Source organism: Amycolatopsis dongchuanensis, from assembly GCF_039542405.1.
Lineage (GTDB): Bacteria > Actinomycetota > Actinomycetes > Mycobacteriales > Pseudonocardiaceae > Amycolatopsis_E > Amycolatopsis_E sacchari.
The window spans coordinates 1-111938 of sequence record NZ_BAABIB010000005.1 but is presented as its reverse complement, the minus strand read 5'-3'; the positions used below and the strand labels follow the sequence as shown (position 1 = coordinate 111938).

The 111938-nt window shown below is 71.3% G+C and carries 112 protein-coding genes and 1 riboswitch (1 of these 113 running past the window's edge); of the genes, 45 read left to right on the top strand and 67 right to left on the bottom strand.

What is annotated here, in order from left to right:
* The 4 genes from ABFX51_RS00875 to ABFX51_RS00860 all read right to left on the bottom strand — a co-directional run.
* Positions 1–1056 carry the 5' portion of an MFS transporter gene (locus ABFX51_RS00875; RefSeq protein WP_346051423.1) on the bottom strand. 342 nt of this gene lie to the left of the window's left edge, so only the first 1056 of its 1398 coding nucleotides appear in the window; the start codon lies at positions 1054–1056; its stop codon lies off the left edge, out of view.
* A 309-nt stretch (positions 1057–1365) separates the two neighbouring features.
* Positions 1366–1728, bottom strand: coding sequence for a barstar family protein (locus ABFX51_RS00870; protein ID WP_091512635.1), 363 nt, complete (start codon positions 1726–1728; stop codon positions 1366–1368).
* Between the two features lie 6 nt (positions 1729–1734).
* Complete coding sequence (locus tag ABFX51_RS00865; protein ID WP_091512710.1) at positions 1735–2121, bottom strand: guanyl-specific ribonuclease; 387 nt, start codon at positions 2119–2121, stop codon at positions 1735–1737.
* 52 nt (positions 2122–2173) lie between these two features.
* Positions 2174–2374 (bottom strand): hypothetical protein, encoded by a 201-nt coding sequence (locus ABFX51_RS00860; RefSeq protein WP_091512707.1) that lies wholly within the window; start codon positions 2372–2374, stop codon positions 2174–2176.
* Between the two features lie 42 nt (positions 2375–2416).
* On the opposite strand from ABFX51_RS00860, the gene ABFX51_RS00855 reads away from it, so the two are divergent.
* Together ABFX51_RS00855 and ABFX51_RS00850 are read left to right on the top strand one after the other, a co-directional pair.
* Complete coding sequence (locus tag ABFX51_RS00855) at positions 2417–3382, top strand: zinc-binding dehydrogenase (protein ID WP_091512634.1); 966 nt, start codon at positions 2417–2419, stop codon at positions 3380–3382.
* A 113-nt stretch (positions 3383–3495) separates the two neighbouring features.
* Complete coding sequence (locus ABFX51_RS00850; protein ID WP_346051420.1) at positions 3496–4470, top strand: alpha/beta fold hydrolase; 975 nt, start codon at positions 3496–3498, stop codon at positions 4468–4470.
* Positions 4471–4474: 4 nt separating this feature from the next.
* Here the strand turns inward: ABFX51_RS00850 and ABFX51_RS00845 are convergent, their stop codons facing one another.
* Positions 4475–5521 carry an NAD(P)H-dependent flavin oxidoreductase gene (locus ABFX51_RS00845; RefSeq protein ID WP_346051418.1) on the bottom strand — a complete coding sequence of 349 codons (1047 nt, stop codon included), beginning with the start codon at positions 5519–5521 and terminating at the stop codon, positions 4475–4477.
* Positions 5522–5554: 33 nt separating this feature from the next.
* Here ABFX51_RS00845 and ABFX51_RS00840 point away from each other — a divergent pair, with 33 nt between their 5' ends.
* Entirely contained in the window at positions 5555–5998 is a 444-nt protein-coding gene (locus ABFX51_RS00840) for a pyridoxamine 5'-phosphate oxidase family protein (protein ID WP_091512627.1), read from the top strand.
* A 6-nt stretch (positions 5999–6004) separates the two neighbouring features.
* Here ABFX51_RS00840 and lepA read toward each other — a convergent pair whose 3' ends face one another.
* A complete protein-coding gene (lepA, locus tag ABFX51_RS00835; RefSeq protein WP_091512624.1) occupies positions 6005–7912 on the bottom strand; it encodes a translation elongation factor 4 in 1908 nt (635 codons plus the stop codon).
* Positions 7913–7963: 51 nt separating this feature from the next.
* Between lepA and ABFX51_RS00830 the strand changes: the two genes are divergently transcribed.
* On the top strand, positions 7964–8563 hold the full coding sequence (locus ABFX51_RS00830) for a class I SAM-dependent methyltransferase (protein ID WP_346051416.1): 600 nt from the start codon (positions 7964–7966) through the stop codon (positions 8561–8563).
* Positions 8564–8573: 10 nt separating this feature from the next.
* On the opposite strand, the gene ABFX51_RS00825 is transcribed toward ABFX51_RS00830, so the two are convergent.
* Together ABFX51_RS00825 and ABFX51_RS00820 are read right to left on the bottom strand one after the other, a co-directional pair.
* Positions 8574–8954 carry a VOC family protein gene (locus ABFX51_RS00825; RefSeq protein WP_346051414.1) on the bottom strand — a complete coding sequence of 127 codons (381 nt, stop codon included), beginning with the start codon at positions 8952–8954 and terminating at the stop codon, positions 8574–8576.
* 13 nt (positions 8955–8967) lie between these two features.
* On the bottom strand, positions 8968–9831 hold the full coding sequence (locus tag ABFX51_RS00820) for an EamA family transporter (RefSeq protein WP_346051413.1): 864 nt from the start codon (positions 9829–9831) through the stop codon (positions 8968–8970).
* A gap of 226 nt (positions 9832–10057) precedes the next feature.
* On the opposite strand from ABFX51_RS00820, the gene rpsT reads away from it, so the two are divergent.
* Positions 10058–10318 carry a 30S ribosomal protein S20 gene (rpsT, locus tag ABFX51_RS00815; RefSeq protein ID WP_091512615.1) on the top strand — a complete coding sequence of 87 codons (261 nt, stop codon included), beginning with the start codon at positions 10058–10060 and terminating at the stop codon, positions 10316–10318.
* Positions 10319–10771: 453 nt separating this feature from the next.
* Here the strand turns inward: rpsT and holA are convergent, their stop codons facing one another.
* Positions 10772–11752 (bottom strand): DNA polymerase III subunit delta, encoded by a 981-nt coding sequence (gene holA, locus ABFX51_RS00810; RefSeq protein ID WP_091512606.1) that lies wholly within the window; start codon positions 11750–11752, stop codon positions 10772–10774.
* 113 nt (positions 11753–11865) lie between these two features.
* A riboswitch (SAM riboswitch) is annotated at positions 11866–11998 on the top strand.
* A gap of 13 nt (positions 11999–12011) precedes the next feature.
* Here holA and thrC point away from each other — a divergent pair.
* Positions 12012–13277: a threonine synthase gene (gene thrC / locus ABFX51_RS00805; RefSeq protein ID WP_091512605.1), complete on the top strand. Its 1266-nt coding sequence runs from the start codon at positions 12012–12014 to the stop codon at positions 13275–13277.
* Between the two features lie 2 nt (positions 13278–13279).
* Here the strand turns inward: thrC and ABFX51_RS00800 are convergent, their stop codons facing one another.
* From ABFX51_RS00800 to nadD, 7 genes are all read right to left on the bottom strand, one after another.
* On the bottom strand, positions 13280–15646 hold the full coding sequence (locus tag ABFX51_RS00800) for a ComEC/Rec2 family competence protein (RefSeq protein WP_346051464.1): 2367 nt from the start codon (positions 15644–15646) through the stop codon (positions 13280–13282).
* Positions 15646–16386: a ComEA family DNA-binding protein gene (locus tag ABFX51_RS00795; RefSeq protein ID WP_091512600.1), complete on the bottom strand. Its 741-nt coding sequence runs from the start codon at positions 16384–16386 to the stop codon at positions 15646–15648. The genes ABFX51_RS00800 and ABFX51_RS00795 overlap by 1 nt, the downstream gene beginning before the upstream one ends.
* Positions 16387–16590: 204 nt before the next feature.
* Positions 16591–17448: a DegV family protein gene (locus ABFX51_RS00790; RefSeq protein WP_091512598.1), complete on the bottom strand. Its 858-nt coding sequence runs from the start codon at positions 17446–17448 to the stop codon at positions 16591–16593.
* A gap of 9 nt (positions 17449–17457) precedes the next feature.
* Positions 17458–18180, bottom strand: coding sequence for a diglucosylglycerate octanoyltransferase (gene octT, locus ABFX51_RS00785; RefSeq protein ID WP_091512595.1), 723 nt, complete (start codon positions 18178–18180; stop codon positions 17458–17460).
* Between the two features lies 1 nt (position 18181).
* Positions 18182–18793 carry a histidine phosphatase family protein gene (locus tag ABFX51_RS00780; protein ID WP_091512593.1) on the bottom strand — a complete coding sequence of 204 codons (612 nt, stop codon included), beginning with the start codon at positions 18791–18793 and terminating at the stop codon, positions 18182–18184.
* Positions 18790–19170 (bottom strand): ribosome silencing factor, encoded by a 381-nt coding sequence (rsfS, locus tag ABFX51_RS00775; protein ID WP_091512591.1) that lies wholly within the window; start codon positions 19168–19170, stop codon positions 18790–18792. The genes ABFX51_RS00780 and rsfS overlap by 4 nt, the downstream gene beginning before the upstream one ends.
* 59 nt (positions 19171–19229) lie before the next feature.
* Positions 19230–19823 (bottom strand): nicotinate-nucleotide adenylyltransferase, encoded by a 594-nt coding sequence (gene nadD / locus ABFX51_RS00770; RefSeq protein WP_346051409.1) that lies wholly within the window; start codon positions 19821–19823, stop codon positions 19230–19232.
* Positions 19824–20079: 256 nt separating this feature from the next.
* Between nadD and ABFX51_RS00765 the strand changes: the two genes are divergently transcribed.
* Entirely contained in the window at positions 20080–22185 is a 2106-nt protein-coding gene (locus ABFX51_RS00765; protein ID WP_245783253.1) for a RecQ family ATP-dependent DNA helicase, read from the top strand.
* A 69-nt stretch (positions 22186–22254) separates the two neighbouring features.
* Positions 22255–23544, top strand: coding sequence for an MFS transporter (locus ABFX51_RS00760; RefSeq protein ID WP_091512585.1), 1290 nt, complete (start codon positions 22255–22257; stop codon positions 23542–23544).
* A gap of 251 nt (positions 23545–23795) precedes the next feature.
* On the opposite strand, the gene proB is transcribed toward ABFX51_RS00760, so the two are convergent.
* The 5 genes from proB to ABFX51_RS00735 all read right to left on the bottom strand — a co-directional run bounded on the left by proB (position 23796) and on the right by ABFX51_RS00735 (position 30623).
* A complete protein-coding gene (gene proB / locus ABFX51_RS00755) occupies positions 23796–24905 on the bottom strand; it encodes a glutamate 5-kinase (protein ID WP_346051407.1) in 1110 nt (369 codons plus the stop codon).
* On the bottom strand, positions 24902–26356 hold the full coding sequence (gene obgE / locus ABFX51_RS00750) for a GTPase ObgE (protein ID WP_346051405.1): 1455 nt from the start codon (positions 26354–26356) through the stop codon (positions 24902–24904). The genes proB and obgE overlap by 4 nt, the downstream gene beginning before the upstream one ends.
* A 111-nt stretch (positions 26357–26467) precedes the next feature.
* Complete coding sequence (rpmA, locus tag ABFX51_RS00745) at positions 26468–26725, bottom strand: 50S ribosomal protein L27 (RefSeq protein ID WP_091512577.1); 258 nt, start codon at positions 26723–26725, stop codon at positions 26468–26470.
* A 15-nt stretch (positions 26726–26740) separates the two neighbouring features.
* Positions 26741–27055 carry a 50S ribosomal protein L21 gene (gene rplU / locus ABFX51_RS00740; RefSeq protein ID WP_346051403.1) on the bottom strand — a complete coding sequence of 105 codons (315 nt, stop codon included), beginning with the start codon at positions 27053–27055 and terminating at the stop codon, positions 26741–26743.
* A gap of 154 nt (positions 27056–27209) precedes the next feature.
* Entirely contained in the window at positions 27210–30623 is a 3414-nt protein-coding gene (locus ABFX51_RS00735; RefSeq protein ID WP_346051402.1) for a translation initiation factor IF-2 N-terminal domain-containing protein, read from the bottom strand.
* A 482-nt stretch (positions 30624–31105) separates the two neighbouring features.
* On the opposite strand from ABFX51_RS00735, the gene ABFX51_RS00730 reads away from it, so the two are divergent.
* Complete coding sequence (locus ABFX51_RS00730; RefSeq protein WP_428832425.1) at positions 31106–32473, top strand: S8 family peptidase; 1368 nt, start codon at positions 31106–31108, stop codon at positions 32471–32473.
* Here ABFX51_RS00730 and ABFX51_RS00725 read toward each other — a convergent pair.
* The 6 genes from ABFX51_RS00725 to ABFX51_RS00700 form a co-directional block, all read right to left on the bottom strand.
* Positions 32451–33272 (bottom strand): ABC transporter permease, encoded by an 822-nt coding sequence (locus ABFX51_RS00725; RefSeq protein ID WP_346051400.1) that lies wholly within the window; start codon positions 33270–33272, stop codon positions 32451–32453. The two genes, ABFX51_RS00730 and ABFX51_RS00725, sit on opposite strands and share 23 nt — an antisense overlap.
* 1 nt (position 33273) lies before the next feature.
* Entirely contained in the window at positions 33274–34074 is an 801-nt protein-coding gene (locus ABFX51_RS00720) for an ABC transporter permease (protein WP_177228870.1), read from the bottom strand.
* On the bottom strand, positions 34074–34985 hold the full coding sequence (locus ABFX51_RS00715) for an ABC transporter ATP-binding protein (RefSeq protein ID WP_091512701.1): 912 nt from the start codon (positions 34983–34985) through the stop codon (positions 34074–34076). The genes ABFX51_RS00720 and ABFX51_RS00715 overlap by 1 nt, the downstream gene beginning before the upstream one ends.
* Positions 34986–35100: 115 nt before the next feature.
* Positions 35101–35853 (bottom strand): IclR family transcriptional regulator, encoded by a 753-nt coding sequence (locus ABFX51_RS00710; protein ID WP_346051398.1) that lies wholly within the window; start codon positions 35851–35853, stop codon positions 35101–35103.
* Between the two features lie 60 nt (positions 35854–35913).
* Complete coding sequence (gene ndk, locus ABFX51_RS00705; RefSeq protein WP_091512562.1) at positions 35914–36324, bottom strand: nucleoside-diphosphate kinase; 411 nt, start codon at positions 36322–36324, stop codon at positions 35914–35916.
* A gap of 41 nt (positions 36325–36365) precedes the next feature.
* A complete protein-coding gene (locus ABFX51_RS00700; protein ID WP_346051396.1) occupies positions 36366–37913 on the bottom strand; it encodes an alkaline phosphatase D family protein in 1548 nt (515 codons plus the stop codon).
* Positions 37914–38034: 121 nt separating this feature from the next.
* Here ABFX51_RS00700 and ABFX51_RS00695 point away from each other — a divergent pair, with 121 nt between their 5' ends.
* Complete coding sequence (locus tag ABFX51_RS00695; RefSeq protein WP_346051394.1) at positions 38035–38628, top strand: TetR/AcrR family transcriptional regulator; 594 nt, start codon at positions 38035–38037, stop codon at positions 38626–38628.
* Positions 38625–40127 (top strand): FAD-dependent monooxygenase, encoded by a 1503-nt coding sequence (locus tag ABFX51_RS00690; protein WP_346051392.1) that lies wholly within the window; start codon positions 38625–38627, stop codon positions 40125–40127. The genes ABFX51_RS00695 and ABFX51_RS00690 overlap by 4 nt, the downstream gene beginning before the upstream one ends.
* On the opposite strand, the gene ABFX51_RS00685 is transcribed toward ABFX51_RS00690, so the two are convergent.
* Both ABFX51_RS00685 and folC read right to left on the bottom strand, forming a co-directional pair.
* On the bottom strand, positions 40108–40461 hold the full coding sequence (locus ABFX51_RS00685; protein WP_346051461.1) for a DUF4233 domain-containing protein: 354 nt from the start codon (positions 40459–40461) through the stop codon (positions 40108–40110). The two genes, ABFX51_RS00690 and ABFX51_RS00685, sit on opposite strands and share 20 nt — an antisense overlap.
* Before the next feature lie 47 nt (positions 40462–40508).
* Positions 40509–41963, bottom strand: a complete 1455-nt coding sequence (gene folC, locus ABFX51_RS00680; protein ID WP_425425858.1) for a bifunctional tetrahydrofolate synthase/dihydrofolate synthase — start codon at positions 41961–41963, stop codon at positions 40509–40511.
* 43 nt (positions 41964–42006) lie between these two features.
* Between folC and ABFX51_RS00675 the strand changes: the two genes are divergently transcribed.
* The 7 genes from ABFX51_RS00675 (at position 42007) to ABFX51_RS00645 (ending at position 50160) form a co-directional block, all read left to right on the top strand.
* The gene (locus ABFX51_RS00675) at positions 42007–42612 is read left to right on the top strand and encodes a class I SAM-dependent methyltransferase (RefSeq protein WP_091512550.1); all 606 of its coding nucleotides are present in this window, start codon (positions 42007–42009) and stop codon (positions 42610–42612) included.
* Entirely contained in the window at positions 42609–43775 is a 1167-nt protein-coding gene (locus tag ABFX51_RS00670) for an acyl-CoA dehydrogenase family protein (protein WP_346051390.1), read from the top strand. The genes ABFX51_RS00675 and ABFX51_RS00670 overlap by 4 nt, the downstream gene beginning before the upstream one ends.
* A gap of 71 nt (positions 43776–43846) precedes the next feature.
* Complete coding sequence (locus ABFX51_RS00665; RefSeq protein ID WP_091512548.1) at positions 43847–44713, top strand: SGNH/GDSL hydrolase family protein; 867 nt, start codon at positions 43847–43849, stop codon at positions 44711–44713.
* Positions 44714–44784: 71 nt separating this feature from the next.
* Positions 44785–45753, top strand: coding sequence for a hypothetical protein (locus tag ABFX51_RS00660; RefSeq protein WP_346051388.1), 969 nt, complete (start codon positions 44785–44787; stop codon positions 45751–45753).
* 224 nt (positions 45754–45977) lie between these two features.
* On the top strand, positions 45978–46424 hold the full coding sequence (locus ABFX51_RS00655; RefSeq protein WP_346051386.1) for a MarR family winged helix-turn-helix transcriptional regulator: 447 nt from the start codon (positions 45978–45980) through the stop codon (positions 46422–46424).
* 87 nt (positions 46425–46511) lie between these two features.
* Positions 46512–47843: an MFS transporter gene (locus ABFX51_RS00650; protein ID WP_346051459.1), complete on the top strand. Its 1332-nt coding sequence runs from the start codon at positions 46512–46514 to the stop codon at positions 47841–47843.
* A 4-nt stretch (positions 47844–47847) separates the two neighbouring features.
* Positions 47848–50160, top strand: coding sequence for an FdhF/YdeP family oxidoreductase (locus ABFX51_RS00645; protein ID WP_346051384.1), 2313 nt, complete (start codon positions 47848–47850; stop codon positions 50158–50160).
* A gap of 149 nt (positions 50161–50309) precedes the next feature.
* Here the strand turns inward: ABFX51_RS00645 and ABFX51_RS00640 are convergent, their stop codons facing one another.
* Positions 50310–51068, bottom strand: coding sequence for an SDR family NAD(P)-dependent oxidoreductase (locus ABFX51_RS00640; RefSeq protein WP_346051382.1), 759 nt, complete (start codon positions 51066–51068; stop codon positions 50310–50312).
* Complete coding sequence (locus ABFX51_RS00635; RefSeq protein WP_091512536.1) at positions 51065–51484, bottom strand: VOC family protein; 420 nt, start codon at positions 51482–51484, stop codon at positions 51065–51067. Before ABFX51_RS00635 ends, ABFX51_RS00640 begins: the two co-directional genes overlap by 4 nt.
* 69 nt (positions 51485–51553) lie before the next feature.
* On the opposite strand from ABFX51_RS00635, the gene ABFX51_RS00630 reads away from it, so the two are divergent.
* Positions 51554–52234, top strand: a complete 681-nt coding sequence (locus ABFX51_RS00630) for a GntR family transcriptional regulator (protein WP_091512534.1) — start codon at positions 51554–51556, stop codon at positions 52232–52234.
* Between the two features lie 231 nt (positions 52235–52465).
* Here ABFX51_RS00630 and ABFX51_RS39550 read toward each other — a convergent pair whose 3' ends face one another.
* Together ABFX51_RS39550 and ABFX51_RS00625 are read right to left on the bottom strand one after the other, a co-directional pair.
* Positions 52466–52582, bottom strand: a complete 117-nt coding sequence (locus ABFX51_RS39550; RefSeq protein ID WP_425425857.1) for an MFS transporter small subunit — start codon at positions 52580–52582, stop codon at positions 52466–52468.
* Positions 52579–53946, bottom strand: a complete 1368-nt coding sequence (locus ABFX51_RS00625) for an L-lactate MFS transporter (protein WP_346051379.1) — start codon at positions 53944–53946, stop codon at positions 52579–52581. The genes ABFX51_RS39550 and ABFX51_RS00625 overlap by 4 nt, the downstream gene beginning before the upstream one ends.
* 107 nt (positions 53947–54053) lie before the next feature.
* Here ABFX51_RS00625 and fdhD point away from each other — a divergent pair, with 107 nt between their 5' ends.
* Together fdhD and ABFX51_RS00615 are read left to right on the top strand one after the other, a co-directional pair.
* Positions 54054–54896, top strand: a complete 843-nt coding sequence (gene fdhD, locus ABFX51_RS00620; protein WP_091512529.1) for a formate dehydrogenase accessory sulfurtransferase FdhD — start codon at positions 54054–54056, stop codon at positions 54894–54896.
* 38 nt (positions 54897–54934) lie between these two features.
* Positions 54935–55828 (top strand): alpha/beta hydrolase, encoded by an 894-nt coding sequence (locus ABFX51_RS00615; protein ID WP_425425856.1) that lies wholly within the window; start codon positions 54935–54937, stop codon positions 55826–55828.
* Here ABFX51_RS00615 and ABFX51_RS00610 read toward each other — a convergent pair.
* From ABFX51_RS00610 to tig, 7 genes are all read right to left on the bottom strand, one after another.
* Positions 55825–56757, bottom strand: a complete 933-nt coding sequence (locus ABFX51_RS00610; RefSeq protein ID WP_346051377.1) for an alpha/beta hydrolase — start codon at positions 56755–56757, stop codon at positions 55825–55827. The two genes, ABFX51_RS00615 and ABFX51_RS00610, sit on opposite strands and share 4 nt — an antisense overlap.
* The gene (locus tag ABFX51_RS00605) at positions 56754–57062 is read right to left on the bottom strand and encodes a hypothetical protein (protein ID WP_346051375.1); all 309 of its coding nucleotides are present in this window, start codon (positions 57060–57062) and stop codon (positions 56754–56756) included. The genes ABFX51_RS00610 and ABFX51_RS00605 overlap by 4 nt, the downstream gene beginning before the upstream one ends.
* Positions 57063–57462: 400 nt before the next feature.
* A complete protein-coding gene (locus tag ABFX51_RS00600) occupies positions 57463–57864 on the bottom strand; it encodes a hypothetical protein (RefSeq protein WP_091512519.1) in 402 nt (133 codons plus the stop codon).
* A 114-nt stretch (positions 57865–57978) separates the two neighbouring features.
* Positions 57979–59274 carry an ATP-dependent Clp protease ATP-binding subunit ClpX gene (clpX, locus tag ABFX51_RS00595; RefSeq protein ID WP_091512518.1) on the bottom strand — a complete coding sequence of 432 codons (1296 nt, stop codon included), beginning with the start codon at positions 59272–59274 and terminating at the stop codon, positions 57979–57981.
* A gap of 247 nt (positions 59275–59521) precedes the next feature.
* Entirely contained in the window at positions 59522–60145 is a 624-nt protein-coding gene (locus ABFX51_RS00590; protein ID WP_091512515.1) for an ATP-dependent Clp protease proteolytic subunit, read from the bottom strand.
* A gap of 26 nt (positions 60146–60171) precedes the next feature.
* Positions 60172–60786 (bottom strand): ClpP family protease, encoded by a 615-nt coding sequence (locus tag ABFX51_RS00585; protein ID WP_091512514.1) that lies wholly within the window; start codon positions 60784–60786, stop codon positions 60172–60174.
* Positions 60787–60925: 139 nt separating this feature from the next.
* Positions 60926–62323: a trigger factor gene (gene tig / locus ABFX51_RS00580; protein ID WP_091512511.1), complete on the bottom strand. Its 1398-nt coding sequence runs from the start codon at positions 62321–62323 to the stop codon at positions 60926–60928.
* Between the two features lie 191 nt (positions 62324–62514).
* Between tig and ABFX51_RS00575 the strand changes: the two genes are divergently transcribed.
* Entirely contained in the window at positions 62515–64101 is a 1587-nt protein-coding gene (locus ABFX51_RS00575) for an FAD-binding oxidoreductase (protein WP_346051371.1), read from the top strand.
* 13 nt (positions 64102–64114) lie between these two features.
* Here ABFX51_RS00575 and ABFX51_RS00570 read toward each other — a convergent pair whose 3' ends face one another.
* From ABFX51_RS00570 to ABFX51_RS00545, 6 genes are read right to left on the bottom strand one after another with little or no spacing between them, the layout of a single operon-like run.
* Positions 64115–64915 carry an acyl-CoA thioesterase gene (locus ABFX51_RS00570; RefSeq protein WP_346051369.1) on the bottom strand — a complete coding sequence of 267 codons (801 nt, stop codon included), beginning with the start codon at positions 64913–64915 and terminating at the stop codon, positions 64115–64117.
* A 10-nt stretch (positions 64916–64925) separates the two neighbouring features.
* Complete coding sequence (locus ABFX51_RS00565; RefSeq protein WP_346051367.1) at positions 64926–65213, bottom strand: ferredoxin; 288 nt, start codon at positions 65211–65213, stop codon at positions 64926–64928.
* Positions 65210–66358, bottom strand: a complete 1149-nt coding sequence (locus ABFX51_RS00560) for an NADH-ubiquinone oxidoreductase-F iron-sulfur binding region domain-containing protein (RefSeq protein WP_346051365.1) — start codon at positions 66356–66358, stop codon at positions 65210–65212. Before ABFX51_RS00560 ends, ABFX51_RS00565 begins: the two co-directional genes overlap by 4 nt.
* Positions 66355–66879: a ferric reductase-like transmembrane domain-containing protein gene (locus ABFX51_RS00555; protein ID WP_346051363.1), complete on the bottom strand. Its 525-nt coding sequence runs from the start codon at positions 66877–66879 to the stop codon at positions 66355–66357. Before ABFX51_RS00555 ends, ABFX51_RS00560 begins: the two co-directional genes overlap by 4 nt.
* Complete coding sequence (locus tag ABFX51_RS00550; protein ID WP_346051361.1) at positions 66876–67790, bottom strand: FAD:protein FMN transferase; 915 nt, start codon at positions 67788–67790, stop codon at positions 66876–66878. Before ABFX51_RS00550 ends, ABFX51_RS00555 begins: the two co-directional genes overlap by 4 nt.
* Positions 67790–67996 (bottom strand): hypothetical protein, encoded by a 207-nt coding sequence (locus tag ABFX51_RS00545; RefSeq protein ID WP_346051359.1) that lies wholly within the window; start codon positions 67994–67996, stop codon positions 67790–67792. Before ABFX51_RS00545 ends, ABFX51_RS00550 begins: the two co-directional genes overlap by 1 nt.
* 134 nt (positions 67997–68130) lie before the next feature.
* Between ABFX51_RS00545 and ABFX51_RS00540 the strand changes: the two genes are divergently transcribed.
* From ABFX51_RS00540 to ABFX51_RS00530, 3 genes are all read left to right on the top strand, one after another.
* Positions 68131–69627: a sensor histidine kinase gene (locus ABFX51_RS00540; protein ID WP_346051357.1), complete on the top strand. Its 1497-nt coding sequence runs from the start codon at positions 68131–68133 to the stop codon at positions 69625–69627.
* Complete coding sequence (locus tag ABFX51_RS00535) at positions 69624–71474, top strand: glycosyltransferase family 39 protein (RefSeq protein ID WP_346051355.1); 1851 nt, start codon at positions 69624–69626, stop codon at positions 71472–71474. Before ABFX51_RS00540 ends, ABFX51_RS00535 begins: the two co-directional genes overlap by 4 nt.
* A gap of 64 nt (positions 71475–71538) precedes the next feature.
* Positions 71539–72258 (top strand): PP2C family protein-serine/threonine phosphatase, encoded by a 720-nt coding sequence (locus ABFX51_RS00530; RefSeq protein WP_346051353.1) that lies wholly within the window; start codon positions 71539–71541, stop codon positions 72256–72258.
* Positions 72259–72260: 2 nt separating this feature from the next.
* Here ABFX51_RS00530 and ABFX51_RS00525 read toward each other — a convergent pair whose 3' ends face one another.
* The 4 genes from ABFX51_RS00525 to ABFX51_RS00510 are packed head-to-tail and all read right to left on the bottom strand — an operon-like array spanning position 72261 to position 76706.
* A complete protein-coding gene (locus ABFX51_RS00525; protein WP_346051351.1) occupies positions 72261–73634 on the bottom strand; it encodes a GH1 family beta-glucosidase in 1374 nt (457 codons plus the stop codon).
* 2 nt (positions 73635–73636) lie between these two features.
* On the bottom strand, positions 73637–74464 hold the full coding sequence (locus ABFX51_RS00520) for a carbohydrate ABC transporter permease (protein WP_346051349.1): 828 nt from the start codon (positions 74462–74464) through the stop codon (positions 73637–73639).
* A complete protein-coding gene (locus ABFX51_RS00515; RefSeq protein WP_245783249.1) occupies positions 74461–75378 on the bottom strand; it encodes a carbohydrate ABC transporter permease in 918 nt (305 codons plus the stop codon). Before ABFX51_RS00515 ends, ABFX51_RS00520 begins: the two co-directional genes overlap by 4 nt.
* A gap of 56 nt (positions 75379–75434) precedes the next feature.
* Positions 75435–76706, bottom strand: a complete 1272-nt coding sequence (locus ABFX51_RS00510; RefSeq protein WP_425425860.1) for an ABC transporter substrate-binding protein — start codon at positions 76704–76706, stop codon at positions 75435–75437.
* Positions 76707–76856: 150 nt separating this feature from the next.
* Between ABFX51_RS00510 and ABFX51_RS00505 the strand changes: the two genes are divergently transcribed.
* On the top strand, positions 76857–77882 hold the full coding sequence (locus tag ABFX51_RS00505; protein ID WP_091512480.1) for a LacI family DNA-binding transcriptional regulator: 1026 nt from the start codon (positions 76857–76859) through the stop codon (positions 77880–77882).
* A gap of 116 nt (positions 77883–77998) precedes the next feature.
* On the opposite strand, the gene ABFX51_RS00500 is transcribed toward ABFX51_RS00505, so the two are convergent.
* From ABFX51_RS00500 to ABFX51_RS00490, 3 genes are all read right to left on the bottom strand, one after another.
* Positions 77999–78556, bottom strand: coding sequence for a pyridoxamine 5'-phosphate oxidase family protein (locus tag ABFX51_RS00500; protein ID WP_346051346.1), 558 nt, complete (start codon positions 78554–78556; stop codon positions 77999–78001).
* Entirely contained in the window at positions 78556–79788 is a 1233-nt protein-coding gene (locus tag ABFX51_RS00495) for a cytochrome P450 (RefSeq protein WP_346051344.1), read from the bottom strand. The genes ABFX51_RS00500 and ABFX51_RS00495 overlap by 1 nt, the downstream gene beginning before the upstream one ends.
* A gap of 231 nt (positions 79789–80019) precedes the next feature.
* Positions 80020–80793 carry an IclR family transcriptional regulator gene (locus tag ABFX51_RS00490; RefSeq protein WP_346051342.1) on the bottom strand — a complete coding sequence of 258 codons (774 nt, stop codon included), beginning with the start codon at positions 80791–80793 and terminating at the stop codon, positions 80020–80022.
* Between the two features lie 152 nt (positions 80794–80945).
* Between ABFX51_RS00490 and ABFX51_RS00485 the strand changes: the two genes are divergently transcribed.
* From ABFX51_RS00485 to ABFX51_RS00475, 3 genes are read left to right on the top strand one after another with little or no spacing between them, the layout of a single operon-like run.
* A complete protein-coding gene (locus ABFX51_RS00485) occupies positions 80946–81848 on the top strand; it encodes a DNA polymerase III subunit beta family protein (protein WP_346051340.1) in 903 nt (300 codons plus the stop codon).
* On the top strand, positions 81848–82315 hold the full coding sequence (locus ABFX51_RS00480; RefSeq protein ID WP_346051338.1) for a hypothetical protein: 468 nt from the start codon (positions 81848–81850) through the stop codon (positions 82313–82315). The genes ABFX51_RS00485 and ABFX51_RS00480 overlap by 1 nt, the downstream gene beginning before the upstream one ends.
* The gene (locus tag ABFX51_RS00475; protein WP_346051336.1) at positions 82278–83432 is read left to right on the top strand and encodes an amidohydrolase family protein; all 1155 of its coding nucleotides are present in this window, start codon (positions 82278–82280) and stop codon (positions 83430–83432) included. Before ABFX51_RS00480 ends, ABFX51_RS00475 begins: the two co-directional genes overlap by 38 nt.
* Before the next feature lie 135 nt (positions 83433–83567).
* On the opposite strand, the gene ABFX51_RS00470 is transcribed toward ABFX51_RS00475, so the two are convergent.
* Positions 83568–84347 carry a glucose 1-dehydrogenase gene (locus ABFX51_RS00470; protein WP_346051334.1) on the bottom strand — a complete coding sequence of 260 codons (780 nt, stop codon included), beginning with the start codon at positions 84345–84347 and terminating at the stop codon, positions 83568–83570.
* A 102-nt stretch (positions 84348–84449) separates the two neighbouring features.
* Here ABFX51_RS00470 and ABFX51_RS00465 point away from each other — a divergent pair, with 102 nt between their 5' ends.
* Positions 84450–85094, top strand: coding sequence for a TetR/AcrR family transcriptional regulator (locus tag ABFX51_RS00465; RefSeq protein WP_346051332.1), 645 nt, complete (start codon positions 84450–84452; stop codon positions 85092–85094).
* 316 nt (positions 85095–85410) lie between these two features.
* Here ABFX51_RS00465 and ABFX51_RS00460 read toward each other — a convergent pair whose 3' ends face one another.
* Positions 85411–86736 carry an aldehyde dehydrogenase family protein gene (locus tag ABFX51_RS00460; RefSeq protein WP_346051330.1) on the bottom strand — a complete coding sequence of 442 codons (1326 nt, stop codon included), beginning with the start codon at positions 86734–86736 and terminating at the stop codon, positions 85411–85413.
* 6 nt (positions 86737–86742) lie between these two features.
* Positions 86743–87258 carry a DUF1360 domain-containing protein gene (locus ABFX51_RS00455; protein ID WP_346051328.1) on the bottom strand — a complete coding sequence of 172 codons (516 nt, stop codon included), beginning with the start codon at positions 87256–87258 and terminating at the stop codon, positions 86743–86745.
* A gap of 74 nt (positions 87259–87332) precedes the next feature.
* On the opposite strand from ABFX51_RS00455, the gene ABFX51_RS00450 reads away from it, so the two are divergent.
* Positions 87333–87575 (top strand): DUF2630 family protein, encoded by a 243-nt coding sequence (locus ABFX51_RS00450; RefSeq protein ID WP_346051326.1) that lies wholly within the window; start codon positions 87333–87335, stop codon positions 87573–87575.
* Between the two features lie 190 nt (positions 87576–87765).
* Here ABFX51_RS00450 and ABFX51_RS00445 read toward each other — a convergent pair whose 3' ends face one another.
* The gene (locus tag ABFX51_RS00445; RefSeq protein WP_346051324.1) at positions 87766–88818 is read right to left on the bottom strand and encodes an endo-1,4-beta-xylanase; all 1053 of its coding nucleotides are present in this window, start codon (positions 88816–88818) and stop codon (positions 87766–87768) included.
* A gap of 285 nt (positions 88819–89103) precedes the next feature.
* Between ABFX51_RS00445 and ABFX51_RS00440 the strand changes: the two genes are divergently transcribed.
* Positions 89104–89661 carry a permease-like cell division protein FtsX gene (locus ABFX51_RS00440; RefSeq protein ID WP_346051322.1) on the top strand — a complete coding sequence of 186 codons (558 nt, stop codon included), beginning with the start codon at positions 89104–89106 and terminating at the stop codon, positions 89659–89661.
* 287 nt (positions 89662–89948) lie between these two features.
* On the top strand, positions 89949–90917 hold the full coding sequence (locus ABFX51_RS00435; RefSeq protein ID WP_346051320.1) for a YdcF family protein: 969 nt from the start codon (positions 89949–89951) through the stop codon (positions 90915–90917).
* Between the two features lie 20 nt (positions 90918–90937).
* Here the strand turns inward: ABFX51_RS00435 and ABFX51_RS00430 are convergent, their stop codons facing one another.
* The 4 genes from ABFX51_RS00430 to ABFX51_RS00415 all read right to left on the bottom strand — a co-directional run bounded on the left by ABFX51_RS00430 (position 90938) and on the right by ABFX51_RS00415 (position 94521).
* The gene (locus ABFX51_RS00430) at positions 90938–91957 is read right to left on the bottom strand and encodes a FecCD family ABC transporter permease (RefSeq protein ID WP_346051319.1); all 1020 of its coding nucleotides are present in this window, start codon (positions 91955–91957) and stop codon (positions 90938–90940) included.
* Positions 91954–92943, bottom strand: a complete 990-nt coding sequence (locus ABFX51_RS00425) for a FecCD family ABC transporter permease (protein ID WP_346051317.1) — start codon at positions 92941–92943, stop codon at positions 91954–91956. Before ABFX51_RS00425 ends, ABFX51_RS00430 begins: the two co-directional genes overlap by 4 nt.
* Positions 92944–92947: 4 nt before the next feature.
* Complete coding sequence (locus ABFX51_RS00420) at positions 92948–93967, bottom strand: iron-siderophore ABC transporter substrate-binding protein (RefSeq protein ID WP_346051315.1); 1020 nt, start codon at positions 93965–93967, stop codon at positions 92948–92950.
* A 74-nt stretch (positions 93968–94041) separates the two neighbouring features.
* A complete protein-coding gene (locus ABFX51_RS00415; RefSeq protein ID WP_346051313.1) occupies positions 94042–94521 on the bottom strand; it encodes a GNAT family N-acetyltransferase in 480 nt (159 codons plus the stop codon).
* 78 nt (positions 94522–94599) lie between these two features.
* On the opposite strand from ABFX51_RS00415, the gene ABFX51_RS00410 reads away from it, so the two are divergent.
* The 11 genes from ABFX51_RS00410 to ABFX51_RS00360 all read left to right on the top strand — a co-directional run bounded on the left by ABFX51_RS00410 (position 94600) and on the right by ABFX51_RS00360 (position 103131).
* On the top strand, positions 94600–95556 hold the full coding sequence (locus ABFX51_RS00410) for an SLAC1 family transporter (RefSeq protein WP_091512445.1): 957 nt from the start codon (positions 94600–94602) through the stop codon (positions 95554–95556).
* On the top strand, positions 95553–96422 hold the full coding sequence (locus ABFX51_RS00405; RefSeq protein WP_346051311.1) for an aldo/keto reductase: 870 nt from the start codon (positions 95553–95555) through the stop codon (positions 96420–96422). The genes ABFX51_RS00410 and ABFX51_RS00405 overlap by 4 nt, the downstream gene beginning before the upstream one ends.
* Positions 96423–96426: 4 nt before the next feature.
* Positions 96427–96996 (top strand): TetR/AcrR family transcriptional regulator, encoded by a 570-nt coding sequence (locus ABFX51_RS00400; protein ID WP_346051309.1) that lies wholly within the window; start codon positions 96427–96429, stop codon positions 96994–96996.
* 71 nt (positions 96997–97067) lie between these two features.
* Positions 97068–97904, top strand: coding sequence for an alpha/beta fold hydrolase (locus ABFX51_RS00395; protein WP_346051307.1), 837 nt, complete (start codon positions 97068–97070; stop codon positions 97902–97904).
* Between the two features lie 18 nt (positions 97905–97922).
* Positions 97923–98642, top strand: a complete 720-nt coding sequence (locus ABFX51_RS00390; RefSeq protein WP_346051305.1) for a hypothetical protein — start codon at positions 97923–97925, stop codon at positions 98640–98642.
* A 1-nt stretch (position 98643) separates the two neighbouring features.
* Positions 98644–99243, top strand: coding sequence for a flavodoxin family protein (locus tag ABFX51_RS00385; RefSeq protein ID WP_346051303.1), 600 nt, complete (start codon positions 98644–98646; stop codon positions 99241–99243).
* 484 nt (positions 99244–99727) lie between these two features.
* Positions 99728–101197: a sensor histidine kinase gene (locus tag ABFX51_RS00380; RefSeq protein WP_346051301.1), complete on the top strand. Its 1470-nt coding sequence runs from the start codon at positions 99728–99730 to the stop codon at positions 101195–101197.
* Complete coding sequence (locus ABFX51_RS00375) at positions 101182–101589, top strand: roadblock/LC7 domain-containing protein (RefSeq protein WP_091512425.1); 408 nt, start codon at positions 101182–101184, stop codon at positions 101587–101589. Before ABFX51_RS00380 ends, ABFX51_RS00375 begins: the two co-directional genes overlap by 16 nt.
* Positions 101590–101592: 3 nt before the next feature.
* Entirely contained in the window at positions 101593–101955 is a 363-nt protein-coding gene (locus tag ABFX51_RS00370; protein WP_245783247.1) for a DUF742 domain-containing protein, read from the top strand.
* Positions 101936–102562 carry a GTP-binding protein gene (locus tag ABFX51_RS00365; RefSeq protein ID WP_091512422.1) on the top strand — a complete coding sequence of 209 codons (627 nt, stop codon included), beginning with the start codon at positions 101936–101938 and terminating at the stop codon, positions 102560–102562. Before ABFX51_RS00370 ends, ABFX51_RS00365 begins: the two co-directional genes overlap by 20 nt.
* On the top strand, positions 102559–103131 hold the full coding sequence (locus ABFX51_RS00360; RefSeq protein WP_091512420.1) for a GAF domain-containing protein: 573 nt from the start codon (positions 102559–102561) through the stop codon (positions 103129–103131). Before ABFX51_RS00365 ends, ABFX51_RS00360 begins: the two co-directional genes overlap by 4 nt.
* On the opposite strand, the gene ABFX51_RS00355 is transcribed toward ABFX51_RS00360, so the two are convergent.
* Together ABFX51_RS00355 and ABFX51_RS00350 are read right to left on the bottom strand one after the other, a co-directional pair.
* A complete protein-coding gene (locus tag ABFX51_RS00355) occupies positions 103076–104359 on the bottom strand; it encodes an acyl-CoA dehydrogenase family protein (protein ID WP_346051298.1) in 1284 nt (427 codons plus the stop codon). The two genes, ABFX51_RS00360 and ABFX51_RS00355, sit on opposite strands and share 56 nt — an antisense overlap.
* Before the next feature lie 277 nt (positions 104360–104636).
* On the bottom strand, positions 104637–105218 hold the full coding sequence (locus ABFX51_RS00350; RefSeq protein WP_091512415.1) for a TetR/AcrR family transcriptional regulator: 582 nt from the start codon (positions 105216–105218) through the stop codon (positions 104637–104639).
* Between the two features lie 80 nt (positions 105219–105298).
* Here ABFX51_RS00350 and ABFX51_RS00345 point away from each other — a divergent pair, with 80 nt between their 5' ends.
* Positions 105299–106498, top strand: coding sequence for an FAD-dependent oxidoreductase (locus tag ABFX51_RS00345; protein WP_091512412.1), 1200 nt, complete (start codon positions 105299–105301; stop codon positions 106496–106498).
* 23 nt (positions 106499–106521) lie between these two features.
* Here the strand turns inward: ABFX51_RS00345 and ABFX51_RS00340 are convergent, their stop codons facing one another.
* From ABFX51_RS00340 to ABFX51_RS00325, 4 genes are all read right to left on the bottom strand, one after another.
* The gene (locus tag ABFX51_RS00340) at positions 106522–108546 is read right to left on the bottom strand and encodes an AbfB domain-containing protein (protein ID WP_245783246.1); all 2025 of its coding nucleotides are present in this window, start codon (positions 108544–108546) and stop codon (positions 106522–106524) included.
* A gap of 33 nt (positions 108547–108579) precedes the next feature.
* Positions 108580–109383 (bottom strand): DUF7878 domain-containing protein, encoded by an 804-nt coding sequence (locus ABFX51_RS00335; RefSeq protein ID WP_091512410.1) that lies wholly within the window; start codon positions 109381–109383, stop codon positions 108580–108582.
* A gap of 121 nt (positions 109384–109504) precedes the next feature.
* Entirely contained in the window at positions 109505–109753 is a 249-nt protein-coding gene (locus ABFX51_RS00330; protein ID WP_091512408.1) for a hypothetical protein, read from the bottom strand.
* A gap of 13 nt (positions 109754–109766) precedes the next feature.
* Positions 109767–111938: polymorphic toxin-type HINT domain-containing protein (locus ABFX51_RS00325; protein WP_346051295.1), on the bottom strand; the 2172-nt coding region annotated here is incomplete at its 5' end.

The window sequence follows — 111938 nt, the reverse complement described above, 5'->3', positions numbered from 1 at the left end:
GATGTCGCTGGGGTAGCTCCCGTGCACCGGCAGGAGGGACAGCCACCACACACCGCCCGCGGCGACCACCAAACCACCCACGATCACGGGAAGGGTTCCGGCCCGCGGGATCAGGAATTTGGTCGCGACCCCGGCTCCGAGTACGACGCCCGACGTGGCGGGCAAATATGCGAGCCCCGTTTGCAGCGCCGAGTATCCCAGCACGTTCTGCATGTACAAAGTGACGAAGAAGAACATGCCGTACAGGCCCCCGATCGCCACGGCCTGGGTCGCGTTGGCGGCGACGAGCCCCCGGACCCGGACGATGGACAACGGGACCAGCGGCTTCCCGCCGCGCCGTTCGCAACGGCGTTCGTTCCACACGAACACGACCAGGAGAACCGCCGCACCCGCCAGGCGGACAACCGTGCTCAGCGCCCCCCAGCCCGCGTGGGGCGCCTCGACCACGGCCCAGATCAGCAGCCCCAGTCCCCCCGTGCTGGAGACGGCACCGGCGACGTCGACGGTCCGCCACGTCGCGCGGCGCCGATCGTCGGGCAGCAACCGGAAGACGCCGGCGAGGATCACCACGCAGACGATCGGGTTGATCAGCAGCACCGAGCGCCACCCGAACACCTCGGTCAGGACACCACCGAGCAGGACCCCGGCCGTCGTGGCCAGGCCGAGGGTGCCGCTCCAGATCCCGACCGCCCGCACCCGGTCGGTCCCGAAACTGGTCATGACCAGCGACAACGCCGCAGGCATCATCGCCGCCGCCCCGGCCCCCTGCACGACCCGGGCACCGATGAGCACCTCCGGGGTGGGGGCGAGCCCGCCGATCAGGGACGCGGCGGCGAACACGGTCACGCCGACCACCAGGACCGGCCATCGCCCCACCAGGTCTGCCGCGCGCCCGCCCAGGAGCATCCCGCCGCCGTAGGTCAGCAGGTAGCCGGACACCACCCACTGCAGGCTCTGCTGCGGGAGGCCGAACCGGTGCTGGATCGCCGGCATCGCCACGTTGACGATGACGGCGTCGATCATGTCCATGAAGCCGATGGCGCAGAGCAGCGTCACCGCCCCGATGCCCGTCCACTCCGAAAGGGAGAATGAATTACCCGCTCCGCGAGTCCCCACGAGATTCCTCCACCTCAGAAGTGCCGTGCTTGCGCTTCTTCTTCCACCGAAGGCCGGCTGCGTCGAAGTCCGGTGCCCGAGCAGGACAAAACGGATCCGAACTCCGTCAGGACGAATCCCGCTCAGGGCACACCGGTGTTCTGGGGTGAATTTGAGAGCCGACTCTAAGTCAATCGGCCAAGCAAATCAACTACAGTGAATTTTGAGGGTGAGTTCTGTTCTCGCAACGCCATCCCGCGGTCCTGCGCTTCAGTCGTCGGCGAGGGCGAGGGTGAGGCGGCGGCTGTCGGGCCGTCCGCCGGCCGGGGCCAGGGCCCGCTCGGCGTCCGACAGCACGCTGCGGATCGCCAGGTACCCGCGCGGGTCGGCCTGCTTGAGGGCGTCCGAACCGCTCCACACGAGCACGTGCTCTCCGCTGGGCAGCCAGGACAGGTCGGTGAGGCAGTCGTACAGGGCGTCGAGGTTGCGGCCGAACCAGTCCGGGAACGACAGCGCCTCGGCGATCGCGTCCAGTGTGGACAGCTTGTCCGCCGGGTGGCCCGCCATCGCGTGCAGGTAGGCGCCCCGCGCCCGCGCGCGGTCGGTGATGGTCTTGATGCTGAGGTGCTCCATGGCCTTCTATTTCGAGGGATCGACGACGACGAAGGACGCGTAATGATCACCGGTGTAGTACAGCTCGTGCGACCCGCCGGTGATCAGGCGTCTTGGGCCCCGGTCCGCGCTGCCCGGCGTCGGCACCGTGTACTCATGGTAGTAACCGCTCTGGTGCTGCGGCAGGCGTTTCTCCCGGTTCTCGAACACCACGCCGTCGTTACGGGGGTACGGGAAGGGCCCGCCGCGCTGGATGAGCCGCCACGTCTGCGCGGCCTCGGGCGGCAGTGCGGACAACGCCGTCGTGGACGTTCCCGGCCCGGTATCGCTGCCGAGATCCCTGATCAGCCAGCCACCCAGGACGAGCACGAGCAGCCCGACCAGCGCGACCGTGATCCGCCTTCTGCTAGACACCCGCGCCACTCTAATGACGGCTTGACCCGAGTCGCGGAGTGGTGCCGCAACCTCAGGCGCGGGGTTCGCAGTCCTCGTCCCTGGACGGCCGCAGCCACGCCGCCACGCGGTCCACGATCCGGTCGATCAGCCAGGCCGCGCCGAGGCACAGCGGCCCGAGCACGGCGATGACCAGCAGGAACTGCAAGGGGAACCACAACTGCGCGAGCCACAGCTCGGCGTTGTCCCACCAGCCTGCCAGTCCTGCGAACACGGTCACAGCCTACGCGGGGTGCCGGCGCGGTAGTTTGCACCCATGTTCGCCGTGTATGCCAACGAAGCCAACTACGACAACCCGCTGGACGCACTCGTCGTGGGCGAGCGGCCCGAGCCCGAGGTGCCCGAGGGCTGGGTCAGGGTCGCGGTGCGGGCCGCGAGCCTGAACATGCACGACATCTGGACGTTGCGCGGCGTGGGCATCAAGGCCGAGCAGTTCCCGATGATCGTCGGCTGCGACGGCGCCGGCGTGCTGGACGACGGCACCGAGGTGGTGCTGCACTCGGTCGTCAACGCGCCCGGCTGGCAGGGCGACGACACTCTCGACCCGAAGCGCACCCTCCTCACGGAGAAGTACCAGGGCACCTTCGCCGACTACGTGGTCGTGCCCGCCCGCAACGCCGTGCCGAAGCCGAAGAACATGTCGTTCTCCGAGGCCGCGATCATGGGCACCGCGTGGCTGACGGCGTACCGGATGCTGTTCGTCAAGTCGGGCCTGCGCCCCGGGCAGACCATGCTCGTGCAGGGCGCGTCGGGCGGCGTGTCCACCGCGCTGGTGCAGCTGGGCCGCGCCGCCGGGATGCGCGTCTGGGTGACCGGGCGGACCGAGGAGAAGCGGGCGCTGGCCGAGCGGCTGGGTGCGCACGCGACCTTCGAGAGCGGTGCGCGGCTGCCCGAGCGCGTGGACGCGGTGTTCGAGACCGTCGGCAAGGCGACCTGGGGCCACTCGCTGAAGTCGCTGAAGCCGGGTGGCGTCGTCGTGGTGTCCGGCTCGACCAGCGGCCCCGACCCCAGCGCCGACCTGCAGCGGGTGTTCTTCCTGCAGCTGCGCGTCGTCGGGTCCACCATGGGCACCCGCGACGAGCTGCAGAACCTGCTGGAGTACGTCGACCTGGCCGGGATCAAGCCGCAGATCGGCACCGAGCTCCCCCTGACCGACGCGGAGCAGGGCTTCCGCGCGATGCTCGAAGGGGACACCGCCGGCAAAATCGTTTTCACTCGTTAACACGCCCGATTCGGCCGCTGAGCTGCGCAGACACACTCCGACACCACCCCGACACCGCTTCGTGACCGATCACTGACCCGGAGAAAGCGAGTCTTTCTCGCTAATCTGGGTATATGACCGCAATGGAGCGGGGAAAGCGGGAGACGCCGCCGTCACTACGCACCGGCCCGGAGCCGATCCGGGTCGGGGAACGCACCTACGCCGGCGTCCGTACGCGCGTGCTCGAAGTCGGTCCCAAGCGGTTGCTCCGGGGTGCGCCCCGGCTCGTCCTGTTGCACGGGTACTGCGACAGCGCCGACACCTGGCGCCCGGTGCTCGAACAGCTGGCCAACGCGGGCATCTGCGCCGTCGCGGTCGATCTGCCCGGGTTCGGCAGCGCCGAGGCGCTGCGCTCCGGCGCGATGCTGCCGCAGCTCGACCGGTTCGTCGACGCCGTGCTCAAGGAACAGACCAGGCACGGCAGGGTCGTGCTCGCCGGGAACTCGCTGGGCGGCACGATGAGCCTGCGGGCCGCCGCCACCGGAAGGCACCCCATCGCGGGCGTGATCTCCATCGCCGCACCGGGTTTCGTGGACTCGTGGCTGGTGCGCGCGATCGGCACCACCCCGCTGCGGCTGTGGGCGGCGCTGCCGTTGCCGGTGCCCGGTTTCCTGGTCCGGACCATCGCCGAGTACGTCGTGCCGCGCCTGCTCTACGCCGACCACGGCGTAGCGGCGAAGGAGCACGTGCGGCGCTTCACCGACCTGTTCCCGGACTACCGCTCCACGAAGACACGCCTGGAGCAGGCCCGTCAGCTGGTGGAGGAACTCGCGGAGGCGTACGAGGGGCTCGACGCCATCGGGGTGCCGCTGCTCGTCGTCGCGTGCGGCAAGGACAGGCTGGTGGACGCGGCGTCGGGCAGGCGGCTGCACTCGCTCGTACCGCACAGCCGCCTGCTCATCCGCGAGGACTGGGGGCACTGCCCGCAGCTCGACGACCCGTCGGCCGTCGCGGAGCTGATGAGCTACTTCACCGCGGGCGCCACCCGCAAGCGCAAGGGCCGCAGGCAGAAGGTCGTCCAGACCACGGAGGTCGCCGCGGCGGGCTGAGGCGTCAGTCCAGCCACACCCGCCGCACCGCGGCCCGTGCCTCGTCCTCGATGCGCGCGAAGATCGCCGCCGCCGGGCCCTCGGACGCGACGGGGTATGTCTGCCCTGCCCACAGGTGCAGCCCCTCCGCGTCCCCCGACTTGCCCGCGGCGGCCCGGACCGGCCGGGTCAGGTGGTGCACCTCGGGGTACGCCGCGGGCGCGTCCGCCGAGTGCTCGGCGAAGAAGCGGTTGACGATGCCGCGCGCGGTCCGTCCGCTGAACGCTCGCGTGAACCCTGTCTCGCGGTCGTCCTCGGCCAGCGCACGCCGGTGGGTCGGCTGTGTGCCCGCCTCGTCGGCCCGCAGGAACGCGGTGCCCAGCTGCGCGGCGACGGCACCGGCGGTCAGCACCGCGGCGACGTCCGCGCCGTGGACCAGGCCACCCGCCGCGACCAGCGGCAGCCCGGTGCGGGCGGACGCCAGGCGCAGCAACGCGAGGAGGCCGTACGCGGGGCCGCCGTCCGGGCGCGCCGGGTCGTCGGTGAGCAGGCCCCGGTGCGCGCCGGCCTCGAAACCCTGGACGCACAAGGCATCGGCACCCACCTCGGCTGCCCGCGCCGCCTCGTCCGGGTTCGTGACGGTGGCGATCACGCGGCTGCCGACGTCGTGCAGCCGGTCCACCGCCTCCCGCGACGGCAGCCCGAAGGTGAACGAAACGAACGGGATCCGTTCGCGCACCACGAGATCCAGCTTCGCCGGGTAGTCGTCGTCATCCCAGCGCGGCTCGCCGGGCTCGGTGCCGTACCGCCGCGCCTCGGCTTCCATCCGCCGCGCGTAGCCGTCCAGCTCCACAGTGGACGGCGCGCCGGGCACGAACAGGTTCACGCCGAAGGTGCCCCGCGTCAGCTCCCGGGTCTTCGCGATGCGCTCCGCCAGCGCGTCCGCCTTGAGGTACCCCGCGGCGAGGAAGCCGGAGCCGCCCGCCTCGACCACCGCCGCCACCAGTTCCGGAGTGGTGGGCCCGCCCGCCATCGGCGCGACGATCACCGGAAAGCGCAAGTCTTCGAACATGTACTCAGCCTAGAATCGGGATACCGTGCCGTCATGATCGACTTGGATCGTGTGCGCAAACTCGCGTTCGCCGAGCACGGCCTCGCCACCATCGCGGTCGCGCGGGCCGACGGCAGCGTGCACGCCTCCGTGGTCAACGCCGGCATCCTCCCCGATCCGGTGACGGGCCGGATCAGCGCCGGGTTCGTGGCCCGCGGCGGCACCCGCAAGCTCACCCTGCTGCGGGAGCGGGGCCAGGGCACGGTGGTGTTCCGCCGCGGCTGGGAGTGGGCGTCCGTGCAGGGCCCGGCCCGCCTGATCGGCCCCGACGACCCCGACCCCGGCTTCGACCTCGCCGGCCTGCCGCGCCTGCTCCGTGACGTGTTCCTCGCGGCGACCGGCACCCACGACGACTGGGAGGAGTACGACCGGGTCATGGCCGCCGAACGCCGCTGCGCGGTGTTCATCGAGGCCGAGCGCCTCTACGGCAACTCGTGAACCCCGCTACTTCTTGCCCTTGCCCTTCTCGGCGGGCTCGGTGGTCGACAACGCCGCGACGAAGGCCTCCTGCGGGACCTCGACCCGCCCGATGCTCTTCATCCGCTTCTTGCCTTCCTTCTGCTTCTCCAGCAGCTTCCGCTTCCGCGAGATGTCACCGCCGTAGCACTTCGCCAGCACGTCCTTGCGGATCGCCCTGATCGTTTCGCGCGCGATGATCCGCGAGCCGACCGCCGCCTGGATCGGCACCTCGAACTGCTGCCGCGGGATCAGCTCACGCAGCCGCGTCGCCATCCGGTTGCCGTAGCTGAACGCCGCGTCCTTGTGGACGATCGCGGAGAACGCGTCCACCGGCTCGCCCTGCAGCAGGATGTCCACCTTGACCAGGTCGGCGGCCTGCTCGCCCGCCTCCTCGTAGTCCAGCGAGGCGTACCCGCGGGTGCGGGACTTCAGCGAGTCGAAGAAGTCGAAGATGATCTCCGCGAGCGGCAGGTTGTACCGCAGCTCTACGCGGTCCTCGGACAGGTAGTCCATGCCCAGCAGCTGACCGCGCTTGCTCTGGCACAGCTCCATGATCGCGCCGATGAACTCGGCGGGCGCGATGACCGTGACCTTCGACAGCGGCTCGTGCACCTCGGCGATCTTGTACCCGGTCGGCCAGTCCGACGGGTTCGTGACCGTGTGCTCGCTGCCGTCCTCCAGCACGACGCGGTACACCACGTTCGGTGCGGTGGAGATCAGGTCGAGGCCGAACTCGCGCTCCAGCCGGTCCCGCGTGATCTCCAGGTGCAGCAGGCCGAGGAAGCCGCAGCGGAACCCGAAGCCCAGCGCCACGGACGTCTCCGGCTCGAACGTCAGCGCGGCGTCGTTGAGCTGCAGCTTCTCCAGCGCCTCACGCAGCTCCGGGTAGTCCGAACCGTCCACCGGGTACAGCCCGGAGTACACCATCGGCTTCGGCTCGCGGTACCCCGTCAGCGGCTGCGTCGCGCCCTTGCGCTCGCTGGTCACGGTGTCACCGACCCGCGACTGGCGCACGTCCTTCACACCGGTGATCAAGTAGCCCACCTCGCCGACCCCGAGACCCGCGCTGGGCTTCGGCTCCGGCGAGATGATCCCGACCTCCAGCAGCTCGTGCGTGGCGCCGGTGGACATCATCCGGATCCGCTCGCGCGGCGTGATCTTGCCGTCCACGACGCGGATGTAGGTGACGACGCCGCGGTAGGTGTCGTACACCGAGTCGAAGATCATCGCACGGGCCGGCGCGTCGGCGTCGCCCTGCGGCGGCGGCACCTGGCGCACCACCTCGTCGAGCAGTTCCCGCACGCCCTGCCCGGTCTTGGCGGACACGCGCAGCACGTCGCCAGGGTCGCAGCCGATGATGTGCGCGAGCTCGGCGGCGTACTTGTCCGGGTCGGCCGCGGGCAGGTCGATCTTGTTGAGGACCGGGATGATGTGCAGGTCCTTGTCCAGCGCGAGGTAGAGGTTCGCCAGCGTCTGCGCCTCGATCCCCTGCGCGGCGTCGACCAGCAGGATCGCGCCCTCGCAGGCCTCCAGCGCGCGGGAGACCTCGTAGGTGAAGTCGACGTGCCCGGGCGTGTCGATCAGGTGCAGGACGTGGTCCTGCCCCGCCACCTGCCACGGCAGGCGGACGTTCTGGGCCTTGATCGTGATGCCGCGCTCGCGCTCGATGTCCATCCGGTCGAGGTACTGGGCCCGCATGGCCCGTTCCTCGACGACGCCCGTGAGCTGCAGCATGCGGTCGGCCAGGGTCGACTTCCCGTGGTCGATGTGCGCGATGATGCAGAAGTTCCGGATCAGCTCCGGTGGCGTGAACGTGGTGTCGGCGAAGGTCACTGAAATCCTCGGCTCGGTCGTGGGTGCTCCTCCAGTCTCCCATGCCCGGTGCGGGGGCATTTCCGGGTCATCCCCGATGCCACCCGGCGCCGCGCGTGCTGACCTGGAGGTATGAGTACTGCGATCGCTCCCCGCACCGGTTTCCTCGGCAAACTGCTGGACAGGGCCTTCGGCCACCCCCGTGGCGCGCTGGGCAGAGTGGGTGGCGCCGTGATGGCCTGGGGCAACGCGGCGACGGAACGCCACGTCGTCGAAGTGGCGGGCGTCACGAAGTCCGAAACCGTCCTCGTCGTCGGGCCCGGTCCCGGCGTGGGCCTGGCCGCGGCCGCCGAGCGGGCCGCGAAGGTGATCGGCGTGGACCCGTCGGAGGAGATGCTCGCGTCGTGCCGCGCCCGGTGTCCCGACGCGGAGCTCCGGAACGGGACCGCGGCGGGCACGGGTCAGCCGGACGCGTCGGTGGACGTCGTCGTGAGCGTCAACAACGTGCAGCTGTGGGAAAACCGCGCCACCGCGCTCGCGGAGCTGCACCGCGTCCTGCGCCCCGGCGGCCGCCTCGTGCTGTCCGTGCACGAGCAGGTCCTGCCCGTGCCGCGGCACCAGCTGGCCGCGGAGGTCGCCGCCGCCGGGTTCACGGACCTGCAGACCTGGACGTGGGACGCGCCCGGTTTCGGTGGCCCCGCGGCGGAACTGCGTGCCGCGGCTGCTTCTTAGCGCAGGAAGCTCACTGCGCCCGCACGTCGGTCCGGATGGGGTGGTCGGCGGGGACCTCGACGAGCACGATGCGGATGCCGTCCGGGTCGGAGAGCCACGCCTCGCGCAGGCCCCACGGCTCCAGCCGGGGCTCCCGGTCAGGGGTCACGCCACGCGCGGCGAGTTCCGCGAGGGTGGCGTCGAGGTCGCGGACCTGCAGCCACAGCCCGGCCGGCCCGGCGGGGCCACCGTCGCCGTGCCCGGACACTTCGAGCAGCCCCTGGCCGAGGAAGAACACCGTGCCGCCGGGGAAGGTCCGGTAGATCGCCAAGCCCAGTGCGTCGCGGTAGAACGCGGTGGACTTCTCCGGGTCCGCGGGCCGCAGCAGGACGCGGCTGCTCAGCACCTCCATGCGTAGCACTCCATCAGGAAGCGGCAATCGCCGCAATCCCGGCCAGTACGACGACCGAGCCCACGAGGCGGCGCCCGGGGTTGGCCTCGCCCAGCACGAGCCACCCGGCGAGCCCGCCCAGCACGATGCTGACCTCCCGGGCGGGCGCGACGAGGCTGACCGGCGCGAGCCGCATCGCGTAGAGGACGAGCAGGTACGCGACGGGTGACAGCACGCCGACGAGCAGGACTTCCCGGCGGTGTGCGCGCCACAGCCCACGCACGTCCCCGCGGGCGGCGAGCGGGGCGAGCAGTGCGCTCTGGAGGAGGGCGCCGGTGCTGAAGTAGACCAGTGGCGGGACGCCGAGCGCGTTGACGGAGTGGTCGTCCCAGAGCGTGTACGCGGCGATCGTGGCGCCGGTGAGCAGGCCGTAGAAGATCCCGGCACGCCGAGCCCGTGGGTCGAGATGGGTCTCCCCTCGTCCGCTGCCGATGAGCAGCACCCCGGCGACGACGAGCAGTGCGCCGATCAGGCCCAGCACGCCGGGCCGTTCGCCGAGCAGGACGACGGCCGCGAACACGGACAGCAGCGGGCCGCTGCCGCGGGCGAGGGGGTAGACGACGGACAGGTCGCCGACGGCGTAGCCGCGTTGCAGGACGGTGCCGTAGGCGACGTGGAAGACCGCGGTGAGCACGGCGGCGAGCAGCCAGGTCCACTGGGGCCGCCCGGCCTCGACGACGAGCGCGACGACGGCGACCGGCACGCACACGACAGCGCTCACGGTGTAGTAGAGGAAGACGAAGGCGGCACCCCCGCCCGCGACGCGCTTGGCCGCGAGGTTCCACCCGGCGTGCACCACGGCGGCGACCAGGACGAGCGCGAGGGCAGTACCGTTCACCGAGCCTTCCCCCTTTCACAGGCCTCCCGAGTAGATCAGGCGGCCGGGCCGACCGCGGTGCGGGATCGGGCGCTGAGTGGCCCGGGGCACCACGTGGGTGTTCGCAGGTCGGCTGGTAACCTTGACGACCGTTGCCGTGTGGCATTCCGCCAGGGAGGAAACCCGGTCCGCCGGGGCCACTGAGACGCGGCAACGAGATCCGCCGAAAAGATCAAGGAGCGCCAGCGTGGCCAACATCAAGTCCCAGATCAAGCGTATCCAGACCAACGAGAAGGCGCGCCAGCGCAACCAGTCGATCAAGTCCTCGGTGAAGACCGCGATCCGCAAGTTCCGCGAGGCCGCCGAGGCCGGCGACAAGGAAAAGGCGATCGAGCTGCAGAAGGCCGCCGCGAAGAAGCTGGACAAGGCTGCCAGCAAGGGTGTCATCCACCCGAACCAGGCCGCGAACAAGAAGTCCGCGATCGCGAAGCGCGCCAACCAGCTCTGAGCTGCCTGCCGCTTTCTTTCCCGGAAGCCCGCCATGCGTCATGCGTGGCGGGCTTCCGCGTTTTCGGTGCAGTGGCGACCGGGAGCGTGAACAGGGGCTGCCGTTTCGCGCGGGTCGCGGCCGTTCGCAGCGGCGTCCCGGCTCAGCGCGCTTGGGGAGCATCAGCCAGGTCATGGCGTCGCCGCATGCCGCCGTCCCCACCGACCGCAGCCTTCCCCGCTCGGGCGCCGTCGCTCCCGCAGGGCCACCGCCGTCCGGGCCAAGCCACCGTCGCTCCGGCAGACCGCGGCCGTCCCCACAGGCCCCACTCGCGTAAGCCGCCGCTCCAGGCCCGCCAGCCACCGTCATCTCCGCAAGGTGCCCACCGTTCCCACGGCCCACGGCCTCAGCTCACGCCCCCGCGGGGTCTCGCAACCATCTCCGTCTTGCGGGTCGCCCCGTCTCCATGCCGCGTCAGCGCAGGTCGCGGGCCTCGACGAGGTCCAGGACCGCTCGTTCGAGCGCGTAGGACGGGTCGGCGGCGGCGCCCTTCACCTCGGCGTTGACGCGCGCGACGATCGCCATCGCCTTGTTCAGGCCCTCCGCGCCCCAGCCGCGCGCCTGACCTTGGGCTTTGCGGATCTTCCACGGCGGCATGCCCAGCGCACCGGCCATCTGGTTCGGGTTGCCGCGACCGGCAGCCGACACGCGCGCGATCGTGCGCACGGCGTCGGCGAGAGCGTCGGCCACCAGCACGTGCGGGACACCGATCTGCATCGCCCAGCGCATGGACTCCAGCGCCGCCGCCCGATCCCCCGCAACGGCCTTCTCCGCGACCGCGAAGCCCGTGACGTCGGCGCGGCCCCGGTGGTAGCGGCGCACCGCGTCCTCGTCGACCTTGCCGCCCGAGTCCGCGACCAGCTGGGCCGCCGCGGAGGCGAGCTCCCGCAGGTCCGAACCCACCGCGTCGATCAGCGCCGCGACGGCGGTCGCGTCGATCCGGCCGCCCGCCTGCCGGATCTCGTTGCGGACGAACGCCTCCCGCTCGGCGGGCTTGGTGATCTTGGGGCACTCCGTGACCTGCGCCCCCGCCTTCCGGAGCGCCGCGGGCAGCGCCTTGGCGGCCTTGCTGCGGCCGCCACCGGTGTGCACGACGACGAGGACCACCCCGTCGGCAGGGGATTTCACGTACGACAGCACCGCGTCCGCCAGCTCCTGCGAGATGTCCTGCGCGGCGTCGAGCACGATCACCCTGCCCTCGCTGAACAGCGAGGGGCTGACCAGCTCGGCCAGCGCGGGCGCGGTGAGGTCCGACACCTTGGTCCGCGTCATGTCGGTGGTCGGGTCGACCAGGCGGGCCGAGTCGAGCGCGGCCCTGATCGCGCGCTCGACGAGCAGTTCCTCTTCGCCGAGGACGAGGTGCAGCGGCGACGTGGTGGTGGCTGGCGAGGTCACCTCACGATCCTGCCACGGTGACGAAGCCCGCAGGGGCATGGCGTCGGCAGCCGACGGTGTCGTATGTTTGTAACGGCCGCGTTGCACGCGCCGCGGCCCTGACAACCGAATACCGCTCATCCAGAGGGGCAGAGGGAACGGCCCGATGAAGCCCCGGCAACCGGCGTCAGCCTGTCATCTCGATTCCGCGAGGTAGCTGACGACCACGGTGCCAATTCCGGCCCGCGTCAGCGGGACAGATGAGGAAAGGAACCTCGCGATGACCGCAGCCCTCAGCTCGACCTCCACCCAGCGCACCGTCGACCTCGGCCCCGCCGTGGAGCTGGTGTCGAAGGAGGAGGGCCACCGCCAGCCGCTCGCGCCCGAGTTCGTCTCCGCGGAGGACTTCTCGCCCCTCGAGGTCGCCTACGACTTCGGCCGGGTCCGCCGCGAGGACATCGAGTCCGGCCCCCGCAACATCTGGCGCTACAAGAAGCTGCTGCCGGTGCCCTCGAACGTCGAGGAGATCCCCAACACCGAGCCGGGCTGTACGCGGCTGGTGCGCGCCGACCGGCTCGCGAAGGCCTTGGGCCTCAAGCGAGTCTGGGTCAAGGACGACACCGGCAACCCCACCCACTCGTTCAAGGACCGCGTCGTCGCCGTCGCGCTGGCCGCGGCCCGCGAGTTCGGGTTCGACACCCTCGCCTGCCCGTCGACCGGCAACCTGGCCAACGCCGTCGCTGCGGCCGCAGCCCGCGCGGGCTGGCAGTCCGTCGTGCTGATCCCCTCCTCCCTCGAACGCGCCAAGATCCTCACCACCGCCGTCTACGACGGCAACCTCATCGCGGTCGACGGCAACTACGACGACGTCAACCGGCTCGCGACGCAGCTCGCAGCCGAAAACGAGACGTGGGCGTTCGTCAACGTCAACGTCCGGCCGTACTACTCGGAGGGTTCGAAGACGCTGGCCTTCGAGGTCGCCGAGCAGCTGGGCTGGCGGCTGCCGGAGCAGATCGTCGTGCCGATCGCCTCGGGTTCCCAGCTCACCAAGGTGGACAAGGGCTTCCGCGAGCTGGGGTCGCTCGGCCTGGTCGAGGAGACCCCGTACAAGGTCTTCGGCGCCCAGGCCACCGGCTGCTCCCCCGTTTCGACGGCGTTCCGCAACGGCCACGACGTGGTCCAGCCGGTGAAGCCGAACACCATCGCCCGCTCCCTCGCGATCGGCAACCCGGCCGACGGCCCCTACGTGCTCGACACCGTCAACCGCACCGGCGGCGCGATCGAGGACGTCTCGGACGAGGAGGTCGTCGAGGGCATCCGGCTGCTGGCCCGTACCGAAGGCATCTTCACCGAGACCGCGGGCGGGGTCACCGTCGCGACGACGAAGAAGCTCATCGAGACCGGCAAGCTCGACCCCGAGGCGGAAACCGTCCTGCTCATCACCGGTGACGGCCTGAAGACGCTCGACGCCGTCGAAGGCCGGATCGGTCCTAAGGCGACGGTCCCGCCGTCGGCCGACGCGGTCCGCGCCGCTCTGCAGAGCTGAGTTCACTTTCCCCTGCGCACCACCGCCAATCCTCCGTTGTCCGTCACCACGGCAGCGTCGCCGTCGGTGTCGGTGCGGGCGACCAGCGCACCACCCGCGACGAGTGAGTCCACTGTGGACCTGCTCGGGTGGCCATAGCTGTTCCCCGCGCCGACACTGATGAGCGCAAGCCGCGGCGAGACGGCCGAGAGGAATGCCGGCAACGAGAACCTGCTGCCGTGGTGGGGCACCTTGAGCACTTCCGCGTGCAGGTCGGTGCCCGCGGCGAGCAGATCCCCCTGAGCCAGCAGCTCCACGTCACCGGTCAGCAGGACGCGCCCGGCGGGCGTGACAGCCCGCAGCACGACCGAGGCGTTGTTGATGTTCGTGCCGTCCGCGTCATCTCGTTCCTGTTGCGGACCGGGGTAACGCGGTCCGATCACCTCCAAGGACAGCCCGGGCCAGTCGAGCCGCCGGCCGAGTTCCAGTTCGAGCAGGGGCACCCCGTGGCGCCCGGCGATCTGCGCCACCTGGCGCCACGCCCACGCCGGCATCCGGCCCGGCCCCACCGCGACCGCCCCGACGGACCTGCCGTCGAAGACGGACTCCAGGCCGCTGATGTGGTCGGCGTGCAGGTGGCTGAGCACGACCAGCGGAACCCTGTCGACACCGAGCCTCGCCAGGCATTCGTCCACCGGCCCCGGTTCGGGCCCGGTGTCCACGACCACGGCACGCCCGGGTTCGGCCGTCGACAGCACCTCGGCGTCCCCCTGCCCCACATCGCAGGCCACCATCGACCAGTTCCGTGGCGGCCACCCCGGCGCGATCACGCGGACCGGCACGACCACCAGCAGCACGCACACCAGGACGAGCGCGAGCCCCACTCGCAGCCGCGGCCGGCGCAGCAGCACCACCAGCACACCCACGGCGAGCAGCGCGAGCACGCCACCCCACCAGCCGCCGGGCCACGGCAGCACCGCTCCCGGTACCCGCGAGGCGTGCCGTGCGACCGCCAGGAGCCAGTGGGCCTCCGGCCCCGCCGCGAGCGCCGGTAGCCGCGCCGCCGCCGGCCAGAACGTCGCCAGCACCGCCGTCACCACCCCCAGCACCGTCGCCGGAGCGACCACCGGTGCGGCGAGCACGTTCGCGGCGATCGAGACGACGCTCACCTGCCCCGCCATGCCCGCGAGCACAGGCGCGGTGACCAGGAACGCGGCGAGCGGAACGGCCAGGCCCTCCGCGATGCCCGGCGGCACCCCGCGCGTGCTCATGGCCTCGACCCAGCGCGGGGCAAGCAGCACCAGCCCAGCCGTGGCGAGCACCGACAGCGCGAAACCGAAGTTCACGGCCATCGCTGGGTCGTAGACCACCAGGACGCACACCGCGATGGCCAACGCGGGCAGCACCGACCTACGCCGCCCCAGTGCCAGCGCGAGCAGCGCGACCGCGCCCATGACACCGGCCCGCAGAACGCTCGGCTCGCCGCCGGTGAGGACCACGAAACCGACGAGCGCGGAACCCGCCACCACCGCCGACAGCCGTGGACCGACCCGCAGTGCTCGCAGGAGCAGCAACACGGCCCCGGCCACCACCGCCAGGTTGCTCCCGCTGACCGCCGTCAAGTGGGACAGCCCGGCGTCGGTGAACTCCCGCTGCACCTGGGGTGAGATCCCGCTGGTGTCTCCGACCACGAGGCCCGGCAGAAGACCCGCGGCGTCCTCGGAGAGGACCGAGCAGGCTCCCCGCAGGGCTGCCCGCGTGGCTTCGGCGGCCCGCTGCCACCACGAAACCGGCCCCAGATCGGTCGGCGGACCGCGAACGTAGACGGCGGCAACCGTGAGATCGGCGTCCCGGGGCGGTGCGAGCCTGCCACCCGCCGTGACTTCCTGGCCCGGCAACAGCGCGGCCCAGCCCTGGACGGGCGCCAGCAGCACCACCCGCGCGGTCGTCTCGACGGCAGCACCGGACACTTTCGCCCAACGAACGGTGGCCGGGATGACGACGAGCCGGGCCCCTGCCTGCTGCCCCGCGTAGCCCGCCGACTGAACGGGCTTCGGCCGCTCCTCAGCGACCACGTGCAGCACTGCCGGCGCCGCCCGGTCGGCCAGAGCACGCAGCGGGTCGTGCTGGGCGTCGTGCAGCCGCACGGCCAGCGGACCGGCCAGGAGGACCGCTGCCAACAGCAGTGCGGCGATGCCGGAGAACCACCGTGGCCGGCTGCGCCGCCAACGCCACAGCAGAGCGCCGGCGACTCCAGCGGCCGCCAGACCTCCGACCAGCGCGGCCCACCAGGTCCAGAGCAGCCCGGCAAGCACACCGAGCCAGAGGACCACCGCGGGAGGCACGAGGCGGTAGTCATGCCTTTCGGACGTGGTGACCTCGGTGAGCATCACACCGTCACCTGGTCCCGGAGCTTGGCGAACTTCGCCGTGCCGATCCCGTCGACTTCCTGCAGCTGGTTGATGGACCCGAAGGCGCCGTGCTGGGTCCGCCACTCGATGATCCGTTTGGCGGTCACCGCACCGACTCCCGGCAGGGAGTCGAGCTGCTCCGCCGACGCCGTATTCAGGTTGATCTTGGCTGGCGCGGACGCGGGATCGGCCGGCACGGCCGCGGGCGGCGCGGCGATGCCCACGTACAGCTGCTCGCCGTCGGCGAGCTTGCGGGCGAGGTTCAGCGCCGTGATGTCCGTGCCGTCGAGAGCACCACCCGCAGCGCTCAGCGCGTCGGCGACCCTGGCACCGCTCGGCACGGTCACGAGCCCGGGCGAGCGCACCTTGCCGACCACGCTGATCACGAGCGCGGCGTCCGCGGCCTTCGACGGCGACCCAGCGGGCACGGGCGGGCTGTCGTGCGCGGCCGGCAGCAGCGGTGGCCGTTCCGGCGACGGACCGCCTCCGAGCACCATGATGGATCCGCCCACGAGGAGCAGCACTCCGGTGAGCACGGCGAGGATCGCGGTGAGTCGGCGGCGAGCCGGACTTCGCGTGAGCCCGGGAGGCACCCACCGTTCGACGAGCCTGCCCACCAGGGGCGGTTCACGCTCCGCTCTCAGCGCCTGGTCGGCGAGCTGGCGGAGCCGGTTGCGGGCGGCGGAGGCCGGTTGCCGGGGTAGAGGTTGTTCGAACACGCTTTCGACGCTAGGAGGAATGGTGCGGGGTGGGAAAGTGGGAAATGAGGTGGCTGTGGACAAGTGGGGGTATGTGGACAACTGCCGATCATGGACGCAGGGGAATTGCGCCGAACCCCCGATGAGGGGAAACCGGGCAGGAAAAGGACCGGATTGTGGCGCGGAAACAGCCTCGGATCCGCCCGTGGAGTGAAAGCGGGAAGGTCAGCGGTACCCGATCGGATTCCGCTGCACCACGACGCCGATCACGCCGGGCCCGGTGTGGGCACCGATCACCGCGCCCAGTTCGGACACCAGACAGCCCTCCGGCACCGTCAGCCGCTCCTCCAGGAGGTTCGCCAGCTCGGCTGCCCGTTCCGCCGACGCGAGGTGGTGCACCGCCACCTCGACCGGCTCGCCCGCCGCCGTCTCGGCCGCCAGATCCACCAACCGTCCCACGGCGCGGTGCATCGTCCGCACCTTTTCGAGCGGCTTGATGCGCCCGTCGTCGATGTGCAGCACCGGTTTCACGGCCAGCGCCGTCCCCAGTAGCGCGGCCGCGGCCCCGATCCGGCCACCCCGGCGCAGGTACTCCAGGGTCTCCACGGCGAACAACGTCTTCGACGCCCGCACAGCCGCTACGGCCGCTTTTTCGACTTCCTCCGGAGACGCCCCCTTCGCCGCCGCCTGCGCCGCGTGCAGAGCGGCGAACCCCAGCCCCATCGCCGTCCCCCGCGAATCGACCACCCGCACCACGTCAGGGCCGACCTCCTGAGCGGCCAGCACCGCCGACTCCCAGGTGCCGGAGATCTCGCTCGACAGGTGCAGCGAGACGACCGCGTCCGCGCCCTCGTCCAGCGCCGCGCGGAACGCCGCCGCGAACTCCCCCGGGGTGGGCCGCGACGTGGTCACGATCCGCCGCTGCCCCAGCGCCTCCGCGAGTGCCGCGGGCCCGACGTCGACGCCGTCCAGCGCCGACTCGCCGTCGACGAGGACGTGCAGCGGCACCACCCGGATGGCGAACCGCTCGGCGAACCCTTCGGGCAGGTGGGCGGTGGAGTCGGTGATGACGGCGACCGGCACGCCGCCAGCCTACGGGGCTTCCGGGGCCAGCAACGGTCCGATGAGCGCGGCCATGGCCTTGCCGACCGAGGCGTGGCCCTCCCAGCCCCAGTGCATGCCGTCCGGGTTGCCCCGCCCGCTGAGCACGTGCTCACCGACCACGGCGGGCAGGTCGAGCAGCGGAACCCCCACCCGCTGCCCCCACTCGCGCATCGCCGCCTCAGCGGGCCCGCGCGCCGTGTGCACCCCGCCGTAGGAATCCGCCCTGTGCACGCTGGGCAGTACGCCGACGATGGGCAGTGTCGGCCGGAGGATGCGCAGGGCTCCGACGGCCGTGTCGAGGTAGTGGATGGTGAGCCGCGTGGGCAGCACCGTCGGCCGCCCTCGCAGCGCCACCGCGAGCCGCGGCTGAGCAGCGAGGTAGGCCTTACGGGCGACGCGGCGCAACCCGTCCGGACGGAGGTAGCGCAGCCCCGTGCGCAGGTAGGTGGGCAACGGCGAGGGCAGCGTGTCCATGCTGCCGACGGCGAGCACCACGACGTCGACCTTGTGCAGGTCGGCCCACACGCGGGGGTCGCCGATGAGGGACCACCAGAGGTCGCGCGCGTTCCAGCCGGCGCCGGCCACCAGGTCCGCGCTCCCGCCCAGTGCCGCGGCGGTCACGTTCGGCCACAGCCGCGGTTCGTCCGCGGCGCAGGGCCCTTCGGGGCCGTGGAAGCTCAGCGAGTCGCCGAAGACCAGGAGGCGGGGCACGTCAGCCGTACATGCCGGCGTTGTAGGCGTTGAGCCGCCAGACGCCGTCCCGGCGGCTCAGCTCCACCCAGTGGCAGTTGTGGATGCCCCCGAGCTGCGGCCACGCCTCCACGGGCAGCGCCAGCAACCCGGCGGTCAGCGCCGTGATGAGGCCGCCGTGCGCGGCGAGCAGCACGGTCTCCAGCGGTTCGTCACCGGACAGCAGGTCGTTCACGACCTCCGCAGCGCGGGCCGCCACCTCGACACGCGACTCGCCACCCGGAGGCGCCCAGGTCGCGTCCACCCGCCAGCGCGCCCGGTCACCCGGGTAGTCGACGTCGACCTCGGCCCCGGTCCTGCCCTGCCACTCGCCGAGGTGGGTCTCCCGCAGCCGCTTGTCGATCCGCAGCGGCACCCCGATCGCCTCCGTCAGCACGGTGGCGGTGTCGGTGGCGCGGCGCAGGTCGGAGGCGATCACCAGGTCCGGTTCGAAGCGGGCCAGCGCCGGCACGGCGAACCGCGCCTGGTTCCAGCCCACCTCGGTCAGGGCCGAGTCGAGGTGGCCCTGCATGCGGCCGGCCGCGTTGTAATCGGTCTCCCCGTGCCGCCAGAGCACGAGGCGCCGCAAGCTCACTCGGCGCCCTCGCCGCCGGTCAACCCGGCGACCTCGATCCGCGGGCAGTCCTTCCACAGCCGTTCCAGGCCGTAGAAGGCGCGCTCCTCGTCGTGCTGGACGTGCACCACGAGGTCCACGTAGTCGAGCAGCACCCACCGGCCCTCACGGGCGCCTTCGCGGCGCACCGGCTTGTGACCGGCCAGCCGCAGCTTCTCCTCGACGCTGTCGACGATCGCGCCGACCTGGCGCTCGTTCGGCGCGGACGCGATCACGAACACGTCGGTGATCACGAGCTGGTCGGAGACGTCCAGCACCACGACGTCGGTGGCCTTCTTGTCGGCCGCCGCGTGCGCGGCCACGGTCGCCATCTCCCGTGCTTGGGACGTCGCTGCCACTCCTGCTCCCTCTTGACTGGGCATCTGTCGGCTCATCGAGGGTACCTGGGAGGCCCGGCTCACTCCTGCTTGCGGTACAGCCGTCTCTTGTCGATGTAGCGCACCACACCGTCCGGCACGAGGTACCAGATCGGCTCACCCCGCTCCACGCGTTCCCGGCACCCCGTGGACGAAATCGCCATCGCGGTGACCTCGACAAGCGTGACCTTGCCGCTGGGCAGGTGGTGGTCGTTGAGCCGGTAGCCGGGCCTGGTGACACCGATGAAGTGCGCGTAGTCGAACAGCTCGTCCGCGTTGTGCCAGGTCAGGATCTGTTCGAGGGCGTCGGCGCCGGTGATGAAGAACAGCTCGTCGTCGGGGTACTCGCTGTGCAGGTCGCGCAGCGTGTCCACGGTGTAGGTCTCACCGCCGCGGTCGATGTCCACGCGGCTGACGGAGAACTTCGGGTTCGACGCCGTGGCGATGACCGTCATCAGGTACCGGTCCTCGGCCTTCGTGACGGTGCGGCCGGTCTTCTGCCACGGCTGCCCCGTCGGTACGAAGATCACTTCGTCGAGATCGAACCGGGACTGGACCTCGCTGGCCGCGACGAGGTGACCGTGGTGGATGGGATCGAAGGTGCCGCCCATGACCCCGAGACGCCGTGCTGACATAACCGCAGCGTATAGATCTTCGGTCCGCGCGTGGGCCGGAGCCGGAGCGCGGCCCACGCGCGGTGCCGCCGCCGGCGGTCCGAGGGGAACCTCCGGAGGCGCCCGGCCCCTCCCCTGAGCCGGAACAGCGGTGGAACGGCCGGGGAACCCGCTCATGACACCTTCCGGGTGGTGTTCCTGCTCACAAACGCATGAGTGGTCCACTCGCACGGTTTGGATTCGGTCTTCGTCGTCCGCATCCGGTAGAGGTGGACCCGTGCAGATCCAGGAATTGCGAGAACGAGCCGACACACTGCTGCGGGCGCTGGCCGGTGACGGTGCCACGCTGCGCGACGACCAGTGGACGGCGATCAGAGCACTGGTCGCCGAGCACCGGCGCGCGCTCGTCGTGCAGCGCACCGGCTGGGGCAAGTCGGCCGTGTACTTCCTGGCCACGGCGCTGCTGCGACAACAGGGAGCAGGGCCGACGGTCATCATCTCGCCGCTGCTCGCCCTGATGCGCAACCAGATCGCGGCGGCCTCCCGCGCGGGTATCGCGGCGGCCACGGTGAACTCGGCGAACCCCCACGAGTGGGACGAGGTGCAGGCCAGGATCGCGGCCGGGGAGGTCGACGTCCTGCTCGTCAGCCCGGAACGGCTCAACAACCCCGATTTCCGGGACGCGGTCCTGCCGAAGCTGACGTCCTCGGCCGGGCTGCTCGTGGTCGACGAGGCGCACTGCATCTCCGACTGGGGGCACGACTTCCGGCCGGACTACCGGCGGCTGCGGACGTTGCTGGCGGAGCTGCCCGCCGGAGTGCCCGTGCTCGCGACCACGGCGACGGCCAACGACAGGGTGGTCACCGACGTGACGGAGCAGCTGGGGCTGGGCACCAGTTCGGACACGCTGGTGCTGCGTGGTCCGCTCGACAGGGAGAGCCTGCACCTGTCTGTCGTGGAACTGCCGACGGCGGAGGCACGGATCGCGTGGCTCGCCGAACAGCTGGCGGAGCTGCCGGGGTCGGGGATCATCTACACCCTGACGGTCGCCGCGGCGGACGACGTGGCGAGGCTGCTGCGTGAGCACGGGTACGAGGTGGCGTCGTACACCGGCAAGACGGATCCCGCGGAGCGGGAGGCAGCGGAGGACGACCTGCTGGGCAACCGGGTCAAGGCACTGGTGGCGACCTCGGCGCTCGGCATGGGGTTCGACAAACCGGACCTCGGGTTCGTCGTGCACCTGGGCGCTCCCTCGTCCCCGATCGCCTACTACCAGCAGGTCGGCCGCGCGGGCCGTGGCGTGCGCAAGGCGGAGGCGATCCTGCTGCCCGGCGCGGAGGACCGGGAGATCTGGAACTACTTCAGCTCACTGGCGTTTCCCGATGAGCGGCGGGTCACGCAGGTGCTCGACGCGCTGGCGGAAGCCGACCGTCCACTGTCGACAGCGGCACTGGAGCCGAAGGTGGAGCTGTCCCGGTCGCGGCTGGAGATGGTGCTCAAGGTGCTCGATGTCGACGGCGCCGTGCGGCGGGTGCGCGGTGGCTGGGAGTCGACCGGGCAGCGCTGGGAGTACGAAGCCGAACGCTACCGCCGCGTGAGCGAGGCACGCGGCGCGGAGCAGCGAGCCATGCTGGAGTACCAGGCGACCGACGGGTGCCGGATGGAGTTCCTGTTACGCCAGTTGGACGATCCGTACGCCCAACCCTGCGGGCGCTGTGACAACTGCACGGGAAACCGGCGGGAAGCAAGGGTTTCCGCCAACGTCGTCGAAACAACGGGGAGCCTGCTGCGGCAGCCGGGTGTCGAGCTGAGCCCGCGGCGGCAGTGGCCCACCGGGATGCGCACTCTCGACGTGCCCTTGTCCGGCCGGATCCCGGAGGAGGAGCAGGCCAAGCCGGGCCGGACGCTCGGACGGCTCACCGATGTGGGCTGGGGCAACCGGTTGCGGGAACTGGTCGGACCTACGGCCCCGGACACCGAGGTACCGGCAGCGGTGTTCCAGGCCTGTGTGTCGGTACTCGCCGCATGGGACTGGGCACAGCGGCCCGTTGCGGTGGTAGCCATGGCCTCCGCCACCAGGCCAACCCTCACGCAGAGCCTCGCGGCGCGGTTCGCCGAGGTGGGCAGGTTACGGCTCCTCGGCACGCTCGAGGCGCACGGGCCGGCACCCCGGCGGGCGAACAGTGCGCAACGGGTGGCGGACCTGTGGCAACGCCTTGTCCTGCCGGAGGACCTGGCCGCAGAACTGTCCACTGTAGAGGGGCCTGTCCTGCTCGTGGACGATCTGGTGGACACGGGGTGGACGATGACGATGGCAGCGCGCCTGCTGCGGAAGGGAGGTGCGCCCGCGGTCCTGCCGTTCGCGCTCGCAGCGGTGAACTAGGACGGAGTCTTCCGAAACAGCCGACGGTGTGGCAATCTCCATCAATCGGGCGATGCGGTGGAGGCACTGATGGCCGAGTCGAAGATCGAGTCCGAGGTCCGGCACCGGTTGCCGCTCCGCAAGCTGTTCGCGGCCAGCGTCGGCAACGCCCTCGAGTGGTTCGACTGGACCATCTACGCGACCTTCAGCATCTACTTCGCCACGGCGTTTTTCCCATCCGGCAACGAGACACTGGCACAGATCAACACCTTCGCCACCTACGCGCTGGCGTTCTTCTTCCGGCCGCTGGGCGGGTTCCTGCTCGGCAGGTTCGCCGACGTGCGGGGGCGGAAGCCGGCCATGATCCTGACCATCAGCCTGATGGCGGGCGGCTCGGTGGTCATCGGCATCCTGCCGACGTTCTCCCTCGTCGGCTGGCTGGCCCCGGTCCTGCTCCTGCTGGCCCGGATCGCGCAGGGGCTGTCGCTGGGCGGTGAGGTGTCGAACGCGTCGGCGTACCTGGGCGAAATCGCGCCCACGCGGTGGCGTGGCCGCTACTCGTCGTTCTTCTACATCTCGACGGGATCGGCTGTGTTGCTCGCTTCGGTGCTCGGTTTCGTGCTGGCGCGGACGATGGACAAAGCCGACCTGTACTCGTTCGGCTGGCGCATCCCGTTCCTGCTGGGCGGGGTACTGGGCGCCATCGGCCTGTGGCTGCGCCGCAGTCTGGTGGAGACCACGCAGTTCGAGGAGAACAAGGCGACCGCGCGTCGCGTGGAACGGCCGCTGCTGGCGACGTTGCGGCAGCACCCGAAGGCCGTCGGGCAACTCATCGGGATCACGATGCTGTCGACGCTGTGCTACTACACGTTCTTCAGCGCCTTGACACCGTTCGCCGTGAAGACCCGGCACGCGAGCGACGTCGACGTGTTCCTGGCGTTGTCGGTGGGCACCGCGTTGTTCGTCATGCTGCAGTACCCCTACGGGATGCTCTCCGACCGGATCGGGCGCAAGCCGCAACTCTACGTCTGGTCCGGCCTGACCGCCGTCCTGATCGTGCCACTGTCCGCTTTGGTGCGGCCAGGGCTCGGAGGGCTGCTCGTGGTGTTCTGCGTGGGGCTCGGGCTGTACGCGGCGTTGTCCTCGCTCGCACCGGCGATCATGAGCGAGCTGTTCCCGACGGCGCTGCGGGGTCTGGGGATCGGTGCCTGGTACAACCTCACGGTCGCGGTGTTCGGCGGCACCGCGCCGCTGGTGATCAGCGCCCTTTCCGCGGCGAACCTGTCGACGGTGTTCTTCTGGTACGTGGCCGTGGCCGCCGTGATCACGTTCCTCGTGCTCCTGACGCTGCCGGAGACGCGGGGTAGCGAGCTGCGCTAACGGCTTGGCGGCCCCCACGCCGGGCTCGGCCTCAGCAGCGCAGCCGCGGGCGGTGCCCCCGTGCCGCCCCACAGCGAGCGTCTGCCCCACAGCGAGCGTCTGCCCCACTGCCCGCACCCCCGCCAGCTCGCGGCGGGAGGCGGCCTCAGCAACGCAGCGACGGCGGCGCCCGCAGCAGCACCACCGCCGCGGGCAACGTCAGCACGCCACGGCCCCACGGTCAGCCCGAGCGGCCCACCGACGACGCGGCCTCAGGGGCGCAGCGGCACGAGATCGTCCGCGTGGACGACCTCTCGGCGTTGTTCCGCGGGCAGTTCGTGGCTGGAGCGGCCGATGAGCTCGGGCAGTTCGGTGGCGTCGAACGCCACCACGCCTCGGGCGACCACGCGCTGCGCCGGATCGACCAGCTCAACGACGTCGCCAGCCTGGAAATCCCCGCTGACGCCTGTGATGCCCGCTGCCAACAACGATCGGCGACGGCGGACGACCGCGGCGACCGCGCCGTCGTCGAGCTGGAGCCGTCCCGTTGGGCCTGCCGCGTAACCGAGCCAGAACCGGCGCGCGGACAGGCGCGAATCGGCCGCCGCGAAGGCTGTGCCGACCTCTGCCGTGCTCAGCGCCCGTGACGCCTCGCTCGCCGCGGCGAGCAATACCGGGATCCCCGCCGCCGCGGCTGTCCTCGCCGCGGCCAGTTTGGAGACCATGCCACCCGTGCCCAGCCCTGAGCTGGACATGCCCACCGTGATGCCCTCGACGTCCGAGTCATCCGCGACCTCGGCGATCTTGCGCGTCGCACCGTCGCGCGGGTCGCCGTCGTACAGTCCGTCCACATCGGACAGCAGGACCAGCGCGTCGGCACCGATGAGGTGTGCCACCAGCGCGGCGAGCCGGTCGTTGTCGCCGAAGCGGATCTCCTCCGTGGCGACCGTGTCGTTCTCGTTCACCACCGGCACCGCGCCCAGCGCGAGCAACCGCGAAAACGTGCGCTGCGCGTTGCGGTAATGCGACCGCCGCACCACGTCATCGGACGTGAGCAGCACCTGGCCGACCGTGAGCGCATACCGGCCGAACGACTCCGCGTACGCGTGCGCCAGCTGCAACTGCCCCACGCTCGCCGCGGCCTGCTGCGTCGCCAGGTCCTTCGGGCGCTTGCCCAGCGCCAGCGGCGCGAGACCGGCACCGATGGCGCCCGACGACACCAGCACGAGCTGGCTGCCCTGCGCGATCCGGGCCGCCAGAGCGTCCACCAGCGCGTTCAGCCTCTCGACGTCCAGACCGCTCCCGGCCGTGGTCAGCGCCGAAGAACCGACCTTCACGACCAGCCGTTCCGCGCCCGCCACAGCCTTCCGGGTGACGCTCACTCTTCGTCCAGCTCGTCGTCGTCCTCGGGCACGCCCTCACGCCGGATACGACGCGCTTCCTTGCGCTGCGCCGCCGTGACCCGGCTGCGGTCCTCGAGCCGCACGTCCGTGCCGCGCCCGGCCAGGTGCGTGACCACACCCGGCGTCGACGGCTGCCAGTCGAACGTGACGCCACCGATGGTGACCGGGCACCCCGGCCGCGCACCCTGGCGCGCCAGCTCGTCCTCGACACCGAGGCGGTTGAGCCGGTCGGCAAGGTAGCCGACGGCCTCGTCGTTGCTGAAGTTGGTCTGCCGGATCCACCGCTCGGGACGCGCACCCCGCACGATGAAGCCGCCCGGCTCCTCCGGGTCCGGCTCCACGGTGAAACCGGCGTCGTCGATCGCCTGCGGGCGCAGCACGATCCGCTCCGCCTCCGGGCTCGGCTGCTCCGCCCGGTACTGCTCGACGATGCCGCCGAGCGCGTACGTCAGCTCACGCAGGCCCTGCCGCGTCGCGGTGGACACCTCGAACACCGGCATCCCGCGCGCCTCCAGCTCCGGGCGCACCATCTCCGCCAGCTCCGCCGCCTCGGGCACGTCGATCTTGTTCAGCACCACCACGCGCGGCCGGTCGGCCAGCTCGCCGCCCAGCCCCGGGGTGTACCGGGCGAGCTCCTCCTCCAGGGCGTCCACATCGGACAGCGGGTCGCGGCCCGGGTCGTACGTCGCGCAGTCGACGACGTGCACCAGCACCGCACACCGCTCGATGTGCCGCAGGAAGTCCAGGCCGAGGCCCTTGCCCTCGCTGGCGCCCGGGATCAGCCCCGGCACGTCGGCCATCGTGAACACCGTCTCGCCCGCCGTCACGACGCCGAGGTTCGGCACCAGCGTGGTGAACGGGTAGTCCGCGATCTTCGGCTTGGCGGCCGACAGCACCGAGATCAGCGACGACTTGCCCGCCGACGGAAACCCGACCAGCCCGACGTCCGCGACCGAGCGCAGCTCCAGGACGAGCGTGCGCGCCTCCCCCGGCTCGCCGAGCAACGCGAAACCGGGCGCCTTGCGGGCCTTCGACGCGAGCGCGGCGTTACCGAGGCCACCGCGACCGCCCTGAGCGGCGACGAAGGTGGTGCCGGGCGTGGTGAGGTCCGCGAGCACCTCGCCGTCCTCGGTCAGCACGACCGTGCCCGCCGGGACCTTCAGCTCCAGCGTCTCCCCGGCCGCACCGGCGCGGTGGCTGCCCTGCCCCTGCCTGCCGTTGCCGGCGGTGGCGTGCGGGCGGAAGTGGAAGTCGAGCAGCGTGTGCACGTTCTGGTCGACGACCAGCAGCACGTCGCCACCGTGACCGCCGTTGCCCCCGTCGGGGCCGCCGAGCGGCTTGAACTTCTCGCGGTGCACCGAGGCGCAGCCGTTCCCGCCGTCGCCGGCGGCCACCTGGATCACCGCACGGTCAACGAACCGGGACGCCATGTCTTGCCTTTCCGTCTATTCAGGACCACTTCAGACAAAAACGAGGGGCGGACCCGAATTTGTTCCGGGCCCGCCCCTCGTCAGAAGAGCTACAGCGTGTCTCGGCGGGCCTCAGGCCTCGACCGGGACGATGTTGACCGTCTTGCGGCCACGCTTCGCACCGAACTCGACCGCACCGGCGGCCAGCGCGAACAGCGTGTCGTCACCGCCGCGGCCGACGTTCACGCCGGGGTGGAACTTGGTGCCCCGCTGCCGGACGAGGATCTCGCCCGCCTTGACGACCTGGCCGCCGTAGCGCTTGACGCCGAGGTACTGCGGGTTGGAGTCACGCCCGTTGCGGGAGCTGGAAGCACCCTTCTTGTGTGCCATGCTTACTCAGCTCCTTTACTTGCTGATTCCGGTGACCTCGACGCGGGTCAGCTTCTGCCGGTGACCCTGGCGCTTGTGGTAGCCGGTCTTGTTCTTGAACTTGTGGATCCGGATCTTCGGACCCTTGGTCTGCTCGACGACCTTGCCGGTGACCGAGACCTTCGCCAACGCGTCGGCGTCCGTGGTGACCTCGCCGCCATCGACATACAGCACGGCGGGGAAAGTGTGCTCGGTGCCCGGCTCGCCCTCGAGCTTCTCGACCTCGACGACGTCGCCGACGGCCACCTTGTACTGCTTGCCGCCGGTCCTGACGATCGCGTACGCCGACACGGAAGTCTCCTGCTTACTCGACAATGGGTGAGGGCTTGCGACACGGCCCGCTCGGGCGGTCCGGTGATCGCGCCATGGCCCGCACGCTGGCGGGCCGTCCTATAGGTTACGTGGCCCCCCGGTGCTGGTGAACACCGGGGGGCGTCTTACCCGGTCAGCTCTGGTCCGAGGCGTGCACCGGCGGCCCGGCCGGGCGCGAGGCCGCACGGCGCGGACGCCGGCGGGCGGTGCGCACGGCCGGGGTCGGCACGTCGACCTCGGGCTGCTCGGTGGCGCTGGTGGGCTCCTGCGCCACGGGCTGCTCGGTGGCGGGCTGGGTCGGCTCGCTGGCGGGCTGGCCCTGCTCCTGCGCGGCCCTGGCCGACTCCTGCGCGGGCTGGTTCGGCTCGCTGGCGGGCTGGGCCTGCTCTTGCGCGGCCTGGGCCGCGGGAGCGGGCCGCTCGGCGCCGTTCGACTCTGCGGCGGGGCGCTGCGGCTCGCCGGAGGCCTGCTCGCCCGATGCCGGGGCGGGGTGGCCCTCGCCCGGCACCGAGGTGGCGGGCTGCTGCGGCTCGCTGGCGGCCGAGGCAGCGGGCTCCTGGCCCTCGCCCGGCTCGGTGGCGGCCTGCTGGGCCTCGTCCGGCTCCTGCCCGGTGGGGCGGGTGCTGGACTCGACGGTGGCGGGCTCACTGACCGGCGGAGTCGGCTCGGCGGGGGCCGACGACTCAGCAGCGGGCTGGGCGCCCGGCTCCGCGGTGGCAGCGGGCTGTTCAGCCGAGGAAACCGACTCGGCTGCCCCGGTGCGCGGCTCGGCGGACTGGGGAGCTTCGGCACCTGGTTCAGCGGCTGCGGAACCCGCTTCCGCCCCGGCAGCCGACCCGACGGCCTCCGCACCCGAAGCGTCCGAAGCGCTCGTAGCGGCCTGGGCGTTCCGCTCCGCGGCGCGGGCCCTGCGGTGGGCGCGTCGCGTGGTGGGACGGTCGGCCGTGCTGGTTTCCGCCTCCGGCACCGTGTCCGTCTGCTCGTGGACCGGCTCGCCCGGCGCTTCGTGGCGGCCGTTCAGCGCGGCGGTGACCACCTGCTCCGCGGTCTCCTCGGCCGCCTGCTCCGCCTCGTCCTCCGGCTTGCCCGACGACGCGAGCTTCGCCGCGTGGGCCATCGCCTGCACGGCCGACACCACGGACTCCCGCTGCACGTTCTTGCCGCCGGCCTCGGCCTGCTGCGGCTCCTCCGCACCCTTGCCGCGACCCCGCGAACGGCGCGAACCGCCGCTCCCGTGCTGGTTGCCGTTGCCGTTCGAACCGCCGCCGTTCCCGGCGCGCTGCGGCTCCGTCGAGATCACCACGCCGCGGCCCTTGCAGTGCTCGCACGTGGTGGAGAACGCCTCCAGCAGCCCGGTGCCGACCTTCTTCCTGGTCATCTGCACCAGACCCAGCGACGTCACCTCCGCCACCTGGTGCCGGGTGCGGTCACGGCCGAGGCACTCGGTCAGCCGCCGCAGCACCAGCTCGCGGTTGGACTCCAGCACCATGTCGATGAAGTCGATCACGATGATGCCGCCGATGTCGCGCAGCCGCAGCTGGCGGACGATCTCCTCGGCGGACTCCAGGTTGTTCCTGGTCACCGTCTCCTCGAGGTTGCCACCCGACCCGGTGAACTTGCCCGTGTTGACGTCGATCACCGTCATCGCCTCGGTGCGGTCGATGACCAGGTACCCGCCCGAGGGCAGCCACACCTTCCGGTCCAGCGCCTTCGTGATCTGCTCGTCGATGCGGTAGTCGGTGAACACGTCGCCCGTGCCCACGTACCGCTTGAGCCGCCCGGCGAGGTCCGGCGCCACGTGGTTGACGTAGGCGTTGATCGTCTCCCACGCCGTGTCGCCCTGGACCTCCAGCTTCGCGAAGTCCTCGGTGAACAGGTCGCGGACGACCTTGACCAGCAGGTCCGGCTCCTCGTAGAGCATCGTCGGCGCGGCGGACTTCTTGCCGCCGCCCGCCGCGTCCGCCTTCTCCTTGATGACCTCCCACTGGGCCTTCAGGCGGCGGACGTCGCGCTCCAGCTCCTCCTCGCTGATGCCCTCCGAGGCGGTGCGGATGATCACGCCCGCGTCCTCGGGGACGATGCGCTTGAGGATGTCCTTCAGGCGGCGGCGCTCGTTCTCCGGCAGCTTCCGCGAAATCCCGGTGGCACCACCGGAGGGCACGTACACCAGGAACCGGCCCGGCAGCGAGATCTGCGTGGTGAGCCGCGCGCCCTTGTGGCCGACCGGGTCCTTCGTGACCTGCACCAGCACGTTGTCGCCGGTGGACAGCGCCTGCTCGATCTTGCGGGACTTGCCCTCCAGGCCGGCGGCGTCCCAGTCCACCTCACCGGCGTAGAGCACCGCGTTGCGGCCGCGGCCGATGTCGACGAACGCCGCCTCCATCGACGGCAGCACGTTCTGCACGCGGCCCAGGTAGACGTTGCCCACGATCGAGCCGCTGCCGTGCGACGTCACGAAGTGCTCGACCAGCACACCGTCCTCGAGGACGCCGATCTGCGTGTGGTCGCCGCGCTCGGCCACGACCATCGTGCGCTCGACGGCCTCGCGGCGCGCCAGGAACTCGGCCTCGGACAGGATCGGCGCGCGGCGGCGGCCCGCCTCGCGGCCGTCACGGCGGCGCTGGCGCTTGGCCTCCAGCCGCGTCGAACCACGGACGCTGCGGACGCCGTCACCCTTGTCCTTGGGCTCCTTGGCGCTCTTGTCCGCCTCGGGCTTGCTGTCGCGGACGTGGACGACCGTGTTCGGCGGGTCGTCGCTCGTGGCCTCGGCACCGTCGTCGTCGGACGCCTTCCGGCGACGACGCCGACGACGGCGGCGGCTCGTGCCGGTCTCCGCCTCGTCGGAGTCGTCGTCCTCGCTCTCGGCTTCGGCCTCGGGCTTCGCCTCGTCCTCGGACCGGGCCTCCTCGGCCTGCTCCGGCTGCTCGGCGGACTCGTCCTCGCCGCCGGCGCTGTCCTCGCCGCCCTTGCCCCGGCCGCGACCACGACGGCCGCGACGCCGACGGCGACGGGCGCTCCCGTCCTCACCGTCGTCGTCCTTGTCACGCTCGTCGCGCTCGGGAGCCTCCGCCTGCCCGTCCTCGGCGGGCTCCTCCTCCTGCGGCTTCGGCTCCGGCCGCGCCACGGGCGGCTCCGGCGGCAGGAACACCGGCGACGGCGCCGCGAACACCGGCACGTGGGCCAGCGGGCGCACCGGCTCGGGCTCGGTCTCCTCGGCCGCCTCCACCTCGGGCGGAGCGGTCAGCTCGGTGGTGTCGGACTCGGCCGCCTCGGGCTGCGGGGCCTCCGGCGCTTCCGGAACGACCTCCTCGGCCGGGGCGGCGAACGCCTCGGCCACCCGGATGGCGACGTCCTTCGGCACGCTCGACTGCGCGCTGCGGACGGTCTCGCCCAGTTCGGTCAGTTTCGCCAGCACGTCCCTGCTGTTCGACCCGAGCAGCTTGGCCAGTGCGTGCACCCGGACCCTGGCGGGCAGCTCGCCCAGCGGGCCGGTGGGTGTGGCGGTGTCCCCGCCGGTGTTCTCGGCGGGTGTTTCCGCGTTCGTCATCTGTCTCCTCCGCCCCCGGGCGCGTCTGCCAGCGCTCACGCTGGAAGGACGCGGCCGCGCAGGGGCCCCTTCCTGTCCTGTTCCGCCGCGGTGGTCACCGCCGACGGGAATCCTGTGCCTCTCAAGCTCCGACCGCACCGGAGGTCCGGCAGCCGCCGGAGGCAGCTCTGCTCGATCACGTACCGGCCGGGCCGGCGGCTTCCCGCTCCGCCTTCCACGTTCGTCGAGCCACCTGATCAGGTGGCGACGACCGGCGCTCTTCCCGCACGTCACCGGGCCATCGGCGCCGGTTCGCACCGCGGTTGACGGGCGTCCCGGCTCGGCGGCCACCCCGAGTATCCCACACCGGACCGCCGGAGCCGCGCGCTTCCCTGTCGCGGGCGCCGTGCCCGCCCGGCCGGGCGAACTTGCCCGTTCCGCTTGTCCGCCCGTCCGGCGGTGGCCTAGCGTCGCCTGGTACCGCAGGTCCGGTGGAGGTTCGGTTGTCCGGGTTGGGACGGTCCCTTGCGCTCGGCGCGTCGGCCGTGCTGCTGGTCGCGGCCGCCGCCCCGGCGGCCGTCGCGGACCAGCGCGACCCCGGCTGCGGCGACGACGGGCGCAGCGTGCGCTACCTGGTCGTCTTCGACCAGGGTACGGCGGAGGACGTCGCCGCGGGGCAGGTCGCGGCGGCGTGTGGCGCCACCTCGGTCTACTACCCCGAGATCGGCGTGGGCGTGGTGCGCTCGGCCGATCCGGGGTTCGCGGCGAAGTTCGGGCCGGACCGGGCCTTCAGCGCACAGCAGGTGCGGCGGGGCGGGGCCGCGGTGCGCGCGGAACTCCCGGACGCCGCGGGCGTGTCGGGCGAGGACCGCACCGGTGAGCAGTGGAACCTCGCCGCCATCGACGCCGGACCGCGTGCGGGCAGCCCGGACGTCGTGGTCGGCGTGCTCGACTCCGGGATCGACCCGAGCCAGCCGGATCTCGCGAAGGCCGTCGACGCGGAGGACTCGGCAGGCTGCCTCACCGGCGTGTCCGACCGCTCGCCCGCGGCGTGGCAGCCGACGACCTCGGCGCACGGCACGCACGTGGCCGGGATCATCGCCGCCGCGGACGACGGGAAGGGCATCACCGGCGTGGCGCCGGGGGTGCGGGTGGCGTCGGTGAAGGTGCTCAACGACCGCGGCTACGTCGATCCCGAGGCCGCGGTGTGCGGGCTGATGTGGGCGGCGGAACGGCACCTGCGGGTGGTCAACGCGAGTTTCGCGGTCGATCCGTGGGGCGTGTCGTGCTCGCAGCGGCGCGGGTTCGCGGTGGTGCGCGAGGCGATCGCGCGTGCCGTCCAGTATTCGACGGCGCAGGGCACGCTCACCGTGACCGCCGCGACGAACGAAGCCGCCGACCTCACCCCCGTGCGGCCGGACGCCGCGCCCTCGGGCTGCGAAGAACTGCCCGCCGGGTTGCGGGACGCGGTGACGGTATCCGCCGTGGGGCGTGACGAGGTGAAGGCGGGATACAGCTCGTACGGGCTCGGCGTCGTGGACCTCGCCGCGCCGGGCGGCACTCACGGCGACTGCGTGCTGTCGACCGTGCCGGGTGGCTACGCGCCGATGTGCGGGACGTCGATGGCCGCGCCGCACGTCGCCGGGGTGGCCGCGCTCGTCGCGTCGGCACACCCCGGGTTCGGCCCGCGCCAGCTCAGCGCCGCCCTGTACCGGGGCGCGCGGCCGCTCGCCTGCCCCGACGACTACGACCTCACCGGCGACGGGCACCAGGACGCGTTCTGCACCGGGTACACCGGCTACAACGGCTTCTACGGCCACGGCATGGTGGACGCGGCCGGGGGCGCTGTCAGCTCAGTAGCAGCCGGCTGAGCCGCCGCGACACGCCCCACAGGCCGAGCGCCGCCAGCGCGAGCAGGTACGCCAGGTGGCCCAGCATCGCGACGTCGAACACGCCCACCGACAGCTTCCGCATCAGCTCGATCCCGTGGTACAGCGGGAAGCACTGGACCACGACCCGCAGCGCCTCCGGGTACACCGTCAGCGGGTAGAAGGTGGTGGAGAACAGGAACATCGGCATCACGGCGAGCTGGATGTAGTCGAACTGCGAGGGCGAGCGCAGGAAGGTCGCGCACGTCATGCCGACCGCCGCGAACGCGAACGCGATCAGCAGCGCGACCGGGATCAGCAGCACGGCCCACGCCGACGTCACCAGGCCCATGCCCAGCATCACCGCGAAGAACGCGACGGCGTAGAGACCGCCCCGCAGCACGCACCAGGAGATCTCGCCGAGCGCGACGTCCAGCGGCCCGATCGGGGTGGCGAGCATCGCGTCGTACGTCTTCGCGTAGCGGAACTTGAAGAACACGTTGTACGTGCTGTCGAGCACCGCGCCGTTCATCGCCGAGGACGCGAGCAGCGCGGGCGCCACGAACGCCACGTAGCTCATCGGCTGGCCGCCCGGGCCGACGACGTCGTCGACCAGCCTGCCGAAGCCGACCTGGAACGCCAGCAGGTAGAACAGCGGCTCGAACACGCCGGAGACAAAGACGAGCCACATCCGCGAGTACGCGAGCATCGAGCGTTCGACGACCTTGCTCGCGCGGCCCGCGTACAGGCTGGGCGGCAGGACCCGCAGCAGGACGCCGGGCCGGGGTTCCAGCGCGGTCACGTCACACCACCAGCCTGCGGTAGAAGTAGTGGCGCGCCAGGACCGCGCCGACCGCGAACAACGCGGCCAGGAACGCCAGGTGACCGAGCATCGCCGGCCACGGCACCCCGCCGAGCGTCACACCCCGGGCGAGCTGGTTCCCGTGCCACAGCGGGGAAATCCACGCGAGCCAGCGCAGCGCGAGCGGGATCTGCTCGATCGGGAAGAACGTGCCCGCGAACAACGTCATCGGCATCACGACGAACCGGAACAACGCGGTGAAGCGAACGCCCTCGTCGAAGGTGCTCGCCGCGAACGCCGTGACCGGTGCCGCGCAGGCCAGCCCGGTGACCACGCCCGTCAGCACCACGAGGAGCGCGCCCGCGTTGAGCCACGCCCCGAACGGCAGCGCGATCACCGCGTACACCGTGCTCGCCAGCGTCAACCGCAGCGCGACCCACGCGAAGTGCCCGCCCAGCAGCTGCCCGGCGGTGATGGGCGTGGCCGTGACCGCCAGGTAGTCCTTCTGCCACTTGAACCCCGACAGCACCGGGTACGTCGACTCGCCGACCGCGTTCTGCATCGCGGCGGACACCAGCAACGCCGGCGCGATGTACTGCACGTACGGCAGCCCGCCCGTGGCGGGCCCGGCGCGCACCTGGGAACCGAAGCCCAGCCCCATCGCGATCAGGAACAGCAGCGGCTGCAGCCCGGACGAGTACAGGTTGGACTTCCAGTACCGGCGGTACCACGTCCAGCTGCCCTCGACGCGCAGCCACGCCGCCCGCCAGGACCCGACGACCCGGCCCGTGGAAACGACCATCAGTCCACCAACGTCCGGCCGGTGAGCCGGAGGAACACGTCCTCCAGCGTGCTGCGCCGCACCAGGCTCGACAGCGGCCGCCAGCCCCGTGCGTGCACCTGTTCCAGCGCCGACTCCCCCGCCGCGGTGTAGAGCAGCACGCGGTCGGGCAGGGCTTCCACCCGCTCGGCGAGATCGGCGAACGTCTCCGCCGGAACCTCCTGCCCCGGCGGGAAACGCAGCTCCAGCACCTCACGGGTGGAGTACCGCGCGATCAGCTCGGCGGGCGAGCCCTCGGCGACGATGCGCCCGGCGTCCATGACGACGAGCCGGTCGCACAGCTGTTCGGCCTCATCCATGTAGTGCGTCGTGACGATCAGCGTGACGCCCTGCGCCTTGAGCCGGAACAGCCTGTCCCACAACAGGTGCCGGGCCTGCGGGTCCAGCCCCGTCGTCGGCTCGTCGAGCAGCAGCAGCTCCGGTTCGTTGACCAGCGAGCGCGCGATGGTCAGGCGCCGTTTCATGCCGCCCGACAACGGATCGACCTCCGCGTCGGCCCGGTCGGACAGCTGCGCGAACTCCAGCAGCTCGTCGGCCTTGCTCCGCGCCCGCGCCCGCGACAGCCCGAAGTAACGCGCGTACACCTGGAGGTTCTGCCGGACCGTCAGCTCCGTGTCCAGGTTGTCCTGCTGCGGCACCACGCCGAGCCGCGCGCGGATCCGCGGGCCCTCGACGTCCGGGTCCATGCCCAGCACCCGCAGGTCCCCGTCGGAGCGCGGCGAAACGCAGGCGATCATGCGCATGGTCGAGGACTTGCCGGCGCCGTTCGGGCCGAGGAAACCGAACGCCTCGCCGCGGCGCACCTCGACGTCGATCCCCCGGACGGCCTCGAACCCGCCGAAGCGCTTCACGAGCGCTTTGGCCTGGACCATGTTCGGTGCTTCGTCCACGCCGAGCACAGTACGGGCAGGCACCGACAGTTTCGAACCGTTTACCGGATCGCTGCCCGGGTTGCGCGGGCGAAGGGCACCGAAAGCCTTCGAGGTGTCAGCCCGCCAGCTCCCTCGACAGCGCGAAGGCCGCCGTGCGCACCGCCGGTGCCAGGCGGTCGAGGTCCAGGCGCTCCACGCCGCCCGTGATCGAGATGGCCGCGAGCAGGCGGCGCCGCGCGTCGTACACCGGGGCGGCGACCGCCGCGACCCCCGCCTCGGACTCCTCGCGGTTGACGCCGTAGCCGCGCTCGCAGACGCGGTCCAGCTCCCGGCGCAGCAGGCCCGGCGCGACGATCGTGCGGGGTGTCCGGCGCGCCAGGCCCGCGGCGGCGACCTTCGCGAAGTAGCCGGGCGGCCCGAGCGCGAGGAAGAGCTTGCCCGTGGCCGTGCAGTGCACGGGCATGCGTGAACCGACCCGCGACAGGATGGGCGTCGAGCGGTGGCCCGTCACCTTCTCCAGGAACAGCGTGTGCGGCCCCGCGGGAACGGCGAGGTGGATGTTCTCGTGCGTGGACTCGTACAGGTCCTGCAGGTACGGCAGCGCGGCCTCCCGCAGGTCACGGCGGCGGGGTGCGCGCTGGCCGAGTTCGAAGAGCTTGACGCCGAGGCGGTAGCCCTGGCCCGCGCGCTCCAGGCCGCCCCAGCGGACGAGTTCGGCGGCCAGCCGGTGCGCGGTGGCCTTCGGCAACCCCGTGCGCTCGGCCAGTTCCGCGAGCGTCAGCTCGGTGTCGGTCGCCTCGAACGCGTCGAGGAGCGACAGCCCACGGGCGAGCACCGATCGGGGCGAGGCGCCGGCGCTGGCGGTCATGGGAGGAATGGTGGCCGGAACCGGCCCGGGGCGCAACGCTCCCGGGCCGGTCCTAGCGGCTCACAGGTCGGGGAACCACAGCTTCAGCTCGCGCTCCGCCGACTCCGGCGAGTCCGAGCCGTGCACCAGGTTGAACTGGGTCTCCAGCGCGAAGTCGCCGCGCAGGGTGCCGGGGGTGGCCTTCTCGACGGGGTCGGTGCCGCCCGCGAGCTGGCGGAAGGCGGTGATCGCCCGCGGCCCCTCGACGGCGATCGCCACGACCGGGCCGGAGGTGATGAACTCCAGCAGCTCGCCGAAGAACGGCTTCTCCTTGTGCTCGGCGTAGTGCTCCTCGGCGACCGAACGCTCGACGGTGCGCAGTTCCAGTGCGGCCAGCGTCAGGCCCTTCCGCTCGATCCGCGAAATGACCTCACCGACGAGGCCGCGCTTCACGCCATCGGGCTTGACCAGGACCAGCGTGCGCTCACTCACGACTCTGTTGCTCCTTTATCAATTGTCTCGGTGTGCGCAGCCTACTGATGCCGTCCCGGCCGCTCGGGCCGGAGGGTCTTCGACCACAGTGAACTGCCCTTCCCGTCCCGGAGATCGACGGTCAGCGCACCGCTGGCGCCGTCCACGTTCAGCTCCCCGAAATGCTGGAAACCCTCCAGCGGCGAAGTGTTCGCGGCGGGCGGGGCGTGGACGAAAACCGCCTCCGGGCCGAACGTCGGATCGAGCGTGTTCGGGCCGAACGCGCCCGCGTGCAGCGGACCGGAAACGAATTCCCAGAACGGCGAGAAATCGGCGAACGCCGCGCGGTCGGGCGAATAGTGGTGCGCCGCGGTGTAGTGCACGTCGGCGGTCAGCCACACGACGTTCACCACGTTCCTGATCCGGTGCAGCACCCAGGCCAGCTCGGCCTCCCGGCCCGCGGGCGCGCCCGGCAGCGCGTTCGCGACGCCCTCGATCCCGCTGCCGTCCGGCACGACCAGGCCGATGGGCAGGTCGGCCTGCACGATCTTCCACGTCGCCGTGCTGCGGTTGAGCCCGTCGACGAGCCACCGCGCCTGCCGGTCCCCCAGGATGTGCCCCGGCTTGGTCTGGTCCGCGGTGTTGGCGTCCTTGTAGGTCCGCATGTCCAGCACGAAGATCTCGACGTGCCTGCCGTAGCGGAAGCTGCGGTACACGCGCCCGTCGACGGCCCGCTTGGCGTCGATCGGCTGCCACTCGTGGAACGCCTGGAACGCCCGCTGCTTGAGCACGTCGACGCGCTTCTCGGTGTACTGCGGCAGGTCGAGGATCTCGCCGGGGTACCAGTTGTTGGTGACCTCGTGGTCGTCCCACTGCACGTAGCTGGGCACGGCGGCCGCGAACGCCTTCACGTTCTCGTCGAAGAGGTTGTAGGCGAACTGGCCGCGGTACTCGTCGAGCGTCTCGGCGACCTTCGACTTCTCCGGCGTGACGATGTTGTGCCACACCCGCCCGTCGGGGAGCGTCACGGACTCCGTGAGCGGGCCGTCGGAGTAGACGGTGTCGCCGCTGTGCAGGAACAGGTCCGGCCGGCGGGCGGCCATCGCGGCGTACGGCGTCATCCCGCCGATGTCCGGGTTGATCCCCCAGCCCTGGCCGACGACGTCGCCGGACCACAGGATCCGCGTGTCGCACCGGCCGAGCGGGACCGTGCGGAACCGGCCGGTCAGCGGCTCGCTCGTGGCGCGGCCGTCCTCGGCGGTGACGCGGTAGTGCAGCTCGGTGCCCGCGGGCAGGCCGCTGACGCGCAGCTTGCCGGTGCCGCCGGTGTCGGGGGTGAGCAGCGGGCCGCGGTACGTGCGCGCGTTGCGGAAGGACGGGTCGCGGGAGATCTCGACGACCATGCGGGACGGGCGGTCCGCGCGGGTCCACACGATGGCGGAGTCGGCGGTGACGTCACCGGACTGGATGCCGTGGGTCAGCACGGGCCGGTCGCGGCGGACGAGCGGGGCGGCGGCGAACGCCTGCGGGGCGGCGAGCGCGCCGGCCGCCAGCGCGCCGGCGGTGAGCGCGCCGGTTCTGAGCAGGGAACGGCGGGTCTGTTCGGTCATGCCCGGTTTCTATCCGGCGCCGGGGGCGTGCGGGCCAACTCCCGCTGTCCCCCGGATGAACGAGAAACTTTCGTGATCAGCAATTTTGCGTGCCACGCAAGTTTTGCGTACGGTGGGCGTCATGGGGTTGCGGGAGCAGAAGAAGCAGCAGACCCGGCAGGCGTTGTCCGACGCGGCGCTGCGCCTGGCCGTGGAACGAGGCTTGGAGCACGTGCTCGTCGAGGACATCGCCGCAGCGGCGAACGTCTCGCCGCGCACCTTCAACAACTACTTCCGCAGCAAACAAGAGGCGATCGTCTGGCGGGCCGTCCAACGCACCACCAGGGCAGCCGAACTGCTGCGCGAGCGCCCCGCGGACGAGCCGGTGTGGGACGCGGTGAGCAACGCCGTGCTGGCCCAGTTCGCGGGCGCGGGCGCGCCCACCGACGCGTGGCTCGCCGGGGTCCAGCGGATCCTGCGGAACCCCGCGCTGCAAGGGGAGTTCCTCAGTAGCCACCAGGCCGCCGAGCTGGAGCTGGCGGCGGCGATCGCGGAGCGGACCGGCACCGACGTCGAGCGGGACATGTACCCGCGGCTCCTCGCGGGCGCGGTCAGCCTGGCCACCCGGGTCGCGCTCGACCACTGGCTGCGCGCCGAGCCGCCCTCATCCATCGAAGAGTTGCTGCGAGAGGCCCTCGCCGGACTGCGTGAGGGCCTGCGGAAGGAGACAGCGTGAACGCGGACGTCGTCATCGCGGGCGGAGGGCCGAACGGCCTGTTCCTGGCTTGCGAACTGCGCCGGGCCGGGGTGGCACCCCTCGTCCTGGAACGCCTTGCGGAGATCAGCACCCAGCCGAAGGCCAACGGGCTCGTCGGCAGGGTGGTGCAGGCCATGGACTACCGCGGGCTGTACGAACGGCTTTCGGGGCAACCGGGCCCGCCCACGCCGACCCCGGTCTACCAGTTCGCCGGGTTCGGCCTCGATCTGCGTGCGGTGGCGGACAACCCGCTCTACACGTTGCCGATCCCGCAGCGGGTGCTGGAGGAACGCCTGGACGCGTACGCCGCCGAACTCGGCGTGGCGGTGCGGCGGGGCTGGGAGCTGGAGTCGTTCGAGCAGGACGACGACGGCGTCACGCTCGAAGTCCGCACGCCTGCAGGCAGACAGCGCTTGCGTACGCGGTTCCTCGTGGGAGCCGACGGGGCGCACAGCACGGTCCGGAAGCAGGCGGGCATCGGGTTCCCCGGCAGCACCGACGACCGGTTCGTCACACGCACCGGGCTGGTGGTGATCCGCGACCCGGGGCTCGTGCCGGAAACCGGCGAGCTCGAGGTGCCCGGCGAGGGACGGGTGCGGCCGCTCCAGTGGCACTGGACTCCGCGCGGCGCCTTCGCCTTCGCGTCGTTCGAACCGGGCGTGCACTTCATCGGCTCCGCCGAATGGGACCAGCCGGCGGTCGACGGGCCGGTCACGTTCGAGGAGGTGCGGGACGCCTTCTGCCGGGTCGTCGGGCGGGACGTGGTGGTGGAACCCGCGCCGGGCGCGGCGGAGTGGAAGCGCCGGGCCGGCAGCAACGCCCGGCAGGCTGAGCGCTACCGCGAGGGCCGGGTCCTGCTGTTCGGCGACGCCGCGCACGTGCACCCGTCGTTCGGCGGACCGGGGCTGAACCTGGGGCTGCAGGACGGGCTGAACCTGGCCTGGAAGCTCGCCGCGGAACTGGGGGGCTGGGCCCCGGACGGGCTGCTCGACACCTACCACCGTGAACGGCACCCGGTCGGGCGCCGCGTGCTGCTGCACACCGTGGCGCAGGTGGCGCTGCTCTCGCCCGGCGAGGACGTGCGCGCGGTGCGGCAGATCTTCGGCGAGCTGCTCGACGAGGACGTCGTGCGGCGCCGGATCGCGGAACTCCTCGCGGGCGCCGACGTGCGGTACGAGATGTCCGCGGCCCCGCATCCGCTGCTCGGCCGGTGGATGCCCGACCTGCCGCTGGGCACGACGCGGGTCGGCGAGGTGATGCGGGCCGGGCGCGCGGTGCTGCTGGACTTCACCGGTGAGTTCGGTGAAGCGGTCGAGCCGTGGCGGGACCGCGTGGACCACCTGCGCGCCGAGACCCCCGAGCCGCCCGCGCCCGCGGTGCTCGTGCGTCCCGACGGCTACGTGGCGTGGGCCGGTGGCAGCGGGCTCGACGAGGCGTTGCGGACGTGGTTCGGCGCCGTCACCGCTGTTGCTGGCTAGGCAAGGTCCCGGCCGCCATGCGCCGGGCCACGTCCCGGCGCAGCCAGAACGCCCACAGCCAGAACGCGAGGAACAGCAGGCCGATCACGCCGATCGCGGTGATGGAGAACAGGAACGCGATCAACGCCAGCTGCAGCACGACGATCACCACGCCGATCCACGGCCGCCGGACGAACCCGCAGGCCACCAGCAGCAGGATCGCGATGGCGATCACCGCCCAGCCCTTGACCGTGCCGACACCACCGCCGAGCCGCGCGACGACCGGCAGCGCCAGTCCGACGGTGATGGCCTCGCACACGAGCGTGCCGGCCATCACCCCGCGGAAGGACTTCATCGGGTCCTTCGCGGGCGGCTTGACGGCGCCCTCCTGCGGTGCGTCACTCACGCGGGTTCCTTTCCGAACAAAGTCCTCGCCTCACCCGCGGTCACGACCGAACCGGTCACCAGCACGCCGCCACCGGCCAGCGGCTCGTCGTCGGTCTCCTCGACCAGCGCGACGGCCGTCTCGATGGCCGCGTCCAGGCTGGGCTCGGCGACGACCCGGTCCTCGCCGAAGATCGACAACGCGAGGTCGTTCAGCTCGTCCAGCGGCATCGCGCGCTCGGAGTTGTTGCGGGTCACCACGATCTCGGAAACCACCGGTTCCAGCGCTTCGAGGATGCCCCGCGCGTCCTTGTCCCCCATCACGCTGACGACCGCGGCCAGCCGCCGGAAGGCGAACTCCTCGCTGATCGTGGCGGCCAGGGCGCGGGCGCCGTGCGGGTTGTGCGCGGCGTCGATCAGCACCGTCGGCGCGGCACGCACGCGCTCCAGCCGTCCCGGCGTCTGGACCTCGGCGAACGCCTCGCGCACCGCCTCGATCACGAGCTGCCTGTCCTTGCCCGCCCCGAAGAACGCCTCGACGGCGGCCAGCGCGAGCACCGCGTTCTGCGCCTGGTGGGCACCGTGCAGCGGCAGGAAGATCTCGTCGTAGATCCCGCCGAGCCCCTGCAGCGTGAGCAGCTGGCCGCCGACGGCGATCTCCCGGCGCAGCACGGCGAACTCGCTGCCCGCGCGCGCGACCGTCGCGTCGACCTCGACCACCTGCTCCAGCAGCACGCGCTGCGCCACCGGGTCCTGCTCGGCGAGCACCGCGACGCTGCCGGGCTTGATGATCCCGGCCTTCTCCCCCGCGATGCCCGCGAGGTCACCGCCCAGGTACTCGACGTGGTCGATGCCGACCGGGGTGATCACGGCGACCTGGCCGTCGGCGATGTTCGTGGCGTCCCAGCGGCCGCCCATGCCGGTTTCGATCACCGCGGCCTCGACCGGCGCGTCGGCGAACGCGGCGAAGGCCATGCCGGTGAGCACCTCGAACTTGCTCATCGGCGGCCCGCCGGCCCCGTCCACCATCGCGATGTACGGCGCGATGTCGTGGTAGATGTCGACGTACTTCGACGCCGGGATCGGGACGCCGTCCAGCGCGATGCGCTCGGTGACGAGCTGCAGGTGGGGGCTCGTGTACCGGCCTACGCGCAGGCCCATCCTGGTGAGCAGCGCGTCGATCATGCGGACCGTGGAGCCCTTGCCGTTGGTGCCCGCCACGTGCAGCACCGGGTAGGACTTCTGCGGGTCGCCCAGGACGGTCGCGAGCGCGCGGATGCGGTCGAGCGAGGGCTCGATCTTCGTCTCCGGCCAGCGCGTGTTCAGCTCGGCCTCGACCTTCAGCAGCTCCTGGCGGGCCTGCCGCTCGGTCTCCTCGAGGTCGACGGGGTCGACGTCCGCGGGGTCGTCGGGCAGAGGCCCGGCCACGAAGTTGTCGCCGCTGGACAGCTCGGCGGGGTACTCCTCTTCCACAGTTGTCAAGTCTAGGGCGCCGACGTTCTGGCAGTTTGGGCCCATGCCCTTCGACCACAACTCCCACTACCACCCGTTGTTGCTCCGCCACGTCCCCCCGGGCGCACGTCGGGCGCTGGACGTCGGGTGCGGAACGGGTCGGTTCGCACGGCGGCTCGCCGAGGCCGGGCTCGAGGTGGACGCCGTCGATCCGGACGCCGACGTCATCGCGGCGGCCCGTGCCCTGGGTGGTGGCATCTGCTACCGGCAGGAGGACGTGACCGAGGCCGAACTCGGCCGCTACGACTTCATCAGCTGCCTGGCCTCGCTGCACCACATGCCGTTCGAGACGGTGACGAAGCTGCGGGACGCGCTCAACCCCGGCGGGGTGCTCGTGGTGCTGGGCCTGGCGAAGCCGCGCTCGGCCGCCGACTTCGCGCAGTGGCACGTGCTCTCGCCGCCGCTCAACCTCCTCGCGCGGGCGGTCGTCGCCGCTGGCGAGCGGCTCAACGGCGGTCCGGACCACACCATCGCACCCCGCGTGCGGGACTGGACCATGACGATGACGCAGGTGCGCCGCGAGTCGGCGCGGCTGCTGCCGGGGAGCACGGTGCGCCCAGTGCTGTTCTGGCGCTACCTGCTGGTGTACCGCTTAGGGTGGTCGGCATGAGCAAACCAGACCCCCGTGACCTGCTGGGCATCCGCGAACTGCTCACCGACGAGGAGCGCGGGATAGCCGACACCGTGCGGGCGTTCGTGCGCAAGGAGGTCGCCGAGCACGCCGGTCAGTGGTTCGAGGACGCGGAGTTCCCGCGGCACCTCGTCGGCGCGATCGGCGAGATGGGCCTGCTGGGCATGCACCTGACCGGCTACGGCTGCGCCGGGACGAACGCGACGTCGTACGGGCTGGCCTGCCTGGAGCTGGAGGCCGGGGACTCGGGGCTGCGCAGTTTCGTGTCCGTGCAGGGCTCGCTGGCGATGTTCCCGATCTGGAAGTACGGCTCCGACGAGCAGAAGGAGCAGTGGCTGCCCGCGATGGCGCGCGGCGAGAAGATCGGCTGTTTCGGCCTCACCGAGCCCGACCGCGGCTCCGACCCGGGCGACATGCGCACGACCGCGAAGCGCGACGGCTCGGACTGGGTGCTCAACGGCGCGAAGATGTGGATCACGAACGGCACGATCGCGGACGTCGCCGTCGTGTGGGCGCGGGCCGAGGAAGGCATCCGCGGGTTCGTCGTGCCCACGGACACGCCGGGGTTCACCGCACGCGAGATCAAGCACAAGCTGTCGCTGCGCATGTCCGCCACCGCCGAGCTGGTGCTGGAGGACGTGCGGCTGCCGGAGTCCGCGGTGCTGCCGGGGGTGACCGGCCTGCGCGGCCCGCTGTCGTGCCTCGCCGAGGCGCGCTACGGGATCCTGTGGGGCGCGCTGGGCGCGGGCCGTTCCTGCTACGAGGCCGCGCTGGACTACGCGACGAGCCGCGAGCAGTTCGGCAGGCCCATCGGGGGTTTCCAGCTGACGCAGCAGAAGCTCGTGCAGATGGCGCTGGAGCTCAACAAGGGCCTGCTGCTCGCGCTGCACCTCGGCCGCCGCAAGGATGCCGGTGAGCTGCCGCCGGAGCTGGTCAGCTTCGGCAAGCTCACCAACGTGCGCACCGCGATCGACATCGCCCGCACCGCGCGGACCATCCTGGCGGCCAACGGGATCAGTCTCGAGTACCCGGTGATCCGGCACGCGAACAACCTGGAGTCGGTGCTGACGTACGAGGGCACCGAGGAGATCCACACGCTGGTGCTCGGGCAGCTGCTGACGGGACAGTCCGCGTACCGCTGAATGGGGTGACTTCGGGCGACACCACCCCTTCGGCGGCGCCGCCCGGCCGCGGCGGGGGCTAGGAAAGAAGCATGCGTGCTCGCCGGGGCCTCATCGTCGCCGTTCTCGCCGTCTGCACCGTGCTCGCGTCCGCGTTGACCGCTTCGGCACAACCGGCGCGGCTTTCGCGGTACGTCGCGCTCGGTGACTCCTACACCGCGGGCCCGCTGATCCCGTTGCAGCGCGTGGATCCCTTGGGGTGCCTGCGGTCCACGTCGAACTACCCGGCTCAGCTGGCGCTGCGGCTGCTGGTGTCGTCGTACACCGACGTCAGCTGCAGCGGTGCCGACACCGGCGACATGACGGCGCCGCAGTCGGTGCCGCTGGGCACGAACCCGCCGCAGCTCGACGCGCTGCGCCCCGACACCGACCTGGTCACGCTCGGCATCGGCGGCAACGACTACAGCGTGTTCGGCACGCTGGTGGGCACGTGCCCGGGGCTGCGGGCGAGCGATCCGACCGGCAACCCGTGCCAGCGGCAGTTCACGGTCGACGGGGTCGACACGATCAAGGCGAAGCTGCCCCAGACGCGGGCGAACATCACCGCCGTGCTCGCGGAGATCCACCGGCGCTCGCCGCAGGCGAAGGTGCTCGCGGTCGGCTACCCGCGGATCGCGCCGCCGAGCGGCACGTGCCCGGACGTCCTGCCCTTCGCCGACGGTGACTACGCGTGGCTCAACAGCGTGGAGGAAGCGCTCAACGCGGCGGTTTCCGGCGCCGCCGCCGATGGTGGGGCGTCCTATGTGGACACCTTCACCCCGTCGCTCGGCCACGACGCGTGCGCGGGCGCGGCGGCGTGGATCAACGGCAAGGACCTCAAGCTCACCGCCGCGCCGTACCACCCGAACTTCGCCGGGATGACCGGCCTGGCGGCGATCGTCGAGCGCGCGGTGCGCTGACGAGATCACGATCTTGGTCGCGAAACGGTTGCGGACGCCGTTTCGCCGTAACGAACGCCGTGGTGTTCCGATTGCCGGTTGTTGAGCTGACCGACGAGGCGGGACGAGTGGACGAGCAGGACATCGAGAACCACCCGGATCTGAGAGATCCGGACTGGCAGCGGCACGCGGTGAAGGAGGCCTGGGTCGACTACCGGCGCGACCGGCGCCGGGCGAAGCTGGGCAAGCGGCTGGCCATCACCGCCGTGGTGGCCGTCGTGCTGGCCGGAGCGGGGGTCGCGTTCTACTACTGGGGCAAGACGCACGCGGAAACCGCCGCGGACGCGACCAGCGGCGGCGGCACGAGCACGACCACGGCGCCGTCCGTGATCCCGGAGTTCGCGCGCGTGGACCTGTCCCACCCGTTCGACAAGACGCCCGCGCAGAACTGGCGGGAGGGGATCGAGGGGGTGACCTTCCCCGCGGCGGTGAAGGTCGGCGGGTTCTCCGAGAAGCAGGTCGCCACCGCGCTCGACCAGGTCAAGCAGGCCATCGTCCTGACCTCGCTCGACGCGGACGTGCTCCAGGGACACCGGCCGGACAAGTTCCTCGCCCTCCTCGCTCCGGACATCCGCGACCAGGTGCGGACGGACGCGGACCGCTACCTCACATACCTCACCATCGATCCCCCGCTGCTGCCCGTGCCCGCTCGCATGTCGGGTGCCGTCACGATGACCCCGCGGGGGCAGCAGGAACTCGTGCTCCACGTCGACTACGTGACCGCGTACGCCTTCGACCCCGGGAGCCGCACGATCACCAGCCCGGGCGACATGGAGCCGTTCATCCGCGTGCAGGCCGACTTCGTGGCCGAGCGGGGTGAGAAGTACCTCTACCTGGAAGACCGTGGTGGGTACAACTCGAACATCGCCTGCGAGGCGTCGAAGCGGAACCTGATCGCCCCCTCGTTCACGGAGCCGGACTTCGCGGGCCCGTCGCAGGCGCAGGAACCGGGCCAGTACGACCCCACGAAGCCGCTGCCCACCGAGGGCAACTGCCGCTGACGGAGAGCGCGGGCACGGGAGGTCCCGTGCCCCGCTTTCAGCTCCCGCTCAGCGGGAACGTCTCGAAGCGCTCGGCCAGCGCGGCGAACAGCTGACCGCTCACGGGCTGTTCTTCAGGTTCGGCGGCAGCTCCTGCCAGCCCTCTGGAACCGGCGGATGACGAGCACCCCCGGGAGACCGCACTCCTTTTCCACAGGCCAGACTCAACAGGCTAGACTGTGCATATGACCCGCGTTCCGAACGAGGTCGCGCGGCTCGCCGGAGCCCTGCGTGGCGTGGTGGGGCAGCTGCACCGGCGGCTGCGCCAGGTGGACAACGCCGGGGTGCTCACGCCGTCGCAGTCGGCCGTGCTCTCGCGGCTGCACCGCGACGGGCCCGCCACGCAGGCGCAGCTCGCCGCGGCGGAACACGTGCGGCAGCAGTCCATGGCCGCCACGCTCGCCGTGCTGGACGAGCTGGGCTACCTCGACCGCACCCGTGACCCCCGCGACGGCAGGCGGACCGTGATCTCCCTGTCGGAGCTGGGGAGCAAGACCGTGCGGGGCGTGCACCAGCACCGCGAGGAGTGGCTGGCCACGTCCCTGGCGGGCTTCACGGCGGAAGAACGCGAGACGGTCGCCAGGGCGCTGCCGCTGCTGGAACGCCTGGCGCAGAACCAGAACCCGGCCTGATCCGATCCAGGAGTGAGAACGACGACGGCACAGCGCACCGCGACGAGGGCACCCAGCCTGTTCGGCCCGAAGCTGGTCACCCCGCTGGTGGCCAGCGCGGTCCTCAACCCCATCAACTCGACGTTGATCGCGGTGGCGCTGGTGCCCATCGCGCACACCTTCGGCGCCCGCCCGGAGCAGACGGCGTGGCTGATCACGTCGCTGTACCTCGCGACCGCCGTCGGGCAGCCGGTGGTCGGCCTGTTCGTCGACCGGTTCGGCGCGCGGCGCGTGCTGCTGACCGGCGCGGTCATCGTGATGCTCGCCGGGATCGGCGGCCTGCTCGCGTTCTCGCTGGGCTGGCTGATCGCGGTGCGGGCGGTACTGGGGATCGGGACGTGCGCGGGTTTCCCGGCCGCGATGGCGGTGCTGCGGAAACGCGCGGACGCGGCGGGGCAGGGCGTGCCGAGCCGGATCCTGTCCGTGCTGGCGATGTCCGCGCAGACGATCATGGTGATCGGCCCGACCCTCGGCGGGGTGCTGATCGGCCTGTTCGGCTGGCCCGCGATCTTCGCGGTGAACATCCCGCTGGCCGGGATCTCCCTGCTGCTGGCGTTGTTCTGGGTGCCCAAGGACGACCGCGCCGGGCTCAAGCGCGAGCGCATCGACGTGCCGGGCATCGTGTTGTTCTCCGCCGCGCTGCTGGTGGTGCTGCTGTTCGTGATGGCACCGGCGCTCGACGACCTGTACCTGCTGGGCGTCGCCGTCGTGCTCGCGGCCGTCTTCGCACGCACCGAGCTGCGTGCCCGCCGTCCGTTCATCGACCTGCGGATGCTCGCGGGCAACGCGCCGCTGCTGCGCACCTACCTGCGCCAGTCGCTGGCCTTCCTCATCGTGTACTCGATCATGTTCGGCTACGTGCAGTGGCTGGAGGCGGCACGCGGGCTGAGCGAGGAACGCGCGGGGGCCCTGCTGCTGCCGATGTCGGCGGTCGCGGTGCTCGCGGCCGCGGCCTCGGGCAGGCCGACCGGCCTCTACGCCCGGCTGATCACGAACTCGCTCGCGCTGCTCGCCGGGTCCGCGCTGCTGCTGTTCGTGGACACCGGCACGTGGTTCGTGGTGCTCGTCGGCATGACCGCCGTGTTCGGGCTGGGCCAGGGGCTGACGAGTGTGACGAACCAGACAGCGCTCTACGGGCAGGCGCCCGCCGAGCAGATGGGCACCGCCAGCGGCCTGTTCCGCACCGCCCAGTACCTCGGCGCCATCGCCGCATCGACGCTGATAGCGCTGTGTTTCGGCCGGCAGACGACGTCGGCGGGGCTGCACCACCTGGCATGGGCGCTGGTCGGAGTCGGCGTCGTGTTGTTCGCCGTGACCGCCTTCGACCGCGGGCTGCGGGCGACCCGGTCTCGTCAGGAGCCGGCCGAGAACGGAAAATGACGGTGTGACACGGAACGCGCCGAGGGCCGACATCGACGAGGCCCAGCTGGAAGTCTCGAAGCCGAAGGACTGGGCCGCGGGCGTGCCCGGGGTGGCGGTCTCGCTGCTGCGGAGCGTGGAGCAGATGGGCGCCGGCCGGACGGTCCGCGCGCTGCGCCTGCTCAACCAGCGCCAGGGCTTCGACTGCCCGGGCTGCGCGTGGCCGGAGCCGCAGCAGGCCGACGGGGAGCACCGCAAGCTCGCCGAGTTCTGCGAGAACGGGGCGAAGGCGGTCGCCGAGGAGGCCACGAAACGCCGTGTCGGCCCGGAGTTCTTCGCCGCGCACCCCGTGTCCGAGCTGGCGGGCAGGACGGACTACTGGCTGGGCCAGCAGGGCCGCCTGACGCACCCGATGGTGCTGCGCGAGGGCGCCACGCACTACGAGCCGATCTCCTGGGACGACGCGTTCGCGCTCGTCGCGTCGAAGCTGCAAGCGCTTTCCTCGCCGAACGAAGCCGTCTTCTACACCTCCGGCCGCACCAGCAACGAGGCCGCGTTCCTCTACCAGCTGCTGGTCCGCTCGTTCGGCACCAACAACCTGCCGGACTGCAGCAACATGTGCCACGAGTCCTCGGGCGCGGCGCTGACCGAGTCGACCGGGATCGGCAAGGGCTCGGTGAGCCTCGCCGACATCCACCGCGCCGACCTGATCGTCGTGGTCGGGCAGAACCCGGGCACCAACCACCCCCGCATGCTTTCGGCGCTGGAGGAGGCCAAGGCCGCCGGTGCCCGCGTGATCGCCGTGAACCCGCTGCCCGAGGCCGGGCTGATGCGGTTCAAGAACCCCCAGACGCCGCGTGGCGTGCTGGGCAAGGGCACCGCGCTGGCGGACGAGTTCGCGCAGATCCGGCTCGGCGGCGACCTCGCGTTGTTCCAGGCGATCGGGCACCTGCTGCTGTCGTGGGAGGAGGCGGCGCCGGGCACGGTCGTCGACCACGACTTCGTGGGCTCCTCGGCACACGGCTTCGACGCCTACGCCAAGCACCTGCGGGAGCTCGACTGGGCGGCGGTCGACGCCGCGACCGGCCTGCCCCGCGAGCAGATCACCCGCATCGCGCGGATGATCGCCGAGTCCGAGCGCACCGTGTACTGCTGGGCGATGGGCGTGACGCAGCACCGCCACGCCGTCGCGACGATCCAGGAGATCACCAACGTCGCGCTGCTGCGCGGCATGATCGGCAAACCCGGCGCGGGCCTGTGCCCGGTGCGCGGCCACTCGAACGTGCAAGGCGACCGGACGATGGGCGTCTGGGAGAAGATGCCTGAGAAGTTCCTGCTGGCGCTGGAGGCGGAGTTCGGTATCCCGGTGCCGCGCGAGCACGGCTTCGACACGGTCGCCGCGATCCGCGCGATGCGGGACGGGAAGGGCAAGGTCTTCTTCGGCATGGGCGGCAACTTCGCCGCCGCCACACCGGATTCCGAGGCGACCGAGCGCGCGCTGCGGGCGTGCGAGCTGACCGCGCACGTCTCCACGAAGCTCAACCGGTCGCACGTGGTGCACGGGAAGACCGCGCTGATCCTGCCCACTCTGGGCCGCACCGAACGGGACGTGCAGGCGAGCGGGCCGCAGTTCGTCACGGTCGAGGACTCGATGTCGTGCGTGCACGCCTCCCACGGCCGCCTGCGCCCCGCGAGCGAGCACCTGCTGTCCGAAGTGGTCATCGTGTGCCGCCTCGCGCGGGCCCTGTTCGGGCCGGACCACGCCGTGCCGTGGGCTGAGTTCGAGGGCGACTACGACCTGATCCGCGACCGCATCGCCCGTGTCGTGCCGGGTTGCGCGGACTACAACACGCGCGTGCGGCAGCCGGACGGGTTCGTGCTCCCCCACCCGCCGCGGGACGCGCGCGAGTTCCGCACGGACACGGGCAAGGCGAACTTCACGGTCAGCGAGCTGGAGTTCCCGCGCGTGCCGGAGGGGCGGCTGCTGCTGCAGACGCTGCGCAGCCACGACCAGTACAACACCACGATCTACGGCCTGTCCGACCGCTACCGCGGCATCGAGGACGCGCGGCGCGTGGTGCTGGTGCACGCGCAGGACATCGCGGCACTCGGCTTCGCCGACGGCGAGGTCGTGGACCTGGTGTCGGAGTGGGAGGACGGCGAACGCCGCGCCGAGCGCTTCCGCCTGGTCGCCTACCCGACGGCCCGCGGCTGCGCCGCCGCGTACTTCCCCGAGGCGAACGCGTTGGTACCGCTGGGTTCCGTGGCGAAGAAGTCGAACACGCCGGTGTCGAAGGCGGTCGTGATCAGGCTGGAGAAGGCGGCCCGAGCGTCCTGAGCACCTGCGCGAGCGCCTTGTCCCAGTCGGCCCAGAAGTCGGCCGCCTGTCGTCATCGGCCAGCCTTCCTGCGGACTCTGCCGGGGATACTCACGTATCCCGGCGGGTCCGGTGGAGGAAATCCGCCAGGCTTCACCCCGATGGACCAATCACGTCCGCAGGTAGGACGCCCCGTTCAGGTCGAGGATCGCGCCTGACGCCCACGTGGAGCCCGGTGAGGCGAGGTAGACGATCGCTTCGGCGATCTCGCCCGGCTCCGCGACCCGGCCGAACGGGCTCTGCGCCCGCAGCGCCTCGCCCCGCTCGCCGGTGAGCCAGTCGGCGACGCGTTCCGTCGCGATGAAGCCCGGCGCCACCGAGGCGACCGAAATGCCGTGTGGCGCAAGGGAAACCGCGAGCGACTGGCCCATCGAGTGCAGCGCGGCCTTCGTCGCGCCGTACGCCGGGTGGTCCGGTTCGCCGCGGAACGCGCCACGCGAGCCGACGTTCACGATGTGTCCTGGTGCGCCTCGGGCGATCATGTGCCGGGCGACGCAGTACGTCAGGTCGGCCGCGCCGAGCAGGTTCACGGCCACGGATTCGCGCCACATCCGTTGCCAGTGCTCGAAAGACGTGTCGGCGAGCGGGTGCGCGGTGGCGTTCGTGGTGACGACGGCGGCGTTGTTGACGAGCACGTCGACCCCACCGAGTGCCTCTTCCGCGATGTCGGCGATCCGCTGGGGCTCGGCGGTGATGTCACCCTGGACGAGCGTGTGTCCCTTGCCCGGCAAGGCTTTCAGCGTCGCCTCGGCGTCAGAGCGGTTCGAGTTGTAGTGCACGGCCACGCGATCGCCCCGCTCGGCGAAGGCGTGCGCGACCGCCCGCCCGAGCCCGAACGCCGCACCCGTGACGAGGATGCCGCGGCTCATTTGGCGAACAACTGGGACTCGTCGCGGAACGCCTTGAACTCCAGCGCGTTGCCCGCCGGGTCGTGGAGGAACATCGTCCACTGCTCCCCCGGCTCACCCGCGAACCGCTGGTAGGGCTCGATAACGAACTCGGTGCCCGCGGCGCGCAGCTTGTCGGCGAGCTCGTGGAAGTCCTCGACGGACAGGATCAGTCCGAAGTGCGGCACCGGCACGTCGTGCCCGTCGACCGGGTTGCGGCCCGATTCGGTGCGGGCGCCGGGGACGACGTGCGTCACCACCTGGTGGCCGTGGAAGTTCCAATCCACCCACGCCGTGTCCGACCGCCCCTCGGGCAGGCCGAGCACGCCACCGTAGAACTCGCGGGCACGTGCCAGGTCGTCCACCGGGATGGCGAGGTGGAATCCGGGTCGGGTCATTTCGGCTGCTCCTCAGGTCGGCTTGTCCTCAGCTTGACCTTCCGGATGTCCGAATGTCAACATTCGGACATGGAACCGGTTCAGCGGCGGGGTCTCGCGGGCGAGGCGGCCGACCGCATCCGTGAGGAGATCTTCGGGGGGCGGATCACCCCCGGCAGCGCGCTGCGCGAGGTGGAGCTCGCGGCGCTGCTGCAGGTCAGCCGCGGTTCGGTGCGTGAAGGGCTGGCGGTGCTGGAGCGTGAGGGGCTCGTGCAGAGCGTGTGGCACAAGGGCACCCACGTCATCGGGCTGACCGAGGCCGACGTCGAGGAGGTGTACGCCGTGCGGGCGGCCCTGGACCGGCTCGCCTCGGTCACCGCAGCGGAGCGCGCCACGCCCGAGCAGCTCGACGAGCTGGACCGCCTGGTGGACCGGATGGTCAGGGAGACCGACGGGATGCGGATGCTGGCGCTGGACCTGGAGTTCCACGAGAGGATCTACGACGCGGCAGGCAACCGGCGGCTGCTCGACGCGTGGCGAGCGGTGCGTTCGCAGGTGCGGCTGTTCCAGTCCCACCGCGTGCGCCTCGGCCACGACCGGTACCGCGCCGCCGCCTGGGGCGAACACCGGGAACTCGCGAAGCTCATCCGCGCCCGCGACACCGCCCGGCTCGCGGAGGTGGCGGAGGAACACGTGCACTCAGCCCGCCGGGCACTGGTCGAGAAGCTGGCGCGGCCCCCAAGGAGGCAATCAGCGGGGTCGAAGGGCTGAGGGCGCCAGACGCGAATCCTTCACGGGACCGCCGCCGGTTTCCTGGGCAACCAGAGTGGGCGTGGTCCGGGAAACCGAACTCCGCCGACAGAAGCCGCCCCGCCTGCCGCCGACCACCGCCCGAGCGCCCGGCGTCCACCGCCGAAAACCCCAGCCCGGCCACCCAAGTAACCGCCCGGGCGCCCGGTTTCGCCAGGCCACCGGCCTCGGCCCCCCGAAACCCCGGGGAACTCAGCCCCCGAAGAGCTGGACCACCTTGCGGATCAGCTCGTAGACCCCGTACGCGAACGGCAGCCCGACCCACAGCCACGCCAGGGTCAACAGCCACGGACGCCTGCCCTCGTTCATTCCGCTTCCTTCCCCGCGGGCACGCCCGGCCGCCCCGCCGCCGGCTCGTGGTACTTCTCCTTCACCGGCCGCACGAACTCGTTGGCCACGAAGCCCACGACCAGCAGCGCGATCATGATGTAGAACGACGTCGTGTACAGGTCCGGCCCCTGCTTGCCCGCCTGCTTCTCGCTGTCCGCGATCGCGTTGACGATGAGCGGGCCGACGACGCCCGCCACCGACCACGCGGTCAGCAGCCGCCCGTGGATGGCACCCACCTGGTACGTGCCGAACAGGTCCTTGAGGTACGCCGGCAGCGTCGCGAAACCCGCGCCGTAGAACGACAGGATCACCATCGCGCACAGGATGAACACGACCTTCGACGAGTTCCCCGTCAGCGCGATGACCAGGTACAGCACCGCACCGATGCCGAGGTAGCCGCGGTAGATGTTCTTGCGCCCCACCAGGTCCGAAGTGGACGACCACACGAACCGGCCCAGCATGTTCGTCAGCGACAGCAGCGCCACGAACCCGGCCGCGGCCGCCGCGCCCACCGGCACCGACGTGCCGCGGAAGAAGTCGGTGATCATCGGCGACGCCTTCTCCAGGATGCCGATGCCCGCGGTGACGTTGAAGCACAGCACGATCCACAGGCACCAGAACTGCGGCGTCTTGATCGCGTTCGCCGCCGAGACGTTCGCCGTCGTGATCAGCGCGTTGCCGTTCGCCTTCGGCCGCTCCCAGCCCTTCGGCTTCCAGTCGTCCGCGGGCACGCGGATCAGGAACACGCCCAGCGACATGAACACCGCGTACACCAGCCCGTGCACGAGGAACGCCGCACCGATGCCGCCCGGCGTGCTGCCGAACGCCTCCAGCATCTGGCTCGACCACGGCGACGCGATGAGCGCGCCACCGCCGAACCCCATGATCGCGATCCCCGTCGCCATGCCCGGCCGGTCGGGGAACCACTTGATCAGCGTCGACACCGGCGAGATGTAGCCGATCCCGAGCCCGATGCCGCCGACGAGCCCGTAGCCCAGCACGACGAGCCAGTACTGCGACGTCGCCGCCCCCAGCGCCGAGATCAGGAACCCGGTGGAGAAGCAGCTCATCGACACGAACATCGCCCAGCGCGGGCCGTTGCGCTCGACGAGCGTGCCGCCGAACGCCGCCGACAGCCCCAGCATGACGATGCCCAGCTGGAACGGCAGCGCGCTGAGCGTGCCCGACAGGTGCAGCGCCTTCTCCAGCGGCGGCTTGAACACGCTCCACGCGTAGGCCTGCCCGATGGACAGGTGCACCGACAACGCGGCGGGCGGGATCAGCCAGCGACTCCAGTTGGCGGGCGCGACCGTGTGGGAACGGTCCAGGAAAGTGACGGCCACAGTGCTGCTCCCCTAGGCTGGATGGTGAGAGCAATCTAGTACCGAAAGCTTGTCGCCGCACCAACGGGTTGTGGAACTTTCGGGCAGACCGGCGGGGAGTGACGATCATGGGCCGAGTGACCGTGCGGCGGCCGGTGCGGGTGCTGTCCGAGACGGGGCAGCGGCGGCGGCCGGATTCGCTCGCCGCCGAGGAACCGCTGGAGATCCGCGTCGGCGGGAAGGCGCTCGCGGTGACCATGCGCACCCCCGGGCACGACGTCGAACTCGCCCACGGCTTCCTGCTGTCCGAGGGGGTGCTCGGCTCGCCGGACGACGTCTTCGCCGCGCGCTACTGCGACGGTGTCGACGATCAGGGCCGCAACACCTACAACGTGCTGGACGTGACGCTCGCCGAGGGCGTGGCGCCGCCGGAGACCGGGGTGGAGCGCAACTTCTACACCACGTCCTCGTGCGGCGTGTGCGGGAAGGCGGCGCTCGACGCGGTCAAGCTCAAGACGCGGTTCGCGCCGGGGCAGTCCCCGTTCGCGGTCACGCCGGAGGTCCTGGCGAAGCTGCCGGACGCGCTGCGCGAGCAGCAGAAGGTCTTCGCGAGCACGGGCGGGCTGCATGCGGCTGGCCTGTTCACCGCCGACGGCACCCTGCTCGCGGTCCGTGAGGACGTGGGCAGGCACAACGCCGTGGACAAGGTGCTGGGCTGGGCGCTGCTGGCGGGCCGGGTGCCGCTCGGCGACACCGGGCTGCTGGTGTCCGGGCGGGCCTCGTTCGAGCTGGTGCAGAAGGCCGCGATGGCCGGGATCCCGCTGCTGGCGGCGGTGTCGGCACCGTCGTCGCTGGCGGTCGAGCTGGCCGAGGAGAACGGCATGACGCTCGTCGGCTTCCTGCGCGGCGCGAGCATGAACCTCTACACCGGGGAACAGCGCGTGCTCGAAAAGGCCGCCGCCGCGTCCTGACCGTTTTCCGGGGCCCGTGCATACGCTTGAATGGTCCGGTGGACAGACTGCGCTTCAGCCGCCGATCGCTCTTGATCGCCGGCGCCTCCGGGCTGGGCGTGGCCGCGTTCACCGCCGGTACCGCGACCGGCGTGCTGCCCGTGGACGAGGCGGTGCAGCGGGCGCTCGGCGTGACGTCCTCGACCCCGGTGAGCCAGCTGGGGTTCGCGCGGGTGGAGCGCGTCTGGTCGGCCGCGCGCGGTCGTGAGGTCGACTTCGTGACGTTGCTGCCGAGCAAGTCGCCGCCGCGGGACCTGCCGATGGTGCTGGTGCTGCACGGCCTGCACGGCCGCGCCCGCACCGCCGCGCCGACGGGCACCCTCAACGAGCTGGCCGGCCGCGTCGCGCGGCGTTCGGTGCCGCCGTTCGGGTTGGTCGCGGTCGACGGCGGGGACAACTACTGGCACCAGCACCACCCGGGCGACGACCCGATGCGGATGCTGCTGGACGAGGTGCCGCAGTGGCTGCGCCGCCGTGGTCTGGGCGGCGCGGCCGGGCGGCCGTTCGCGGTGCTGGGGATGTCGATGGGCGGGTTCGGCGGGCTGCTGTACGCGCGGCGCCGGGCCGAGCGGCGCCAGCCGCTGGACGCGCTGGCGTTGCTCGCCCCGGCGCTCATCCTGTCCTGGCCGGAGATGGCCAAGCGCGGCGCGTTCCGCGACGCCGCCGACTGGGCGTCGATGGACCCGCTGAAGCACCTCACGGCGACCGGCAGCGTGCCGACCGGCGTGTGGTGCGGCACCGAGGACCCGTTCATCGAGGGCGTGCGGAAGTTCATCGCGGCGACGCACCCCGCCGTCGCGTTCACGGCACGCGGCAAGCACGGCGACTCGTTCAACCGCACCGTGGTGCCCAGCGTGATCGGCTTCCTCGGGCGGCACGTCCCCCTGGTCTAGCTGTGCTGGACCGCTTCGAGCTGGAGGTGCTCGGTGAACCAGCGGGTGCTGGCCTCCATCGACTCCTCGAACCCCTTGCCGGGCAGGTAGAGGCTGTGGTGTTCCGCGTCGAGGACGGTGAGCTGCTTGGGCCCGTTCACCAGGTCGTAGAACTCCCGCACCAGCTCGCCCGGGATCAGGCTGTCACGGGAACCGGTGATCATCAGCAGCGGGATCGTGCCGAGCCGCCCGGCGTAGGGGCGTACGTCGAACTCGATGGCGTGCTCGAGCGAGCGGGTCGTGAACGAGTTCATCCAGCCCTTCGGCAGCCCGGCCGGCCCGCTGATCAGGTAGTCGTAGCCTTCCTGGGTGTCGACGAGCGCGAACCCGCCTTCCGGCGCGTCGGGGTGTCGCACCACCGGGGACAACGAGGGCCTCCCTCCGTCGAGCAGCCGCCGGCGCTCGTCGTTGAACACCTCCCGGAAGGCGGCCAGGCCCTCCGCGCCCAGGATGTGCCGGGTGATTTCGGTGCCCGCGATCCAGGGAGCCTGCGAGACGACGGCGTTGACCCGGGTGTCGATGGCGGCGACGGCCAGCACGTGGCCACCGCTGAAACTCGTCCCCCACAGCGCCACGCGGTCGGCGTCGAAGGCGTCGCAGGACTGCGCGAACGTGATGGCCATCTGCATGTCCCGGCACTGGGCGACGGGGTCGAACTCCTGGCGCGGCTGACCGTCGCTGGGCCCGAAGCCGCGGTGGTCGTACAGGACGACGCCGAAGCCGTGGTCGGCCAGCCATTGGGCCGCAGGGGCCAGCCGTTCGGCGGAGTCGGCCATGCCGTGGGTCATGATCACCACGGGCACCCGGCCGTTCGCCCGGTCAGGTGAGTAGGCAGTGCCCCGCAGCGTGAGGGCACCCTCGTACGAAGGGAACTCGATCTCCGTGTTCATGGTGCCCAGTCTCGGCCGCGCCAGCCGGACTGGCGATCAGTAATAGTCCAGTATTCATGAGCGGTCGTCCCGGAGATGTCCAGGGAGCTTTCCACGAAACGCGCGCCCGGCCCGGGCGTGCGGCAGATGTCTTCCGGCGCGAGGTGGCTGTGCCCCGCAGCGCATTCGAGGACGATCTGACCGGCTCGTCGCAGGAGCTCGCACGCACCGTCGGCGGGCCGGTACCGGACGATGACCGACGGGCCCTGCGGGTCGGCGAGGTACCTGTCGCCCCATTCCAGGAGCGCCAGGAGCGTGGGCCGCAACGCCAGGCCCTGCTCGGTCGGCTCGTAGGCGAAGCGCCGCCGGTCCCCGGGGACCAGCGCTCCCCCGCGTCCGTCCCGGAGAGGCAGCTCGACGAGCAGCAGGGCGCGAGCGTGATCGCCGAGGCGATCCTCGACGCGGAAAACGGCGCCTGGCCGCGCGGCGCCAGCCGGACCTGGGTGTTCCCACGGAAATCCCCGAGGGCCGCTGGCGCGGCTGGGGCCGGATCAGGCCGCTCGCAACGATCCTCGCCCGGCTCACCGGCAACGACGCCAAGCAGGCCAGTGCGCTCGCGCGTCAGCGGATCACCGCCAGCCGAGCCGAACGCGCCCGCCTGCCCTGATGAGTGGGGAGCGACCATGAGCCAGTCGCGCCGCGCGGGAAAGGCTTTCTGATGCGGCGCTAGTGCATCCAGCTGGACACGCGGGACAGGGCCCAGAAGCCGACGAAGATGGCGGCCAGGGTCAGGGACGACCAGAACAGCAGGCGGCGGTCGTCGTCGGTGGTGGCGCGGACCTTGCGGAGCGTGAACCAGCCCGCGACGAACAGCGGGACCGGCAGCAGCGGCAGCGGGGACAGGCGCACGAGCGTGGCGACCAGGCACACGGCGGTGAGGGCGATCAGCACCACCAGGACGCCGCGGTGCACGTGCCGGTGGCTCAGGTACGGCGTGATGATCCGGTACGTCAGATCGCTGATCCCACGCACATCGCCCCGGCCCTCCGGGACGACGGTTTCCGTGTCCGCGGTACCGGTCGTGGCGGTTTCGGTCCCCTGAGCGGGACCTGCCCCCTCGACGCTCATTCGCGTAGCTTATCCGCCCCGTCCCCGACCCGTTCGGGCAATGGCCCCTTACCCACGGCGACGAAAGCGGGACTCTTCTCGGTCGCCCGGGTAGTACAGCGGCCCCGCCGCTGACTAGGCGGTCTTCTCGCCGCGCTCGGTGCTGCGGCGGCGGGAAGGCTGCCGGGACACGATGGTCGGGTTGACGTTCTCGCGGACGGTCTGCTCGGTGATGACCACCTTGGCGACGTCGTTGCGGCTCGGGATGTCGTACATCACCGGCTGGAGGACCTCCTCCATGATGGCGCGCAGCCCGCGGGCACCGGTGCCGCGCAGCACCGCCTGGTCCGCGATCGCCTCGAGCGCCGTCTTGGTGAACTCCAGCTCGACGTTGTCCATCTCGAACAGCTTCTTGTACTGCTTGACCAGCGCGTTCCGCGGCTCGGTCAGGATCCGCACGAGCGAGTCCTTGTCGAGGTGGGTCACGTTCGCCACGATCGGCAGGCGGCCGATGAACTCGGGGATCAGCCCGAACTTGATCAGGTCCTCGGGCATCGTCTCGGAGAAGATGTCGCTCTCCTCGATCTCGGTCCTGGTGCGGATGTCCGCGCCGAACCCGATGCCGCGCTTGCCGATGCGGTCGTTGATGATCTTTTCCAGGCCCGCGAAGGCACCGGCCACGATGAACAGCACGTTCGTCGTGTCGATCTGGATGAACTCCTGGTGCGGGTGCTTGCGCCCGCCCTGCGGCGGCACCGAGGCGGTGGTGCCCTCCAGGATCTTCAGCAGCGCCTGCTGCACACCCTCGCCCGAGACGTCCCGCGTGATCGACGGGTTCTCCGACTTGCGGGCGATCTTGTCGACCTCGTCGATGTAGATGATGCCGGTCTCGGCACGCTTCACGTCGTAGTCGGCGGCCTGGATGAGCTTGAGGAGGATGTTCTCGACGTCCTCGCCGACGTACCCGGCCTCGGTCAGCGCGGTGGCGTCGGCGATGGCGAACGGCACGTTCAGCATCTTCGCCAGCGTCTGCGCGAGGTAGGTCTTGCCGCAGCCGGTGGGGCCCAGCAGCAGGATGTTGGACTTGGCGAGCTCGACCGGCTCGTCCTTCGAGTCCTTGGGGCCGGTCTTGTCGTCGGACTGGATGCGTTTGTAGTGGTTGTACACCGCCACCGCGAGCGTCCGCTTCGCGTCCGACTGGCCGATCACGTACTGGTCGAGGAACTCGTGGATGTCCAGCGGCTTCGGCAGCTCGTCGAGCTTCACGTCGCCGGCTTCGGCCAGCTCTTCCTCGATGATCTCGTTGCACAGATCGATGCACTCATCGCAGATGTACACGCCGGGGCCGGCGATGAGCTTCTTCACCTGTTTCTGGCTCTTCCCGCAGAAAGAACACTTCAGCAGGTCTCCGCCGTCGCCGATCCGTGCCATGACCGTTGACCTGTTCCCCTCCGGAGCGCCGGATCGGCGCACCTGATCGTCTACCTGCCCTCGCCGCCGAGACAGCGGATGTGAACCTCGCCTCTGACGGTACCCGCCCGGAGCCCGGTGCGGGAGGACCATCAGTCCCCGGGGAATGCCCGGAAGGCCCGACCACCGCTCCCGACCGCGGCGGTCGCAGCCTAATCGGGGGACCGGGCACGCGTCCGTCCCGACACGCGCCCGGTCCCCCGGTGGTTCAGTTGGCGAGCTTGCGGTACGACAGCACCTCGTCGATGATCCCGTACTCCTTGGCCTGCTCGGCGGTGAGGATCTTGTCGCGCTCGACGTCGCGGCGGACCTCTTCCTCGCTCTTGCCGGTGTGCTTGGCCAGCGTGCTCTCCATGAGGCGGCGAACCCGCTGGATCTCGTTGGCCTGGATCTCCAGGTCCGACACCTGGCCGTACGTGCCCTCGGTGGCGGGCTGGTGGATCAGCACGCGGGCGTTGGGCAGCGCGAGCCGCTTGCCCTTGGTGCCCGCGGCCAGCAGCACGGCCGCCGCGGAGGCCGCCTGGCCCAGCACGACGGTCTGGATCTCCGGGCGCACGAACTGCATCGTGTCGTAGATCGCCATCAGCGCGGTGAACGAGCCACCGGGCGAGTTGATGTAGATCGTGATGTCGCGGTCCGGGTCCTCGTGCTCGAGGTGCAGCAGCTGGGCCATCACGTCGTTGGCCGACGCGTCGTCCACCTGCACGCCGAGCATGATCTGCCGCTCCTCGTACAGCTTGTTGTACGGGTTCGACTCCTTGACGCCGTAGCTGGTGCGCTCGACGTAGGACGGCAGGATGTACCGGGATTGCGGAAGCTGGAAGTTGCTCATTTTCTTGTCTCCTTGTCCACGCCCGGTCAGTGGCTGCCGTTGGGCGAGGGAAGCTGGTTCTCCCGGCTCAGCACGTGGTCGACGAAGCCGTAGTCACGGGCCTCCTCGGCGGTGAACCAGCGGTCGCGGTCGCCGTCGCGGATGATCTGCTCGACCGTCTGACCGGTCTGCTCGGCGGTGATGCGCGCCAGCTCCTGCTTCCACTTGCCGAAGACCTCGGCCTGGATCGCGATGTCGGAGGCGGTGCCGCCGACGCCCGCGGACGGCTGGTGCATCAGGATGCGCGCGTGCGGCAGCGCGTACCGCTTGCCCGGGGTGCCCGAGGACAGCAGGAACTGCCCCATCGACGCCGCCAGCCCCATCGCGTACGTCGCCACGTCCGGCTCGATGAGCTGCATCGTGTCGTAGATGGCGAAGCCGGCGGTGACCGAGCCGCCGGGCGAGTTGATGTAGAAGCGGATGTCGGACTCGGAGTCCTCCGCGGCCAGCAGCAACAGCTGCGCGGTGATCCGGTTCGCCACCTCGTCGTTGACCTCGGAACCGAGCACGACGATGCGCTCGGCGAGCAGCCGCTCGAACACCGAGTCGGTCAGGTTGAGCCCCGCGGTGCTGGTCCGCGCCTCGGGCTTGTGCTGCGTCACGTCTGCCTGCCTTTTCGCCGCCGTGGACCTCGCGAGGAGATCCACTGTGGACGTCCTTCGAAGTTTGAGATCTTGCATTCGACCCTAACGAACTCGGGCGGCGCAGAAGTCCTGACACCGCCCGAGTTCGCTCAGAGCTTTACTTTTCGGTCGCGGACTCCGCACCCTCGGTGACCTCGGTCTCATTCGCCGGGGTCTCGACGGCGGCCTCGTCCTCGTCCTTGCCGAACAGGTCCTCCAGGTCGACCTCGGCACCCGAGGCGTCGGTCACCTTCGCGCGGCGCACGACCGAGGCCAGCGCCTTGCCGCGGCGCACGTCCGCGTAGATGGCCGACAGCTGGCCGGACTGCTGGGCCCGCTGCACGTACTCGTCCGGGCTGATGCCGAAGCGCTGCGCCTGGTAGATGATCCGCTCGGTCAGCTCGGCGTCGTTGACGCTGGTCTGCTCGGCGTCGGCGATCGTGTCCAGCAGGAGCTGCGTGCGCACGGCCTTCTCCGACTCGGTGCGCACCTCCTCGTTGAACTCCTCCAGCGTGCGGCCCTGGGACTCCAGCAGCTGGGCCAGCGCCTCCTCGCTGTGGTCGAGGTCGTGGACGGCGTCGTGCTTGCGGCTCTCGACCTCGGCCTCGACGACCTTCTCCGGCAGCGGCACCTCGACGCTCTCGAGCAGCTGGTCGAGGATCTTGTCGCGGGCCTGGACGCCCTGCTGGACCTTCTTCATCCGGGCCAGGCGCTCACGCAGGTCGGCCTTGAGCTCGTCGATCGTGTCGAACTCGCTGGCCAGCTGGGCGAACTCGTCGTCCGGCTCGGGCAGCTCGCGCTGCTTGATGCTCTGCACGGTCACCGAGACCTCGGCGTCGCGGCCGGCGTACTGCCCGGCGACGAGCTTCGTGGTGAAGGTCTTGGTCTCGCCGGCGTTCGCGCCGATGATCGCGTCGTCGATGCCGTCGACGAGCTGGCCGGAGCCGATCTCGTAGGACAGGCCCTGGGTGGCGGCCTCCTCGACCTCCTCGCCGTCGACCGTGGCCGACAGGTCGATGGAGACGAAGTCGCCGTTCTCGGCGGGGCGGTCGACGCCGGTCAGCGTGCCGAACCGGGCGCGCAGGTTGTCCAGCTCGGCCTGGACCTCCTCGTCGGAGACCTCGACGTCGTCGACGGTCACCGCGAGGCCGTCCAGCTCGGGCAGCGCGATCTCGGGGCGGATGTCCACCTCGGCGGTGAACTCCAGCACCTCGCGGTCCTCGAGCTTGGTGACCTCGAAGTCGGGCTGGCCGAGCGTGCGCACCTCGCCGGCGCGCACCGCCTCGAGGTACTTGGCCGGGATGGCCTCGTTGACGACCTCATCGAGCACCGGCGCGCGGCCGATCCGGCTTTCCAGGACGCGAGCGGGCGCCTTGCCGGGACGGAAGCCCGGGATGCGCACCTGCTGGGCGATCTTGCGGTAGGCGCGGTCGAAGTTCGGTTTGAGTTCGTCGAACGGCACCTCGACATTGATCTTGACTCGCGTCGGGCTGAGCTGCTCGACGGTGCTCTTCAACGTGTTCTCCTCGAGCCGTACAGGGATTGGTGGTGGGCACGCGGGTACCCGACGTCCGAGTCTAGGCCAGCGGCCCGTCACGCCGGGTCCGGCCCTGCAAGCAGCGTCAGGACGCGGCGGGAAGTTTACATCCAGCCCTGTTTTGTCTACCTTCTTCGACCAGCAGGTCCCCTATCGGCGAGGAGCCGGTCGTGGCTGGAGTACAGGCGGTGCAGGTCTCACGGGCCGCGGCGGCACTGCCCCGGCTCCGCGTGCGGGTTCCCGCCGTCGTGACACCCACCCTGTTGCTGTTCGGCTGCTCGCTCGCCCTCGGCGGGTTCGCGGCGTGGCTGTCGCTCCTGCACGTCGCCTCCGGGTGGGTGACGGTGCCGCTGCACGTCGCCGCGATGGTGGGGATGTTCGTCGTGCTGCACGAGTGCGTCCACCACGCCGCGGGCAGGCTGACCTGGGTCAACGACGTCGTGGGGCGGCTGGCCATGCCGTTCGTGTCGGCGTTCGGGGCGTTCGCGCCCGCGCGGTTCCTCCACCTCGCGCAGCACCGGGACGGCGTGGAGGGGCACCTGACGCCGTGGAACGTGCGCGGCCCGGCGTGGCAGCTGCCGCTGCGGTGGATGCTGACCGACCTCTGGCACGTGGCGGCCTACCTGCGCCGCACCGCGGAACGGCCGCAGTGGGAGGTCGCCGAGTCGCTGAGCATGCTCGCGCTCGTGCCGGGCACGATCGTGGCGGTCGTCGCGACCGGGCACGGCTGGGAGCTGGTGCTCGTCTACCTGCTGCCGCAGCGGATCGCGCTCGCACTGTCGGCCTGGTGGTTCGACTGGTTCCCCCGGCGGCTGCCCGCCGGTGCCCGCAGCTACCACACGGTGCACAACCGGTACCCGAACCTGCCGTTCTACCGGTACCCGCAGGCTTGGCTCGCCGAGCGGGACCTGGCTCCCGCTCCCGCGCCGCGGCCCGCGGCCCCGGAGGTGTTCCACGCGCTCGTCGTGACGGCCGTCCGGCCGCTGACGGGGTGCGCGGTCGAGGTGGCCTTCGCCGTGCCGCCGCACCTGGCCGAGGAGTTCCGGTTCACCCCGGGGCAGCACGTCGTGCTGAGGGCGGACATCGGCGGGGAGCAGGTGGCCCACCCGTACGCCATCACGTCGTGCCCGGAGGAGCCGGAGCTGCGGGTGGCGATCAAGCGGTTGCCGGGCGGGCGGCTGTCCACCTACGCGACGACCGAGCTGCGGCCGGGCGACCGGGTCGAGGTGCGGCCGCCGGACGGGCAGTTCTCGGTGCACCCGTCGCCACAGGGTGAGCACCTGGTGGCGATCGCGGCGGGGGTCGGGATCGCCCCGCTGCTGCCGATGCTCGCGCACGTGCTGCGGACGTCGCCCAAGCACCGGGCGACGCTGCTCTACGTCAACCGCAGCGGGGCCGACACGCTGTTCGCCGACGAGCTGACGGCGCTCGCCAGCCGGTTCGAGGGGCGCCTGCGGATCGAGCACTTCCGCACCGACGAGCGCGACCCCGACCTGCGCCCGCCGCGGCCGCCCCGTCCGTTCGACAGCATCGGTTCGGCGCTGGCGATCTGCTACGAGCGCTACCACGCCGGCGGCCTCGACGCGAAGCGCTTGCGGGCGCTGCTGGCGTGCCGCCTGCACCCGGCGAAGGTGGACGAGTGGCTGGTGTGCGCGCCGCGTGAGCTGGCCGGGGTGGTCCACGCGCTGCTGGCGGAGCACCACGTCCCGGAGTCCGCCATCCACAGCGAGCTGTTCTGGTCCGCGGAAGCGGCTTGACGGCCTGTGCCGCTCAGTCCTCCAGAGCGCTGTCCGGCAGCTCGCCACGAGGGCCGACGGCGTCCGCGACGCCCAGCGCCGTCCCGCCGCGGAAGACGGCGAGGCGGTATGCCACCTGATCGGTGCCCGAGCCCCTGACGGAGAGGCCGATCTCGTAGTCGCCGGGGTAGGTGACTTCGCCGGTGTACTGGATCCGGTACGACAACGGGGGCAGGTCCGGCACACCACCGAGCGCCTCGGCCGTGAACGCCGCGACGGCCTCGTCGTACCACGTGACGAGCGCGAGGTAGTTGACGTGCTGGTTGGAGTCGACGTCGCCGATCCTGGCGCGCAACGGGTAGTGGTGCGCGTAGGACCCGCGCCGGTGGCGTTCCGCGTCCGGCCGGGGCATCGGCGGCTGCTCGGGGAGCCGCAGGTCACCGAGGTCGGCGAGGAGCTCGCCGGGCAGGGGGAGCGGGCCACCGGCACCGGCCAGCACGACGGTCGCCTCCGCACTGCCGACGCGCTCGCCGCGGTGGAACACCGCCTGCCCGTAGGTGAACGACGACCGTCCGATGCGCTGCACGCCGGTGTGCACCTCGACGTCGTGGGCGCGGGGGCCGACAGGGGCGAGCCGGTCGACGGCCTGGCTCACGAGCAGGATCTGGAACGGCTCGAACCCGCCCGCGAGGACCAGCTGTTCGAAGCGGCGCATGCGGATGCGCAGCCGGGCGTCCTCCAGGCAGCGCGCGAGCCCGACGGTGCTCACGGCTCCGTCCCGGCCCCGGTCCGCCTGACGGATGTGGACCTCGGTGCGCACGGGGTAGTCGACCACGGACCCGACCCTAGTGACGGGGAGTGCGACGGGACGTGCCGTCTTGCCCGACCGGCTCCGGGCCGGAGGTTGTTCGGGCAGCGCCGCGAGGGTGCTCAGGCAGCAACCGCAACGCCAACACCGGGCAGAGCCGCGCCGCGCGCCGGGCGTGCGGCTCCAGCTCCGGGCGCAGCGCCGGTTCCCGCGAGCCGTCGCGGGGCAGGGGGTAGCCCCACGGGTCGCGGGCGAGCGTTTCCGGCAGCAGTTCCGCGCACAGGCCCCGCCCGTCGCACGCCGTCCAGTCGATGTGCAGTTTCACCGCGTCCTCCTCGCCGCGCAGCCACCCCGGAGGTGGCACGCGATCTCGTCGCCGAAGACCGCGAGGCTGCTGCGGGCGAACCGCGCGGCCCCGTCGGGGTGGTGGCAGGCGCCCCGGCGTTCGACGAGGTCCGCCAGCCGCGCGACCTGCTCCGGCCGGGCACCGGAAACGACGTCGCTCATGGCCCTCGCCAGCGCGGGCAGGCCGTTGAGGCACGGGCCGCACTGCCGCGCGCTCTGCCGGGCCAGGTACGTCAGCACCTCCGACGCGACCGCCAGCCCGCACTCGGCGGCGTCCAGCGCCACCAGCACACCTGCCCCGAGTGAGCCCAAAGCCTTGCGCGACAACGGAATCCGAGCGTCGGCGGCAGGCACCCACGTCCCGTGGTAGCCACCGACGAGCACCGCCCGCAGCTCCCCCGCCGGGCCGCCGGCCTGCGCGAGCAGCTCGCCGAGCGGGACGCCGTGCGGCACCTCGTACACCCCGCCACGCCGGACGGAGCCGCTGACGGTGGCGAGGAACGTGCCCGGCTCCTCGGCCGTGCCGCACTGCCGGAACCACTCCGGCCCGTACCGCGCGATCTGCGCGACGTGCGCCAGCGTCTCCACGTTCTGCACGAGCGTCGGCCTGCCGTGCACGCCCGAGCGGACCGTCAGGGTGAGCCGGTCGGACGGCAGCGCCTGCCTGCCCTCGACCGCCGCGACGACCGCCGACTCCTGGCCGGCGACGAAGTAGTCCGGCGCCACGACCACCGCGACGGGCAGCGCGTCCCACCCCGCACGCTCTGCGAGCGCCGCCCGGACCGCTTGTGCGGCAAGGCCTTCCGGTACGTACACGACGGCGGTCGTCGCGCGGACGGCCTCGGCGGCCAGCTGCAGCCCGTCCAGCACGAGGTGCGGGGCGCGCACGAGCAGCGTGTGGTCCTTGGCGCTCGCGGGCTCACCCTCGGCGCCGTTCGCGACCACGACGGGTGCGCTGCCCTCGGCGACCGCGGAGAGCTTGCGCCACACGGGAAATCCCGCCCCGCCGCGACCCGTGAGCCCGGCTTCGCGGACATCGTCGACGAGGGCGCGGCCCCACGGGACGCGGCCGTTGCGCGCCAGGTGCGTGGCGAGATCGGAAGCCGCCGCGTCGAGCAGTCTCATACCCGGACCTCCCTTCTCAGGAACAGCGCGCCCACGACCGAGAGGACGCACAGCACAGCGACAGTCAGGAACCACGGGCTGAACCCGTCGGTGCCCGTGCCGAGTGCGTGAACGAGGGCGACCGGCCAGAGCGCGTACGCCGCCCAGTGCACGGCTCGCCACGTACGCCTGCCAAGCCGGTGACGCAGCAGGCTGGTGACGACGAGCGCGAGCAGCACGTCGAGCGCCACCGTGCCGAGGCCCTGCCAGAACGGCCGGTACTCGCCGACGAACGGCAGCACGAGGTCGAACAGCCGCAGCATCGCGTACGGGTCGAACAACAGCAGCCCCACGTGCAACGCCAGGAACACCGCGGACAACAGGCTGACGTTCCGGTGCAGTTCGGCGACGGCGAACCGCGGCAGCCCCGGCGCCGGGCGCCCCGAACGCGTCGCGATGCCCAGCACCGTCGACACGGTGAGCAACACGAGCGCGACGATCCCCGTGCCACGGCCGAAATCCCACAGCGCGGTCGTGCTCACGACTCCTCCGGCCAGCCGCCGAGCACGTGCACGCGCCCGGACTGGTCGACGAGACGCGCCGGTACCCCGAGACCGGCGAGCCACACGGGCGCCGCGTCGCCCCGGACGAGGGCGGCCGTGGTCCACGTGTTGGCGTCCACGCACCGGTCGGCGACCACCGTGACGCTGCGCCACACCCGTGGCGCGGGCTGGCAGGTACGCGGGTCCAGCACGTGGTGCAGCAGCCGGCCGCCGCGCCGCCAGCTGCGGCCGGTCGTGCTCGACGTCGCCATCGCGGCCCCGCTCGGCACCGCCACGACGCAGGCCGGGTCGCCGGGCCGGTCGCGGACGAAGATGCGCCACCCGCCGGCCGGGCCCGCGCCCGCGGTGGCGAGGTCACCGCCCAGTTCGACGAGCACGCCCGTGCCGAGGGCACCCGCCGCGAGCCGGGCGCAGCGGTCCGCCGTCCACGCCTTCGCCGTCGCGCCGAGGTCCACGCGCACGCCACGCGGCACGGTGAGCCGCCGCCCGTCGAGCCGGATCCGCCGCCAGCCGGGCGCCGGGCGCACCCACACGGGGATCGCGGGACCGTCCGCCTCGACGAGCGCCAGGTCCCGGTCGTACCCCAGGTACGCGAGTGCGTCGCCGAGCGTCGGGTCCACGTCGCCGTCCGTGCGGCGCGCGGCTTCGAGCGCGGCGGTCACCAGGTCGGCGAGCAGCTCGCTGACCTCGACCTCCTCCCCCGCGCGTTCGGCCGCGGCGAGTTCGGAGTCCGGCCGGAACCGGCTGCACGCGCGGTCCACCGCCGCCAGTTCCGCCTCCACGAGCGCCCGCGCGTCGGCGAGCGCCGCCGGCTCGGTCACGACGACGCGGGCCGTCGTGCTCCACACCGGCCACTCCGCGACCGTGTCCCCGGTGAGCAGCGCGTTCATCACGATCCCCTCGACGAGCCGTGCGCCTGGCCGCTGTCGGCGGACATCCCGCCGCCGTAGCCCTGGACCGCGCTGTCCGAAGTGGACTGCTGGTTCGGCGCGGCGTCCGAGACCGACACGGCCGCGACGGTCGCGCCCGCCACCCCGAGGACGGCGACCCCCGCGGTCACGAGTGCGATGCGGCGCACTCCCTGTTCGGTAGTCATGCCGTTCAGGCTCGGTGCGGAGTCTGTGTGGTTTCTGTGCCCACGGTGAAGGCTTCCTGTGGTTGTCGGATCGCACAGCCGCCACACAGGGAGCACACAAGCACCCCACACGAACGGCGGCGATCGTCGAAGGTGTGAAACCGCCGAAGGCTGCCCGGGCACGGCCGCTGCGGACGAAGCTCATCGCCGCACTGGTCGCGCTGCTCACGGTGGTGTGCCTGCTCATCGGCGTGATCAGCGAGTTCGCGCTCCGCGCGTTCCTGACCCGGCAGGTCGACGACCAGCTCCGCGACACCGTGAACCGCTCCCAGTTCTTCGTCAGCGGCGGGCCCGGCCACGGCGACGCGCTCGACGCCTCGGGCACGACGACCGGCACCGTGCACGCGTGGGTCACCGGGACGGACCCGCACGCCGAGATCCTCGCCGCCCAGCCGGGTTCCCACGTGCCGGTCCGGCAGCCGCTCGGGGACGAGGACCTGGCCACGCTCAGCGACGTGGCCGTGGCGGGGCAGCCGGAAACCGTTTCCCTGACCGAGGGCGAGTACCGCGTGCTCGCGATCGCCGCCGGGGATGGCGTCGAGGTGTTCGGGCTGCCGCTGGCGCAGGCGAACGACACGCTGCTCACCGTGGGGTTCATCCTCGGCGGGGTGGCGCTCGTGGCGGTGCTGGGCGCGGCCGTCGTGGGCGTGTTCGTCGTCCGGCGGACGTTGCGCCCGCTCGACCGGGTGGCGGCCGCGGCCTCGCGGGTGACCGAACTGCCGCTGGAGCGCGGTGACGTCGCGTTGTCCGTGCGGGTTCCGGTGACCGACACCGATCCGGCGACCGAGGTCGGCCAGGTCGGGCACGCGCTCAACCGCATGCTCGTCCACATCGACCGCGCGCTGGACGCCCGGCAGGCCAGCGAAACGCGCGTGCGGCAGTTCGTCGCCGACGCCAGCCACGAGCTGCGGACGCCGCTCGCCGCGATCCGCGGGTACGCGGAGCTGACCCGCCGCTCGCACCACGGGGTGCCACCGGACATCGCCCACGCGATGAACCGCGTCGAGTCGGAGGCGGCGCGGATGACCACCCTCGTCGACGACCTCCTGCTGCTGGCGCGCCTCGACGCCGGGCGCCCGCTCGAACAGTCCGATGTGGACTTCTCCAGGCTCGTCGCGGACGCCGTGGGCGACGCCCACATCGCCGGGCCGCGGCACCGCTGGCGCCTCGAACTGCCCGGCGAACCGGTCTTCGTGCGCGGTGACGCCCAGCGGCTGCACCAGGTCCTGGCGAACCTGCTCGCGAACGGGCGCACGCATACGCCGTCCGGTACGACCGTCACCACGCGGCTGGCGGCGTCCGGCGGCGACGCCGTGCTCACCGTGACCGACGACGGCCCCGGCATCGCCCCCGAACTGCTCCCGCACGTCTTCGAACGCTTCGCCCGCGGGGACTCCTCGCGCTCGCGGGCCGCGGGAAGCACCGGGCTGGGCATGGCGATCGCGGCCGCCGTCGTCGCCGCGCACCACGGACGCGTGCACGTGCGGAGCAGGCCGGGCCGCACGGAGTTCGAAGTGCGCCTGCCACGCACAGGAAGCACACAGGAACGGCACAAGGACGGCCAAGGTCGGGTCGAAAAAGTGGGCTCATGACAGCACTGGCCCACCCCGTCCCCGAAAGCCCGCCGACCTCCCGCGGTGCCCGGCTGCGCCGCCCCCGCGTGCGCCCGGCCCTGGCCGGGCTGCTGGTGGCGACCGCGCTGCTCTACCTCGTCGGGCTGGGCTCCTCCGGCTGGGCCAACGCGTTCTACTCAGCCGCCGCGCAGGCGGGCGGCGAGAGCTGGGAAGCGTTGTTCTTCGGCTCCAGCGACCCGTCGAACGCGATCACCGTCGACAAGACCCCGGCCGCGTTGTGGGTCATGGGCCTGTCGGTGCGGATCTTCGGGCTCAGCTCGTGGAGCGTCCTCGTGCCGCAGGCACTGATGGGCGTGGCGTCCGTGGCGCTGTTGTACGCGGCCGTGCGGCGCGTGGGGGGTCCGGCGGCCGGGCTGCTCGCGGGCGGCGTGCTCGCGCTGACCCCGGTGGCGGCGTTGATGTTCCGGTTCAACAACCCGGACGCGCTCATGGTGCTGCTGCTGGTCGCGGCCGCGTACGCGACGCTGCGTGCGGTGGAGCGCGGGAGCCCGAAGTGGCTCGTGCTCGCCGGGGTGGCCGTCGGGTTCGCGTTCCTGGCGAAGATGCTGCAGGCGTTCCTGGTGCTGCCCGCGTTCGGTCTCGCCTACCTCGCCGCCGCGCCGGTGTCACTGGGAAAGCGCTTGCTGCACCTGCTGGGCGCGCTGGCGGCGGTACTGGTCTCGGCGGGCTGGTACATCGCCGTCGTCGAGCTGTGGCCCGCGAGCGGCAGGCCCTACATCGGTGGCTCGCAGACGAACAGCATCCTCGAACTCGCCTTCGGCTACAACGGTTTCGGCCGCATCACCGGGAACGAGGTGGGCAGTCTCGGCGGGGCGCAGAGCAGTGGCAGCTGGGCGCGGTTGCTCGGCAGCGAGATGGCGGGCGGGATCGCGTGGCTGCTGCCCGCGGCGGTGCTCGCGTTCGGGGCGCTGCTGTGGCTGACGTGGTCCGCGCCCCGGACCGACCGCACCCGTGCCTCCGCGATCGTGTGGGGCGGCTGGCTGCTGGTGACCGGCCTGGTGTTCAGCTACATGAGCGGGATCATCCACCCGTACTACACGATCGCGCTGGCCCCGGCGGTGGCGGCGCTCGTGGGCCTCGGCGCGGACCGGTTGTGGCGGCAACGCGCGAACCCGGTCGCGGCGGGCATCCTTTCCAGCGGAGTCGCTTTGTCGGCGTTGACCGCGTACCTGATCCTGTTGCGCGAGCCGGACTGGCAGCCGTGGCTGAAGTACTTCGTGCTCCTGCTGGGCCTCGGCGCGGCCGCGCTGCTGCTGGTCGCAGACCGGTTACCGCGTGCCGCCGCGCGCGGGGTCGCGGTGCTCGCCCTCGTCGCCACGCTCGCCGGTCCGGCGGGTTACACGGTCGCCACCGCGGCGACCGCGCATTCCGGTGCGATCCCGTCAGCAGGTCCCGCCGCCAGGGGTTTCGGCGGCGGAATGCCGGGCGGCGGTCGCGGCGGCATCGGCAGCCTGCTCACCACCTCCACCCCAGGTCAGGCGCTCGTTTCCCGGCTCCGGCAGGACAGCGGGGCGTACAAGTGGGCGGCGGCGACCGTCGGCTCCAACCCCGCGGCCAGCTACCAGCTCGCCGCGGACGTGCCCGTGATGGCCGTGGGCGGCTTCAACGGCACCGACCCGGCTCCCACGCTCGCGCAGTTCCAGGAGTACGTCGCGAACAAGCAGATCCACTACTTCGTCGGCACCGGTTCGTCGATGGGCGCCACCTCGGGCAGCGACGACGCCCAGGAGATCGCCGAGTGGGTCGCGCAGCACTTCACCGCGACCACAGTGGACGGAACTCAGGTCTACGACCTCACGTCCTGACCGATTCTCAGGCGCCGCTCAGCCCGCGGGGTGACACTGGGGACAACGGTCGAAGGAGGGGACCATGACCAGCACTTCCGCCCCGGTCTGGCACACCGCCAGCGTGCGGGGCTCCCGCACGGTCAACGCCGACGCGGTGGCCGCGGGCACCGACCCCGCCACGGGTTTCGCCGTGTTCGCGCTCGCCGACGGCGTGGGCGACGCCGAAGACGCCGCCCACGCCGCCCGGATCGCCGTCGCGGCGGCGACCCGGTCCCCCCTTTCCAGTGGCCCCGCGGCGGCCCTGCTCGCCGCGCGGGACGCCGTCCGCGCTCGCGACACGGGCGACTGCGTGCTCGTCGTCGCACAGGCCGGTGAGCGGGGGTACCGCATCGCGTGGGTCGGGGACGTGCGGGCGTACGCGTGGGACGGCACGCGCCTGCGCCAGCTCACCCACGACCACACGCTCGCCCAGTACTTCCGCGACCGGGGCCAGGTGCCCACCCCGCGCATGGAGCACCTGGTCACCACGAGCGTGCGCACCGCGGGCGAGGCCGAGTACGGCCACTCCGAGCTGACCGGTCCGGCCGGGCTGCTGCTGACCAGCGACGGCGTGCACAAGACGCTCGACCTGGCGACGATGGCCGAGTTGCTGCGGCAGCCCGCGAACTCGTCGCCCGCGCTGACCGCCGCCGCACTGGCCGCGGGCGGCACCGACAACGCGACCGCGTTGTTCGTCGAGTACCCGGCCGCCGCGACCGATGTCAGCACCGTCAGCACCGTCCCGTTCCACGTCGCCGCCTGACCTCAGCGCAGCCCGTTCGCCGCGATCACGTTCGCGTACCAGGCGGCGGAACGCTTCGGCGTCCGCTCCTGGGTCGCGTAGTCGACGTGGACGAGCCCGAACCGCTTCGCGTACCCCTCGGCCCACTCGAAGTTGTCCAGCAGCGACCAGTAGAAGAACCCCCGCAGGTCCACCCCCTGCGCGACGGCCGCGTGCGCGGCCCGCAGGTGGGAGTCCAGGAAGCCGATCCGGTCGTCGTCGGCGATTTCCCCGTCCGGCCCGACGTGGTCGGGGTACGCGGCGCCGTTTTCCGTGACGTACAACGGGATGTGCGGGTACTCGCGGTGCACGCGCAACAGGGTGTCGGTCAGCTTGTCCGGCTCCACCTGCCAGCCGGATTCGGTGAGCGGCGCGTGCGGATCGGGGATGAACCGCACCTCCCGCGCCCCGATCCACTCCGGGCCCGCGGCCTCGCCGAGTGCCGGGTCGCGGGTCACCTCGTAACCCCGGTAGTAGTTGATGCCGAGCTGGTCGATCGGCGTGCCGATGGCCGCGAGATCCCCGTCGCGCACGGGGAAACCGAACGGCTCCAGGTCCGCCAGCAGGTCCTCGGGGTAGCGGCCCAGCAGCACGGGGTCGAGGAACAGCCGGTTCTGCAGCCCGTCGATCTTGCGCACGGCCTCCTGGTCCTCGCCCTGCACGGGGTACAGGTTGAGCGTGATACCCAGCCGCGCGGCGGGCGCGTGCCGCCGCAGCTCGGGCATCGCGAGCCCGTGGGCGAGCAGCAGGTGGTGCGCCGCCGCGGCAGCCGCTTCCGGTTCCCGGCGCCCCGGTGCGTGGATGCCCGCCGCGTAACCCAGGAACGCCGAGCACCACGGTTCGTTGAGGGTGGACCAGAACGGGATGCGGTCCCCCAGCCGTGCCACGGTCGTAGCCGCGAACTCCGCGAACCGGAACGCCGTGTCGCGGTTCGCCCAGCCGCCCGCCTCCTCCAGCGCCTGCGGCAGGTCGAAGTGGTACAGCGTCGCCCACGGGGTGATCCCGTTGGCCAGCAGCTCGTCGGTCAGCCGGTCGTAGAAGTCCAGTCCCTTCGGGTTGACCTCGCCGCCATCGGGGCGGACGCGGGACCACGCGATCGAGAACCGGTAGGCGCCGAAACCGAGCGCACGCATCAGTGCGACGTCGTCGCGGTAGCGGTGGTAGTGGTCGGCCGCGGGTTCGCCGGTGTCCCCGCCCGCCACCGCGCCGGGGCGGCGGGAGAACGCGTCCCAGATCGAGTCGGTGCGGCCGTCCTGCCTGGTCGCGCCTTCGATCTGGAAGGCGGCGGTGCTGGCGCCCCACAGGAACCCCGGGGGGAACTCCAGCGCCGCGGCCACCTGTTCGCCGAGTACGGACATGCTCAACCTTTCACAGCGCCCTGCATGATCCCGGCCACGATCTGGCGGCCGAGCAGCAGGAAGACGATCAGGATCGGGATGGTGGCCAGCGTCGTGCCCGCCAGCACCAGTGAGTAGTCGACGTAGTACCCGCTCTGCAGCCGCTCCAGCGCGAGCTGCACGGTCGGGTTCTCCGCGTTCAGCACGATCAGCGGCCACAGGAAGTCGTTCCAGGACATCATGAACGTGAACATCGCCAGCACCGCGGCGGCCGGGCGCACCGCGGGCAGGCACACGTTCACGAAGATCCGGAAGACGCTGCAGCCGTCCACGCGGGCCGCCTCGATCAGCTCGTACGGCACGGCGTCCACTGTGTACTGACGCATCCAGAACACGCCGAACGCCGTGACCAGGTTCGGCACGATCACCGCCTGCAGGTGGCCGGCCCAGCCGAACTCCGACATCGCGATGAACAGCGGGATGATGCCCAGCTGCGTGGGCACCGCCAGCGTCACCACGATGAACACGAACAGCGGGTTGCTGCCGCGGAAGCGCAGCTTGGCGAAGGCGAACCCGGCCAGCGACGAGAACAGCACCGTGGTCAGCGTGACCGTGCCGGACACGATGAGGCTGTTGCCCAGCGCCTTCCAGAACGCGACCACGTCGAACACGCGGGCCGCGTTGGCGAGGAAGTTCCCGCCCGGCACCAGCGACGGGATCCGGTCGGTCAGCATCGACGCGTCCCTGCTGGCCACCAGGAACTGCCAGTAGAACGGGAAGAACGACACCAGCACGAACACGACCAGCGCCGCGTAGACGAAGAAGTTCGCGCGGCCGATCCTGGCGATCATCGGACCCGTCCCATCCGCCGGGTGAGCAGGAAGTTGAGCAGTGCGATCACGATGATCAGCACGAACAGCACCCACGCGATCGCCGACGCGTAGCCGAGGTCGAAGCCCTCGAACCCGGACTGGTACAGGTACAGCGTCACGGTCTGGAACTGGTGCTGCGAGCCCCCGTTGTTCGAGCCCGGCATCGCGTCGAACAGCTTCGGCTCGGTGAAGATCTGCAGCCCGCCGATCGTCGAGGTGATGATCACGAAGATCAGCGTGGGCCGCAGCATCGGCAGCGTGACGCTGACGAAGCGGCGGACCGCGCCCGCCCCGTCGACGATCGCCGCCTCCATCACGTCCTTCGGCAGCGCCTGCATCGCGGCGAGCACGATCAGCGCGTTGTACCCGGTCCACCGCCAGTTCACCATCGTGGCGATGGCGACGTGGCTGGCGAACCGGTTGGCCTGCCAGTCCACCCGGTCCAGCCCGAGCGCTTCGAAGATCGAGTTCACCAGCCCGTAGTTCGGGCCGAACAGGTTGGCGAAGATGATCCCCAGCGCCACCAGGCTCGCCGCGTAGGGCAGCAGCACCCCCACGCGCCAGCCGGCCGCCCACCGCAGCCGCGTGTTGAGCAGCGCGGCGAGCAGCACGGCGATCACGATCTGCGGCCCGCTGGAGAGCACGAAGATCGACAGGGTGTTGACCAGGGCGTGCCAGAACTGGCCGTCGCCCATCAGCTCGACGTAGTTGCCCAGCCCGAGGAACTTCGGGTGGTCGTCGCCGACCTCCCAGTCGAACAGGGACACGTAGGCCGTGTAGAGCAGGGGGAACAGGCCGGCGATGCCGAACACCACGAAGAACGGCGCGATGTAGAGGTACGGCGAGACCTTCACGTCCCACCGCGCGAGCCGTTCCCGCAGTGTCGGTTTCACCGGTTCCGGGTGCGGTGCCCTCGGCCGCGACTCGAGCACCGTTCCCCCCGCTGCGTTCACTTCGTGACCTTCTTCGCGCCCTCGACCACCTGCTGCCACGCGTCCGCGGGCGAGGTGCCCTGCTCGACCGACCGCAGCGCGGGCGAGGTCACGTTCTCCTGGATCTGGCCGTCACCGGGCCCCTTGTACTGGGCCTTGCTGACCTTGCGGGCCTGCTCGGCGTACAGCTCGCCGACCTTCACGCCGCCGAAGTACTCGTCGGTGGAGTTCAGCAGCTCGGGCGAGGTCAGCGCCTGGGTCTGGCTGGGGAAGTTGCCCTTGGCCTGGAACGCCTTCAGCTGCTGCTCGGGCGCGGTGAGCCACGCCGCCAGCTCCGCGGCCTCCTTCGGGTGCTTGCTCTGCTTGGGCACGGTCAGGTACGAGCCGCCCCAGTTGCCGCCGCCGTTGGGGAACGCGTCGGTGACCGCCCACTTGCCCGCGTTCGCCGGGCCGGCGTTCTCCTTGACCACGCCGAGCATCCAGGACGGGCACACGGTGGTGGCGAAGGAACCCTGCGCGAAGCCGGTCTTCCACTCGTTGCCGAACGCGGTGAGCTTCGCCGACTGGCCCTGCTGGATCGCGGTGCTCACGCGGTCGAAGGCCTGCTTGATGCCCGGGTTGCTCTCGATGGTCAGCTTGTCGCTGCGGTCGAGGTAGCCGACGTCGAGCTGGTTGACCATCGAGTTGTACAGCTGCGACGACGCGTCGAACCACGCCTTGCCGGTCCTGTTCACGTACGTCTGCCCGGCCGCGAAGTAGCTGTCCCAGCTCGCGAAAAGCGCTTTCACGCCCTCCGGGTCCGACGGCAGGTTCGCCGCGGCGAGCAGGTCCTTGCGGTAGCACAGGGCGAGCGGGCCGATGTCGGTGCCGTAGCCGATCAGCCTGCCGTCCTTGTCCTTGCCGGCGTCGTACTTCCACTTGAGCCACCGGTCCGGGGTGACGTCCTTGGGACCGATCTCGGTGAGGTCGTTGAACTTGCTCGACTTGTCGACGATGTCGGAGAAGTGGCCCTCCTCCACGGCGACGACGTCCTCCAGCCCGGAGCCCGCCGCCAGCTTGGTGATGAGGTTCTGGTGGTAGGGCCCGCCCTCGCCGGTCTTGTGGTGGGTGATCTTGATGTTGGGGTGCAGCCGCTCGTACTCGGGGAGCAGGCTCTCGTAGCCGAACTCGGTGAACGTGCCGATGGTCAGCTCGACCTGCCCACCGCCGCCCGATCCGGCCGAGTCGCCGCCACCGCCGCAGGCGGCGAGGCTCGCGCCCACCACCGCCAGTCCGATCGCGAAGCTCACGCCCTTGTGAAGGTGTCGCACGTCAACCCCTTGCTCTGGAGTGTGGGAAAACTGGGAGCGCTCCCAGAACACGGACGAGTGTGTTCCCTGTCACTGCTGGTGTCAAGATGCGATATTGTTGGAAGCGCTCTCAGCGAAAGGACGCCGCCCGTGACGCGCAGCCAGGACGACAGGCCGACTCTCGAGGACGTCGCCGCTTTCGCCGGGGTCTCCCGCTCCACCGCTTCGCGCGCGCTGAACGGCGACGCGAACGTCAGCGCCCGCGCGAAGGACGCGGTGCTCGCGGCCGCCCGCGATCTGGGCTACTCCCCCAACCAGGCAGCCCGCTCGCTCGTCACGCGGCGCACCGGCGCGGTCGCCGTCGTGCTCTCCGAGCCGGAGGAGGTCCTGCTGGGCGACCCGTACCGTACCGCGGTCATGCGCGCCGGTTATCGCGAACTGGCCTCTTCGGGCAGCCAGATGGTGTTGATGTTCAACGACGGCAAGGAGGACCACGCGCGCACGCTCCGCTTCCTCGAAGGCGGGCACGTGGACGGGGCCCTCGTGTTCGCCCCGCACCGGGCCGACCCGCTGCCGAGGGCGCTGCGGCTGCTGCGGCTGCCGATCGTGTTCGGCGGACCCGCGGGCAACGTCTCGCGCGGGGTGCACGTGGTCGACTTCGACAACGCCGACGGCGCCCGGCAGGCCGTGACCCACCTGCTCGGCCGCGGCAGGCGGCGCATCGCGACGGTCGCCGGGCCACAGGACCAGACCGCCGCCGTGCACCGGCTCTCGGGCTGGCGGGAGACGCTGACCGAGGCCGGGCTGGACCCGACGGGACTGTCCGAAGAGGCCGACTTCACTTTGGACGGTGGGCGCGCCGCGATGGACCGCCTGCTGGCACGGGAACCGGAGCTGGACGCGGTGTTCGTCGCGAGCGACCTGATGGCGGCGGGCGCGGTGCGGGCGCTGCACGAGGCGGGCAGGCGGGTCCCGGAGGACGTGGCGGTGATCGGGTTCGACGACAACCCGTCGCTGGCCACGGCCATGCACCCGCCGCTGACGACCGTGCACCAGGACCCGGCCGCGCAGGTGCAGCAGATGGTCGCCACGTTGCTGGCCCTGCTCGCCGGGGAACCGGTCCCGCCGCGGCGGCACGTACTGCCGGTCTCACTGCGGCTGCGCGAATCGGCTTGACCCCCGGATGCGCTCGTGCTCATCCCGGCCGACGCCCGCTGACACCCCTCCTGGCACCGGCGGTCGCGAGCCGGGTGTCAGCACGCAGGACCGCAGCAGATCACTGCCCGGCCGCGTCAGGCTCGTCCGCGGACAACGGCGTTGTAATCTTCGACCTTGGTGATGGTCTTGCCGCCGTCACCGAAATCGACCAGGACCCGGTAGAGCATCCGGACGCGGTTGTCCGCCCACAGTCCCTGGACGGGCTCGATGCGGTAGAACAGTTGCTGTCCCTGGTCCGGCGTCCTGAGGTTGTCGTACAGGGACACATCCCGTGCCCACGGGAACTGCTCCTGGCTGAGCTCCGCGATCCGCTGGATCTCCACCGGATCGGTGACCAGGGTGGCGATCCCCTGGATCTGCAGCGACCGCGTTTCCCACCGCGCGGCGTAGCCCTCGGCGGGGACGTGGCACACGGAATAGCTGACGTTCGGGTTCTGCCGCATTTGCGTGCTTTTCCGGGTGTGGCGGAACGTGTGCAGGTAGCCGACGAGTCCGTCGCCGGCGATGTGCATCGGCGAGGCCGAGGGGCGGCCTTCGGAATCGACCGTGGCGAGGGTCGCGAGCTCCTCGGTGCGCAACAGTTCGGTGATCGCCTCGTGGATCTCCGCCACGCTCGGATCGGTCCCGGGCATCATCGCCTCCTGGTGGCTTGACGTGCTGACCGCGCTTGCTCTCCGTTGAGCCAGACCGGTACCGATTCGACCCTTCGCGTGATGGCTCCTCCGCATTTCACCCACGCGGCGTCCGGGGCGAGCCGCATGCCGGGAAACGCGTCCATCAGCGCTCCGATCGCCGACCGCGCTTCGATTCGAGCCAGCGGCGCACCGATGCACGCGTGGATTCCCCTGCCGAACGCGAGGTGCGCCGTGGCACCGGGCCGGTCGATGCGGAACGTCCGCGAATCCTCACCCCACCGGTTCTCGTCGTGATTGGCGGACTGGATGTTCAGGTAGACCTTTTTGCCGGCCGGAACGGGACATTCCGCCAGTGTGACGTCTTCCACCGCCGTCCGGACCATGAACTGAGCGGGCGAGTCCACGCGCAGCGACTCCTCGATCGCGTTCGGCAGCAGTGACCGGTCGGCGACGACCGCCTCCCACCGATCGCGCTCTTCGAGCAGCCGGTACACGCAGTTGGCGATCAGTGCCCGGGTGGTGTCGGTCGCGGCGACGACGAGCTGGAAGATGTGGCACACGACCTCGAGTGCCGGCATTTCCACCTCACCGGGGTCCGCCCAGCACAGGTTGTCCAGCACGTCCTCGTGGCGATCCCCGGGATGGGCTCGGCGCTCCTCCACGCATTTCGCCAGGAATCCCATCAGTGCGGCGAACTCGGGTAGCTCGTGTGCGGGCTCGGGAATGACGCGGACGACGGCATCAGACCAGGTCTGGACCTCGCGCCACTTGGCCTTCGGAATTCCGATCAGCGCGTACAGAACGGCCGACGGGATGAAGTGCACGTAATCGGCGTACAGATCGACCCGGCCCGATGCGGGCAGCGCGCCGACGGCATCGCGCACGATGTTTTCGACCTCCGGCGTGAGCTTCCGAAGGCGCGCCGCCGCCATGCTCTTCAGCAGCCTGCTCCGCAGCACCGTGTGGTCCGGCGGGTCTGCCATGGTGACGACGGTGAACGGGAACCGCACGTCCTCGGCCCCGACCGAGAAGTTGCCGCGGTTGGAAAAGCGCTTCGTGTCGTCGAACACCGACCGGACCACGTCGTCGGTGTTCGCGGTGTAGAGGTGCTCGCTCACCTTGGCGACCGGGCATCCTTTCCGGGACGCCTTCATGAATTCGTCGGGATCGGCGACGTGCACCGGATTCAGCGGGTCGAAGAACTCGGCCGGGTCGACGGGAGTAGCCATGGCGGAAATCTGCCTTTCACGGTGCGGTGCCGTTGACCTGCGTTACACGGTGCTTCTCCCAGCCGCGGTCGAGACGGCTGCGGAAGCCGACCGAGCCAGCTGATGCGGTCACGGTACCTCCGAGCCACCTCGTTGTAGCACCATACGGAACAGTAGACCGCGTCATGCGACACATAGGCAAGCAGCAAAGAGGCCGGGCCTCGAAAGACCCGGACTCGACAAGCTGTCGTGCTAGACGATGGAAGCGCTCAGCTCCTTGGCGGTGCTCATGACGGCCAGCGACACCCGGTCGATCCACGCCTGGTCCACCCGTGACCGCGGGCCGGTCACCACCACGACCCCGCGCACCCTGCCGTGCCGATCCTTCACCACCGCGCCGACCGCGCTGACGTCGTTCTCGCTCTCGGCATCGCTGAAGGAGTACCCGCGCACCCGCACCTGCCGAAGCTGTTCCCGCAGCTCGGCAAGGGACGTGATGCCGCGCGGGGTGGCCGCGGGCAGCTTTTCCTCCGGGTACAGGGCAGCCAGCTCCTGTTCGCCCAGCTCGGCCAGGAGAGCCTTCCCCCCGGCAGACGCGTGCGCGGGAAGCGTCCACCCCACCCGGGAGCTGATCTTGAGCACTTGCTCGCTCTCCACGCTCTCGACATAGAGCACCTCAGAACCGCGCAGGGTGCCCAGGTGCACCGTCTCGCCGGTGGCGTCGCGCAGCCGCACCAGAGCACCGTATGCCAGGGCACGCACGTCCATGTTCTGCACCACAGCCAGGCCGATGTCCACCAGCGCGGGCCCCGCTCGGTAACCCCGCGAGTGCTCGTCCTGCTCGACGAACTGGTGATGGCTCAGCGTGGCGAGCATCCGGTGGACGGTCGACCGGGACAGCCCCATCTCCCTGCTGACCTGGCTGACGCGCAGGAGCTCGCGATCCTCGAACAACCGCAGCAACCGCAGGACATTGTCGACAGCACCGATCAGCCCGGCTGGGCGCTCGGAGGGCTCGGGACGCACGTAGAGAGGCTATCGCGGTCCACCCCTGCTCCGGCCCTCGCGCAGCTCACGCCGGTGATCCGCCCGGCCCAGGAGCGGTCCGGTCGCCGGTCTCACTGCGGCTGCGCGAATCGGCTTGACCTTCAACCAGGTCGAGACTTCAGGATGGGCTCATGCTCATCCCGATCGGCGCGTTCGCCCGCGCCAGCGGCCTCACGCCGAGCGCGCTGCGGTTCTACGCCGACTGCGGTCTGCTGGTGCCCGCCGAGGTCGATCCCGCCACCGGCTACCGCTACTACCGGCAGGAGCAGTGCGAGCGCGCGCGGCTCATCCGGCAGCTGCGGGAGATCGACGTACCGCTGGACGCGGTGTCCCGGATCCTCGACGGTGAGCACGGTCTACTCGACGAGCACGTACGTGACCTGCGGGAACGGGCGCGCAAGGCGGCCGCGGCCGCGGCGGTGATCAAGCGGCGGCTCACCCCCGCGGTCGACGGGCGGCTGCTGTCCGCCGCGTTCGCGCAGGTGCTGCCCGCCGCCGGGGACGACCCGGACCTCCCCGCGCTGGCAGGGGTTTTCGTCGAGCTGGAGCCGGAGGTGCTCACGCTGACGGCCACCGACCGCTACCGGCTGGCGACGCGGGGCCTGGCCGTGCGGCAGGACGAGCGGGGTTCGGCGGTGGTGGCCCGAGACGGGTTGTCCGCGCTCCTGCCGTGGCTGGCCGGGCAGCCTTCGGTGGTCGTGTCGTTCGACGGGGACGCGCTCACCCTGGCGGCGGACGCCGAGCTGCGGCAGGCTCCGGTGGTCGCGGCGGAGTTCCCCGACTATCGGCACGTGCTGGCCGCGTTGCCGCCCGTGCGCCGGCGTGCCGTGCTGCGCCGGGACGAGCTGCCGGCCGGCGGAGACCGGGTGGAGGTGCTGGGCGTGACCTTCGACGCGGCCACCCTGCGGGCCGCCGTCGCCACGGCCGTCGGCCCCGACCTGCTGTTCGACGTCTCCGAACCCGACCAGCCCGTCGTCATCCGCTCCGCCACCGACGGCGACTCCACCACTCTCGCGATGCCAGTGAGGCCCTGATGACCGATCCGACCATGCTCGCCATCACCGAAGCCGTGCAGGCCCAGGACCGCGAGCGGCTGCTCGCACTGTGGTCCTCGATCGGGCCGGACGGCGATCCGCTGCACCGCTGCACGCTCGCGCACTACCTCGCCGACCTGTGCGAGCACCCCGCCGAGGCGCTGACGTGGGACGTGCGGGCCATCGACGCGGCCGACGTCCTCACCGACGAGCGCGCGCAGGCCCACCACGCGGGCCTGCGCGTGAGCGGCTTCTACCCGTCGCTGCACCTGAACCTCGCCGACAACTACCACAAGCTCGGCGCACTCGACGCCGCGCGGCGGCACCTCGCGGAAGCCCGCGCCCGGCTGGACGTGCTGCCCGACGACGCGTACGGCGCCACCATCCGGGGCGCTGTCGAACGGTTGACGCGGGACGTAGGCTTTTCCGATGCGGCTGCGGGCAGCCAGGCTGTTCGACGGGACTGAACCGCGCGCCGACCCCGTGCTGACGGTGACCGGCGAGCGGATCTCCGACGTGGCGTTCGGGGTGGCCGCTCCCGACGCGCTCGACCTCGGCGACACGACCCTGCTGCCCGGCTTCGTCGACGCCCACGTGCACCTGGCCTTCGACGCGAGCGCGGATCCGGTCGCGGCGCTCGCCGCCCGGGATGACGAACAGGCGCTCGACGCGATGCGCGCGGCGGCCCGGACCGCGCTGCTGGGCGGCATCACGACGGTGCGTGACCTCGGCGACCGGAACTACCTCGCCCTGCGGCTGCGTGAGGAGCCGGGTCCGCTGCCCACGATCGTCGCCGCCGGGCCGCCGATCACGACGCCTGCCGGGCACTGCCACTACCTCGGTGGCGCGGTCGAGCCCACGCCGGAGGCGATGCGCGCGGCGGTGCGGGAGCGGGCCGAGCGCGGGGTGGACGTCGTCAAGATCATGGCCAGCGGCGGCAGGCTCACGCCCGGCACGCGGCAGGACCTGCCGCAGTTCGGTGAGGACGAGCTGCGTGCGGCGGTCGAGGAGGCGCACCGGCTCGGACTGCCCGTCACCGCGCACGCCCATGCGCCGCAAGGGATCGTGAACGCCGTCGAGGCGCATGTGGACGGTGTGGAGCACGTGTCGTTCTGGACCGAGGACGATGTGGACACCCCCTCGCCGGACCTGGTGCGCCGGATCGTGGAACGCCGGATCGCGGTGGGTGCGACGTTCGGTCTCGTGCCGGGGCCGGGGCGGGCGGACACCGAGGGGATCGTGCGGCGGATGCCGAAGATCGTCGGGAACCTGCTGGAACTGCACCGGGCAGGCGCGCTGATGGTGCTCAGCAGCGACGCCGGGATCACGGACCGGAAGCCGCACGACGTGCTGCGCCACACCATCGTGATGGCGGGCGAGCTGGGTCTGGCGCCGGCGGAGGTGCTGCGCCTGGTGACGGAGGTCCCGGCGTGGGTGTGCGGCCTGGGCGGGCGGAAAGGCAGGCTGGCGCCCGGTTTCGACGCGGACGTCGTAGCGGTAGAAGGCGACCCGCTCGCCGATCTCACGGCCGTGCACAGGGTCCGGGCGGTGTTCGCCAGGGGGCGGTGCGTTTCGCGCTGGTAGGGCGCGGGGTGCCGGGGCGGTGCCCCTCCCGTTCGCGGACGTCTCCCCACACCTGACGACGGGCCCGGCACCGTGACAGTCCATCCTGGACACCGCGGTCACGGCCGAGGGCGCGTCGAGCCGGGTCCGGAGTGCTCATGCGGCCTCGGCCTGAAGAGCGGGGCCGAGGAGGAGCCCACCGTCGATGACGTATTCCGATCCCGTGATGAACGACGCGTCCGACGACGTGAGGAACAGGAGAAGCCGGGTGACGTCGGTCGGCTCCCCGAGCCGGGGGATGGCGAACGGCTCGGGTGAGTAGAAGTCGGCGATCGCCGTGGTGGCACCGGCTGCTGGTTCGTGGATGAACGAGGTCGCGATCACGCCGGGGTGGATGGTGTTCACGCGGATGTGGTCGCGGCCGAGCTCGAGTGCCGCGGTTCGGGTGAGGCCTCGCACGGCCCACTTGCTGGCGACGTACGGCGCGTAGTGCGCGGTGCCGCCCAGGCCCATGGTCGAGGCGATGTTCACGATGGCTCCCCCTCCTGCGCGGCGCAGGGCGGGGACTGCGACCTTGATGCCGAGGAAGGTCCCGGTGAGGTTGACGTCGAGGATGCGCGACCACGTGGCCTGGTCCGTGTTCTCGATCGTGGCAGGCGGGTTCTGCACGCCCGCGTTGTTGACCAGCACGTTCAGGGCGCCGAAGGCCTTCTCGGCGGTTTGCACAGCGGCGGACCAGGAGTTCTCGTCGGTGACGTCGAGGCGGACGAAGCGGGCGCGCCTCCCGAGCTCGCCGGCGAGAGCGGTGCCGCGTTGCGCGTCGATGCCGCCGATCACGACGCTCGCTCCCTCCGCGTGGAAGGCGCGCACGTGGCTCGAGCCCTGGCCGCCGGTCCCGCCGGTCACGAGCACGGTCTGGTTGTCGAAGCGGGGCATGGGGGTTCCTTCGGTACGTGGTGAGCCGGACGACTCACCATGCGCCCCACACTAGGTCGGCGGCAGTGGTGAGTCAAGCCACTCACCTCGTATGCTCGCCCCATGAGCAAGGTCGTGACGACGTATCACCAGCGCGTCGCCCAGGAGAAGCGCGCGCAGATCGTGACGGCCGCGACCGCGTTGTTCCTCGAGCTGGGCTACGACCGGACGTCGCTGGCGCGGATCGCGGAGCGCTCGGGCGTTTCGCGGGCCACCTTGTTCAAGCAGTTTCCAAGCAAAGCCGCCCTGTTCGACGCCATCGTGACCGAGTCGTGGTCGACCGCTGACGAGGAGGAGCCTCCGCCGGCAGGCAACGTCGTCGAGGGGCTCAGCGTCCTCGGGCGCCGTTACGCCGAGCTGCTGGGCCGTCCCCAGATGACCGACCTGTTCAGGATCGTCATCGCCGAGCTGCCGCGGTTCCCCGAGCTGGCCCATGCGCAGTTCTCACACGGGAAGATGCCCTACTTCGAATCCGTGCGCAGCTACCTCCTCGCTGAGCACGGGGCGGGAACGGTGCGCGTCGAGGACGTGGACCTCGCGGCCACCCAGTTCCTGGGCATGATCTCCAACTACGTCTTCTGGCCCGCACTCCTGGTGCCAGGCTGGGAGGTGAGCGCCGCACGCGTCGCCCAGGTAGTCGACGAGGCCGTCCGCACCTTCGCCGCCCGGTACGCCGTGGCTGGATCGGGAGCGTCCACCAAGGACTGAAAGGGCGTTCGCATCAGCACCGCCCGGCAAGAGGATTCGGCCGCGGCCCCGAACGTGCCGGGCAGCCGACCCTGGAGCCCCAGCCCGAGGTGACCGGGCAGGCCAAGCCGGAGCCGACAGGCTGAGGGGTCGGCTCCTTACGGGGCTCGTCCGAGACCCGCCGCCCGACATGCCCGGCGCCGAAAGCCCCCGCGGGAGCCCTCAGCCCGGGTCCCGAGCCGAAAGCCCCGGCCATCCCTGGCCCAGGCCTGGCTCGGCGCCCAGCCCCGCCCGGCGCGGGGTGGCCCGAGCCCCGGGCCGGGCCACCCCACTCGAATCACCGCCGCGGAGCCGGCTCCACGTGCACGACCTTCATCCGCGTCAGTTCGTCCAGTAGTTCCGGGCCGTAGCCGAAGCCCTCGCCGCTGGTGCCGTGCGGTTGCGCCGCCCCGCCGGGCGCGCCGCCGAAGACGGCGTTCACCTTCACCGTCCCCACGGGCAGCTCCCGCCACGCGCGCTGGGCGTGCTCCATCGAGTTGGTGAGCACCGTCGCCGCGAGGCCGTACCTGTCGTCGCACGCTTCGCGCAGCGCCTGGTCAAAGTCCTCGACCACGCGCACTGGCGCGACCGGTCCGAAGGTCTCCTCACGCAGGATCCGCATCGTCGGCGCGCAGTCCGCCAGGACGGTCGCCGGGTAGAACGAACCCTCCCCCGGCTCGCCGCCGGCGAGCAGCCGCGCCCCGTCGTCGACCGCCTCGGTGACCTGCGCGTGCACCTCGTCGCGCATCCGCTCGTCCACCAGCCGCGGCATCGGGATCTCGTGCGGGCGCTTGCGGGCCTGCTCCACCAGGGCGTCGAGGAACTCGTCGGCGATCGCGCGCGGCACGTAGATCCGTTCCACCGACACGCAGATCTGCCCCGCGTTCGCGAAAGCCCCCAGCGCCGCCTGCTCCGCGGCCCACCGCGGGTCCACATCGGAGTCCACGATCAGCGCGTCGTTCCCGCCGTTCTCCAGCAGCACCTTCGCCCCGGTCGTCGCCGCGGCCGCCGCGATCGAGCGGCCCGTCGCGGTGCTGCCGACGTGCGCGACGACGTCCACGTCCGGGTGCGCGGCCAGCTGCGCGCCGACCCGCCCGTCACCGGACACGCACCGCAGCACGCCCTCCGGCAGCTGCTCGGCGACGATCTCCGTGAGCAGCGCACCCACGCCGGGACAACGCTCACTCGGCTTGTGCACCACGGTGTTCCCGGTCGCCAGCGCCGCACCGAGCAGCCCGCACGCCACCGCGACGGGGTCGTTCCACGGCGTCAGCGCGACCACCACACCGCGCGGCTCGGGCACCATCAGGTCCGTCGCGCCCCAGCTGCCCTGCAGGCTCCGCCCGCGGTGCGCCGGCCCCAGCTCCGCGTACTGCTCCAGCGTGCCTGCGCCGGCCTCGATGCCGCCCTTGGCCTCGTCCAGCAGCTTCCCGGTCTCGCGGTGGTTGAGTTCCGCCAGCTCGTCGATCCGCTCCCGCAACCGGGCCGCGGCCGCCTTCAACGCCGCCGCGCGCTCCGCCGCCGGGGTCCGCGCCCACTCGGCGAACGCGACCCGCGCGGCCACGATCGCGTCACCGGCCTCGCGGAAGGTCGCCGTGGTTTCGTGCTCGATCAGGTCCGTCATCGCTTCTTACCCCTTCTCCGCGAGCTGCTGTGCCTTCGCGTACGCCAACTGCAGGAAGTCCGCCCCGGCCAGCGCGGCGAACGCACCGGCGACGAGCCGGGTCAGCCGGGGCGCGAACACCAGGCTGAACGTGAACGCCGTCACGACCCACATGTCGAGGCAGAACGGGCACGACAGCAGCTCACCGAGGCTGTGCCGCAGCCCGCTGGGCTTGCGGACCTCCTCCATCACCTCCGCGGGGCCGCCGGTGCCCGCGTACCGGGTGAACGGCGCCCGCAGCGGGCTGGTCACCGCGTCCTTGGTCAGGGTCCTGGACAGCTTGTGGGTGCCCAGCGCGACCACCACCAGGTCCTCCTTCGGCACCCGCGGCGGCAGCTTCCGGCCGGTCAGCACCGCGACCGCCGACGTGATCGCGACGAGCACGCCGTAGACGGTCATCACCGCCAGGTAGCCGCCGAGCGGCCGGTCCTCGCCGTCCCGGTACGCCCTGGCCTGGTCCTTCAGCTCGTGCAGAGCAGACATGCGCCCTCCTTCCGCGGGAGGACTACCCGCCGAGGTCGCGGGCAACCCCCGGTCGGCCGGGGTACGGTGGGCCCGTGACGGAGAAGGACATCATCGGCAACATCGACGAGCTCATCGCCGAGGAGCACAAGCTGCGCGAGAAGGCGACCGGGTCCGGTCTCGAGGAGCCGGACCGCGCCCGCATGCGGCAGCTCGAGGAGCAGCTCGACCAGTGCTGGGACCTGCTGCGCCAGCGCCGCGCCCGCCGGGAGTTCGGCGAGGACGAGAACGCCGCCGAGGTCCGGCCCGTCAACGAGGTCGAGCACTACCAGCAGTGAGCAGGGGCTCCGGCGTGGCGCGCGGGCGGGAGACCGGCGTGCCGGCCGCGCCCGCGATGCCCGGGCTCCGGACGAGATCGCAGTACCGGAAAGCCCGGCGTGCGGTCCGAAAAGGACTGGAGCACGCCGGGCTCTCCTGACACCCGGTTTCCCCCCACTGGGCGCGGGGAACCGGGACGGCGCGGGCGGGTCAGGCGGCGTGCGCCACCGACCGTGCCGCCAGCTCCGCGCGCACCGCGTCGTAGGCCGGTTTCGGCTGGTAGTTCTCGTCGAGCAGGTTCGCCGCGCCCTCGCCCTCGAACCAGCCCGGCACCCACGAGTACTTGTCCGTGAAGCCCCAGACGGTGAACGAGATGCAGTGCCGGGTGGCGAGGCAGTCGCCGAGGATGTCGCGGTAGACGTCGGCCTGTGCGCGCAGTTTCGCCGCGTCCGGTGGCAGCACCATGCGCACGTCGGCCTCGGTGATCGCCGTGTCGAGGCCGAGCCGGTCGAAGCGCTTCAGGTTCTCCCGGAAGGTGGTGGGCGGCGCGTCGACCGTGAGGTGCGCCTGCACACCCACACCGTCGATCGGCACGCCCTGCGCCCGCAGGGACTTCACCAGCGCGTAGACCGCGTCGCTCTTCGCGTTGACGTCCTCGATGTTGTAGTCGTTGTAGAAGAGTTTCGCCTTCGGGTCGGCCTGGTGCGCCCAGCGGAACGCGTCGGCGATGTAGCCGGGGCCGAGTTTCCGCAGACAGATCGTGTCGCGCAGCGTGCCGTCCTCGTTGAAGGCCTCGTTCACCACGTCCCACTGCCAGATGCGGCCCCGGAAGTGCCCGACGGTGTCGAAGATGTGCTGCCGCAGGATGTTCCGCAGCTCGGCCGCCGAGAAGTCGGTCTCGTTCAGCCACGCGGGCAACTGGTTGTGCCACACCAGCACGTGCCCGCGCACCGCCTGGCCGTGCCGGCGGGCGAAGCTCATCAGCTCGTCGGCCGCGCTCCAGTCGTACTGCCCGCGTTGTGGTTCCAGCACCTCCCACTTCATCACGTTCTCCGCGGTCACGGTGGAGAACTCGCTGCCGGTGCGCTGGCGGTACACCGGGTCGGCGTCGAGTGCGGCCATGTCCACGGCGGTGCCGATGCGGAGGTCGTGCCGGGCCGCCAGCTGGCGCAGGGTCGGCGGGGAGGCCGAAGCGAACGGAGCGGCGAGCGGGGTGGCGAGGAGTACGAGCGCCCCGACGACGATGGCGAGGAATCTGCGCATGGGAACTCCGGAAAATTGTCGAAATATTTCGAACACGAGCGGATTGCCCGTCGCACGGTAAGGCGGATTTACACGGCGCGTCAAGGGCAGCACAGCGGGAAACCGCTCGGTGCCCATTCTCGAAAACTTTCGATCAACGGGAATCGCGGATGGGCAGAACGCTCGCCGTCCTCGTGCCCGCACCCGTGTCGTCGGCGGCTCCGTGGCTGCACCTCGACGACGGTGGTGGCGCAGAAACCGCTTCCTGCCGGTCGTGGCGGCGTAGTACAGCGTTAAAGTGACCGCGTGTCCGAGGAAACCCCCGCGCCGCCGCCGAGGCGCCGCCGCCTCCTGCCGGTCGTGCTCGTCGCGGTTGTCCTGCTGCTCGCGGCGGTCACCACGGCGGTGGTGCTGTGGCCGCGCGACGAGACCCCGGCCGCGCCACCGGAACCGGCCACGATCGTCCCGCTCGCCGGGCACGACGTGTGCGCCGACCAGATCACGATCCGGGCGGTCACGGACGAGGAGATGGCCCGGATCGCCGAGGCCGTGCTCGCCGACCACCGGACGCGGAAGGTGTACACGGAGACGAAAACCGAGGCGTACGAACGGTTCCGGCAGATCTTCCGTGACAACCGCGACCTGGTCGACCACGCCCGTCCGGAGGCGTTGCCCGCCTCGGTCACGATCACAGCGGCCGGCGAGGTCGATCTGCGAGCCTGGGCAGCCGAGCTGAGGGCGGCCTTCCCAGCGGCGACGTCCGTGGAGCCGCTGATCCTGTCCGAGATCATGCCCAGCCTGACGGCGCGCTACGGCACGGCGGACGTCAAGCCACCGTGCCCACCCGGCGGCGAACGCAACTAACGACGGCGCGCGGACACCGGACAGGTCACAACGGTTCTCGCGGGAAAAGCGCCCGTCGGTGCCGCTGATCGGATTCAGCGAGAAGGAGCCGTACTTCCGGCGCCCCTCGGCCAGGATCATCTGCTTGCCCGACCGGTCGTCGACGGGGCGCGGACCGGGCTTCTCGGCGGCGTTCGTCCTCAGTGAGCAAATGCTGACGACGGCCGCCACCACGGAAGCGACCACCGTGCTGCGGTTTGCAGCCCGGAAAGCGGTTTCATCCGCCCCCGCGCGGGGTATGGAGAACCGTGCTGTACGCGTACCTCGCCGCTGTCGCGCTGGTGCTCTTCGTCCTGGGGGTGGCGAAGGAGCCGCGGCGGGTGAGCAACGCCGTGTGGCTCGGTACGGCCGCCTTGTTCGCCCTCCTGGAGCTCGTCGTCAGGGCGCACGAGGCCCCCTGGCTGAAAACCGTCCTCGGAGTCGCGTTCGTGGTCGTCGCCATGATCCTGCCCGTCGCGCTCATCGCGAACGGCGTCGTGATGTGGCGGCGCGAGGGGCACCGGCTGCGCAATCTCCTTTCGCTGCTCGCCGGGGCCGGGCTCGCCGCCACGGCCGTCCTCTCCCTGGCCACCGGGCCCAGCACCAACCCGTGGCTCAACGCCCCGGTCGGCTCGGTCGTGTTCGTCGTCGCCTACGCCGCGTTCCTGTTCGGCTGCTTCCTGCTGTACTCGCTCGTCTACGGCAGGCTGCGTCGCCGCCGGGGGTTCGCCGCGATCATCGTGCTCGGCGCCGGGCTCGCGAACGGCCAGGTGCCTCCGCTGCTCGCCGCCCGGCTCGACCGCGCCATCCGGATCTTCCGCCAGGAACGCCACGGGCCGCTGATCGTCGTCTCCGGCGGGCGCGGCCCGGACGAGACGCGCACCGAAGCCGACGCGATGCGCGAGTACCTCGTCGACCGCGGTATCCCGGCAGACAAGATCCTCACCGAGGCCGAGGCCACCACCACGGAGGAGAACCTGCGCCTCGCGACCGCACTGCTCCCCGCGAACAGGCGTCCCCTCGTCGCCGTCACCAGCAACTACCACGTGTTCCGCACCGCCGTCACGGCCCGCCGCCTCGGGTTGCGACTCGACGTCGCCGGCGCCCCGACCGCCCGCTACTTCCTGCCCAGCGCCTTCCTCCGCGAGTTCGCCGCCCTGGTCGCGCATTACCGCCTCACGAACATCGCCGCCGCCGGGCTGCTCGCGCTCATCCCGTGGGCGATGCTCCTGGACTGAACCCGCACGCGGTCAGCCGGTCATCCCCGCGTGCCCCGGTTCGCCGTCGCCAGCAGGTACAGCAGGTACGGCGCGCCGACCGCGCCGGTGACCACCCCGACCGGCAGCTGCGTGCCGCCGACGAGGTGCTGCGCCGCGAAGTCCGCGACCAGCAACAACAACGCCCCGGTCAGCGCCGCCGCGACCAGGCTCGGCCGCCCGGTGCGCAGCAGCTGGAAGGCGATCGCACCCGACAGGAACGCCGCGAACGTCACCGGTCCCGCCGAGGCGGTCGCCACCGCGGCCAGCCCCACCCCGACCGCCAGCAACGCGAGGCGGTCCCGTTCCACGCGCGCGCCGAGGCCGGTCGCGACCTCGTCGCCGAGCTGCAGCACCGGCAGCTTCCGCCCTGCCACCAGCACGAGCGGCACCAGCACGACGAGGAACGCCGCGATCGCGCGGACGTCGGACCAGTCCGCGCCGTTGAGGCTGCCCGTCAGCCAGATCAGCGCCAGCGACGCCAGCCGGTAGTCCGCCCGCGTCAGGAAGTACGACATGACGCTCGCCAGCACCGCCGCGATCCCGATGCCGACCACCACGAGCCGCTGCCCGGCGAACCCGCGCCGCCACGCCAGCACGTAGATCAGCACCGCGGTCACCAGCCCGCCCACCAGCGAAGCGCCCGACAGGGCGAACCCGGACGCGCCGAACACGACGATCCCCATCACCGCGACCGCGCTGGACCCGGCGGTGACGCCGATGATGTCCGGGCTGGCCAGCGAGTTGCGCAGCAGCCGCTGGAACACCGCGCCGGACAGGCCGAACGCCATCCCCACCAGCACCGCGAGCAGCGCCCGCGGCAGCCGCAGGCGCACGACGACGTAGTGCGTGGCGACGGTGCCGTTGCCCGTCAGCGCCCCCACCACCTGCGACGGCGAGAGCCGGTAGTCCCCAATGGACAGTGACAGCACGAACACGGCGGCCAGCGCGACCGCGAGCCCCGCGCACATCACCACCGTCCGCCGTGCCAGGCGGCGGCGCACCGCGAGCACCGCGCTCACACCGACACCCACTTCCGGCGCCGCACCAGCACCACGAGCACCGGGGCGCCGAGCACCGCGGTGATGATCCCGACCTGGACCTCGCCGGGCCGCGCGATGACCCGTCCGAGGATGTCGGCGACGAGCACGAGCAGGGCGGCCAGCACCGCCGAGTACGGCAGCAGCCAGCGGTGGTCCGGCCCGGTGATCAGCCGGGCGAAATGCGGTACGACGAGCCCCACGAACGCGATCGGTCCCGCCATCGCGGTCGCCGTCCCGCACAGCACCACGACGGCGAGCACGCACAACACCCGGCTCAGCGGCACGTTGAGCCCGAGCGAGCTGGCGACGTCGTCCCCCATGGACAGTCCATTGAGGAGCCGCGCGCACGCCACCGCGAGCACCAGCCCGGCGGCGAGGAACGGCAGCCCCTGCCACGCGACGTCCAGATCGCGGCCCGCGAGCGAACCCACCTGCCAGAACCGGAACTGCTCGTAGGTGGAGTTGTCGGTGACGAGGAGACCGGTCGTCACCGAACCGAACGCGGCGGTGCACGCCGCTCCGGCGAGCACGATCTTCAGCGGGGTCGCGCCGTCGCGCCCGAGCGTGCCGATGCCGTACACGATGACCGCCGCCACCGCCGCGCCGAGGAACGCGAACCACACGTACCCCGCCATCGACCGCACGCCGAACACGCTGATGCCCAGCACGACGAACAGCGACGCGCCCGGGCTGATCCCGAAGATCGCGGGGTCCGCGAGCGGGTTGCGGGTGAGCCCCTGCAGGATCGCCCCGCCCGCGCCGAGCGCGATCCCGGCGAGCAGCCCGATGAGCGTCCTCGGCACGCGCACCTGCGTCACGATGAGGTGGTCCGGGTCGCCGGCGTCGTGGTGGAGCAGCGCGTCGAGCACCACCGATGGCGGGATCCACTTGGTGCCCACGGCGATGCCGGCGGCGGCCACCACCGCCAGCGCCACCGTGAGCAGGGCGAGTCCTGTCCCTTTCACACCCTCAGCGTGCCAGTGCCCGCGCCAGCTGCGGCACGACCTGGTCGATCGCGTAGGACAGGCCGAGCGGGGTCGCGCTGGCGAAGGCCAGCGAGATCGTCTTGTCCGAAAGCACCACCGCGTGCCCGGCCTTCACCGAGGGCACCGCCTGGAACAGCGGGTCGTTCGAGATGTCCTCGGGCGCCACGCCGATCGCCGCCATCACGGTCACGTCCGCGTCGAGCAGGTCCATGCGCTCCGCGGACACGCTGACCGAGAACCCGTTGCCCGCCAGCGCCTGCACCTTCGGCGACTGCACGAAGCCCAGCTTCTTCAGGAACTCCACGCGGCCATCGCCGTTGACGTACGCGCCGTACCCGGCGCCGGATTTGGCACCGGCCACCGCGGTCTTCCCGGCGAACTCGGGGTGCGCCGCGGCCGCCTGCTGGAACTTGGCTTCGAGGTCACTCCGCACCTTCGCCGCCTCCGCGGTCCTGCCGAGCGCCTTGCCGATGATGTCGAGCTGGTCCTGCCACGAGGTCTGGTACGACTCGGCGCCCTTGGGGATGCTCACGACCGGCACGCCGAGCCCGGAGAGCTTGTCGTAGCGGTCCTTGTCACCGCTGGCACGCGTGTCGAGGATGAGGTCGGGGTTGAGCGCGGCGATCTTCTCGAGGTCCACCTCCAGCGTGCCGAGCTGGGTGGGCGGCGTGGTGTAGCGCTTGTCCTGCGGCACCCACGACGGCACGCCGTCGCCACCGATCGCGAGCCAGTCCGAGGCGCCGACCGGCTGCACGCCGAGGGTCAGCGCCACCTCCGCGTCGCCCCAGCCGAGCGCGACGACGCGCTTGGGCTGGCTGGGCACGGTCACGTCGCCGAACGCGGTCGGGATCGTCACGGGGAACGCGGCTCCGGCGGCGGCCGGGCCGGAGGTCGTCACGGTGTCCTGGTTCCCGCCGCCCGAGCCGCACCCGGCGAGCGCGAGCAGCGCCCCCAGCAGACAGACGAGCAACGCACCGCGTTTCCGCGGCCGACCAGCGAACATGACGGATCCTCCCTGCTGATTAAGCTTTGCCTAACCTAATTCAACCAGGGCAGGCGGCGTCCAGATGAGCATGGTCACACGTCGCGGCGCATCGCCACCCGGGGCCAGCGGTCCAGGCCGTGCGCGGCCTCGCGCTCGCGGATCGCCCGCAGGCCCGGCGTCAGCTCGCCGTCGGCGAGGACGCGGAAACCGCAGCGGCGGTAGTACGGCGCGTTCCACGGTACGTCGGCGAAGGTCGTCAGCGTGACGGCAGCTCCCGCGGCGGCGTGGTCGATCAGCGCCCGCCCGATGCCGCGCCGGGCGTACTCCGGCCGGACCGAGACCTGTTCGATGTGGACACAGCCGTCGACGAGGTCGGCGAGCAGGTAGGCGGCCGGATGATCACCGGCCACCCAGGCGCGGCCCGCGCGCCTGTAGGCGTCGAGCACCTCGACCGGCAGTGGCTCGTCGTCGGCGATTTCGGGCATGCCGACGGTCCGGAAGCTCTCCCCCGCCGCCCGCTCGACCTCCCGCAGGACCTCCAGCTCGTCCTCGCGCACCAGGCGGATCTCCATGGTCCGAGCGTAGGCGGTGGGCAGCGTCACCTCCGGCGGGATTGACGACTTAAGACGACCGGTCATATTGTTCTCCTCATGACTCAGTCCCGGCTTCCGCTCAACACACTCGGGATCGCGTTCGGGCTCTCCGGCCTCGCCGGCACGTGGACGACCGCGGCCGCCGCGCTCGGCGCTCCGCACGCCATCGGCGAACTCCTCTGGCTCGTCGCGGCCGTCGCGTGGTTCACGCTCCTCGCCCGGTACGCGACCGGGATCTCCCACCCGCGCGACGTGGCCGAAGATCTCCGGCACCCCGCGCTCGGGCCGTTCGCCGCGCTCGCCCCGGCCACCGGCTCACTGCTCGCGGCGCACCTCGCGACGTTCCTGCCCACCACCGGCGCCGTGCTGGTCTGGCTGCTGTTCGCGGTGAGCACGGCGTTCGGCGCCTGGTTCGTCGCCGGACTGCTGACCGTGCAGCGTCCACTCGGGACACTCCACGGCGGCTACCTCCTCCCCACGGTCGCGGCCTCGCTGTTGTCCGCGCAGTCGCTCGCGACGATCGGGCAGCGGCACGTGGCGCTCGTGGTGTTCGCCGCGGGCATCCTGTTCTGGCTGCTCATCGGCGCCGTCCTGCTGGCCCGGTTCGCGACCGGACCCGAGCTGCCCGCCCCGCTGCTGCCGACGCTCGCGATCTTCTCGGCCCCGCCGGCCGTCGCGGGCAACGCGTGGTGGGCGATCGACGGGCCGCACGCGGGCGTCGTGCACGACGTCCTGCTCGGCACGATGGTGGTCCTGCTGCTGCCGCACCTGTTCCTGCTCCGCCGCTACGCGCGGCTGCCGTTCGCGATCGGCTTCTGGGCCTTCACGTTCACCGCGGCGGCCAGCGCCACCTACGGCATCCGGCTGCTGACGCTCACCCCGTCGGCCCCGCACACCACGCTCGCGTGGCTCGTGCTCGCGGCCGGCACCGGCCTCGTCGGCTCGATCGCGATCCGCTCGCTCGGCCTGCTCCACCCCCACTTCCACCTGCCCGTTTCCTGGAGGCTCTCATGAATTCCGCGACCGCGGCCGGCACCTTCCGCATCGGCGGCGACCTGCCCGTCGCCCGGCTCGGTTTCGGTTCGATGCAGCTCACGGGCCCCGGCGCCTACGGCCCGTCCCGCGACGCCGCAACCGCCCGCGCGGTCCTGCGCCGGGCCGTCGAGCTCGGCGTCACGCTGATCGACACCGCCGACGCCTACGGGCCCGGCGTCGCCGAAACCCTGATCGCCGAAGCCCTGCACCCCTACCGCGAAGACCTGGTCATCGCCACGAAAGGCGGGTTCGTCCGCAACCGGCGTGGCGACTGGCTCACCGACGGGCGGCCGGAGCACCTGCGTGATGCCCTCGACGGCAGCCTGCGGCGGCTCCGCCTTGACCACATAGACCTCTACCAGCTGCACCGCGTCGATCCGCGGGTCCCGCTGGCGGACCAGGTCGGCACGCTCCGGGAACTGCGGGACGCCGGCAAGATCCGGTACGTCGGCCTGAGCGAGGTCAGCGTCGCGCAGCTGCGCGAGGCCGAGCGCATCGTGCCGATCGCGACCGTGCAGAACCTGTACAACCTCGCCGAGCGCGGGTCGGACGACCTGGTCACCTACACCGCCGAGCGCAGGATCGGCTTCATCCCGTGGTTCCCGCTCGCGACGGGCGGCCTGACGACGCCTTCGGGACCACTGGGCGCGCTGGCCGCCCGCACCGGTGCGAGCCCTTCGCAGCTCGCGCTGGCGTGGCTGCTGCGGCGCTCCCCCACGATGCTGCCGATCCCCGGCACGTCGAGCGTCGCGCACCTCGAAGAGAACGTGGCCGCCGCCGGGCTGCGCTTGGGCGCGGCGGAGTTCGCATTACTTGACAACATCCAAGACGATCGGTCATATTGAACCCATGCCGCAGGTGAGCGTGAAGAACAAGCTGGTCGAGCACGCCGAGGACGTGTTCCGCCGCCAGGGTTTCAACGGCGCGAGCGTGCAGGACATCACGAAGGCCGCCGGGGTGCCCAAGGGCTCCTTCTACAACCACTTCGAGAGCAAGCAGGCGCTGGCGGCCGAGATCGTCCGCCGGTACGCGCGGAGCACGGACTTCTCGATGCTGCGCGAGGAGGGTCCGGCCCTCGAGCGCCTGCGCAGGCACTTCGCCACACAGGCGGACCGCACACGCGGCACCGGCGTGGAGTTCGGTTGCCTGCTCGGCACCTTCGCCAACGACAGCACCACCGCGGGCGACCAGGTGCAGGAGGCGGTCCGAGAGACGCTGGACGCCTGGACGGACGCGGTCGCGGAGATCATCGCGGAGGGTCAGGAGTCCGGCGAGATCACCAAGTCCCGCTCGGCGAAAACGCTCGCGACGTTCCTGATCGATTCCTTCGAGGGCGCCACCTTGCGCGCGAAGACCGTTTCCGACCAGTCGGTCGTCGCCGACCAGCTCGACATCGCGTTCGAGGCCCTGCGCCCCTGAACTCCCCCGCCCGCCCCATCGGGCACTCTTTTACCCGTATCAAGATGACCGGTCACATTGATTGGAGCACCATGACCACCCACCAGACCGCCGAGACGCGCTTCGCCGAGGCCGACGGCGTCACCTACGCCTACCGCCGCTTCGGCGTCCCCGGCGGCACGCCTCTGCTGATGCTGCAGCACTTCCGCGGCAACCTCGACAACTGGGACCCCGCGCTGACGGACGCGCTCGCCGCGCACCGGGAGGTCATCCTCGTCGACTACGCCGGTGTCGGCGCTTCGACCGGCCGCCCCGCCCACACCGTCGCCGAGACCGCACGCCAGATCATCGCGTTCACCGAGGCGCTGGGTCTGTCCGAAGTGGACATAGTGGGCTTCTCACTCGGCGGGTTCGTCGCGCAGGACATCGCACTCACCCGGCCGCACCTGGTGCGACGGCTGGTGCTCGCGGGCACCGGGCCGAAGGGCGCGCCGGGGATGCACGGCTGGCGCCAGGACATCGCCGACCACGCACGCACCGACGAGTCCAGCGGCGAGGACCTGCTTTACATCTTCTTCGCCCACACGGAAACCAGCCAGGCGAAGGGCGTGGAGTTCCTCGGCCGCTTCCTGCGGCGGCAGGAGGGCCGCGACGCGCCGACCAGCCTGGCCGTGCGCGACGCGCAGTACGACGCCGTGCTGGAGTGGGGCGTGCCGGACCACGGCGCGCTCCAGCGGCTCACCGGGATCAAGAGCCCGACGCTGGTCCTGCAGGGCGACGACGACCTCATGATCCCGACGAAGGTCAGTCACCTCATGACCGGCCTCATCCCGGACGCGCGCATCCGCGTCTACCCCGACTCCGCGCACGCGTTCCTGTTCCAGTACCCGGCCGAAGTGGCCGCGGACGTGACCGATTTCCTCGCCTGAGACCCGGAAGGACCCCCGATGACCGACCTGTTGACGACGATCCTCGAAGCGCACGGCGGCCTGGCCCGCTGGCAGGAGGCGCGCCGCATCTCCGCCCGCCAGTTCTCCGGAGGCGTGCTGTGGGGCCTGAAGGGCCACCCCGGCGCCGCGAACGACGTGACCGTGACGGTGGACCTGCACCGCGAGTTCACCTCGCACGAACCGTTTTCCGAGGAGGGGCACCGCACTTCCTTCACCCCGGAGCGCGTCGCCATCGAAACGACCGGGGGTGAGGTCGTGGAGGAGCTGCGGAACCCGCGCGAGTCGTTCGCCGGGCACGAGCTGAGCACGCCGTGGAACCGGCTGCAGCTGGCCTACTTCACCGGCTACGCCATGTGGACCTACCTCACCGAGCCGGTTTCGCTGACCTTCCCCGGGGTGGACACCGAGGAGATCGACCCGTGGACCGAGGACGGCGAGAAGTTCCGCCGCCTGCGGGTCCGCTACCCGGCGGACCTGGCCACACACAGCCCGGAACAGACGCTGTACGTGGACTCCGACGGCCTGCTCCGCCGCCGCGACTACAACGTCGACGTGGCGGGCAGCGCGCCCAGCGCCCACTACATCTCCGGCCACCGCGAGGTGTCCGGGCTCGTGATCCCCTCCGAACGCTTGATCTACAGCCGCGACGAGCACGGCGCGAAGGTGCCGGAGCCACTCATCGTCTCCGTCCACCTGGAAGACATCGAGGTCCACTGACATGACCACCACGAGCATCGCCGTCGCCTACCACTCCGGCTTCGGCCACACCCGGGTACTGGCCGAGGCTGTCGTCCGGGGCATCACGAGCGGTGGCGCGGAAGCGCACCTGCTCGCCGTCGACTCGCTCACCGACGCGGACTGGTCCACCTTGGACGCCGCGGACGCGATCGTGTTCGGCGCGCCCACGTACATGGGCGGCGCGTCGGCGGGCTTCCACACCTTCGCCGAGCAGACGAGCAAGCGCTACCTCGAAGGCCGCTGGCAGGACAAGCTCGCCGCCGGGTTCACCAACTCCGGTTCCAAGAGCGGCGACAAGTCCAACACGCTCGCGTTCCTGTCCGCGTTCGCCTACCAGCACCAGATGATCTGGGTCAGCCTCGGCCTCATGCCGGGCTGGAACTTCACCACCAGCAGCGAGCACGACCTCAACCGCCTCGGCTTCTGGACCGGCGCGGCCGCCCAGACCCACAACGATTCGCCTGCGGAGGACGTGCACGCTTCGGATGTGGCGACCGCGGAGCATCTCGGGAGGCGGGTTGCCGGGCAGGCTCGGGTGGTCGTGGCTGGGCGTGGGGTGTTGGCTGGTTCTACGAGGTGAGGGTGGGGTTGGGGACGGGGCCACCGGGCGTGGCCGCGGGCGGCAGGTGGTTCGCCCGCGCACGGCCCAGGTGACCTGAGTCGAGGCCGAGGAGGTGGACGAGGCACTGGCGGTCTTCCCCGCCGGGTAGCGCTTCCCACTACGCGCCGCGACGCCGGGGGTAACGCTGAGAAAGCGCTTACTTCCGGCGTCTCTCATGTCGCGATCAAGCCGTTAGGCAGAACGGGTGACAACTGGCCAGTAGCCGTTATCGAGGGTGAGGTTCTCCCCTCTTGGGGCGATGAAGGATGACGTCTGCGGTAGCATCCCTGCGCCAAGATCACCAACCGGTGTCAAGGCTCCGGGTGGCCCATCTTCACGATCTTGTCGTCTGCACCTTGCCGTCCCCACGTATGGGAAGGACCTGATGTCTGATCATCCTGTACCTGGCGGGCCTCACCTCACCCGAAGCGCCCCGGCGCCCGCCCGCGGCGTGCTGTGGCCCGTGGTGGCCGTCAGCGTCGTGCTCGCGCTGGCCGGGGGCACCGGCGTCGCGATCGCCGCCGTCCAGCCCGGCTGGGCGATCGCGCTCTGCGTCGCCGTCGTCGTCGTGGCCGGGCTGGCCGTACTGGTCACGGCGCTCCGGGTGAAGGCAGCCCCTCCCCCGCCACCCGCCTACCAGCAACCCCCGCCGCAGTCGCTGCCCCCGGAACCCGTTGCCGTCTTCGGCACCGAACCCGGTCAGCGCCGCGACGTCTTCGGCAAGCTCGCCCAGCGCCTGCAGGGCCTGATCAACCGCGCCATCTCGGCGGTCGACGACCAGGAACGCTCGATCGAGGACCCGGAGCAGCTCAAGGGCCTCTACGAGATCGACCACCTGATCACCCGCATGCGGCGCCAGGCGGAGAACCTCGCCGTCCTCGGCGGCGGCGCGCTGCAGCGCCGCTCCAAGACGCCCGTCGACGCGTACGCTGTGCTTCGCTCGGCAGTAGCCGAGATCGAGCACTACAAGCAGGTGACGATCATGCCCATCGAGCACGTCCAGGTGCACGGGCACGTCGTCGCCGAGGTGATCCACCTGCTCGCCGAGCTGCTGGAGAACGCGACCACGTGGACCGCGCCCGACGCGCCCAAGGTCGTGCTGCGCGCCCACCGCGTCACCGCCGGGCTGGCGGTCGTCGTCCAGGACCGCGGGCTGGGCATGCCCCGCGCGGACCAGGAACGCATCAACCAGCTGCTGGACGGGTCCGCCGACCTCGACCTCGCCGAACTGCTGCAGGACGGCCGCATCGGCCTCGGCGTGGTGAAGGAGCTGGCACGCCGGCACGGCATCCGGGTGCGGCTCGAGGACAACATCTTCGGCGGGATCGACGCCGCCGTGGTGCTGCCGCACGAGCTGCTCAGCGAACAGCGCACCGAAGAGGCCGAGGAGAACTGGGAGACCGCGGCCCTGCCCGCTCCCGTGCCCGCCGTCGAGCAGTCCCGGCCCGGGATCGGCGCGCCCGTGCCGGTGCTCGCGGGACGGCACGAAGCGCCCGCCGAGGGGCACCTCCCCGTGCGCGACCCCGGTTCCTCGTTCCTCCCGTCGCCCACGCCCCGGCAGCAGCCCGTGTCCGCCCCGGAACCCCCGCCGTGGCAGCAGCAGACGCCGGAACCGGAAGCGACGCAGTGGCAGACCCCGGAGCCCGAAGCGACGCAGTGGCAGGCCCCTGAGCCGGAGCCGCTGCGCTACCAGGGCGCGGCCGAGTCCGACTCGCCGGACCAGCTGCCGCCGCTGCCCCAGCGCCGCGCGACGGCGAGCCACCTGCGGCCGGAACTGCGGGAAGCGCCGGTCCGCCCCACGGTGGTTCCCGGCCACAACCCGAACCTCATCGGTGCCGCCCGGCTGGGCCTTGAGCGCAGCCAGGAACCCGATCCCGCCCCGTCCCAGTCAGACAGCGAACAAGGAGGCTCCACCGCATGGCCGACGACCTGAACTGGCTGCTCAGCCGGCTCGTCGAGAAGGTCCCGAGTGCACGCAGCGCGGTACTGCTGTCCGCCGACGGCATCGCGAAGAACTGGCACGGGCTCGCCCGTGACGACGCGGACCAGCTGGCCGCGCTCGCCAGCGGCATGTGCTCGCTGGCCAAGCAGGTGGGCACGCGCTTCGGCGACGGGGACGACGGCGTGCGGCAGGTCGTCACGGAGCTGGGCGAGGTGATCCTGTTCGTCACCGCGGCGGGCGCCGGCAGCGTGCTCGCCGTGCTGGCGGGCCGGGACGTCAACGCCAACAGCCTCAGCTACGAGATGGGCAGGCTCGGCACCCAGATCCCCAGCCACCTCTCGACCCCCGCCCGCCAGCCCGTGGCGCAGCAAGGGAACTGGTAAGGCGTGCTGGACGGCAACGACTTCCCCGACGACGCCGACATGGGGTTCTGGGAGCGCCCGTACACGGTCACCGGAGGCCGGACCAAGCCCAGCATCCAGCTGGACCTGATGTCCCGGGTCTCCGCGACGGGCGGGATCTCGCCCGAGGGGCTGCAGCGCGAGCACGCGCAGGCGCTGCGGCTGTGCCGCCGCCCCACCTCGGTGGTCGAGATCGCCGCGCTGCTGAGCCAGCCCATCGCGGTCACCAAGATCCTGCTGGCCGACCTCATCGCGGCCGGTGCCGCGGTGGCCCGCGAACCCCACCTTGTCGACTCATCGAACCCTGCGATGCTGAGGAAACTACTTGATGGACTTCGGAAGCTCTGAGTCCTATCCCGCCCAGTTCAAGATCCTCGTCGCCGGCGGGTTCGGGGTGGGCAAGACGACGTTCGTCGGCTCGGTCAGCGAGATCGAGCCGCTCACCACCGAGGAGACGCTGACCGCCGCGAGCGTCGGCACCGACAGCCTCGCCGGGGTCGAGCACAAGACCACCACCACCGTCGCGCTCGACTTCGGGCGCATCACGTTCCCCGAGCACGACATCGTCCTCTACCTGTTCGGCACCCCGGGCCAGGACCGGTTCTGGTTCATGTGGGACGAGCTGTCCCACGGCGCGCTCGGGGCCGTCGTGCTCGCCGACACGCGGCGGCTGGACGACTGCTTCGCGCCGATCGAGTTCTTCGAGCGGCGGGGCATCCCGTTCCTCGTCGCCATCAACGAGTTCGACGGCGCGTACCGCTACCCCGACGCGCAGCTGCGCACCGCGCTCGACCTCAAGCCGCACGTGCCGCTCGTCCGCTGCGACGCGCGGATCGGGCGGTCGGCGAGCGACGTGCTGATCGACCTCGTCGAGCACATCGCCGGCCTCACCTCCCCACCCCCGGTCGCCGCTTCCCCCGCGACCGACGCCCACTGGATCCGGAGCACCCCATGAACCTGGACAACATCGAGGACCGCCTGCTCGCCGCCCCGCGCGACCCGGAGGTCCAGGCGCGGATGGAACGGCTGCGCGCGCTGGGCATCGGCACCGAGCCGGACCCCGACTTCGACGCCTTCGCCGCGAAGCTCGCGCAGATCACCGGCGCCCCGTTCGCGATGGTCAACTTCATCAACGACCGCGAGCAGTACTTCGCCGGCCTGTTCACGCCGTCGAGCACCCAGCGCGGTGCGGCGCTGCAGGCCGCGCAGGCGTCCGAGCACGCGGGCGTGAGCCGCACGATGGGACTGGACCACGGGTTCTGCCCGCACGTCGTGGTGCGCCGCAAGGCACTCGTGCTCGACGACGTGTGCGACTACCCGCGGTTCGTCGGCAACCCGGTGATCGACAAGCTCGGCATCCGCACCTACCTGGGCGCGCCGCTGATCGACCGCACCGGCACCGCGCTGGGCACGATCTGCGTGATCGACACCCAGCCGCGGTCGTGGGGCCGCGCCGGCCTCAACACCATCAAGGGGCTGGCGAACGAACTGGTGGAACAGCTGAATCGGCGGCCGCAGCGCTGAACAGCCGCCGCTCGCGGGCGGAGTTGCCCTCGCCGAGCGCGGCCGCCAGCCGCTGGGACCACTGTCCCTTGCTCGTGCCGAGGGCCACTTCGGCCAGCCGCAACCGCTGCACGTCCGACGTGCCGGCGGGAGCGTAGATGTGGTGCGCGTCGCGCACGTACCGCTCGATCTGCCGGTCGACGGACAACCCGTGCGCGGCGTGGATCTCCATCGCCAGCCGCGCGGAGTCCAAAGAGGACTCGACGTTGACGAGCTTGGCGTTCATCAGTTCCGTGTCGCACGGCAGTCCGCGGTCGAGCATGTCGGCCGCGTGGTAGGCGAGGACCCGCGCCGTCATCAGCTGCGACTGCATCTGCCCCAGCTTCTGCTGCACGGTCGGCAGCGCGGACAGCGGTTTGTCGTACCGCTGGTGCTCCCGCGCGAACCGCACGGTCGCTTCCACGATCGCCTGGTGGATGCCGAGCGACACCGCGGTCAGGTTCGGCCTGCCGTAGAGGATGCTGGAGGAGTAGGCCACGGCCAGCCCGTCGCCCTCGGCGCCGAGGCGGTTCTCCACCGGCACCCGGCAGTCTTCGAAGATGAGCTCGCCGAAGCTGAACCCGTGCAGCCCCATGGTTTCCTGCTGCGGGCCGAGCGAGAACCCCGGCCGCGTCGCCTCGACGAGGAACGCGGAAAGCCCGTGTGAGCCCTCTCCCGTGCGGACGACGACGCCGTGCAGGTCGCCGACGTGGCTGTTGCCCACGAACACCTTGCGCCCGTTGAGCACGTACTCGTCGCCTTCGCGCCGCGCGCTCGCCGACATGCCGAGCACGTGGCCGCCCGACTCCGGTTCCGTGACCGCGATCGTCGGCAGGCACTGCCCGGCGGCGATGGCGGGCAGCCACTGCCGTTTCTGCGCCTCGTCGCCGAAGTGCAGGATCTTCGCCACGCCCAGCTGGGACGCCTGCACCATCGCGCCCATCGCGCCGCTGACGCGTGCCAGCTCCTCGATGACGATGGTCTTGGCGAGGTGGCCCAGACCCATGCCGCCGTACTCCGGCCCGATCGTCACCCCGATCCAGCCCTGCCGGGCGATCAGCCTGGATAGTCCGATGTGGACGGAGCGGGACGCCTCGAGCTCGGGGATCCGGGGCCTCACCTGGGTTTCGGCGAACTGCCGGACCTGCTCACGCAACTCCTCGTGAGCCGCGGACGTGAAGTACCGATCGGTGTGGGGTGCGCAGTCCAAGCGTTACTCCCAAAAGACCTGTCGCTGCCCCCCATCGGGACGCCGCTCTACGGTTCGTTGACCATGCACCACCGTGACACACCCACCTGCGCGCCGGTACCGCCTACCTGGTGACCCGAAATGATCACCCGTTCCACGCCGCGTAACCGGAGATCCGGAATCCGCAGGTCGCGGCGTCGCACCATTCGGATCAGCCAGGTCCGCCTGACGGTGGCCTTCACCACAGTCCAGCCGGGCGAATGCCACTTTCACTACCTCCCGGAGTCGGGTGGGAACCTTACCGCTCCCCCCGCCAGCCGTGTTCGAGCAGTGCGAAAGCCTCGGTGACGGCGGCACGGGGATCGCCGGTGTCGTACCCGAGATCGCGTGTGGCCAGCGCGAAGTGGGCCAGCGCGCGGCACTTCGGGTCGTCCGCGGGCGCGCCGGTCTCCTCCGCGATCACCGCAGCGAGGTCGGCCTCCTGCCGCATCCACATGCGCCGGGCGTACTCGCGCAGGGCGGGGGTGCGCTCGATGAGTTCCTGGAACCGGCTGAACCGCGGGTCGCCCTTCACCCCCGGCGACAGGCGGGCGCGCAGGACGTGCTCGCGCAGCGCCTCGGGGATGGACTGCCCGGCGGGCCGCTCCCGCACCGCCGCGACGAGCCCGGCCTTCACCTCGTCCTCGCGGTCGAAGACGAGCGCCTCCTTGCCGGGGAAGTGCTTGAACAACGTCGTGGTGGACACGTCGGCCGCGTCGGCGATCTCACGGATGCCCACGTCGTCGTAGCCGCGCTCGAGGAACAGCCGCAGCGCGGCGTCGGCGAGGGCCTTGCGGGTGGCGGCCTTCTTGCGTTCGCGACGGCCGGGCGGTTCGGACATACCGTCATCCTAACCGAAGGGTGATCGAGTCATTAAGTTGAACGGTTGCACTTTTTCAACGAGTCTGCTTTTCTGGGGACATGACGAACACACCTGAGATCGCGATCGTCGGCGGCGGCCCCGCCGGCCTGATGTGTGCCCGCGTCCTGCAGGGGCACGGCTTCGACCCGGTCGTCTACGACGCGGACAGCGCCGTGGACTCGCGGGATCCCGGCGGGACGCTGGACCTGCACGCCGACTCCGGCCAGATCGCGCTGGAGGACGCCGGGCTGGTGGACGCCTTCCTGGCGCTGGCCCGGCCGGAGGGGCAGGCCAAGACCGGCCGCGACCAGTACGGCCGGGTGCAGAAGGAGTTCACCCCCGCCGAGGGGGACACGGCAGCGCCCGAGATCGACCGCGGCCAGCTGCGGAAGATGCTGTACGAGCACGTCCGCCCGGGAACGGTCCGCTGGGGGCACCGGCTGACGTCGGTCGTGCCGCTCGGGAGCGGACGGCACCGGCTGGAGTTCGCGAACGGTGCGACCGCCGAGGCGGATCTGGTCGTGGGCGCGGACGGCGCCTGGTCGAAGGTCCGGCCGCTGGTGACCGACGCCGTGCCGGGGTACCTGGGCGTGTGTTTCCTCGACGCCCGGTACGACGATGTGGACACCCGCCACCCCGAGATCGCCGCGATCGTGGGTGACGGGCACATGGTCGCCAACGACAGCGCGGGGCGGGCGTTGATCCTGCAGCGCAACAGCAACGGGGTCGTGCGGGGGTACCTGGCGTTCCGCGCGGAGCTCGACTGGCACGAGAAGGCCGGCGTGGACCTGTCCGACCGCGAGGCCGTGCGGTCCTACCTCCTGGGCGAGTTCGGCGGCTGGGTGCCCGAAATGCGGCAGTTCGTCGCGGAAAACGACGGGGACTACGTGCCGCGGTCGTTCTGGGCGCTGCCCGCCCCGCTGACGTGGGAGCACGTCCCCGGCGTCACGCTGCTCGGCGACGCGGCCCACTTGATGGCCCCGTTCGGCGGCCACGGCGCGAACCTGGCGTTGCTGGACGGCGCGGAGCTGGCTCACGCACTCGCTCGATCGTCCTCAGTGGACGAGGCGGTGCCCGCGTACGAGGAGGCCATGTTCGAGCGTTCCGGCGAACTGGCGGTCGCGGCGAACGCGGCACTGGTGGAGTTCTTCTCGGACGCGCCCGGCGAACCGCCGGACCACGAGGAGGAGCACCGGAACTACGAAGCCCGGGCGGCGGAGTACCGGCGCCGGCGGGCCGAAGAGGCCGCCCGCGGGTAGTTCCGCCGCCCGGGTCCGGTCTGCTACTTCGCGCAGGCGTTGCGGGAGTCGGTCACCGCGCCGGTCGTGGAGTTCCAGGTGATGGAACCGTGCTGGAACTGGCTGCACCGGCCGGTCGGCGCCGGCATCTCGTCCGAGGTCGGGTAGCCGAGGTAGGACCGTTCCCAGTCCAGCGCCGCCCAGCGGCTCTTGATCCCCCCGTAGATGAGGTGTGCGCCGGTCTGCGCCGTCCAGTAGATCGAACCGCCACCGGCGAAGTGGTTGTAGCGGCCGACACCGTCCGGGGTGCCGGTCTCGTCGGTGGTGGGAGCCCCGTAAACCGGGCTGTGCATGGAGTCCATCGCCACGTACTTCGCGAGGATGTTGCCCTCCATCTCCTTCACCCCGGTGGGCGCGGACCAGGTCAGGCGGGCGTTCGGGTAGTCGCGGTACCGCAGGGCGCCGTCGATCTTCTCCTCGGCGACCGGGTTGCCCACCCTCGCGCGGATCGCGTCGTCGTTCAGCCACCGGCGCTGGATGGCCGACGTGGCCGGGTTCTCGCCGTGGATCCGCCAGAAGGCGTCGACCTCGAACTGGTTCGGGGAGTCGAAGTTGTGGGCGCCACTGCTGTCGGCGGCCCAGAGCAGACCGTTGTAGTGACGCAGGTAGCGGCCGGGCGCGCCCTTCGATTCGAGCTTGACACCGTTCGCGTCGAGGCCCGTCCGGCTGCACCACGTCGCGTCGGTGCGGAACCGGTCGCTGCCGTCACTGGCCGCCGTGTACACCTTCAGGTCCAGCTGCCGCAGGTAGGAGCCAGGCGTGAGCACGGACTCGAAGGAGTGGCAGTCGGGATCGGCCAGGCCCGGCACGACCTTCCAGGTGGCGTTGACGCCGTCACCGGGCTGCGGGTCGGGCCTGCCGAAGTCGATGTAGCTCTGCTGTTCCGGGTTGCTGCGGACGTAGCCACCACGCGACCCGAGCGTGTCGGCCTGCAGCGACTGGCGGAGCACGGCGTCCTCGTACTGGCCGATGCGCAGGAAGCGGTCGACGGCGTCGACGTCACCGGCCAGCGCGATGTCCGCGGCGGCGACGAGCGTGGGGTGGACCTTGCTGTTGGCGGCCTTCGTGCGCAGCTCCTGCAGGCGTTTGCGGTCGGCGGCGGCCTTCTTTTCGAGCGCGATGGCGATGTCTCGGCGGTTGGCGTCGTAGATGCCGGTGTCGATGAACGCCTTCCAGTCGGCCGGGTTGCTACTGCGGATGGCGCGCTCGGCGGCGACGGCCACCTCGGTGCCGGGCGTGGCGCGGTTCCAGATCTCGCGCACGAAGTTGTCGTCGGAGAGCACGAGGAGGTTCTCGGTTGCGACGATGCCGAGCACGGCGGCGGCGTTGGCCTTGGCGTTGCGGGCGGCGAGGCGGGCCTTCTCCGCCTCGGTGGCCTGCTGGTCGGCGTCGATGCGGTCCTGCTGGTCCTGCGCGTTGGCGGTGACGATGCCGTTGAGGAGGAACTCCTTCTGCGCGGCCTCGTCCTGCCCGAACGCGGTGAGGGCGGCGGCCTTGACCTTGGGGCCGGTGGCGCGCTGCCAGAGCGCGTAGATGAAGTCGCGGTAGCTCTGCACGAGCAGCTCGGGCTCGGCGACGATGCCGATGGTGGCGGCGGCGTGCTGCTTCAGCTCACGCGCCTGCCTGGCGATCTCGGCGTCCCGGATTTCGTTGATGTCGTCCCGTTTTTTGGCCTCGTGGATGCCGGTCTTGATCCACTGCGTGCACTCGAAGTCGCTCCCGGCGAACGCGAGTTCCGCCGAGGCGCGCACTTCGGCACCCGTGGCCTGCCGCCACAGCGCGATGACGAAGTTGCGGTCGCTGAGGACGAGGAGGTCGTCCCCGGCGAGGATGCCGAGCGCCGCGGCGGCCCGCACCTTGTCCTCCAAAGTGGACTCAGGTGCGGTGGCCTGCGCGGAGACGGCTGTGTCCGTGCTGACCGGCGCTGCTTGCGCCGGCACGGCGGCGAGGCCACCCATCAGGGCGACACACGTCGCGGTGACGAGGAGCACCCCAGGTCTTCTTCTCATTTCTCCTCTTTTCGTTTTTCGGTCGAACGTCGATCAATCACCGGCGATCCACAGGTATCCCCGATCTCGCACCACCAGTTCGAAAAGCGTCCGCAGCGCGGCAACGTCGGACGCAAGTTCCGGACGCCGCGCGAGAATCGCATCGAACTCCTGGTCGATCTTCCTCAGTTGCCCGACGTTGAACATCGTGTCGCCGTGGTAGTCGACGCCGTGAAGCAAGTCTGCCGGCTGCGCTTCGGCGAGGACCCGGGTCAACGAGAGATTGGCTTCCCTTCCCGCGTGCACCCGATCGTGTACCTGGTTTTCCCGATATACATCCAGTCCCATCCCCGCGGCTCCGACGCGTGGCCACGCGACCGAAAACGGTGTCGTGGGGTCTCCGCTCACCACGGGATCCCTGGGCTCGACGATCCCGCTGACCCGCATCGGGGTCGCGCCGGGCGGGAAGTACTGGTCGATCCAGGACCCGAACTGCCGTGTGCAGTCCGCCCGCAGGGTTTCGACGAATTCGTCGACCGCCGCGTCGATCTCGGCCAGCGGACGCACCGCACCTCGCACCGCCTCGGCGACCACCTGCCAACCGCCGCTCACCCGGACGATCCGCACCTCCCACCGGCCGTCGAGCGACAGCGACGGGAATTCGAAGTCCCGCCGCTCGTCCTGCGCCTGCCACTCCCGCAAGGCAGCGGCGAGTTCGACCACCGGAAACGCGCCCTCGGTGCAGATCTCCTCACCCCCGTCCGAGACGACAAGATCGGCCTCGACGTGCACGAACACCTCCGCCTCTGTCCGGCCCCGCAGATCCGGCGCACCCAGCGCGGAATACTCCAGTCTCATGTAGACCTTCCCGGAGCGGCCGTGGCCGGGAGGTGAGACAGGTCTTCCCGGTACACCTCGGTCAGCGCTCGCGGGTGCGTGCCGTGTGAAGTGCCCACCGTCCACCGCCCCCTCCCACTGTTCAGCCGCCCCACAACTGGTGCAGCTCGTTCCCGTTCTGGTCGAAGGTCGTGAAGTTCCCGCGCACCCACACCGAAATCCCCCCGGCCCAGTACGTGACTTCGAGCGCCCGCACCTGCGCTTCGTCGAGCAGCGCTGATACGTGTTCACCGTCGGCCAGGTCGTAGCACATTCCCGTGGGCTCGAAGCACACCTGCCCGCCGGCGTCACCCGCCACCCGGAAACGAACCCTGATCCCGTCTTGCACCATCTCGGAATTTCTCCTAGCTCCACGCGTCGATGATCTCCTTGGCCAACTGTACGCGGATCGGAGCAGTCGGATTCGAAGGAATGTTGATGTGCGCGTTCTCGTAGAAATCCATCAGCCTTTCGGCGTCCCGTTTGGAGCACAGCGCACGCAGCTGTTCCGGCGTACGCGTTCCGACGAGTTCCTGCGCCATCTTCGTGCCGTGCCCCCAGATCTTCGCACCGATTTCCTGCGCGGTCCCGCCTTCGAGGTTCGAAGGCAGGCTGAGCTTTCCGGACGGCGACATGAAATCGACGATCTCGCCGTTGGAGTCGACCGAGAACCGGGGACAGGGCGCGGTGTTGTGGACGAGAACGTCGGCCGTTCCCGCGGTCACGTAGTAGGTGTGAATACCCTCGACCGACAGGTTGTAGACCCGCCGGGGCTCACCGTGCACCTGAGTGCCCAGCACCTCGACCGGGTGCCCGTCGGACGCACGCAGGTGGTCGCCGGGGGCCAGCATGATCGCGGGCAGCCAGCGGCCCTGGTCGTCCACCCAGAACGGGTGGCCGTCGGTGGCGGTGACCGTGCCCTCGCGGTCACCGTCCGGTCCGTCCAGGTCCACGGTGACGTCGACGAGGGTCTTCTGCCCCTCCCCCACGATCTGCTGGAGCACCTGGTGCCGCTCGGTGCGGCCGGTCTCGGGATCGGTGGCGAGGACCTCGTCGCCCGCCTCGACCTCGGCTATGGCCCGGTGCGTGCCATCGGCCAGCAGCACCGGGGTGTCGCCGGTGAAGCTGTTGCCGACCCCGCAGACGACCTTCGCCTCGCCCATGATCCTGCGGCCGAGTTCGAGGATCTCCCGGCCGGCCGCGCTGGCTTCCAGGAATTTCGTCAGCCCCGCCACGACCTTCGTGATGGCGGACGCCACCGCAGGCAGCTTCGCGAGCAACAGGAGGAGCGAGCCGACGTTGACGACGGTCCACAGGCAAGCCGCGACATCGCCTTCACTGAAGCACTTCTTCGCGTCGGTGACACCGATGATGTCCAGGAGCACCTGGCCACCGTTCTCGATGAGGTAGTCGATGATCCCCTTCTTGGCCTGCTCCAGCGCTTCGCGGTTCTGCTCGACGAGGTCGGGTCCGCCCATCTGGTAGAGGAGTTGTTCCTCCTCCGCCGTCATGTCCGGGACGTCGTCCCCCGCCTGCGCGGCCTGCGCCGCCCGCTCCGCCGCCTGCCGGTCCCGCTCCGCCTGTTCCGCCCGGTCCGCGGCGTGTCCGGCGTCGATGGCCGCCTGCATGGCGTTCCGCGCCGCTTCCGCCGTCGCGTCGGCGTGGGTTTGGGCTTCCGTCGCGGCCGTTTCCGCCGCTGTGGCGTCCGCTTCCGCCCGGCCTGCCGCGTCGCGCGCCGCGGCCGCGTCCGACTCCGCTGCCGACGCCGCCGCACGAGCCGCCGCCGCGTCGCGTTCCGCCGCTGACGCCGCCCGGCCCGCGATCGCCGCGTCGTTGCTCGCCGCGTTCGCCGCCGCGCGGGCCTTCACCGCGTCGTCGTGGGCCTGCGCATCCGCTTGCGCCGCACGGGAAGCCGCGGCGCGGGCCGCCGCTCCGTCGACCGCCGCGTCGGCCGACGCCTGCTGTGCCTCCGACGCCGAGCGTGACGCGGCCGCCGACGAACGCGACGCCGCCGCGGCCGCGTCGTACGCCGGTTTGACCTCACCCGCCGCGCGGTCCGCGGCTTCCTGCGCGAGCCGGGCAGCTTCCGTCGCCTCGTCGGCGGCACGCGCCGCGGCAGCCGCCTGCTCCGCACCGACGGCCTTCGCCTGGTTCGCCACCAGCAGCACGAAATCCGCACCGAGATCGCTGCCGCTGAAGGGCGCCACGACCGTGATCGCGGTGTTCGCGGGGTCCGTGATCGCCTGGGACGAAGCCCGCGCCGCCACCGACGCCTGTACCGCGAGCCCCGCCTGCGTCGCCGCCGACACCGACTCCGCTGCGGCCGCGTCAGCCTCCGCACGCGTCCGCTCGGCGGAGCGAACCGCCTGCACCGCCTCCGAAGCCGCCTGTTCCGCCAGCGACACCGCGTTGCGTGCCGCTTCCGCCGCACGCGCCTCTTCGAAAGTCGCGTCCGACGCCGCCGAGTCCGCACGCAACCGTGCGGCGTGCGCGGCGCGTGCTTCGGCTTCGGCCTGGTTCGCGGCGGCGTTCGCGCG

Bases quoted from the DNA above. Each gene is read 5' to 3' on its own strand.
- ABFX51_RS00870 (WP_091512635.1), bottom strand. From the start codon at position 1,728: ATGGAGCACCTCAGCATCAAGACCATCACCGACCGCGCGCGGGCGCGG.
- ABFX51_RS00855 (WP_091512634.1), top strand. From the start codon at position 2,417: ATGTTCGCCGTGTATGCCAACGAAGCCAACTACGACAACCCGCTGGAC.
- ABFX51_RS00850 (WP_346051420.1), top strand. From the start codon at position 3,496: ATGACCGCAATGGAGCGGGGAAAGCGGGAGACGCCGCCGTCACTACGC.
- ABFX51_RS00845 (WP_346051418.1), bottom strand. From the start codon at position 5,521: ATGTTCGAAGACTTGCGCTTTCCGGTGATCGTCGCGCCGATGGCGGGC.
- ABFX51_RS00840 (WP_091512627.1), top strand. From the start codon at position 5,555: ATGATCGACTTGGATCGTGTGCGCAAACTCGCGTTCGCCGAGCACGGC.
- lepA (WP_091512624.1), bottom strand. From the start codon at position 7,912: ATGCCCCCGCACCGGGCATGGGAGACTGGAGGAGCACCCACGACCGAG.
- ABFX51_RS00830 (WP_346051416.1), top strand. From the start codon at position 7,964: ATGAGTACTGCGATCGCTCCCCGCACCGGTTTCCTCGGCAAACTGCTG.
- ABFX51_RS00825 (WP_346051414.1), bottom strand. From the start codon at position 8,954: ATGGAGGTGCTGAGCAGCCGCGTCCTGCTGCGGCCCGCGGACCCGGAG.
- thrC (WP_091512605.1), top strand. From the start codon at position 12,012: ATGACCGCAGCCCTCAGCTCGACCTCCACCCAGCGCACCGTCGACCTC.
- ABFX51_RS00800 (WP_346051464.1), bottom strand. From the start codon at position 15,646: ATGCTCACCGAGGTCACCACGTCCGAAAGGCATGACTACCGCCTCGTG.
- nadD (WP_346051409.1), bottom strand. From the start codon at position 19,823: ATGTCAGCACGGCGTCTCGGGGTCATGGGCGGCACCTTCGATCCCATC.
- ABFX51_RS00760 (WP_091512585.1), top strand. From the start codon at position 22,255: ATGGCCGAGTCGAAGATCGAGTCCGAGGTCCGGCACCGGTTGCCGCTC.
- obgE (WP_346051405.1), bottom strand. From the start codon at position 26,356: ATGGCGTCCCGGTTCGTTGACCGTGCGGTGATCCAGGTGGCCGCCGGC.
- rpmA (WP_091512577.1), bottom strand. From the start codon at position 26,725: ATGGCACACAAGAAGGGTGCTTCCAGCTCCCGCAACGGGCGTGACTCC.
- ABFX51_RS00735 (WP_346051402.1), bottom strand. From the start codon at position 30,623: ATGACGAACGCGGAAACACCCGCCGAGAACACCGGCGGGGACACCGCC.
- ABFX51_RS00720 (WP_177228870.1), bottom strand. From the start codon at position 34,074: ATGGTCGTTTCCACGGGCCGGGTCGTCGGGTCCTGGCGGGCGGCGTGG.
- ABFX51_RS00715 (WP_091512701.1), bottom strand. From the start codon at position 34,985: ATGGTCCAGGCCAAAGCGCTCGTGAAGCGCTTCGGCGGGTTCGAGGCC.
- ABFX51_RS00710 (WP_346051398.1), bottom strand. From the start codon at position 35,853: ATGACCGCCAGCGCCGGCGCCTCGCCCCGATCGGTGCTCGCCCGTGGG.
- ABFX51_RS00700 (WP_346051396.1), bottom strand. From the start codon at position 37,913: ATGACCGAACAGACCCGCCGTTCCCTGCTCAGAACCGGCGCGCTCACC.
- ABFX51_RS00695 (WP_346051394.1), top strand. From the start codon at position 38,035: ATGGGGTTGCGGGAGCAGAAGAAGCAGCAGACCCGGCAGGCGTTGTCC.
- ABFX51_RS00685 (WP_346051461.1), bottom strand. From the start codon at position 40,461: ATGAAGTCCTTCCGCGGGGTGATGGCCGGCACGCTCGTGTGCGAGGCC.
- ABFX51_RS00675 (WP_091512550.1), top strand. From the start codon at position 42,007: ATGCCCTTCGACCACAACTCCCACTACCACCCGTTGTTGCTCCGCCAC.
- ABFX51_RS00670 (WP_346051390.1), top strand. From the start codon at position 42,609: ATGAGCAAACCAGACCCCCGTGACCTGCTGGGCATCCGCGAACTGCTC.
- ABFX51_RS00665 (WP_091512548.1), top strand. From the start codon at position 43,847: ATGCGTGCTCGCCGGGGCCTCATCGTCGCCGTTCTCGCCGTCTGCACC.
- ABFX51_RS00655 (WP_346051386.1), top strand. From the start codon at position 45,978: ATGACCCGCGTTCCGAACGAGGTCGCGCGGCTCGCCGGAGCCCTGCGT.
- ABFX51_RS00640 (WP_346051382.1), bottom strand. From the start codon at position 51,068: ATGAGCCGCGGCATCCTCGTCACGGGTGCGGCGTTCGGGCTCGGGCGG.
- ABFX51_RS00635 (WP_091512536.1), bottom strand. From the start codon at position 51,484: ATGACCCGACCCGGATTCCACCTCGCCATCCCGGTGGACGACCTGGCA.
- ABFX51_RS00630 (WP_091512534.1), top strand. From the start codon at position 51,554: ATGGAACCGGTTCAGCGGCGGGGTCTCGCGGGCGAGGCGGCCGACCGC.
- ABFX51_RS39550 (WP_425425857.1), bottom strand. From the start codon at position 52,582: ATGAACGAGGGCAGGCGTCCGTGGCTGTTGACCCTGGCGTGGCTGTGG.
- fdhD (WP_091512529.1), top strand. From the start codon at position 54,054: ATGGGCCGAGTGACCGTGCGGCGGCCGGTGCGGGTGCTGTCCGAGACG.
- ABFX51_RS00610 (WP_346051377.1), bottom strand. From the start codon at position 56,757: ATGAACACGGAGATCGAGTTCCCTTCGTACGAGGGTGCCCTCACGCTG.
- ABFX51_RS00600 (WP_091512519.1), bottom strand. From the start codon at position 57,864: ATGAGCGTCGAGGGGGCAGGTCCCGCTCAGGGGACCGAAACCGCCACG.
- clpX (WP_091512518.1), bottom strand. From the start codon at position 59,274: ATGGCACGGATCGGCGACGGCGGAGACCTGCTGAAGTGTTCTTTCTGC.
- ABFX51_RS00590 (WP_091512515.1), bottom strand. From the start codon at position 60,145: ATGAGCAACTTCCAGCTTCCGCAATCCCGGTACATCCTGCCGTCCTAC.
- ABFX51_RS00560 (WP_346051365.1), bottom strand. From the start codon at position 66,358: ATGAGACTGCTCGACGCGGCGGCTTCCGATCTCGCCACGCACCTGGCG.
- ABFX51_RS00550 (WP_346051361.1), bottom strand. From the start codon at position 67,790: ATGAACGCGCTGCTCACCGGGGACACGGTCGCGGAGTGGCCGGTGTGG.
- ABFX51_RS00545 (WP_346051359.1), bottom strand. From the start codon at position 67,996: ATGACTACCGAACAGGGAGTGCGCCGCATCGCACTCGTGACCGCGGGG.
- ABFX51_RS00535 (WP_346051355.1), top strand. From the start codon at position 69,624: ATGACAGCACTGGCCCACCCCGTCCCCGAAAGCCCGCCGACCTCCCGC.
- ABFX51_RS00530 (WP_346051353.1), top strand. From the start codon at position 71,539: ATGACCAGCACTTCCGCCCCGGTCTGGCACACCGCCAGCGTGCGGGGC.
- ABFX51_RS00525 (WP_346051351.1), bottom strand. From the start codon at position 73,634: ATGTCCGTACTCGGCGAACAGGTGGCCGCGGCGCTGGAGTTCCCCCCG.
- ABFX51_RS00520 (WP_346051349.1), bottom strand. From the start codon at position 74,464: ATGATCGCCAGGATCGGCCGCGCGAACTTCTTCGTCTACGCGGCGCTG.
- ABFX51_RS00500 (WP_346051346.1), bottom strand. From the start codon at position 78,556: ATGCCCGGGACCGATCCGAGCGTGGCGGAGATCCACGAGGCGATCACC.
- ABFX51_RS00495 (WP_346051344.1), bottom strand. From the start codon at position 79,788: ATGGCTACTCCCGTCGACCCGGCCGAGTTCTTCGACCCGCTGAATCCG.
- ABFX51_RS00485 (WP_346051340.1), top strand. From the start codon at position 80,946: ATGCTCATCCCGATCGGCGCGTTCGCCCGCGCCAGCGGCCTCACGCCG.
- ABFX51_RS00480 (WP_346051338.1), top strand. From the start codon at position 81,848: ATGACCGATCCGACCATGCTCGCCATCACCGAAGCCGTGCAGGCCCAG.
- ABFX51_RS00475 (WP_346051336.1), top strand. From the start codon at position 82,278: ATGCGGCTGCGGGCAGCCAGGCTGTTCGACGGGACTGAACCGCGCGCC.
- ABFX51_RS00470 (WP_346051334.1), bottom strand. From the start codon at position 84,347: ATGCCCCGCTTCGACAACCAGACCGTGCTCGTGACCGGCGGGACCGGC.
- ABFX51_RS00465 (WP_346051332.1), top strand. From the start codon at position 84,450: ATGAGCAAGGTCGTGACGACGTATCACCAGCGCGTCGCCCAGGAGAAG.
- ABFX51_RS00460 (WP_346051330.1), bottom strand. From the start codon at position 86,736: ATGACGGACCTGATCGAGCACGAAACCACGGCGACCTTCCGCGAGGCC.
- ABFX51_RS00455 (WP_346051328.1), bottom strand. From the start codon at position 87,258: ATGTCTGCTCTGCACGAGCTGAAGGACCAGGCCAGGGCGTACCGGGAC.
- ABFX51_RS00445 (WP_346051324.1), bottom strand. From the start codon at position 88,818: ATGCGCAGATTCCTCGCCATCGTCGTCGGGGCGCTCGTACTCCTCGCC.
- ABFX51_RS00420 (WP_346051315.1), bottom strand. From the start codon at position 93,967: ATGTTCGCTGGTCGGCCGCGGAAACGCGGTGCGTTGCTCGTCTGTCTG.
- ABFX51_RS00415 (WP_346051313.1), bottom strand. From the start codon at position 94,521: ATGGAGATCCGCCTGGTGCGCGAGGACGAGCTGGAGGTCCTGCGGGAG.
- ABFX51_RS00410 (WP_091512445.1), top strand. From the start codon at position 94,600: ATGACTCAGTCCCGGCTTCCGCTCAACACACTCGGGATCGCGTTCGGG.
- ABFX51_RS00405 (WP_346051311.1), top strand. From the start codon at position 95,553: ATGAATTCCGCGACCGCGGCCGGCACCTTCCGCATCGGCGGCGACCTG.
- ABFX51_RS00400 (WP_346051309.1), top strand. From the start codon at position 96,427: ATGCCGCAGGTGAGCGTGAAGAACAAGCTGGTCGAGCACGCCGAGGAC.
- ABFX51_RS00395 (WP_346051307.1), top strand. From the start codon at position 97,068: ATGACCACCCACCAGACCGCCGAGACGCGCTTCGCCGAGGCCGACGGC.
- ABFX51_RS00390 (WP_346051305.1), top strand. From the start codon at position 97,923: ATGACCGACCTGTTGACGACGATCCTCGAAGCGCACGGCGGCCTGGCC.
- ABFX51_RS00385 (WP_346051303.1), top strand. From the start codon at position 98,644: ATGACCACCACGAGCATCGCCGTCGCCTACCACTCCGGCTTCGGCCAC.
- ABFX51_RS00375 (WP_091512425.1), top strand. From the start codon at position 101,182: ATGGCCGACGACCTGAACTGGCTGCTCAGCCGGCTCGTCGAGAAGGTC.
- ABFX51_RS00365 (WP_091512422.1), top strand. From the start codon at position 101,936: ATGGACTTCGGAAGCTCTGAGTCCTATCCCGCCCAGTTCAAGATCCTC.
- ABFX51_RS00360 (WP_091512420.1), top strand. From the start codon at position 102,559: ATGAACCTGGACAACATCGAGGACCGCCTGCTCGCCGCCCCGCGCGAC.
- ABFX51_RS00350 (WP_091512415.1), bottom strand. From the start codon at position 105,218: ATGTCCGAACCGCCCGGCCGTCGCGAACGCAAGAAGGCCGCCACCCGC.
- ABFX51_RS00345 (WP_091512412.1), top strand. From the start codon at position 105,299: ATGACGAACACACCTGAGATCGCGATCGTCGGCGGCGGCCCCGCCGGC.
- ABFX51_RS00340 (WP_245783246.1), bottom strand. From the start codon at position 108,546: ATGAGAAGAAGACCTGGGGTGCTCCTCGTCACCGCGACGTGTGTCGCC.
- ABFX51_RS00335 (WP_091512410.1), bottom strand. From the start codon at position 109,383: ATGAGACTGGAGTATTCCGCGCTGGGTGCGCCGGATCTGCGGGGCCGG.
- ABFX51_RS00330 (WP_091512408.1), bottom strand. From the start codon at position 109,753: ATGGTGCAAGACGGGATCAGGGTTCGTTTCCGGGTGGCGGGTGACGCC.